We start from the raw sequence: 115,343 nt of genomic DNA, 5'->3' as shown, positions 1-115,343 counted from the left end.
TCGCCAATGCAAAACTTGCTCACCAAGTGGCGTATCGATGCGAGCAAGCGCACGCCGGGTAAAGCGCTCTACTTCTTCAGGACCGCCCAGAAGATCGCGCAATTTTTGCCACTCGGGCAGCACTTCCTCAGGCTTTAATGCCGTCTGGGCATAGCGCGTCTGGCTCTTCGTGGCGGTTTCCTCAGCATTGCGCCACTGGGTCTCAAGCTTTGCATCAGCATCACCGAAATCGAAAATGCCTTGAGCACGTGGCTTATTCGATTGCAGCAGCATGGCCTGCATCAGCGCATTCGATACGCTAGACGAATCCTCTGGAACCGGAACGACGACGCCGGTCTCCTTCTCGATCCGCTTCATCTTCTCGGTGATCACCTTGATTACCGCGCCATCGATGATTGAATTCCGGCCGAACATCATCACCGACCACACCTTCTCGGCTTGCTGGCCGAAGCGATCGACGCGACCGTCTCGCTGCTGGTGGCGCGTCGGATTCCAATTGAGGTCGTAGTGGATAACGGCATTGAAGAGCGATTGAAGATTGATCCCTTCGGACAGGCAATCCGTTGCAACGAGGATGCGGTTCGGGTGGTCGATCATCGCCTCGACCCGGTCGCGGCGCTCCTCGGGCGTCAGCCTTCCGGTAACAACCTCGACTGTGTGCGACTTGAACTTTGCCCGGAGCGCCTCGCCGACTGCTTCAGCGGTAGCAATGAAGCGACAGAAGATGACGGGACGCGCCTTCTTCTCCTCGGTGAGATCCTTGACTTGAACTACCAGCTCTCGAAGTTTTGGATCCTCTGCGAAGCGAAAGACTAGGTTCTCTGCCTGGTTGATCAGTTTTTTTAGCTCGACAGTCTCTTCGCTGTCCCCGGCGGTCGCGGGTTCGACGTCCGTCTCTGCAAACTGATCGTCGTCATCGTCGAATATGGCCGGCGCAAGAAGTCCCTCCTCCGCCATCCCTCCAAGACGGTTACGCAAGGCACTAAGAGCGGCAGCAGGGGATGATCCGACACACCTCATCAGGGCAAGAGTGCCCCAGAATGCGAGACGCCGGGCTTGCGCTCCATCGGCTCGCGTTGCTACGCCGAGGCAATACTCGAGCACGTCTTCTTGAAATGTCTGGAAATCACCGAGGAGGTTGTAAGGCGCGTCGGCCTTCATGGGCACAGCAAAGGCTCCACCCTCACCCCAATGTCCGGCTATGTCGGGCCGACGACGCTGCACGAAATGCTGAGCAAGCCGCCGACGATATCGCTCAAGTGCGTTGCCATCGAGCGTGTCTGGCGAGTTCGCTAAATCTATATGCAACAGGCTCAAGAGCCTCGCATAAGCGTCCTGATTGCCGCTATGCGGAGTGGCTGTGAGCAACAGCATGTGACGCCCTGCATCTTCTGCTAAGCGTTGCAAGAGCGCAAACCGCTGCTGCGTGCCCTTTTCGCTGCCACCGACACAGCTGTGCGCTTCATCGACGATCACCATGCGAGGACAGGCCTGAGCGAAAGTCTCGCGGCGGCTGTCGGCTTTTATGTAGTCGAGACTAACGACCGTGAAAGGGTGAACACCGAAAATCGTGTCTCCTAGCGCAATGCCCCGCTCGAGTGTTCGAGCTCGCGCGGAAGTGACCGCTACGGCATCGATGTCAAACTTCTCGGCAAGTTCACCAACCCACTGGTCGACAAGGTGCGGCGGGCATAAGACGGTGAAGCTGTCGACCTCGCCGCGATCGAGCATCTCGCGCAAGATCATGCCCGCTTCGATCGTTTTTCCGATGCCGACATCGTCAGCAATCAACATACGCTTCACATCGAGACGCATTGCCATAAGCAAGGGCACGAGCTGATAAGCGCGTGGCTCAACCCCTAAATGTGCTGCACTTCGAAAGGGCCCCGCCCCCCTGCGCAACGATAGCCGAAGAGCATCGGTGAGAAGCTGCGCTGCATTTTGCGTGTCTAGCTGATCGACGCTCGGCGGAACAAAGCTCGCTTCGCGCATGGGTATGCGTTCGAGCATCGGTGCGATTAGGATCGCATCATCCTCCGAGCCAGACAGTGGGCGAATGCGCACCTGACTCTCGGAAGGTTTGCCAAGGACAATCCATTCTCTTCCTCGAGCGTGCACGAGATCGCCAATCTGAAGCTGCGAAGGCGTGATCGATGCGACAGTCATGCCGGAACTCCAAGGGCTGCACCGAGCGTTTCAGGAGGCGATGTATCGGGCTTTGTGGGGATAAGAATAAGCTCTCGTCCAAGCTCAACGCAGCGTTCCTTGAGCCCATCGCTGGGCGGGGTTGTAACGGCCATGACCATCATACTCGGCCAAACCAACGGATAGGTAATTCCATTGATCGTTTCTGTTGTAGGAGCAGGCCATCCCCACTCTTCAAATGCAGCAAACCAGGCCTGCATTTCGCCCCCCGTGTGCGCAACGGTGGCGGCTCGATCCTCTTGGCAATTTGCCATCGTGAGAAGCAGGCGAGTTACGTGTTCATCGCGGCGGTCAATCAGCTCGTGATCAGGTTGATTGTAATAGGACAGGACGCAGCGATAGCATCCAGCGACGCAGGCATCCTCTTTCGGCTCAATACCCTCTTCACTGATCTTGTAGTGCATTATATCGAGAGCAACCTCAGCAAGCCGTCGCCAACGCTCCGGGCCATCCATGAGACGCTTGAGGACTCCGGCTCCGCCCTCGGTAGCCTCATAGAGCAGAATTGCCTTTCGATTGTCTCGTGTTGGCAAAGGCTCGCCAAGCAACTCACCAGCCTCAAGAACATGCTCGGCTTCAATGGCGCGCACGATTGCGTGCTGGAGTGTCGCCATCTGAGTTTGATCCAGATCGATAAATTGATCGAACTTCAGAAGGAGCGCATTCTTCGTGTCTTCGACAACCGGGACGATCGATTGTCGCCGCGCCCCTTTCGGATCTGCGCCTTCATCTTCCCCTTGCGCTTCGTTTTTCAGCCAGCGACCCGAGACTGTATCGATGTCAAAACCGATGCTTTGCTGATCGGCACGCCGCCTCAAGCCGAGGTTGGCCCGCGATAGCTTGGTCTGCGGACCATAGCGCAGCGCAGCAAGGGGCCCCTCGCTGCTTTTAAGAAGTAGGCTTTCTTGCCGAACAGGGTCCCATTCAAAAATCGTTCGCAAGTCGAATCCGCGTCGCTGTCGGTCCTCATCATTGGCGGTGATCCTTGCGCCCGGCACAGCATCGACATTTTCGATGCGATAGAGCTTCGAGAGGCGGCCATCTTCGGTCAATGGGCTATTGCAAACGATGCAGCGTTCGGCGGTTTCGCTGCTATGGGCAGCGCCGCACTCGTGACAACATCGAACCGCTGCCGTGACCAGATGGTTTTCGCTGTCGCGTGTGCCGGCCGGCAGCTTGGCCCGATTGCAGCGATAGGCTTTACCCTCATGATAGACGAGGCTGTTCGGTCCAAACTCGGCAATAGCCAGGAAGCGCGGACGTTGCAGGACAGCCGAACCTCGGTCACTGTCAATGAAGGCATAAAGCGGCAGACGCGGGAAGTTGTAGCCTGGCAGAAAGCCCTCAGTCGCAAGATAGCGGTAAGTGTAAAAATCTGAATTGGCTGAGGAAACACCCTTCTCGAGTAATTCGAGTTGTTTGTCTGCCGCATTGTATCGCATCCGGGCATCCTTGCGTTCTTGCGTAGAGATTCCGGGGCGATCAGAGATCGCTGCAGCTGCTCTGCGCTCTTCGTTTGCAGAGCGGTAAAGAGTTCGCCATCGATCAAACGCACGATCGAATGACGCCTCCGCTGCGGCCCAACGGGACGCGACGAATTCACTAGCATTTCCCACAGTGGGATGGCTCTTGTCGACGGCAGAGGCGACAATTCTGACGGCACGCTCTTCGGCGTCGTCGTCGCCGCTAGCAATCTTAAATGCTGCTCCAAGCTTCTCGCTGACAGGAAGACTGGCATCATCCATGTTCAGGTTCTCTGGTATGGACTTGCCTAAGCCGTCTCGCGCTGCAGCCAGCCATTCGGCGTGAACGTGCGAGGCGAGCAGATCTTCGTTAGCAAGGTCGATTGCCGGCGGTCGAACGATCCCAGCCACGAGGTCACGGGTTCGTTCAAAGTAATACTGGTCGTGCGGGCTTTGCGCTGCGCAATAAGTGACCACCAGCGCCGCCTGCCCGCTGCGCCCAGCGCGGCCGGCACGCTGAGCGTAATTCGCGGGGGTCGGCGGAGCGTTGCGAAGGTAAACCACGTTTAGCTGCGAGATATCGACACCCAGCTCCATTGTTGGGGAACAATAGAGGAGAGGGAGAAAATCGCGCTTCTCTGCCGCAACTTTGGCCTCCCCGGTCATCTCGACCATTCTCTCCTTATCGCTCGGACCGAAGCGAAAACGACATTCGCGCAGCTCGCGGACCAGTGCATCAACCTGTGCGGTATGTTCGCGCGCTTCGAAACCCAGCGGCATGTCACCGGGCGACGCGAGCCGAGTAGCGACATCGGAATAGAGCTCGGCAAAAAACCGATTGTCCTGACTGGGCTTCGCGCTTCCGTCATCTGCAACGAGGCGCAACGCGCCAGGCGCCAGCTTCCAGCCCAGCATTGGCCCAGCCGCGAACTCGCGCACCATCTGATGTCGCCCTGCCGCGAGTAGCATCGCCTCGATCAGCGACTCGCGGTCAGCCAATGGCAAACCTCCAACTTCGGATGAGATTTGTCGAGCCAGACCGCCACGCCCCGAAACGCGGAGGATGCGATCATATTTACCTCCCTGCGTTCCCACCACAAGAGCGGTCTGGGAATTGAGGTCGTTATGCTCCTCCTCCAGCGAAATCGCCCATGGGTCTTTGAGGAACTGCCTGGATTTTGCAGCGATCGCCTCGAGCTCAGTGTGGTCTAGAGCGTCCGCAGCGATCGCAAGCCCTTTCCGCATGTGGTCGAAAAGAAGCGCAAAAATCTTCTGGCGAATTTCGGTAGGAACGTCAGCGAGTATTGAGAAACCGTTCGTTTCACTGTCACTCTTGCGCTCGCGATAATCGCCCGAGCAGGTAGCCTGATCGGCCGCGAGCATTGCGATGCCTGGATAGTCGACCCTGATCAGCGCAAGCTGGTCGAGATTGGGGTTAGTGTATCGCCAGCCTCGACGCAGGTCATTCCAAAGTCGGTGCGCGAGCACGCGGTTAATAGCCTTCTTGGACTCGTCGAGAGCCGCAAAGCCGACCGGATCCGGGTCAAGCATCCATTCCTTACGGCGTTCGCGAAACTCCGGATCAAATCCCAACGCCTTGCGCAGCGCATTACCAAAGTCCTCGTGAGAAAGACCATCGCTTCCGGCTGATCGCACGGCTTGCAACATTGCCCCGCGTAACAGCGTGACGAAAATAAAGTCATTGAAATGCCCAGACTGGAGTGCCGCATCCTGTCGGTTATCTGTAAAGCCGAGTAGCTTGCGTCGAAACTTGTTGTCCGGCTCTCCCGCGCGATCCATCCAATCGAGCGCGGCCGAGGTGATCAAGGTCGTAGCAGAGCTTCGTCCTTCCGCTGAAAGACCGGCCAATTTGTTGATGTCGCGCGCTTGCGGCGCGGGCTCGTGTTGGCACTGCGGGCAGAACCGATAGGGGCCAGGAAAGAACCAGCACAGCAGGCCATCGGGATCATTCTTTCCTTCCGGGCTGAGATACATCCTGCGGCCCTCGTGCTTACCACGATGGCTGCTCTTGAGGCGCTGCTGGCCCGTGGGACCTGTTTCTATCCACGAGGCTGGATAATCCTCGATCGTTCCCGTGAACGCCAAATCTGCGCGCGCATCAGGCACAAGAAAGCCGTGTTCAATGTCTGTGCCAGAACCGTCTGCACGTGGGCTCAAATCAATCGGGCGCGCGATCACCGTGCCAAAGTCGTCAATCGAAACGCTGTGGACCTCCTGCCCACACTCGCGGCAGAAAAACAGCGGATAGAGCCGCGCTTTTTCCTCTTGCCGGTCATAAATCTCGCCAGCCAGCGATACGCGCCTGATACCCGCAGTTGCTAACGTCGCTTGGGCTGTTCCCGCGCCTGACAAAAAGCGATGCAGCTTGAAGGCCATGAACGCCTGATGCCGGTCATTGTGGCTGGCGCTCATGGCTATCAATCGTTCGGCCAGAGCCCTCTTGCATTGGTCCTGCTCTAGGTCCGTTGCGGACGAAAGATCGGCAGCCGCCTCGGTCAAAGTGCGCGGCGTGCGCCGTTTGAGCACCTCTCCACCTTCCAGCCCGACATTCATTTCGATCCAACACGCCAGAGGATCGTCAGCAAACCCCTTGAAGTCGGCTTCTGCCAAGGGATTGAGCACTGCCGAACGCAGGGCTGCATCTGATGGCATCCCGTCGGTTCTGCGCACCAGACTTTCGGTGACCACATCGTCCGCAGCTACAGGGCTACCGAAAAGAATGGACCCGACTTCGGCTACGGCCTGTCGTCCGGCATCCTCTTCTCCCGATGCCATTGTCGCCGATGTCCCGATGCAAAGCATCTTGCTCGACCCCATGCGCTCGCGCACGCGCCTAACCAGCATCGCGACATCTGCGCCCTGGCGTCCCCGATAGGTATGCAATTCATCGAGGACCAGAAATTCAAGGCCCTCCATATTGGCGACAACTTTTTGATCGACCTCATCTTGTCGGGTCATGAGCAGCTCGAGCATCATGAAGTTGGTCAAGATGATGTCAGGAGGATTGGCGGCAACCTTTTCCCGCTCGCTTTCCTTTTCCTGCCCAGTGTATCGAGCGAAGGTTGGCTTGAGGTTGGCGTCGAGGCCGCAATCCTCAATGAATTTTTCCAGTTCTTCGCGCTGTGAATTCGCAAGCGCATTCATCGGATAGATCACAATTGCGCGAGTCCGGCGCGGCTCACCAGAACGACGCGCTGCGAGGATACGATTGATGATGGGAACGAAAAAGCAAAGCGATTTGCCCGAACCGGTGCCGGTCGTGACGATATAGTTTCGTGCCTGGAGCGCCTTCATCAGCGATTGGTCTTGATGAAGATGAAGGCTGATGGGCGTTCGTGGAGAACCGAGGGAAAACACCTTTGCAAGATCGCGGTCTACGACGCCATCGCTGACCAGCTGGTCGACCGGCCGTCCCCGCTTGAACTCCGGGTTGAGGCCGATCAGCGCTTCCGGCCAGAATTTTCCACTTTCGTAAATCGCATCCACTTGCTGACGCAGGTCATCAGCCCGGATCGAAGTAAAAGATCGGGCGAACTTCTCGTAACGCGCGATTAGATCAGCATCGAGTTCAAATACATTCATGACCACTCCTTGGTCCTTAGCGTAATCATTTAACGCATCTTCGAACAGATTTATGGCGCGAAATTCGACGGTTAACTGTCGACAATTCGAGCCCCTGCCTCCAAGCGCTCGCGCATCACTTCCTGCAATTCCTGAGGCGCCTCGATGCGAACCTCGCCGCCCCAAGTGAACAAATGCTCGGCGATCTCACGCAATCCTCCAGAGTGGAAGCGGACGACCAATTCCTCACCTTCTTCTTCGATGCTCTGGCGGGGGTGAAATCGCCAGAGTCGGGCGCGTTCCGCGCTTTCCGGGGCGACCCTGAGAACGATATCGTGACCTTCCTCGCGCCAGATGCCGAAGCTGCGGCCCATCCATTCGTCGAGGTCCCAGTTTTCTTCTGGAGCGCCGGGCTCCTCGCTCGCGCGGACTTCGCTCATTCGGTCGAGGCGGTAAGGGACAGGGTCGAGATCGCGGTCCGGCAGCTTGCCGATAAGGTAGGTCACCGAACCGTGGATGAGGCCGAAGGGAACAACCCGGCGCCATTTCGGCCCGTTCGCGCCTTCCGCACGGTAGTCGAATTCGACGCAGCACCCCGCCATGATGGCGCCTTGGATGCAGGCGACCGTCTCGGGGGCGTTTTCGATCATCGGGCCGGCCGGGACATGATGGCGCTGCAAGCGGACCAGCGGATCGAGATCAGGTGCCATGCGGCTCTTCACCTCTCGCCTGAGCCCCGCCTGCACCTTGCCAACCAAGCTTTCGAGCAGCGGCGCCTGAGCAGAGCCCGCCCGCCGTTGCGTGGCAGCGAGCGATTGCAACGCGGCAATCTCGGCGACGTTTGGCTGCGTGAAAGCAGAGTGCAATGAGCCCGGTATGCGAAAGCGCTTACGGCGATCCTCGATTATCTCCTCGAGGTCGAAATGGACGAGGATGAGATCGCGCAGCCGCTCTGCGGTGCGGCGGTCTGCGCCGATTTCTTGGGCCATCTCATCGAGCGTCAGGCCCTCAGTGCTTTCGCTGAGTGCCTTGACGAGAGATAGCAGCCGGTCGAGCTTCGCCATGCGAGCCATCTTTCGCCTAGTCCACTACCGTGAGCAAAGGGGGCACAACCACGCCCAATGCGTTACCCGACGGCCGATGGGAGAGCATTTCGGCACAAAGCTTAGAAAGCGAAGCAATAAGGTTCGCCTCCATCAATGCCACGTCCACGGACGCGATCCACAGACATTCGCTGCCACCTGCAATACCGAATTGCGCACGCCCGGCGGCCTCCTCACCAGGTCGGCTTGGATAGAGTAACATCAGCTCCTTCGTGCGGTAGAGCCGCGCATAGGCCATCAGTTGGTAGACGTCGGATTGGCTAACCCCGTGCTTTCGGTCGAGTGGGTCGGAACCGAGCTTCTTCCACTTAGTGTCGACGATCGCGCAGGTCTCGCCGCCGCGGCGCAGGATAATGTCGGGCTTGGTGCTAAACACGTTCCCAGTTTCAAGATGCTCGCCGGTGAAGGCGCCGAGGCAGGCGCGATGCCCGCCCTGTTCCACCACTTCGATCCCGCTCCCGACAAGCGCGCGGCGCAGCAGCACCGCAACGTATTTCTCGAACAGATCGTTCATCGGGAATAGTAGCGTGAGGCCCTCAGGTGCCTTCGTATCGTGATGAGTCGCCTGCCAGTCGCGCTGGAGCAGCAGCCTCGCCAGACGGAACAGCGCCGCCCAGCGTCGGTTCGTGCGATCGATGCGGACCTGTTTCCACGGCAGGCGATTGACCGGCACGAGGGGAATGTCGGCAAGCGTGCAGCGCAGCTCGTCCAGCTTGCGCCGAGTAGCGTGCGAACGTGTATGCCCGGCGAGGAACACGACCGCCGCCGCCATCACGCGCATCAGTGGCGTGTCCGACTCTAACTGATCGAAGCGGCAGGCGAGCCGGTCGGGCCGCACGGCATTGCGGGTGAACTGGCGCGTTACGTCGAGCCGCCCGCGCAGCGCTGGCAGATCGTCCTCGCAGGCGACATAGGCGCGCGGCAGGCCTCGCCGAACCTCGGCGACTAAGCGCGTTGCAAAGGCGTCGATCAGGATTTCGAGCAGGCTCGTCTTCTGCCGCGCGATCGCCGCCTCGCCCCCGATGCCGAGATCGAGGCCGAGCGCGACATCGAGCATCCGCACGAGGCGGGATCGAACGGTTTTTTGGTCCTCCGCCTCCTCGTTCGAATCGACCTTGGGCAGGATCTCGAGGCTGCATCCCTTCGTCGAGACGATGCCGACCATCTGCCGCGCGATCAGCCGGTCGCGGCCCAGCACCATGATGTTCGTCGCATCCTCCCGCGCCAGCGGATGCGCGCAGGCGGCGGCATGAAGCGCATCGGCCTTCTCGCGCGTGAGGCCATCCTCGCCGAAGCGCGCATGACCCCATTCGTGCAGCGTCAGGTGGGTCATGGGGCGAATGCCTCCTGCACCGCGCGGGCGTGGTTTGCGGCCGCACCGCTGAAGGTCGAAAGCCATACGCGCCACGAGCAGGCTGCGAAACGCACGCGGTCGCCCGCCACATTGGCTTGCAGGTCCTCGATCTCGCGGCGATGCTGAAGGAAAGCACTGTCGGATATCTCCATTCCGCCGTCCGGTTCGGCGTAAAGATACAGCAGGGCAGGCTCGAGTCCCTCGCGGCTCGCTTGCGTCGCAATGCCGAGTGCGTGCTTGACGAGCTGCGCCGCGTCGAGGTGGCGATATCTTCGGGGCTCGGCGCGAAGCAGGTCGCGCATGGCCTGCCAGCGGGTCATCCCATCCCCCCAGACATCACGGTCATAGGCCTCGGACAGCTCTGCGGGTTTCGCGCTGCGAAAAGGCTCGTAGCGCTTGGACTCAACGCCGATCAGGTGCGTCTCGGTCCAGACGGCGGCATCAAGCCAAGGGTGTCGTCCGCCGCTCCACGGAAATCGCATCTCGCACTCGATACCAACCTTCACCGGGCGGCCGGTTGAGTCGGCGAGCGGAGGGAAGGCAGGCAATTCATCGGGCCGCTCCAGGAACCATCCGAACCCGTTGGCCGCTAACGCCGCGCTGCTCTGCGGATTGGCGAATTTACCACTGGCAATCTCGTTACCTGCCGCGCGCTCGAATATGGCGCGAACGCGGTCTTCGGGAACACCCGACAAAAACAGAGGGGTGTCCTCGCTCAAGCGATCACCTCCGCTGAGTTCGCGCCGGACGGCTTTCGCTTTAACAAGCGATAGTAGGCGCCTTCTTCGAAGCTATCGAGAACACGCCAGCTCTTCAGCGGCTCGCCGCCCTCGCCCATTGGATCCTCAATGGTCTTGCATTCGAGAAAATTGCCCCCCTTGTCCTTCTCACCAAGAACCGCAGCGAGGCGGTTCCAGTCTTCAAAGAAATATTCTTGGAGAAGCGGGATGACCTTGTCGCGCATGACCGCGTCAACTTGCGGCTTCGTTTTGCAGCCGATGAAGAAGGCATGGCCAATCCGGTGGTCGCGATCGACGAGGTATTCTATACGCCGGTTCACGGTCTCGAGCACCTGCGCGAGCGGAAGGCCGGTTGCCCTCTCTGCGTCCAAGAAGGCCTCGACCGAAGTATCAGGTGCCATCTCCTCGAAGCGGAACCGGCGGCGCAGCGCAGTATCGAGCAGTGCAATCGAGCGGTCGGCAGTATTCATCGTGCCAATGATGTGCAGGTTCGCGGGAACACCAAATTCGCGCTTGGAATAGGGCAGGCGGACCTTGAGCGCGTTCGGCATGCCGAGCCGCTTGTCCGGTTCGATCAACGTAATGAGCTCGCCAAAGACCTTGGAGATGTTGGCGCGGTTGATCTCATCGATTATGAGGACGTGAGGGAGGACGTCTCCTTCTTCCGGATTGTTATCGTCGACCTCTTGCGGGCCGCTGTTGAGTAATCGCTCAAGGACTTGAAGATTCAGCCGCCCGCGAGGCAATTCGTAGATGGTATCGAGGCTGAAGCGTGTGTCCGGGCTGAGTTCGCCGACAGGCACGCCGTCAGGATCGCTCCAGACCCAGGAGACTTTTCGTCGATGAGTGTAGCGCCCATCAGGGCGCGGGGCGTATTCGTAAGCGCCTTCAACGATGCCGATTGCGCGAAAGGCATTGAGGCCCTTCGAAGCGACAATAACATCACCGATACTCAGCTGATTCCGGAACCGGTCCGGTGATTTGACCATCCCCATCTGCGGGGTAATCCGTTCATCCGGAAAACGGCGCTCCAATTCAGCCTGAATCTCGTCCCGACTCGTGAAACGCTCATCGCTCCAATCCACATCCCGGAAACCGAAGATCGCATATCCTTGTTCGAGGGAGTCTTCGAACACCCATGCGCTATGCGGGTCGTTCGATTGCCCCAAGGACATCTTGAAAATCTTCCGACCCTCGAGAGAGATTCCATCCTCATTGCGACGCACACGCGTCTGGGCGCGATCGGCGATGCGGGCGAAGAGACCGCTTTCCGCCCTGAGGCTGAAACCGCCACTTTCGCTCGGACCGTCCGTGTCGGGCCTGAGCCCTTCGATGAATTCCTCGTAGCCGAAGCTCTGGTGGAAGGTGACCATCTCGACCTGCCGCGCATCGACGAGTTCGCGATAGCGCTTCATCAATGCCGCGCGGCCTTGGGCGTCTTCCCCATATTCGACCGAACCATCGCACAGGCGCACTGCCTCCCGGGCCGTGCGATAAGTCTTGCCAGTGCCAGGCGGGCCGTAGAGGATCAGGTTGGTCGGTTGCACGATCGTGTCCTTACTTTCTGTTGGCGCACCAAAAAGACGGTCACGCCAAAAGGGGTCGTTCAGAAACCAGTCGTAATCCTGTTCTTCCCCATCGAGCAGATAACGTCGCAAGCGATCGGCCGACTCTTTCTCGCTCGGATCGCGCAGGCGCCAAACGGCATGGTTGCTTGTATAGAAATACCAGGTGCGAGGCTCATCCCACTCCTGCCACTCTACCCCGACGCGCAGCCCGTCCTCGCTCATCTCTGTGATGATGCCTTCTGCGCGGAAGCGGTTTGCAGTGACGATGCCTCCCTTGGCATCGAACGGGAGTTCGGTCGCACGGGGCACGAAATCTTTAAGGAAGATGCGATCGCCTATCTGCATCTCACGCACGCGCCGGTTATTGGCGCTGCCTGTGTCGGTGAGGAGGCTCCATTCGCCACGCTCGAGAAAACGCGGCACGCCGTCTTCTTGGCCCCAAAGGGAGGTGACTAGCCAAATAGGCACGGGGTCTAGTTCGCCGGTGCCTGACTTGTCGCCAGACTCACTTTCGTAACGTTCCACCAGCTGAGACAGAACATCGGCGTTCGGAACTTCGATCTTACTGACTTCCTGTGGGTTGGGAACGTCGTGTCGCAGACGATGTGGCAAGTTCGAATTCCGGGACTTTTGTGAAGGGTAGTCCGTGACGGTCACCTGCTGCACAGACCAATGACCATATGAGCCTTCAAGCCAAATTTGCGTTCGCGCTGCTTCGAGATCCAGCGCGAGCTGCCGACCATCTTCGAGCGCGAACGACGCAATCTTGTTCGTTTGTCCGATCGGCTCGCCCAGGCTTTCGCGTAGCGTGCGCAGGGCCCAATAATCTTCCTTGGCCAAGTCGAACACGAACCGGGTCGCTGTGCTCATGTCGGCACCGAAGCTTTGCGGCGGCGGCACATCTGCCATTTCGTGGAACTTGCGCCCCCGCATGGCCTGACAAATATTCGGCCAAGCATCATTCAGACCGAGAGCATCATTCACATCCTTTACGACCAGTTCGGCGCTCTGTCCGTCCCGCTCACGGGCGGGCTCGATATAGTTCTCGAGAACGAACCGCCGAATCCGATCAGCATCGTTCACGCTTGCATGGCCTTCGAGGAATTGGCCATATTGCATCAACCAGCTACGCCAATTCGAGAGTCTGTTTCTCGGTCTTTCGGACTCAGGCATGAGGACGCGGAAACGCTCACCGCCACTGTCGAAATCCGTCCTTAGTCTCGAAATTGCTTCACGAATGTCTGCGAAGCGGTCCGCCTCCCAAGCTGCTTCGAGGTCTGGGTAGTAAAAGTCTAGATCGGCCAATTTTTTCTCGATGGTTCTCACCGCATGGACGCGTGTATTGCGTCCGCTTTCGGTATTCGCCCCGTTCGTTTCGAGCCAATCTCTAAATTCGCTTTCCCTCACTTGCCTCCCTCCTCGATCACCCATGCAAGGGTATTCACCAATTGTAGATGGTCGACGCTTTTTGCGTCCAATTCCAGTAACTTCGGATTAGCTACAACGACCGCCAATGTCCTAGCACGGCTGATTGCCACGTTGATGCGGTTCTTCGAATAAAAGAATTCGACATGTCGCGGTAGGTCGTCCGGGGTCGACGTCGCGAGTGATACGATCACCACCTCGGCTTCCTGACCTTGGAACTTGTCCACAGTGCCCACGCGCGCTTTCGCGGGCAATGCAGCCGTGAGCGCGTTAACCTGCATGTTGTAAGGTGCCACGATCAGGATGTTCTTCCACCCGATTTTGCCCTTCTTGCCCTCCCGATTAGTGAATTCCGTGCCGATCAACCCTTCGGCCAATTCCTTCACCCTTGCCACTTCGGAATCGCTTCGCTGGCCGCAGCCGGTGTGATCCATCGCCACGAAGCGAATCCCACTATCGGCGAGTAGAGGATCATGGCCGGGCTGCAAATGGAGCCGCTGGCGCGCGCAATCGGGATGAGCTTTCAGGCGCCCGTCATAGACAGCGTCCGAAATGACACCGCAGATCGATGGATGCATACGCCAACTGGTATCGAGCAGGATGCCCCGGTCGGGTGCGACAGTAGCCTCACCCTGCAACAGATAATCCAGCGCTGAGAGGCCACTTTCGCCCGGATGCGCGCCTTGGATGGGCTGTGCCAACTGCATCTGGTCGCCCACGAGCACGATATTGCGTGCAGCCGATCCCATCGCCAGCAAATGACCTAAGGATACCTGTCCAGCCTCATCCACGAACAGGTAGTCGAGCGTCTGATCGAAATCGCTATCGGCAAACAGCCAAGCGGTGCCGCCAATCAGATCAGGCATGTAATCATGCACATCAGCGGCTTTCTCAACGTCGGTGATGATACGGCCATTGAGCCGTTGCTCGTCATTTCCACGCGTGCATTTCTTCACGCCGACGAAGCTGAGGCCAGTCTCATCCGCGACATCCTCCACTTTGGCTAGCAGGTTGTTGATCGCCTTGTGACTGTTGCTGGAAACCCCGACCTTCTTGCCCGCAGAGAGCAACGAGCAGATCACGTGTGCACTTGTGAAGGTCTTGCCCGTCCCCGGCGGTCCTTGGACAAATAAGGTCGTGCCATCCATCGCCAGACAGCGCATTGTGGCGGCTTCAACCAGGCTTTCGCCTTCCCGCACTAGCGGCCCACCATTCCAGGCGAGCAGTCGCGGTGCCCTTCGTTCGATAAGATCGAGCAGCGCGCTGTAGGGTCGCTCGTCTGCCTCTTCGATCGGGGTAGGGACGCCGTTGAGCCACTCCTCCTCCGCCATACCTGCCCAGGCCAGCGCCACCCGGCGAACGGCGGAAACGAGAATTTGGTTCGGCACAGTCGGCTCGGGGATCAGTGAGCCGTCCAGTGGCCAGATCCCCTTGGCGGCATTGCCTCGCTTGATTTCAACTGTCCCCGCTTCACAATCGAGCGCTACGATTGTGCCAACTTTAGAGAGGCTCGGCGCGTGGAGGACGACCGATCCTTCCCGAAGTTTCGTCTCCTGCGGCGCAAACCGATAGCTGGCGATGGTGCTGCGCTTATCTGGTCGTTGCCAAATTCCCTCTTCATCGGGGTCTGGCACGATGCCTCCGATGCACTCATGATCTTCTGCGAGCTCATCTGGATCACGCTCACAGCGGTCGAACATGGCCCAAAAAGCAGGCTTATCGGCTCTGCGATGAAACTGTGTGAGGTGTCCGACTAGCGCCCTGCCCTCTTCGCTTTCCGGCAATGGCCCGGCTTCGATGGCCGTAAGTAGCCTCTGGGAGCGCACCTCGGCTTCAGCGCGTGCATCTGCTTTTTCATCGGGAACCGCCGTTGCAGGACCAACCGGCCGCCACGGCAAATCTTCCATACGCAATTCTACCAGCCAGTCGCGCAGTGCCTCGGTATTTTCGCAATCCACCTTGTTGTATTCGAGGATGCCGTCGAGGATCGCCTGTTCGTTGGTCTTTTGCCAGCTTTTGTATTCAACAACAGACTGGTCAGCCTTGGTCACATCGCCCTGCCGCGCGTCGGCAAAGAATATCTCCATCGTTTTCAGCGACAGGTTGTCTTCGCTTGTTCGGATGGCCTGCCTCAAGACACCATACAGATCGACGAACCTCCGTTGGCGCAGCAAATTGTCCAGCAGTTCTTCACGGCTGGCATGAAGCGTGGATAGGCGGCGGAGCGCAGTAATCTCGTAGGGGGCATAGTGGTAAACATGCGCGCCGGGATTGGCCTCGAGATGCGCGGCAATCCAGTCTATCGTGCTTTCGAAAGCAATTCGTTCGTCAGCGTGATTATGCCCCCAGAGAAAACGGAACTGCGGACTGGATCCGTCGCGGTAATGCACGCCCCAAAGGTAATCGAGCCCGCCCTCCTCCAGCGGATCACCCTCGAGGTCGAAAAACAGGTCAGCAGGGTCAGGTTGAGGAAGGTTGGCGAAGCCCCTGCCCTCCTCAATCGGCAATGGTTCCGCCACTGGCTCTCCGCCCTGCCACCGGGTCTGCTGGATTCGGGCCTGCGCACGCAATTTGTCGAGCGTGGCGGGCGCGAGGCGGGGAATGCGCTGATCATCCGGAAGAGAGGCGAGTTGCGCAACCGTGGATACGCCAGCCGCTCGGAGTTTTTCGATCTGTGGCTTGCCTATCCCACACACGCGCGAAAGATGATCTTGTGCTTCCCAGACCTCAGCACAATGATCGCGCCACGGACACAGGCCGCACGCTGAGCAGGGCTCCGGCTCGCTTTCCTCTTCGCCGCTCTCCACGAAAGAGAGGAAGCGGGCGATAGCGGCTCCGAGCACCTTATCAAAATCGACGAGGCGAAAGCTCTCGCGTCGACCGTCGCCCAGTTGGACATGCAGACGGCGCGGTGCCTTACCTTGGATCGCGGTGATCATTCGCGCATAGAGGCCAAGCTGCACCACGTGGCTCGCCTTGGCCGAGCGCGCCAGCTTGGTATCCACTGGTTCGTAAGACCAGTCGCCAAGATCGGACGGCTCATCTACCCGGATTAGAAAATCGGCAAATCCACTCCACGGAGGCTGCAAGAACGCGGCTTGAAAGATGGCCTTAACGCCTTGTTCCATGGCCTCCCTTGTCTGCGCCGCGCGACTTTCCAGCGAGCCTTTCTCCGGTATCTCGACTAGGCCGCCTTCATCCGCAAGCTGCTCACGATAGACATCCTCGTGCTCAAGCCCCGCCTGTTGCACAAGCTTGCCCATGGCGTCGTCTTCGGCTTGTTTCGGGGCGGCGTCAGGCTCTCGTAATCGCGCCAGGTCGAGTGCGGTGGCATGCGCACAGCCTAAATACCGCACCAAATCTGAAGGCGAATAAAGGATCGAGTTGTCATGTTGGCGCATGGCGCGAATCTCCTATTCACCTTTCCTACGCAGCCAATACGACAAAACTGGTCGTGCTAATTTTGGGTGCCGGGACGGCTTCTCCGTCGACGATCTTCTCATTTTAGTGACGCAAGAAAGCTTGTCGGCGAGAGGTCTGCATGAGCGCTCAAAGGAGGACGAAGCGCAAAGGCCCTAGGCTGGCGAGCGAAGTCCCAAAGCCGAATGAGATGCCAATGATCACGCCTTTCGTCGGCAACGGCGAGTTCGTTTGCACTGATGTGAAATGGTGTTCGCTCCCAGCCATTGGTTGTCTTCACTTCCAATAGACGCTCCAAGCCATCAGCTTCGAAGCTGGAGATGTCATAACCATAACCGTCTCCGTCCTCTGCCGATGTCCAACGCACCTTGCGCGCAAGGTCAGCCCTCCCCGCGGACGTCAGTCGTGCTCGTTCATGCGCAAGCACTCGCTCTTCGCCGGCTTTACCCAAGGCGCGATTGCGCGCGTCGCGTTCTGCCACGTCATATTTCAAGCCGATCTTGGCCATGAATTCGGCGTCCACCGGGGGTGGCTCATTCCGCTGCGAGGGAACGGGGCCGAATTCGAGCAATCTCTCGGCCGGCGGTCCTATCCAATTTGCCGCCGCAGGGTCTCTTAGGCGCGACTGATGTGCTTGTGGGGCAAGCCAGTCCTCATTGCGATCTAGCCAGCGCAACACTCCATTTACCAAGGCATTCTGGAAATTCGCCGCCGGCTTGTAGCCTGGAATCCATGGTTGACCGAGACCGAGCAGGACTGCGCTGGTATTCTGATGTTTGAACTCTATCGAACCTCGACTGCGCCCGGTCCTCTTCTGTAATCCTCGATTGTGCGAGGCCTTATTGTAACGAATTCCTCCGATGTCGTCCGCCAGCATCGCGAAATAGTCCGCAACGGCAGCATCGATCTCCGGGGCAGTCCAGTCATCGCCCGCCAAGCCTCTTACTCTTCAACCACTGGATACATTGGCATCGCCCACTCAGCATCCGGATTGTCCATCATCAAGTCAATGAAAACAGGCAGCAAACAGCCAAGCAGGGATGCGCCGTCTCGCACCTGGTTGCGGTTTGCGCTGCTGTCCCAAGTGGCACCGCCATGCACGAGCTGGTTGCGCAGCACGTAAAGGCGATCAAACAGAACTGAGAGAACGATCGACGTATTGCGCTGCGCCACCGCGCGGTTAGCCGCGGCACGAGCGCTTTCGAAACTCACTTCCCAACCGGCCCCGCCGAACTCGCCAGCCTGATGGCGCCAGAACGGGGCAAAGACGAACTTGTTGTCTAGCAGCAGACGGATTTCCTGACTGAAACGCTCCCAGATGGCGTTGTATATCCGATTATCGCGATCCATCTCGACCAAGGTGGCAAAGAACTTGTCGAAGCGATCCCGCTCGTTTCCAGCCTTGCCCTCCCCGTCGAGCGCGCGATCCAGATCACCCGCGTAAGCGGCGTTAAAGCCGATCCACAACAGGATGAAGCGAACATCGAGATCGTCCTTTTCATTTTCGGCGCGCCTGAGCCAGCTCAGCGCCCGATGAACCCGCAGCGTGAGGGGTAGCGGAAAACCATCGCGTAGTTCGCGCTGCTTTTGCTTGAGCGTTTCGGGATCAAGTGGATTCTCGGACACGGGCATGGCACTCATCCTAGATTAGTAGCAAACTCAAAACACTTGGGCAGGCCTTTCTCCAAGTGGCCCATGGTCCTAACGCATAGAAGCCGCTCAGGCCTGATCCCAAATCGAAGAATTCGCTTCTTGAGGGCTCATCACACTTGACTAATTCATTGGTCACTCTTCAGCATAACTCTTCCGGGCACTTCCAAACTTTCCCGGACGCAAGTTCAATGAGAAATGGCTTTTCGCCTACATGGAGGCGCACGCCGTTATTGATCGTCTCAGCGTGAGCAATTAGGATGTCTCCTCCAAAGGGAAGATCTGCCAGTTCTGAGATGGGTCGACCGGTCATTGCAACGCGCTTCGCTTCCGGCACTTCAATCCCATACAACTCGAGCCTGTCTCGCGACCAGTTCAGCGTTCCCTGTCGCGAAAGTTCTGCGCGGATGGTCCCATCAGCCCAATAAAGTGCTCCAAAGATTGGCGCGCCATTTGTCGCAAGCTCGAAGGTTACGTCGTAGGACCGTGCGAGGACAGCAAGTAATTGCTCTGGCTCAATTGCACCGGACGCCAGAACTGCTGCCGCTAGCTCCGTTATCCTGCCATCAGCGCCATGACTGCGAACCGCCTCAAGTTCCTCACGTCCCGAAATGATCTTCGAACAAGGTCCGAAGTAATGACCTTGCTTAATCAAATTTCGTCTCGATGCCGGGATGTAGTCAAGGACAAGCCCGTGGCGCATGGCATCGTCAACTCCGAGGTAATGAACGTAGAAATCAAAGTCCTCGTCGCTAAACTGTATGCTCATGTCGACGATTATCGCTTCAACCTCGGCGTCCACATCGGCTATGAAATGCTCGACGATTGCACGGACCTCGGCGCCCTGTCGCGCTATGTCTTTACGGCGCCTCCAGAACGTGCGCATATCTTTTACGACAGCTCGTGCGAACGCCTCAACTTGTTCGGGGAGAGCGGCACAAAACCTTGGCGCGCCAGTTCCACTCGCCCAACACTGAAGGACCACGCCGCCAGCCTCCGGGTGCGGGGCGAAATGTAGGAGGTGTCGTTCATCAAAGTCACATACTAGTGCTGGTTGGGGAAGGCCGAGGCGGCGACAAGCCAGGTTGCGCGTCAGCCTTGCTATATGACGATGCAGCAGTTTGAGGTTTGGCCCGTGCGCATCACTTCGTGTCGTCCAGATAGGAAACAAACCTGGTCGGCCAGCATCCAAGACCCAACGCTCCCCACCGATTAAAATTTCTCCGAGGTCTTTGGATTCGAGGATGGTCCCAAACGGCAACACAGTTTGTGAGCCAGAATGGGTGAATGTGTAGCGGGCATCGAACGCGAGATCGCAGAGGACGTCGTCCGGGAAATCAGAAATATGTTCGTCCGACGCACGGCTGATACGCCGATCTACCTCTAATGCTGCGGCAATAGCTGGAGCCAAAGGCGTTCCATTTCCTGCGTCCATTCCGTCGAGAAGCGTCTCGAGACGCTCGTGAGAAATTACTGATGAAAACTGATTCTGATTCCCGCTGAACATACTGACATCTCCTGTGAGGACGCCATGGCGGGAAAATCCCTTCCATAAGGTTTATCAAGCACTTCGTTGCGCGCACTGATTGTAGGAGCAGCCTCCCGAACTAGCGGCTTCGACAATCCCAAAACATGTTTGAAAGGCTTTGGCCTCCTAAACGGCGATGCTCGCCAAGGCCTTTTCGGCATCATCCCGCACCAAATGGCCATAATGCTTTTCGATCATGGCGACACTCGTGCCGGACAGCTGCGCGACGGTCAGGATCGGCAGACCGGCGCGGATGAGATCGGTGATCACGGAATGGCGCAGGGTGTAAGCCGAAGCTGCCTCGGGTAACCCTGCCACTGTCACCGCAGCCTTGATTGGAACTTTCCACGAATCCTTGTTCCAAGCCTGCCCGTCAGCACGCGCAAAGATGGGCGCGACGGGTAGCTTGCCCTTTATCTGCGCCGCGAGAAAATCGGCGATAACTGGCGGTAAGGATATCTGACGCGGGCTGTCGTTCTTGTCCTTGCCCACGATGAGCGAGCGGGTGCGTTTATCGAAGTCTCGCACGGTCAGTCCCGCCAAAGCTCCCGGACGTAGAGGTAAATGACAGAGCGCTTTGACGAAGGGCCGCGCCTCCTCACAAGTCGCATCGATAAATTTCCGGCGTTCGTCACGGTCGAGATACAATTCACGCCGCTTATCCGCTCCCTTGAACGGCTTCAACGCCTCCTGCCATGCCGCATCGGTATTTGGGGAACCGGGCGTTAGGACACGGCCCAGCGCCGCACGCAATGGCACCATGTCGCGGTTCACCGTCGATTTCGCTCGTTCCTTCCAGCGCTTCCCGCCTTCCTTTGTCCGGGTTATTAAGGCGGGGGCCTGTTCCAATCGTTTGCGCCAGCTGCGCAAATGGTGCCGCCGAAGCTTGTCGAGCTTCACCTTGGCAATGGGATCGTCGTAGACATGTCTTCGGAACACGCCTTCGGAGATAGAATTGGGTTTTTCCCCGAGGTAGGCGAGGCAGGCATCCTTCACCGTCACCATATCGCGGGCGAGGTCGCCGCCGGATTCCACAGTTGCCGCCCACGCCTCAGCATCGGTCTTGGCCTGCTTGAAGACATCATGACCAGTAAGCGTGCCGTAATCGCCAAGCCGCTTGCGTTTGTTGCGATTGGTGTCCGCATCGTAGAATCGGGCAAACCACGTGCCGCCGTCGGCTTTCTTGGATGGCCTATAACCAAGGTAGACGCCTTGGCGTAGGCGATGCCAGTGCGGCTCGTCGCCCGCTTTCGGCTTCAATTTTTCACGATCCCCGATGCGGCTCAAATCTGGCATTCGGGATCGCTATCCTAAAATCCATGAAAAAAACATGAAAAACTTGGGTGGGCAGCGGCGAACACCGACGGGCATCAGATATTGTTTTTATTAGGTTTTCGTGTTCTCAAAAACCGCAGATCTCCGTTATTCCCATCCTTCACACGGGTGGGGTCGCAAGTTCAATCCTTGCCGCGCCCACCATCTTTTCAATGTCTTGGTTATTCTGTTCGCAGGGCTTCGATGGGTGACAGCCGCGAGGCGCGAATGGCGGGGTAGCTGCCGAAGATGATCCCGAGCAGAGCCGAAAATGCCAGCGATCCGATTGCAGTGCCGATCCCGATGGGAACCGGAAAATCGGCATAGGCTGTCAGCACAGCGCCGCTGATCCATGCCAGAACCAGACCTACCGCCCCGCCAAGCGAACAGAGAACCGCTGCCTCGACCAGAAACTGGTTGCGGATATCGTTGCGCCGCGCGCCCAGCGCCATGCGCAGACCGATCTCGCGCGTCCGCTCCGTCACGCTTACTAGCATGATGTTCATGATCCCGATCCCGCCAACCAGCAGCGATATGGAAGCGATCGCAACCAGCACCGCCTGAAGGATACCTGTGATGAACTGGCTGTCCTCGAGAAATTCCTGCGTCGTGCGGACGCGGAACGGGTTCACTTCGCCATCGCGCACGCGGTAGCGATCTTTCATGACATTGATGATGTCGGCTTTCGCCTGTGTCAGGCTAGCCCCCTCTTCAAAACCGACGAAGGCGAGTTGCAGGTCATCCGGGCCGGGCAAAGTGTCTCCGATGAACCTTTGCCGCATGGTCGAAATCGGGATGATCATCGTGTCGTCATTGTCGTCGCCGAAAGTGGACCCCTTTTCTTCCAGCAGGCCGATAACGGTGAAAGGAACGCCGTCAACGCGCACGGATTCGCCGATGGGGTCGAATTCTCCGAACAGGCTTTCCGACACCGTGCGGCCCAGCACTGCGACCCGGGCGGCGGAGCGAATATCCGCCTCGCTGATATATCGCCCGCGGTCGGCGAGATGGTTGGTGATCAGGCCGTAACCGGGCGATGTTCCCACTGCCGTGGTAGCGGCGCTGGTCCCGGCAACCACCAGTTCGAGCCCGCTGCGCAATTGCGGGGCGACCGCGCGGATGTTGGGCACCTCACGCTCAATCGCCCTAAGGTCGCGCTGGGTGAGCCTGCCGCGGTCGAACGACCGCCGTCCGCCTTCATTGTCCGGCTCCGGTATGATGATGGCCATGTTCGACCCGAAATTGTTAATCGCGTTAGAGACCGAGGTCTGCGCTCCATTGCCTACTGCGACTGCCAAAGTGACGGCGAAAACCCCGATCAGCACGCCGAGCATCGTCAGGATAGAGCGCATCAGGTTTGTCCGCAGCGCGATCATCGCGATCGAGATGTTCACACCCCAATTGCTGAAAAGGCCGCCCCTCTTGCTCACGTCACGACCTCAGACGCTGCACCGCCCATCGGTACCGCTATCGTCCGGCTCGTAACAATGCGATCCTCAATCACCTTGCCGTCCCGAAATTCAATGCGCCGCTTGGCATGGTCGGCGATTTCATTCTCATGCGTGACGACGATGACCGTGATGCCCGACGCATTAAGCTGTTCGAAAATCGCCATGATCTCCATACTGGTTTGCGTGTCGAGCGCGCCTGTAGGCTCATCAGCGAGCAGCATTAGCGGTTCCGTCACCAGAGCGCGGGCGATCGCCACGCGCTGCTGCTGGCCGCCGGACAGTTTGGCGGGCGTATTCAGCAGCCGTTCGCCAAGCCCCATTTCCTCCAGCTTGGCAATTGCGCGCTCCCTGCGCTCTGCCGCGTCGATACCGGCGTAAATCAGCGGCACCGCCACATTGTCGATGGAGGATGTTCGCGCAAGCAGGTTGAACTGCTGGAAGACAAAGCCGATCTTGCTGTTGCGCAGCCCGGCCATATCGTCGCTCGTCATGCTCTCAATCGGAATACCGTCGATCAGGACCTGACCGGCGCTGGGTATGTCGAGACAGCCGATCATGTTCATGAAGGTCGATTTGCCCGATCCGCTCGCCCCCATGATTGCGACATATTCGCCGCGCTCAATGCTAAGCGAGACATCGTTAACGGCATGGATGGTCTCCCCGCCCAGCTCATACGTTTTCACCAGCCCGCGCGTTTCCACCAGCGGCTGCGCGCCGCTCTCATCGACTGCAAATGCGCTATCGGGTGGACCAGTCACGGCTATTCCCCGTCCGAGGAACTTTGGCCGTTCAGACTGCGTGACCGCACGAGCACTGCCTGTCCTGTTTCAAGGCCGCTGGTCACTTCGACGTAATCCTCGCCCTCAAGTCCTGTCTCGACCGGAACTTTCGACGGGCTGTAATCCTCTTCGCCCGGCACCCAGACATAAACCTGCTTCGATTGTTCAGCGCCGTTTTCGCCGCCATCTTCACCGCGATCACCTTCGCGCGGAAGGAACCGTGTCGATGCGACAGGGATGCGCAGCACATCGTCCTTACGGCCCGTGATGATGTCCACATTCGCCGTCATGCCGGTAAGCAGCCGGCCATCGCTGTTATCGACATCGAGGATCACCAGATACGTGACCGCGTTACCCGATTGCGAAGCGGATTGCCTGATCTGCTGGACCTTTGCAGCGAATTCGTCGTCTGGATAAGAATCCACGGTAAAGCGGACATCCTGATCTTCGCGGATCTGGCCGATATCCGCCTCGTCAACGGACGCCTCGACCTGCATCCGGCTGGTGTCGGCGGCAATCGTGAACAGGTTCGGCGTCTGGAAACTTGCGGCAACCGTGGTGCCGGGTTCCACCAGTTTGTCGATCACGACCCCCGCTGTCGGGGCAATGATACGCGTGCGGGAAAGGTCCAAGCGGGCAGAATCGAGCTCTGCAATGCTCTGCGCAATCTGCGCCCGCGCGCTTTGCATCTGCGCCTCAGCCGTGCTTAGCGCGGCGCGCGCCGATGCGAGAGCATTCTCTGCCTGATCCAAGCCGGCGCCCGATACAAACCCCTTGATTGCCAATTCCTGTCGCCGTTCGAATTCGCGTGTTTGCACCTCGACATCGGTGCGGGACCGGATCATCGAAGCTTCTGCTTGGGCAAGGCTGGCACGCGCCAGATCGACCTGCGCGCGCGCCTGCGCCATCCGGGCGCGGGGCCGGGTCGGGTCGATTTCGGCCAGCAATTGCCCCTTGGCCACAGCCGAGTTGAAATCGACATAAACCCCGGTGATCTGCCCGGAGACTTCCGCACCGACATTGATGGTGTTGAGCGCGCGCAGCGTGCCGCTGGCGGAAACCACGCGAACAACTTCGCCGGTGCTCGCTTCTTCGGTGACGTATTCATAGTCGCGCTGGTCAGGCGACAGCACGATCCACAGGATCAGCGCGAATATGATGGCTGCAATCGCGGTCAGAATAGGGTGCGCCTTGACCCAGTTTTTCACTCGACCCAAAATTTTGCGCTCCCCTGAAACCGGCACAATTTGCCCCTTCGCCAAGTCCTAGCGCAATGGCGGGCAAAGGCCAGCTTAAGCTAGAATTTCAGCGGGTATTTCGCGCCAGATTTTGGCGGGGCGCAAGCCGGTCCGATCAGCTATCTTCGGGTGCGCTGAGTTCGCGTTCGACGCAGTGTTCGAACAATTCCTGTTCACGAGACGGGTTGTCATTGGCAAGCCCCGCAGCCCAGCGTTTCGCTGATACTGTGGGGCCGCCCATGATCATCCGCAGTTCCAGAATGGTCGCTCTCCGCCCTACCGCTGCACGCGGCCTGAACCATCGCCGCTCATCAGCTTTTCAACCTCGGGCACGGTGACCCGGTTGAAATCGCCCATGATCGTGTGCTTGAGCGCGCTGGCTGCAACCGCGAACTCCAGGCTTTGCTGGCGATCTTCATACGCGTTGAGGCCGTAAATCAGCGCCGAGGCAAAGCTGTCTCCGCCGCCGACACGGTCGACGATATCGGTCAGCTCGTATTTCTTCGACAGCATGAAGCCGTCATCGCGCGTGCGCAGGCAAGCCGACCAGTTGTTGCGATCCGCGCTCAGGCTTTCGCGCAGCGTGATCGCAATCGTGTGCATGTCGGGATAGATATCCAGCACCTTCTGGCCCAGCGCCTCATATTTCTTGGTATCGAGTTCGCCGCTTTCCACGTCGACATCAACCGTGATGTCGAGCGACTTCTGGCAGTCTTCTTCATTGGCGATGCCGACATCGACATACTTGACCAGCTCGCGCATCACTTCGGGCGCGGTCTTGCCATATTTCCACAGCTTGCCGCGGAAGTTGAAATCGCACGACACCGTGACGCCCGCTTCTTTCGCCGCTTTCACGCAGGCCATCGACAGGTCGGCTGCTGACTGGCTGAGTGCAGGCGTGATGCCCGTGATGTGGAGCCACCTAGCGCCCTTGAAAATGGTCGGCCAGTCGAATTCATCCGCGCTCGCATTGCAAATCGAGGAATTGGCGCGGTCATAAACGACTTTTGACGGGCGCTGGTTCGATCCGGTCTCAAGGAAGTATATTCCCACCCGGTCGCCTGAACGGCTGATATGCGCGGTATCGACGCCAAACTTGCGCAGCTCCATGATCGCGTTTTCGCCAATGTCGTTATCGGGAAGCGCGCTTACGAACCCTGCGTCAAAGCCGTAATTGGCCAGCGCAACGGCGACGTTCGCCTCGCCTCCGCCAAAGGTTGCCTCGAACTCAGGCGATTGGAAAAACCGCTGATGTCCCGGCGTTTTCAGCCGCAACATGATTTCACCAAAAGATAGAAAGTCAGTCATTGGGGAGGAGCTCCTGTCAGCGAGCGGCATCGGCGATCTCGACCGCCTCGCTCGCCAATCTTGTGATTTGCGCGTAATCGCCGATGGCGACCGCTTCTTTGGGAGTAAGCCAGCTGCCGCCACAGGCGAGCACACTGGGCAAGGCAAGAAATTCGCCGAGATTGGCAGCCGAAACGCCGCCGGTTGGCATGAACCGCATCTCGCGGAACACCGAACTCAGCGCCTTGAGCATGGGAACACCGCCAGCAAGGCTAGCCGGGAAGAACTTCACTTCCCTGAGGCCAAGCGCATAGGCGCGCTGCACCTCGCCTGCGGTCATCGTGCCGGGATAGATTGGCACGCTTTGATCAAGGCAGTATTCGACAATCTCGTCCACGAGGCCGGGGCACACAATAAACTGCGCCCCGCTGTCGAGGACGGATTTGGCCTGGTCGAGCGTGAGGACGGTTCCCGCCCCCACGATCAGCCCATCGGTTTGCGCGATGATTGCTTCCATTCCCTTTTGCGCATCGTCGCTGCGCATGACGACTTCGATCACGCTAAGCCCGCCTTTGGCCAGAGCATCGGCGATGCCGACTGACCGCGCCGGGTCGTTTTCAGCGATCAACGGCACAACCGGCGCCGCATTCAGCCGTTGGGACATTTCCGCACTCATCACGAATTCTCCAATTTGACGGTTCGCCTTACGAGAAGGCGAGCCCGCCATTGATATCGACATTCGCGCCGGTAATGAACGATGCTTCATCCGAAGCCAAATAGGCAACGAGGTCCGCAGTTTCCTCGGCCTTGCCCTGACGGCGCAGCGGCGTGGAGTTGGCGACGTTTTCGCGCGCGGCATCCGGTGTGAACTTATCATGGAAAGTCGTCGCGATCATGCCGGGGCACAGTGCGTTTACGCGAATGCCTTTTGGTCCAAGCTCTTTTGCCAGGCCACGGGTCATGGTCATGACAGCGCCCTTGGACGTGGCATAGGCGATCGCGCCGCCGCCGCCGCCATCGCGCCCTGCGAGCGATGCGAGGTTCACGATCGCGCTGCCTTCGGACATGAACGGCACGGCCGCCTTACACGCGAGGAAGGTCGAAGTGGTGTTGAGCTGCATGACATGGTTGAAGAATTCTTCGTCCATCTCTTCCAGCGTCTTGCGCGCGACAAGGCCGCCTGCATTGTTGACGAGGATATCAATCTTGCCGCCGAACGCATCGTTCGTGGCCGCGAACAGGGCATCGACGTCGGCTGATTTGGTAACGTCGGCTTTTACCGCAATAGCCTTGCCGCCTGCTGCTTCTACGGCAGCGACGGTCGCATCGGCATCTGCCTGATTGCTGTTGTAATTGACGACAACATTGGCGCCCTCACTGCCCAGCTTCACGCATATCGCACGCCCGATGTCACGGCTGCCGCCGGTAACCACTGCTACTTTGCCTGCAAATTTCATTCGTCTTCCCCTTTGGAAGGTTAATCGGCCTCAGGCCGTTTTTGGTTGAGTAGGTTTAAGAGGTTTGATTTCGGGGCACAGGATGAGCACCGACAATACAGTTGCGATAGCCAGACCCGCGCCGACAATGAATGCGGGCGCATAGCTATTCACGGTTATGACCGGGATCAGGAAATTGAGCAGAACGACCGCCAATTTCGCCGCAGTCCCGGCAAAACCCGCCAGAGTGCCCACCGATTTACCGCTGTAAAAATCGCTTGGCAGCGTCTGGATATTGCCGACCGCAGTCTGAAACCCGAACAGAATGACAGCCATCAGCAGAACCGCGGTCAGCGGCGTGCTGGCCTGCGTCGTCGCCAGCAGCGATCCCAGCATGATGGCCCCGCCCAGACCGATAACGGTCTTGCGCGTCCGGTTGACCGTCCAGCCTGATTTGATCCGGTTGCCTGCGAGCAGGCCGCCAAACCATGCCCCGAACATTGCCCCGACATAAGGGATCCATGCGTAGACTGCGATCTCCTCGACACCGAAACCATATGTCTTGAACAGGTAGATCGGCAACCAGCCAACGAACAGCCACCAGATCGGATCAAGGAAGAAGCTCGCCATGATGACGCCCCAGCTTTCCTTGCGGCTGAGAATTTCGGCTGTTCCCGGCGCGTAGTCGGCCACTTCGTTGGTTTCGACATTGCGCTGTCCGGTCAGGATGTATTCCCGCTCTTCCGCGCTGATCCACGGGTGAGCTTCGGGACCGCTTTTGTAAACGATGAGCCACGGCACCAGCCATAGGAAGCCGAGCACACCGATGGCGACAAAGGTTGCCTGCCAGCTGCCGAGCCAAACGAACAGCAAGCCGATGATCGGCGCCGACACGATGCCGCCAATAGCCGCGCCGGAATTGAAGATGCCCTGTGCCAGCGCGCGTTCGTTGATCGGAAACCACTCTGCATTCGCCTTGGTCGCGCCGGGCCAGTTACCCGCCTCGGACACACCTAGCAAAGCGCGGAAAACCGCGAAGCTCGTCAAGCCGGTCGCCACCGCGTGCAGCATGGTCGCCGCCGACCAGACGACGATGGAAAGCACGAAGCCGAGACGCGTCCCGATCCAGTCAAAAATCTTGCCAAACAAGGATTGGCCAAACGCATAAGCAAACGTGAAGACGTTCAGAATGATCGCGTAATCGAGCTCGGAAAGCTCAAGGTCCTGCGAAATTTCCGGCCAGAGGAAGCCCAACGCCCCCCGGTCGATATAATTAATGACAGTCGCAATCGCGACCAGGATTACGATCCCGTAACGGAGCATTGGTTAGCCCTCCCCCAGAAAATCTTTGCGCACAGGGCTAAATGTGTCGATCAGCACCCCTGCTTCGAGACACTTGACACCGTGGTCCAGATCAGGCGCGATATAGGAACAGTCGCCTGCCCCCAGCACCTGTTTCTCGCCGTCGATGAAGACTTCGAATTTGCCGCTTTCGACGTAAGTAGACTGGCTATGCGGATGCGAATGAACGTCTCCGACGCTGCCATCCTCAAACCACACCCGTACGATCATGATCTCCGGCCCATAGCCGAGGATTTGCCGCGCAATCCCGCCGCCGAGGTCTTCGCGGGGCGTTTCGCTCGCCAGCACGAAGGGCAGGCTTGATACGTTCACCTTGGTTGCCATTGATCAGCTATCCTCTTTGCCAAGTGCGACCACCGCAGCGAACCCCGACCATGCGACCACGTCGTCGCCCAGCGTGACGGTGTGCGCCTGCTCGGGATCGGGATTGTGCGAAACGGCGATTGCAAAACGCTGCCCTGAATTCAGGGTCAGACGCACGATGTCGGAGCCGCCCACACGGTCATGGACCATATCCGCAACTCGGCTGCGGCTGGCGACGGTCTGTTCGGCGGCGCCATCATATTTGCCGTGCGCCTCCAGCAGGCTGGCAAAACTCGCCCCGCCTGCCCTCATCGCGCGCAGCATGATCAGCGGCTCTCGCCGAAGATTGAAATTCGGATCGTTCGCGCCGGTCTCGCCCAGGATGGCGGACAGCGGGCCGTCGCCAGCAAAACGGTAGGTGTAAAACCGCCCGTCCAAAATCCAGGTGAGCGCGCCTCTGCCATCGGCCAAGTCCGCCTCGCCATCGACCCAGATATGCTGATAGCCATTGTCGCTGCCCAGCACCGGGCGTGTTTGCGTGTTGGCGGCCAGATCGAAATCAAACTCCATGATGTGGCCGGAATAATGCAGTGGCAAATCGTATTGGTGGCTCGCCGTGCTATCCGCCTGCACTAGATCCAGCACCACTGGATCCTCTAATCCGGGGATGGCAGGGATAATCAGTGTGCGGGTGAAAGCGACATCGGGATAGGCGTCAGTCACCATCGCGCTCGACACCTGCAGGCCTGCCGCGTCGGAGAAGTAAAGCTGCTGAGGCCACTTGGTATCGGCATAATCAGCATCGCCATCGAAATGGCTGCGGCCATCGACGACCAAGGTGTTGTGCGCGACCGAGGATTTGGCCCATGTCTCGTTTTCAGGAAGGTAGCGCCCGCCCTCTTTCGCTTCGATATTCAGAAACCGCGCCGCACCGTAATCGCGCACGATCTCATTCCCGTTATCGTAAAGCTGCCATGCCAGTTTATCGAAATGGCCGTGCCCCATCCCCTGCGAAGAATTTTTCGCGATCAAGACGGTCGAAGGCTCACCCTCGGCATTTGGATCACCCTGCCGCAGCACTGCGACCGCGCCGCGATTTCCTTCCGGCCCGTCGCTGAGCAGAAGCGAGCGGAACGGAAATGGCTCCGCCTTGCCCGCCGCCAGATCGGCCGCCACCATCATGCCATTGCGGCTCAAAACCGTCCGGTCCTGAAAATCGGCGATGGAGAGAAGCGACGGGTCGCCCGTCTGCGCATATCCGATGGCAACACCGTCATAAAGCTCAGCGGTCTTCAGGCTCTTGTCGCGGATCGCGTCGTTGAATGGGAAGAAGTATCCGCGATAGCTAAGCTGGATAGTGGTGCGCAGCGCTTTGAGGAGAATGCCGTCACGGTGCGCGAATATCTGGCGCTGCGGCTCGTTACGCTCGATCGCATCGGCGAACACCAGAAACGGCAGCAGGGCGAATCGCTGATAATACGGGCCTTCGGTGTAATATCCGTCGGGTGAGAACAGCAATTCTGTCTGACGCAGAAAGCCCGTGTCGCCGCTCTTGTCAGAGCCAAGCAATGCGCGGTCAATCATGTCCTGATCACCCAGCAGGTAACCGGTCATGCCGACCCCGGCGGTCGCCCAAGTCGCGTGATTGTGGATGCGGTCGAATGTCGCTTGTGAATCGACCGACAAGAATTCGACTGCGGGACGGAAAACATTATCGTCGATGATCTGGCGGTTTTCGGCGGAGAGCGTCGCGCGAATATCACCGTATCCCTGCACCGCGTGCACCAGCCACATCGCATCGTTCAGCACCTGCCAGAACAGGCGTCCGACATTCTGGTTTGCCTTCGCCGGGTGTTCGCCCAGCGCCGGATACATCTCGGCATATTCAAGCAGCATATCGCGTACGTAATCGCGATAACGCTCATCACCGGTGACCCGGTAGATTTGCCCGCCGAGATACATCGCCTTGTAATTGCGTTTATGCTGTTCGTGGGTGTAGCCGCCGCCCGGATCCTTTGGCAACGGAATGACCAGTCCATCGGCCATCATGCCATCGACGAAGCTTTTGGCACGCGCCAGTTCGGCAGCATAAAGCGGCGGTAGTTCGGCCTGCACCTGCGCGCCAGCGGGCGCCTGCTGGCTTGCACCCGCAGAAACAGGCAAGACAGCCGTGCTTGTGGCCAATGCCGCTGCAAGGATCATCGCGTTCTTCACTGCTCATCCGATCCTGTAAAGACATTGCCGTCAAGAACGGCGCGGTGATCGCCCTCGTAATTCAACTCTTCGAGAATGAACGAAGGCGTGGCCGCGAACTGATTTTCGATCACACTGGTGCGCGGTGTCCCGACCGTGTGAACGATGCGGAACGGAGATGATGCAGCGACCATGTTACGCTCAATATCGGCGATCTGGACCCCGTGCAGATTAAGCGATGCACCCACCGTGTTCGTCGCCGCGAGGCCAACGCCTGCTAGGTTGTTATTTGCGAAGGTTACGAACGGGCCAAACGTGCTTTCGTCGCGTCCGCCGCGATACACATTGGCGATAGCCTCACCGATATTGGCAAAATTGCTTGATACGATGTCGAGATATTCGACATTGTATTGACCGAAATCTTCGGTCTCCGCCGCCGCCGATACGATGGCACCTGTTATGTCGGCAAAATTGCTGTTCTTGATTGAGACGCGGTCTGCCAGCGCACTTTTGCCGAGCGTCAGGACATTAAATGACTTGTTCACGATTAGCCCGCGAACAGTTACGCCGTCCATCTCGATCAGCATGTTCGATTTGATCGGGTAGGTCGTGGTCCGAATAGCGGAGTTCCCGACCGAATCCGGGGCTAGTGCGCCGTCGATCGTCAGGTTTGCAAGCTGCAGATTGCCGCCGTCTTTCAGCTCGACCAGAGTTGGCCGGGTGAAGAAAATCGTCGGTTGATGCCCGCCCTCTTCAAATGCGCCGCGAATGGTCAAAGCCTTGTCCAGCGGGATCGTGCGGTTGGCAATGTATTCGCCGTCGCTCAGCAGCAGCACGTCCCCGTCATGGGCAGCAAGAGCCGCATCGACCAGAGTATCCTCGCCCGGCGCGACTTCGATCACCCTGCCAGAACTGCCGAACACCGCCGCATTACCGGGCTTTTCATACCATTCGACACCGACCTGATCGAGGGTGACGGGCGAAAGGTCGCGCGGGGCACCGATTGATGCAAGCGCTGGATCGACCGGATAGAGCAGCCCGTTTGCGGCCCGCTCCATTTCGACAGGTGCCTGCCGCATGTACTGAGCCGCTGCGCTGTGAATATTGCCAGCAGCAACGCGATTATCCGCAAATGCCAACCCTGAAATATCGGCGTCCACTTCGATGAATGTGTCGTCCTCCAGCCCGCCGAGCAGGTTGTTTTTGAAAGTGCTGTCAATCGGCGGGGCGGAACGTTCTTCATCAGCGCCCGCGCCCAATGTGATGCGGCGGCTGTCGATGACCGTGTTGTTTTCAATAACCGCGCCCTCGACCTGCACATAGCGATTGACGGGCGAATTCGGCACGCCGTTCATCACAGCCAGCGCGCTTGAAAAGCCGGTGCCCCGCATCCCTTCAATGTAATTGTCGCGCACGATCTGACCGCGATTGATGACGCGAATGCCGCCGGTATAATCTTTGCCACCGCCAAGGAAAACATTGCGTTCGACCACACTGTTGTCGCCGTGACGCAGGGTGAGTGTCCCGCGTGAACGTAGGAAAACGTTTCCGCGAAAGACATTGCCGCCTGATTTTGATGAAATGATCTCGACCTCTCCGTCGGTCCGGTCGAAGATGTTGTTTTCTACGATGCTGTTTGAGTTGAACATCGAATACCGGCTCGTCCCGATTCGCAGGGTTTCGCCGCCATTGGAGCCGAGGACGGGGCGCGGGCCGAAATAATTGTGATCGATCAGGTGTCCGTTATCGCGGCTTTCCTCGCTGTCGAGCCTTACCGCTAGGGTGACACCCTTATTGGTCTTGCCGACCATGTGATTATGATCGAACCGGTTGTTCTTGCCGTAGATCCCAACCCAGTAATCGCTTTCATAGCGATCCGGTTTGCTGAAATTGTCGATGACAACCTGCGTCACACGCGAATGGCTGGCGATGTCCTGCTTGGTCCGGCGGAATGACACGACTTCGCCGCGCGGGCTGTATCCGTCTTTAAAAACCAGACCATCCACCACGATGAACTGACCGCCGATGCGCAGGCTGGACTGGCCGGTAAGAATGACTTCACCGCGATTTTCGGCCGTGATCGTGATAGGGCTGTCAGAACTGCCCTCGCCAGTGATGACCATTTCGAAATCGCGCCATTCCCCATCGGCGAGGATGATCACATCGCCCGCTTCAACGCTTTTCGCGATTTCGGAGTATTCTGCTTGGGTGCGGACGAGATAACTCTCAGCCAAAGCGGGTGCAGAACTGCACCAGACAGCGACCAACACAAGGCACAGCCTTGTCATCATCATTCATCCCCTCGTCCATTTTTATTAGGAGGGACTATAAGGGGGCGATGACCGTTGTCAATCAATCTGGCATATTGAAATCGTTGAAACTGTATTACCAGTTTAGCTAGCCAATTTTGGCAGCCGCAGCGAAGCGTTCGCGGCTTTTGGAAGCCTGCTCCTGCACCTCTTCAAGCGCCATGCGCTCGGTCGCGTCCAGCATCGCCTCGATCAGGCGGTGAAAGTGTTCACGCATCGCATTGCGAGCGCCGGCCGGATCCCGATCACGCAGGGCAAAGAAAATCGCCTCATGTTCTTCGGTGCGCATTTCCGCATCGTGGACGCAGACCGCCTGATAGGTTGCTTTGACATCGGGAATATCCTCCCGCATCCGCCACAAGGTCTGCACCGTGTGCATCATAGCACCGTTGTTGGATGCCTCAGCGATGACGCGGTGAAACTGCTCGTCGGCTTCGTCGGCGGCTGTCTCGTCACCGGTGCGCATTTGCTCGATGAGCTCGCCCAGCTTCGCAATTCGATCATCGCTGATGTTGTGCGCTGCCAGGGCCGCCGCTTCGGACTCCACCAGCAACCGCGCCTCTGTCACCTCGAACGCGCTTACACTGGGCAGAGCCGCTTTTTCCTCGGGCTGCCGCTCGCTGACATACACGCCTGAGCCGGTTTTAATCTCAAGCCGGCCCACCGCCTGCAACGCAATTTCAGCCTCTCGTATCGTGACCCTGCTTACGCCAAGCCGTTCGGCAAGCTCGCGCTCTCCTGGCAAGCGTGTTCCGGGCGGAAAAGCGCCCTCGTCGATCAGGCCGGCAATTTGCTCGGCCACAGATTGGAAAAGTCGTTTGCCAGTCATTCCATCCCTCTGAGGCAGATCGGGGTTAGCTGTCCATTCCTTTTGCGTACCATATGCATACCAGTTGTGAAGTCATGCTGTTTTGAACGATGGGCGGCTGCCACCACTGTCCCCCGAAAGCAGTGGCAGCCTAATCGATCAGAATTTGACCCGGACACCCGCGAAATAGCGCGGTCCGTAGACCTGGATTGCGCCGAAATCATCTGGTGCGCCGCGGAAGTTGGTGCGCGGTTCGTTGAAGAGGTTGATCCCTTCGACCGAGAAACGAACATTCCGGTTCAATTCGTATGAAACGCGGGCCTCGACAACACCTACATCGTCGACATAGCGGACGCGGCCAGGCGTCGCAACGAACTGCTGGAAGTATTCGCTACGATATTTGTAAACGCCCTGGAAATCGAAGTCGCCGATTTCGTAATACACCTGACCCGAGAACACATGCTCGGAGAAACCGAACAGGTTGGACGGCGGGATAAGGCCATTGACGGTCGTTGAAGTGCCATCAGGAGCAACCGTGGTCAGCGCGCCGAGCGTATCGTCTTCAAACTCGAAGTCGGAATCCGCATAATTGTAGCTCAGTTTGAAACCAAGCCCGTCGAGCGGCGCCGGAAGATAGCTGAAACGGTGCGCAGCGGTGATTTCCACGCCGTAGATCGTGCTGGTGTCATCAGTGGTGTTCACCGTCAGCACCGGCAGATCGACGATCGTACCGTTGAAATTGAACGCCTCTGTCAGTGCAACAGATTCGAATCCGCCATTGAAGCTTTTGTAATAAGCGTTGAAGGCGAGGATCGTATCTTCGTTTGGATACCATTCCAGACCGGCATCGATATTCCATGAAAGCAGCGGATCGGTGTCCGGGTTGCCAGTCGAAGAAACAGCGTCAATGCCGCCGGTCAATGCCTGCTCTGCGGTCGAAAAGTCATCATCGTTGACGATGAACGTCCGGCCATTGCCAAGGCTGGAGGGATCAGGGCGCGACAGCGCGCGGTAGATACCCAAGCGGCCCTGAAGGTCAGGCTGGAATTCCACGACGAGGTTCAGGCTCGGCAGGAACTCGGTGTATGAACCGCGTGTGATGTTAGTCACAAGCGTGCCGCTGTCCTGGCTGATCGTGAACGTGTCCGCCGCATCGGGATCGGTCGGATCGGCTGCAATCGTCTCAATAATCAGGTCAGCGCGGAAGCCTTTCGACGTGATATCGGTTCCGACCGCGCGGACACCGATATTGCCCCGGATCGGCAGCGATCCAAGTTCCCCTTCAAAGTTAGCCTGAAAATAGGCTGCCCAGGTTGTTTCTTCGACATCCGTGTTGTTGATCGCGTCAAAATCGCTGGTCGGGTAGATGGGGATGCCATCGTCGTCGAACGAAAGACCCGATGGATCTTCCCGCTCCAGAACCTGTGCAATGCACAGCGCATCAAACGTTGCAAAAGTGTTCGAGGTGCCAAGCACGTTCCCGTTCTCATCGACATTCGTAATCAGCGGGTTGCCGCCCGAAATCGAAGAGAGGAAACCCGATTCCGGGAAGCTCGTGCGGCATTCCTGGTTCGCTGCGAAAAGCGCCCCGGAACCATCATCATCGTTATAATTGTTCTCGAAGCGACTGAGACCGTTCACGGCGCCGGGCACGTCGCGGTAGATCAGCTCTTGATAGCGCAGACCGCCCTGCAGTGATGAAAGAAACCCGTCGAGCTCGTAATCGGCATCGCCGCGAACCGCCCAGACACTGTTGAAACGGTCTTGCTCCAAATCGGCGCGAAGGCGCGGATCATTGGCAAACAATGTGTAGTCCGTCACATCGAAGTTCTGGGTGACGAAGTTGAGCCCCTCGGATCCGTTCTGACGGATAAGGACAGCTGTTTCGACACGGTCATTGGTCGAGCTGCCATCGCTTTCGGTGGCGTCCGGCCATACTTCGTTGCCAAAAATGTCTTCGTTGTCTTCGGTGCGGAACCGGATCTGGACCGCTTCCTCTACGCGGCGCGTTTCGGAATAAGAAGCATCCAGCGAAATCGTCAGGCGATCAGATACCTGCGCATCGAGCGAAAGCCCGCCGCCGTAATATTCCTCGTCACGCTCAAGGTATTCACTAACAGCTTCAATCCGCTGCTCGTTGGTGAACTGACGAAGAGCACCGCTTTCGGTGTAAAGAAGGTCGAAACCTTCGATTTTGTTGAGGTCGCCGATACCATCGATCCGGCGGCCCTCGGCAAAGTTCAAATCGCTGCGCTGCTCGCGAAAGAGACGCTTTGAATACTGGAAGTCGGCATTGATATCGACATCCGGGCTCGGCTTGTACTGGACGGCTGCGAACACAGAATCACGCGTATCGTCAGTGATGTTTGACCGCAACGCATAGCTGTTGCGCGCGATGACGAAATCGTTGGTTACGCTGCCATCGCGAAGCCCGCTGATCGTGCTGCTGCTGGTGTCGCAGTTGCCATCATCAAACACACCGTCACTCGTAGTCGTCGGATCGACAACACAGGCGCGGATCGTGTTGGAGACGTTTGCCTCCTGTTCGGGATTAGTGGTGTCGTTGCGCTGATAACCGATGGCGATACCAAACTCGCCGTCACCAGCCTGGAACTGATCGACATAGCTTCCGGTCGCGCGATAACCGAATTTCTGGAACCGCTGGTCGGAATCGATGTCGAGGTTATCGGGGTTGGCGTTGAGCTTGATCTCGCCCTGGATGCGCCGCTCGCCGTAATCGACGGGGCGGATCGTTTCGAGAACGATTTGCCCGGCAACGCCGCCTTCGATGTAGCTGGCGGCCTGCGTCTTATAAATGCCGACCTTGTTGAAAAGCTCGGACGGGAACTGGCTGAAATTGACCGAACGGTCGCCAGAACCGTTGGTCGCCACACGCCCGTTGATAACCGTGGAACTGAGGAACGGGCCAAGACCGCGGATGGAAATTTCGGTCGCGCCGCCCTGTTCGCGGTGCGAACCTGCACCGGTCAGCGTTTCCAGCGCCTCACCAATGGAAAGAGCGGGAATGTCGCCAATCTCGTTTGCCGAAAGCGCATCGAACACTTCGGTCGATGCACGCTTTTCCGCGATCGAACCCTGAATGGTTGCGCGGATGCCGGTGACAACAATGCCCGGTTCGCCATCGGCGACTTCTGCTTGGGGCTCGTCGGCATCTTCATCCTGGGCGATCGCTGGTGTAGCAACGAGCGCTGCACCCGCCAAAAGAGCCGCAGATACAGAAATACGCGCGGCAGAACCGCCTTTGTGAGCACGAAGTGCCATCGTTTCCCCTCCCTAAAGGTATGTTTATGCCTTCTGGGATACTCCGCAGGAATTCGATGTCAACCGCTCTTGCATACCAATTTTACAAATTTCCGCAGACCAATCGGACAATTGGAATTTATCGTCTATTTGTCAGCATGTTCACCGACGCGTTCCATCATGCTCGTGCGCGAGCTGCGATTGAGAGCCTACGAAAACCACCCTGATTTCCGCGTCTTTGACGGCCACTCAAGCCAATTTGTGACCATTTTGTCACAAGCAAAGCGCGCGGCATTTCACCAATCCACAGGCCAAGGCGATACGGTCGTAGCCTCAACGCACTGTTTTCAAGCTATTTTTAGCGGAATACAAATTGGTATTACGCAATTTTCAGATAGGTCTATGCGTTTGGTTGACACAAACTTATCTATTCGTATGCTCCTGTGAAAATAACACCATAATGAACCACGGTGAGGGGAAATAACATGAAATACGAAACCGGGGGCGCAAGCCTGTCCGCTAAAAAAACGCGTATGCTGGCTGGACTGCTGGCAGGCTCTGCCATGGCTTTCGTGCCTGGCGCAGCGTTGGCTCAGGACGAAGCGAGCGGCGGTGATGAAACCGCGCAAATCGACGGCCCGACCGAGGGTGCGATCATCGTCACCGGCATCCGCAGCTCGCTGCAATCGGCGCTCTCGGAAAAACGCAATTCCGAAAGCCTCATCGAAGTCATCCAGGCCGAAGACATCGGTAAACTGCCTGACCAAAACCTCGCAGAAGTGCTCGAAAACGTCACCGGCGTGCAAATCACGCGTACAGCGGGTGTCGGCACCGGGGTCCAGATCCGCGGTACCAATGACAACCAGGTGCTGATCAACGGCGTAAAGACCGTGTCGGCAGGCACTGGCCGCGGCGGTATCAGTTTTGAAGACATCAACCCTGCGATCATCTCCTCGGTCGAAGTCATCAAGGCGCCGACGGCCGACACGATCGAAGGCTCTGTCGGCGGCACCGTCAACCTGCGCACAATCCGTCCGCTCGACATTACCGACCGGATCATTTCGGTTCGCGCGCAAGGCGAATACAGCGAGCTTTCCGACAGCATCAAGCCGCGCATCTCCGGCAGCTTCGGCGATGTATGGTCAACCGGTGCGGGTGAAATCGGCATCGTTCTCAGCGCCAGCTACACCGAGCAGGAAGCCACATCGTTCCGTCCGCGCGTCGACCGTGACAACCTGGTCGCAGCGGGCAGCGCGGTCACATCCTCCGGCGCTGCAGGACCGGATTTCAATTATCTCGGTATTCAGTTCCTTAATCAGGAGCTCGAAAACTTCGAATACGAAACGATCAACTTTGCAGGCTCCATTGAATGGGCGCCCAGCGATGATCTGATGTTCTATTTCGACACCATCTACAACGATCAGGAACGCCGGCAGGACAGCTCGCGCATTCAGGCATCGGGCGTCAGCGGACTGCGGTTCAACAATGTGCCGAGCGAGTTTGAAACGGTCGATTTCGGATCGCTCGACGGGGTTGACCTCGGCAGCATTCAAGCATCGCTGGTGGGCGTGATTGAGCCGAACCTCGGCGTGGATGACGACGATCCCAACCTGCGTTTTTCGAGCGACACCGGCGCCCGTGTCACCACGAGCGAAGTTTATCGTCTGGGCACGCAGTTTGAAACCGGACGGTTCTCCGCTCGGGTCGAAGCATCGCGCTCCACCTCGGATTCGAGCAACCCGAACCTCAGCACGACGCTGAACTTCATCAACCCGAACGTTCCGCTCGACGGGTCGAGCAACGATAACCCTGTTCCGTTCGCGTATGACCTGTCCGGTGGATCGCTGACGTTCGGCATCAACTTTGCGTCGCCTATCGCGCCGACAATCGATGAGCTTCTCGACCCGTCGAACACGGTTCTGGATGCTGTCACAAACAGCAACAACCGGACGCAAAACGAAGAGAACGCCTTCCGCATCGACACCACGCTCGATGTTGATGACCTGACCCCGTTCTTCACCTCGTTCGATCTGGGATACCGTTTCAACGATACATCGACCCAGTTCGATCAGCTGCGTTCAACCTTCGGCACCGGCGCAATCGCCAACAGCCCGAGTGGTTCGGCATTCGCAGACCTGATCGTTCCGGGACCTGACAATTTCGGTGATTTCGACGGACGCGATCTGGCTTTCCGCAATTTCGTGCTGATCGATCCGGACCGGTCATTCTCTGATCGCGATGCTGTATTCGCAACGCTTCAGGCGGCGCTGGATGCGACACCGGGCGGTCAGGCACGGATCGCCAGCGGGGGCCGCCTGTTGTCCGATCTTGACCCCAATTCGTCGGGCAATCTCGCCGGTTCGTTCAGGATCGAAGAGTCCACCCACGCAGTTTACGCGCAGGCGAATTTCGAAGCGGGTATCATTCGCGGTAATATCGGCCTGCGCTGGGTCAGCTCGACAATCGACTCCTTCGGCAACAACGTCGCCAACGGTGTGGTTTCGCCGGTTACGTCACGCGGCAATTACGCCGAGTGGCTGCCGCGTGTGAACCTGATCGCCGATCTGACCGATGAACTGGTGTTCCGCGCAAGCTACACCGAAGACATCAACCGCCCGGACTTTAACGATCTGTCGCTTTCGGTCACGTTCCCGACCGGTCCGAACAACCCAGTGTCGCTCGGCAACCCGAACCTCGCACCGGAAACAGTGCAGTCCTTCGACGCCTCGCTAGCGTGGTATTTCGCTCCGTCGTCGCTGATCAGCATCGGTGTATTCCACAAGGATCGCACCAACCTGTTCGTGACCCAAGTCGAAGACGCGTTCGAAGATGCCAACGGTTTCCGTGACATCACGGCACCGTGCGAGCAGGGCGGTATCTTCAACCCGGTCCCGGATCGCAACGTCCTCTCGCCGACAATTGGCAACGGCCTTTGCGTTCCGCTCCAGACTATCGTGAACGATCAGTCGAGCACGACGCAAACCGGTATCGAAGTCGCATTCCAGTACGATCTTTCGCAATTCGAAGACGTGCTCGGCTTTGCATCGGGCTTTGGCGTGATCGCCAACTACACCTACCAGGATTTTGGCGGTGGTGAGGCGACCAACAGCAATTCGGGCCGCGGCGGCGACATTTTCGAAGCCATCAATCCGGGTATCTCGCTTCCGGTTGAGGCGGTGCAGGGTCTGCTCGATTTCTCTGAAAACGCGTACAACGTGACGCTGTATTACGAGAAATACGGCCTTTCTGCCCGTGCCCGTTACACCTGGCGTGACGCATTCCGCACGCTTGATACGGCAGGCGGTGCCTCGCTCAACTCGACCTTCGGTTTCCCAACAGTCACCGAATCGCGCGGTCAGCTGAATGCGAGCGTCAATTACGACGTGACCGAGTTCCTGAATGTCGGCGTGGAAGGTGTGAACCTGACCAAGTCGGAAATCACCCAGCGTTGCGTTAACTCAAGCGCGCTGCTGTGCTTCCAGGGCCTTCCTGATCGCCGGATCGTCTTCGGCGCGACCCTGAACTTCTGATCAGGTCATCGAAACAGCCCAGGGTTTGATCCTTGGTCAACAGACGAGGCGCTGCCACTATCTCCCGGTGGCGCCTCGTTTTTTTGTTTGGTGAAGAGAGGGTTTCGGATGGCTGAAATGGCTAAGGGCGCCGGCAAATTATCGCGCGGGCTTGCCTTGTTCCTACCCGGGATTTTCCTCCTCGGATTCAATATTGGCACCGGCAGCGTCACGACCATGGCAACTGCCGGTGCGAATTACGGGATGAGCCTGCTGTGGACCGTCGCCATTTCGTGCGCGGCCACATTCCTGATGATTGCAGCATACGGGCGCTATACGCTGGTCACTGGCGAAACCGCGCTGGAAGCCTTTCGCAAACATATCCATCCTGCAGTTGGCATCTTTTTCATCCTCGCTCTGGGGATCGGTGTCTGCGCGAGCGTGATGGGCGTGATGGGGATCGTGGCTGAAATCAGCTACGAATGGTCAAAGACGTTCATAATCGGCGGGATCGATCCGCTGTTCTGGGCGGCGTTTTTCTGCGCAGTGGCATTTTTCATCTTCTGGAGCGGCCGCACGCAGGTGTTCGAGCGGGTGCTGGCCGTGATCGTGGCGATTATGGCTGGTTGTTTCGTGCTCAATTTCTTCATCCTGATGCCTCCGGTGGAGGATATGGCCGCTGGACTGCTGCCTGCCATTCCAGAGGTAGCCTCTAGCGAGACAGGTCCGCTGCTCCTGATCGCATCGATGGTTGGCACGACCATATTTTCAGGCCTTTTCATAATGCGTACGACGCTGGTGAAAGAAGCGGGCTGGACTATCGTTCATGACAAACAGCAACGCCGCGATGCTGCGTTTGCTGCGATCATGATGTTCATCATCAGCGCGTCGATCATGGCCGCTGCTGCGGGCAGTTTGTTTGCCGAGGGGATCGGGCTGGACCGCGCATCGCAGATGATCGGCTTGCTTGAACCGCTGGCTGGGCCGCTGGCCGTTTCGATCTTTGCGATCGGCATCATCGCTGCCGGAGTGTCTTCGCAGTTTCCGAACCTTTTGATGATCCCGTGGCTGCTGTGCGACTACCGCAGCACGCCGCGCGATATGACCCTGTGGCAATACAGGGCGTTCGTGTTTGCCATTTCACTGCTAGGACTGGTGGTGCCGCTGTTTGACGCTCGCCCGGTTTTCGTGCTGATCCTGTCGCAGGCATTCAATGTCGTCCTGTTGCCGGTGACGGTTGGCTGCATCATCTACCTTGGCAATCGCACCGATCTGATGGGCGATCATCGCCATTCGGTGGCAACGAATGTCGGTCTGGGCGGGATTTTCCTGTTTTCGTTGCTCACCGGCTTCATGGGGTTTCAGGGTCTTATCGAGACGCTGGGCGTTTGATCGGGGAGTTGGACAATGCGCGAATCGTGGCGGTGGTTTGGTCCCGGTGACCCGGTCAGTCTGGCGGAAATCCGGCAGACAGGCGCGACCGATATTGTCAGCGCGCTGCATGACATACCCATCGGCGATGTCTGGCCAAGAAAGGCAATCGCGGCTCATCGCACGGTGATCGAGGCAGGCAATGTTCCCGGATCGGCGCTGCGCTGGACCGTGGTGGAGAGCATCCCTGTCCACGAGGATGTAAAGCTCGCCGCGCCCGGCCACGGACGGTATGTCGACAATTGGATCGAAACCCTTGAAAACCTTGCGGCCGAGGGCATCCGCACGATCTGCTACAATTTCATGCCGGTCATCGACTGGACGCGGACCGACCTGCGCCATCAGCTTCCCAATGGCGCATACGCCTTGCGCTTTGATCAGGATCGGTTTGCGGCCTTCGATCTGCATATCCTGAATCGCGAAGGCGCCGCCGATGATTACAGCGCCGATGAAATCGCGCGGGCACGGGCCGTCTTCGACACGCTGGATGAAGCGGAAATCGCCGCGCTGACACAGACAATCATCGCCGGCCTACCCGGCAAGATGACGGATGCCTATTCCCTTGCAGATTTCAGGGCGGCATTGGCGCGTTATCGCGATGTAGATCACGAGCGATTGCGGGCCATTCTTGCAGCGTTTCTGGCGCGCGTTGCTCCGGTGGCAGAGCGGCTTGATGTAAAGCTCGCCATTCATCCGGACGATCCGCCGTGGGACATGTTCGGCTTACCAAGAGTGGTTTGCACACCAAACGATCTGGATCAGCTATTCAGCGCCGTGCCGAGTGAGGCAAATGGCATGACGTTGTGCGTTGGCACCTATGGCAGCCGCCCGGACAACGATCTTCCGCAGATGGCGCTGGATTTTCGCGATCGCATCCATTTTGCACATTTGAGAGGGGTATCGCGCGATCCCGAGGAACAGCGATCCTTTATCGAAGCAAGCCACCTCGACAGCGATATCGACATGGTCAGCGTTATCCGCAACCTTCTTCAAAACGAGAGCGAGCGCGGGTGCGAAATCTTCTTCCGGCCCGATCACGGTCACCTGATGATGGGCGATGTCGAGCGTGCGTCCAATCCGGGTTACTCGGCCATCGGCAGGATGAAAGGGCTCGCGGAAATTCGCGGCGTCATCAAAGCGATTTCATCGGCGCGGTAAGGTCAGTCCGTGCGGGCGATACCCTGAGCGAGCAAACGGTTCACGGTCTGCGCAATTTCATCGGTGCCGCTCGCATCTGTTCCCGCTTCCCAAACAGCGTAGCGCAGGCCGACGAACACGTTCATGCCCATGATCGCCCATGCCTCAATCTCGCCCAGACCATCGCGAAACTCGCCTTTGTCGCTGCCTGACACCAGGCGGGCCTGAATGCGCTGCGCAATCGTCTCATAATGCGTCCGGTAACTCGCGGGATCGACGAACTCGGCCTCGTCGATGATGCGGTAGATTTCCTTATGCTCGCGCGCGAATTCCAGAAAAGCGCCAAGCGCGGCATGCTCGATCTCCAGCGCGCCCATGTCGTCTTTCATGGCGGCGCGCGCGCTTGATTTCACGTTGTCACTCATATCCGCGACCAGGGCGCGAAACAGCGCGTCCTTGCTGTCGAAATAGGTGTAGAATGTACCCAGCGCGACGCCTGCCCTCCGCGTGATCGAGCTGACTGACGCTTCGTGAAAGCCCTTCTCTCCGAACTCTTCCGCTGAAGCGTCGAGCAGTTTGCGCAACGTGCGGCGCCCGCGCTCTGTGCGGGGCCGTTTGTCGTCTGCTGCTGCGCCCGCTGCGACGGTTGCACGGCTGCCACTTTCAACTGTCATCCGCCGGTCCTCCCACCCTCTGCCTAGGTCGCTAGCGGCTGATCGACAAGTCTAAACTTGAAAGTTGGTTCAACTTTCAATATTGCAGGCCGAATAAGGTTTTGGGAGAGGACCAGATCATGAATATCCAATACGCCACACGCGGTGCCCTTTTTGCTGGCTGCGCCGGACTTGCCATCCTTGCTGCGCCTGCCGCAGCGCAGGACGCTGCCGATATGCAGCAAGATAGCGTAACCGAGGATGACGGCCCCGGCATCATCGTGACAGCGCGGCGGCGCGAAGAACAATTGCTGGATGTCCCGATCTCTCTCACCGCAATCACGGGAGAGGCGCTGGAACAGCAGGGCATTCAGGATCTCACGCAAATCGCCCAGCAGGTTCCCAACATCACGCTGGAGGTAAGCCGCGGTACCAACACCACCCTCACAGCATTTATCCGCGGCGTTGGTCAGCAAGACCCCGTTGCCGGTTTCGAGGCCGGTGTTGGCCTGTATGTCGATGACGTCTACCTGAACCGGCCGCAGGCGGCGGTGCTGGATGTTTACGACGTGGAGCGGATCGAGGTGCTGCGCGGCCCGCAAGGTACGCTTTACGGGCGGAACACAATCGGCGGCGCGATCAAGTATGTGACCGCTCGCCTGCCCGACGATCCCAGCCTGTCCATTCGCGGCACTTATGGATCATATGATCAGGCCGACCTGATCGTGACCGGATCGACGCCGATCACCGACAATCTGAAAATCGGCGCAAGCGGCGCGCGGCTTTCGCGCGGCGGATTCGGTGAAAACATCAATCTCGGCACGGAAAATTATAACAAGGACGTGTGGGCCGCGCGCGGGACAATCGAATACGATAGCGGACCAGTCTTTGTGCGGCTGTCGGGCGATTATGTGCTCGATGAAAGCGAGGCACGGCAGGGCACCCGTCTGATCCCAAGCCTGTTTACAGGCGCGCCCGTTTTGGATGATGTGTTTGATACCCGCGCAGGTCTCGATATCGTCGATCAGGAAGTCGAGGCATATGGCGGCGCGCTCAACATCGCGATTGACCTGTCCGACACGCTTACACTCAAATCGATCACCGGCTACCGCGAGGACTCGTCCACATCGCCGATTGATTTCGACAGCCTCCCCGGCGCCGATCTGGATGTGCCTGCGATCTATGAGAACGACCAGTTCAGCCAGGAATTGCAGCTGCTTTACGAAGGCGACCGGCTGTCCGGCGTCTTCGGGCTTTATTATCTCGATGCGAATGCCTTTACCGCGTTCGACGTGGCGCTTTTCACAACCGGCGACCTGATCAGCTTGCCCGGCCTCAACGCACAGACACTGGGCGATGTCGGCACGGAAACATGGTCAGTGTTTGGCGACTTCACTTACGATATCACTGACACGCTCAGCATCTCTCTGGGCGGTCGGTACACCAATGACAAACGGTCCAGCCGAGTGTTGCGGACCACATTCATCGGCGGATTCTCTGATCTGTTCGATTCGAATAGCGCGGCGATTCCAATCGCGGTGACCAGCGATTTCGAGGGGAGCGAGACGTTCAAGGATTTCAATCCGCGCGCCTCGATCAGTTTCCAGCCGACGCCTGATCACAACTTTTACTTCACCTACAGTCAGGGCTTTAAAGGCGGCGGCTTCGATCCTCGCGGCCAAACATCGGCAGCGCCTGATCTGGACGGCGACGGCGATATCGATTTCGATGACCAGTTCGAATTTCTGCGCTTTGCCCCCGAAACGGTCGACAGTTATGAATTGGGCTGGAAAGCATCGCTGCTGGACAACCGGTTGAACATCGCGATTGCCGCGTTTCTCGGCCAGTACGACAATGTGCAAATTCCCGGTTCCATCGGCTTCGACAGCACCGGCGACGGTGTAAACGACAGCTTCATCGGCATCACATCAAACGCGGCGAGCGCGGATGTAAACGGCATCGAATTCGAAGGCAGCGCGCTGGTCGGGCGCGATTTTGCAGGCGATGGCAGCCGGTTGAATGTGAATTGGTCGCTGGGCGTGCTCGATGCCAAATTCAACACGTTCATCGACGCATTTGGAAACGATGTCGCAGACAGCCGGGTGTTCCAGAACACGCCGGACATCACCGCCCACATGGGGTTTGTGCTGGGCGTGCCCGCCGCTGGAGGGATGGTCGATTTTCTAGGCAATGCCTCCATGCGATCGGATGCAAGCCAGTTTGAAACCGCCAATGTGTTTCTGGATCAGGACGGTTTTGTTCTGGTCGATGCAAGCATCGTCTACACCGCCGATAGCGGCCTGTTTTCCATCGGCGCGCACGGCAAAAACCTGTTTGACAAGGAATACATCGTGGCCGGATACAACTTCGTCGCGGGCGGCACACCTTCAGGCACGCCGTTCGTCCCGACGCTCGGCCTCGAGGGGACCTTGACCGGCTTTTACGGCGATCCGCGCCGGTTTTACGTCACCGCCGAAGTTAACTTCTAAACCGGCCCTGAAACGCTCTCTCCAGGGGGCCGGGCGGCGGTTTGCAAATACCGCTGCCCGGCCCCTTCCTTTTCTCGGCACTTTTCAACGCCTGACGAAGCGGGCATAGGCGCTGACCATGCATGATATTCGCCTGATCAGAGACAATCCCGAAGCCTTCGATGCGGCGCTTGCGCGGCGAGGGATGGAGCCAGTGGCGCAGTCGATCCTTACACTCGACGAAGAGCGCCGCGCCCTGACGACCAAGGTGCAGGAGGCGCAAAGCCGCCGCAACGAAGCATCAAAAGCCATCGGCAAGGCGATGGGTCAGGGCGACACCGAAACCGCCGAAAAATTGAAGGCCGAAGTCGCCGAGATCAAGCAGTCGCTGCCGCAAATGGAAGAACGCGACAAAGAGCTTGGCGAGGAGCTGAAAGCGGCGCTGCTCGCTCTTCCCAACCTGCTTGATCCATCGGTCCCGGATGGAGATGGCGAGGAAGACAATGTCTTCCTGCGCGAATGGGGCGAAAAACCTTCTTTTGATTTTGAACCGCAGGAACACGCCGATATCGCGCCGGCACTGGGCATGGATTTCGAGACCGGCGCAAAAATTTCCGGCGCGCGCTTCACGTTCTTGCGCGGTGACATCGCACGCCTGCACCGCGCGCTGGGGCAACTCATGCTGGACGTGAACACGGGCGAACACGGATTTACTGAATGCAATCCGCCGCTGCTGATCAACGAAGAAGCTGGGTATGGCACCGGTCAGTTACCCAAGTTTTCCGAGGATCTGTTCACGACGACAGATGGCCGCCTGCTGATCTCTACGTCCGAAATGGTGCTGGGCAATTCATTCCGCGAGCAAATCTTTGCCGAGGCGGATTTTCCGATGCGGCTGACCGCGCTGACCCCGTGCTTCCGGTCCGAAGCGGGAGCTGCGGGGCGCGATACGCGCGGCTTCATCCGGCAGCACCAGTTCGAAAAGGTCGAGATGATCTGCGCTGCGTTGCCGCAGGATGCGCCTGCAGAGCATGAACGGATCACCGCGATTGCCGAAGGTTTGCTGCAAAAGCTGGGCCTGCATTACCGCGTGATGGCGCTATGCGCGGGCGATATGGGCGCGACCATGATGAAAACATACGATATCGAGGTATGGTTGCCCGGTCAGGGAGCCTACCGCGAGATCAGCTCGTGTTCCGATGGCGGCACATACCAACCGCGCCGAATGAATGCGCGCTACCGCCCAGAAGGGGAGAAAAAGACCGAATTCTTCCACCTGCTCAACGGCTCCGGCCTCGCTGTGGGCCGCACTTTGGTTGCGATAATCGAGAATTATCAGCAAGCCGATGGCAGTGTCATCGTACCGGACGCCTTAGCACCCTATATGGGCGGGATCACCAAGCTGGAGCCTGCCGCCTGATGCGCATATTGCTGACGAATGACGACGGCTATCACGCGCCGGGTTTCGAAGTGCTTGAAGCCATAGCGCAGCAGTTTTCCGACGATATTTGGGTTTGCGCCCCTTCAGAGGAGCAGTCGGGCGCGGGTCATTCCCTCACGCTGAACCGCCCCGTCCGGCTTCAGAAATATGCCGAGCGCCGGTTTGCCGTGACAGGCACGCCCACAGACAGCGTCATGATGGCGCTGCGCGAGGTCATGGACGCTCCGCCCGATCTCATCCTGTCCGGCGTCAACCGCGGCGCGAATTTGGGCGATGACATCACCTATTCCGGCACCGTGTCCGCCGCTATTGAAGGCGCGCTCGCAGGCATCCGCGCAATCGCGCTTAGCCAGGTGTATTCGCGCGAGAGCGCTGCGGGCGGCGACCTGTTTGCCGCCGCAAGTGAATGGGGGCCAAAGGTAATTGCCCCGCTGCTCGACGCGCCGTTCGATGAAAGAACACTGGTAAACGTCAATTTCCCCCCGCTCGCCGCAGACGCAGTGAAGGGCATTCGCGTTGTCAGGCAGGGCTTTCATGATTATTCGCGCGGCTCGATTGTCGAGGGCACGGACCCGCGCGGGCACCGCTATTTCTGGTTCGGCCTGCACGCCATCGAACACACGCTGGACAATGGCACCGATCTGGAAGCCATCGACGAAGGCTATGTTGCCGTAACCCCGCTGCAACTTGACCTGACCCACCATTCATCGCTTGATGCGATGGCACGCCGGTTCAGCGCATAAAAGAGCCGGCGCAGGGGACACAGCAAGGACATCGATGGCAAAACGCGAAACCGACAAGATTTTCAGCGGCAAATCGGATAAAGTGGTCGTAGCGAGCAAGTTCAAACCGCTGCGCCGGGCTGTCAGAATTCCGGTCTGGGGCGATCTCAGCATCCGTCTGGGCCTTGCGCTGTTACTGATTTCCATCGTCGTATTGATCCACTGGTTCGACCGCGACGGACTGGTCGACAGCGTCGATGGCGAAGTCAGCTTTCTCGATATCGTCTACTTCACCATGATATCGATCACGACGACCGGTTTCGGCGATATCGCGCCGGTAACTGACAGCGCGCGGCTGATCGAGGCGGTGATCGTCACCCCGATCCGTTTCGCAGTTTTCTTTATTTTCGTGGGCACCGCCTACAACTTCATCATCAAGCGTAGCTGGGAGAAATGGCGCATGGCCCGTATCCAGGAAAAACTGTCCAATCACGTTGTCGTCTTGGGCTATGGAATCTCCGGCTCTCAAAGTGTCGAGGAACTGATTGAACGCGGGACCGACGCCCGTAATATCGTGGTCGTCGACCCGAGCGAGGAACGCCTTCGCGAGGCGGAAAAGCTGGGCGTCAACGTGATGGCCGCCGATGCGACCCGCGATGAAACGTTAAAAGCTGTCCGCATCGAAGAGGCTCAAACAGTGCTGGTTTCCGCTGGCCGAGATGACACCTCGATCCTAATCGTTCTGACCGTGAGGCACCTAGCGCCCAAGGTTCCGATCAGCGTCGTCGTGCGCGCCAACGATAACGAGTTACTGGCCCGTCAGGCGGGCGCGAACAATGTCATCAACCCGGTCCGTTTCACAGGATTGCTGCTGGCGGGATCGGCCAAGGGCGCGCATATCGCCGAATATCTTTCGGACCTCGCATCGGTCACGGGCCGCGTGCAGCTGGTAGAGCGCGTCGTTCAAGAGGGTGAATGCGGCGGCTCCATTGCGGAACTCAGCACAGGCGGCAGGGGGCTGCGGATTTATCGCAATGGCCGGGCCATCGGCTATTGGGAAGAAGAATGCCAAAGCCTGCAGGAAGGCGATGTCATCGTGGAAATCGTCGCGACCGAAAACGGTTCGAGCAAGGGCGACGGACACTAGGTTTTCCGCGCCCGGCGCGCCGCGTCAGCCCCTCAACGAAACAGCACGAATACGCCGCCCATCGCGGCCATGCCGACCAGCATGTGCCCTGCATCGATCAGGAAATGCGTAAAGGTCTTGCGCAAATACAGGTAATGGATGCCGACCGCCGGGATCATGATGCCCAGCGCAAATCCTATTGCCATCATCATCACCACGAATGGAATCGGATCGGTGCGCGCGATCAGGTGCCACAGCACCATCGCGATCAGCATTTCGAACAGGAACGTCAGCCCGAAGATGAGCGCCATATTGCCGCCCTGCACTTTGTCGTCCGACATGCCGGCAGCTTTCTGCCACGCTTTGCCAAAGATCACGCCATACCACAGCGCCCCTACGGCAATGAAAGCGGCGGTTCCGGCAAGCACCGGCCAAAGCGCAAAATCATTCATCTGAATTCTCCCAATTGCCAAGGACGCTAGCGCAAAACCGCCACCCGGTGTAGGGGCGCGGCCAATATGAGCAATTCGACAACCACCCTCCCCGATCAAAAGCGCGTCGGCATGGTCTCCCTCGGCTGCCCGAAGGCGCTAGTCGACTCAGAGCGTATTCTCACTCGGCTGCGTGCCGATGGCTATGCCATGTCGCCCGATTATTCCGGCGCCGACGTGGTGCTGGTGAACACTTGCGGATTTCTGGACAGCGCCAAAGAAGAAAGCCTCGCCGCGATTGGAGAGGCCATTTCCGAAAACGGGCGCGTAATCGTGACCGGCTGCATGGGCGAGGAAGCGGATGCGATCCGCGCCGCCCACCCGCAAGTGCTCGCCGTGACGGGCGCGCATCAATACGAACAGGTGGTGGAGGCCGTGCACGAACACGCTCCGCCATCGCAGGGGCCATTCGTCGATCTGATACCTCAGCCCGATATCAAGCTGACCCCGCGCCATTACAGCTATCTGAAGATTTCCGAAGGGTGCAATCACTCCTGCTCGTTCTGCATCATTCCGCAGCTGCGCGGAAAGCTGGCCAGCCGCCGGATCGATGCGGTCCTGCGCGAGGCGGAAAAGCTGGTTGCAGCGGGCACGAAAGAACTGCTCGTTATCAGCCAGGACACCTCGGCTTACGGCGTCGATACGCGGCATGAAGAGCGCGACTGGAAAGGTAGCCCGGTCCGCGCACATATGACCGATCTCGCCCGCGAGCTTGGCAATCTGCGCACATCAGAAGGCAGCGCGCCGTGGGTGCGGCTGCATTACGTCTACCCCTACCCCCACGTCGACAAGGTCATCCCGCTGATGGCGGAGGGGCTGCTGACGCCCTATCTCGACATCCCGTTCCAGCATGCTGCACCCAGCGTGCTCAAGCGTATGCGGCGACCAGCGAACGAGGCGAAGGTTCTCGAGCGGCTCAAGGGCTGGCGCGAGATTTGCCCTGATATCGCGGTGCGTTCTTCCTTCGTCGTCGGCTTCCCGGGGGAGACCGAGGATGACTTCAAATACCTGATCGACTGGCTTGAAGAGGCGCAGCTAGACCGGGTTGGCGCATTCCGGTTCGAACCTGTCGACGGTGCAGCGGCGAACGACCTTTCGGACCCCGTGCCTGAAGAGATCAAGGAAAAGCGTTACGCCAAGCTGATGGAAGTCACCGAGCGGATCAGCGCGGCCAAGCTGGAAGCGAAAATCGGCAAGACAATTCCGGTAATCATCGATGAAGTCGGAGAGCCGGACGAAGACGGCGATATCGGCGCCACCGGACGCAGTCAGGCCGACGCGCCCGAAATCGACGGGGCGGTGTACCTGCGCAATGTCTCTGGCATTTTACGTTCTGGCGATATTGTCAGCGCCGCAATCGAGGACGCTGATGCGCATGACCTGTTTGGCGTGACCGTTTAAGGGTTAACAGGCGTATTTCTATTTCAGGTAAGCGGGAACGGTTTCGCCTGCGGACCCTTGGCTAGGTAATGGCCATTCAGATCAAGACCCGCTTTGCGTTCGAAACCAACCAGGCCACCGACGCCTTGCTCCAGTTTGAGGCAGCGGCGCTGCCCGAACAGCATATCCGCTCCGCCGATACCAGGCTGGGCGATGCCGAACATGTCGCGCGCGTTGCAGCGATGGATGACATCGGTGAGCGTATCTGGATCAGGACGAACGGGCTGTTCGAAGTTTCGTATGAAGCCATTGTCGAACCGCAACGGATCGCGGCGGACCTTTCATCCCTCAGCGCACTGGGTCCGCACGACCTGCCCGGTGAAACGGTGCAATACCTGCTGGATTCGCGATATTGCCATTCAGACCGGTTCCACAATTTCGTGAACGCGGAGTTTGGCAATACGAGCGGCGGACAACGCGTTGCGGCGATCTCCGACTGGCTGACGCAGCACTTTACCTATGCGCCGGGGTCCAGCGGCCCATCGACGACGGCGATCGACAGCATGATCGCGCGTCAGGGCATCTGCCGCGATTACGCGCATGTGCTGGTCACGCTGGCGCGCGCCTCGACCATTCCCGCTCGCTATGTCGCGTGTTTCGCCCCCGGCGTGACTCCGCAGGATTTTCATGCGGTTGCCGAGGTTTTCCTCGCCGATCCCAATGTCAAAGATGGCGGAACCTGGCAGATTGTAGATGCGACGGGCATGGCCGATCCGCAAAAGACGGTGAAGATCGGTGTCGGACGTGATGCCGCCGATGTCAGCTTCCTGACTACGTTTGGGGCGAACCGGTTTTTGAATTGCAGCGTCGATGTAAGCGAGTGCGACTGACGCCTTAAATGGCAGCGGTGTTCAGCTGCTACCCCGCACATTGAGTTTGACAGGCACGCGCCTGACGCCTTCGTGCGAACCTTCCTTTGCCACGGCCTCGACCAGCAGCCGCCCTGCGCAATCAAGGTCCGGTTCGATTGTGGTGAGCGGAGGTGTGGTAAGCTCGCTTGCGGGCACTCCATCAAACCCCACCAGCCTGACATCACCGGGGATCGAGACGTCGGTCGCCTGCAATGCCTCCATCACGCCAAACGCAAGGGCATCGCATACCGCGAAGATCCCATCGAACTGCACGCCGCTTGCCAGCATCTGCCCAGTCGCCATTCGCCCCTGTTCCCGCCGCGCGCCGCCCGGCTCGATTTCGGTAAGGCTCGCTGTAACACCCAGCTCGGCGGCGCGAGTAAGAAACGCATCGACCCGCTCAGCAAACTGCCGCTGCGTGCTGGTGCGCGATCCGATGCAGACAAGGTTCTTGCAGCCACGGCTCGCCAGATGTTCTGCCGCCAATCGCGCGCCCGCCTCGTTGTCCGAGGAAACCCAGTCAAGATCGCCCAGCGGGCTGCCCCAATACGCAACCGGCTGCGTTGTTTCGCCAACCTTGCGAAAATAGTCCCACGCGGTGCGGTTTGCGGTGGTGCCGATCACAATCAGCCCTTCGGCCTGCCCGCGCTCAACATAATGGCCGAACAACCGCTCGTCTTCGGACTGGAGCGAGACGAGCACTTCCAGACCCCGCTGTGCCGCCGCTGCACAAATTCCGCCCAGCAGCGCATAGGAAAACGGGTTGACGTCACGCGCGCGCCCGCCCGGCTTGCAAATGACGACTGTGGCCAGCGTGCCGGTATGCCCCCGGCGCAGGCGCGCGGCGCGTTCATCCACGAAATAACCCAGCTCCTGCGCCGCGCCCAGCACCTTGTCCCGCGTCGCTTCGCTGATGACGGCGGAACCTGACAGCGCGCGGCTGACGGTGGACTGGCTGACGCCGGCCCGCTCCGCCACATCGAAACTGGTTACCCGCAATGGTTTGCGCGACGCTTCCATGGAACCTGCCCCCTCCCCCGGGGCGATAATGCATAGCTATGCAGGGGCTATGCCGCAGAAATGGTCGCTGTGCCACTGTTCAGCGCGCTTTGGGTGTGGGAATTTAAAGAGGGGCGTCAGCGAAAATTCGGGCACATTTGGCTGCGCTGCGGCTTGAATAGCTATGCAGCGCTATGGCCGCGACCGAAGCTGCCCGCTAGAACGGCGTGAAAATAGCAAAAGACCGCGTGCAAAACGCGCGGCCACCAAGAGGACACGCATCATGGCCGCGAATGCAATTTCGGCAGATCGCCTGCTTTTGTTTGGCGCCACCGGCGATCTTGCCCGGCGGATGCTGCTTCCCAGCCTGTGCGCTCTTGATGCGGATGGTCTGCTACCTGAAAACCTCAAAATCATCGGCACCGCGCGCAGTGAAATCGACGATAACGGCTTTCGCGACATGGCCCGCGAGGCGTTGGAGAAATACCTGCCCGCCGAACGCCGCGGCGGCATGGCCACGTTTCTCAACCGGCTGACCTATCAGGCACTCGATGCGACATCGCTGGAGGGTTTCGATGCGCTCGCGAAGCATGTCGGCCCGTCCACGAATAACAACGGGGACGGCGGCCTTGCGATATTCCTGTCCACCGCGCCAAGCCTGTTCGGCCCCACCATCGCAGGCCTCGAACATGCAGGGCTGACCGGCGACAATGTTCGCATCGGTTTGGAAAAGCCGCTGGGCACAGATCTTGAAAGCAGCTGTTCGATCAATGACGCGGTGGCCGCTGCATTTGATGAGGACCGGATATTTCGGATCGATCACTACCTTGGCAAGGAGACGGTGCAAAACCTGCTCGCATTGCGGTTCGCCAACATCCTGTTCGAACCGATCTGGAATTCCAACTATATCGAGCACGTGCAGATCACCGTGGGCGAAACGGTCGGGCTTGAGGGCCGGGTGGCATTTTACGACGATGCCGGCGCGCTGCGCGATATGGTCCAGAACCACATGCTGCAATTGCTGGCGCTGGTCGCGATGGAGCCGCCGACCAGTTTCGGCGCAACCGCAGTGCGCGACGAAAAGGTCAAGGTGCTGCGCGCCCTGCGCAAGGTCGAACCGGCCGAGACTGTTACCGGCCAATACCGCGCAGGCGCAATCAATGGCGAAGCGGTGCCGGGTTATGATGATGAATTGGGCAAGGACAGCGACACCGAAACATTCGTCGCGATCAAAGCGCACGTCGATAACTGGCGCTGGAAAGGCGTGCCGTTCTACCTTCGCACCGGCAAGCGTCTGCCGGAACGCGTGACCGAAATTGTCGTCAAATTTCGCTGCGTTCCGCATTCCATCTTCGAGGAAAAAGGCTCTGGATTGCAGCCCAACCAGCTGTTGATCGGCATCCAGCCGGAAGAGAACATCACGCTGTCGCTCATGGCGAAAGTACCCGGACTGGGCGTGGAAGGCGTTCGGCTGCGGGAGGTTCCGCTGGAAATCGCAATGCCTGATGCGTTTGTCGGACAGCACCGCCGGATCGCCTATGAACGGCTGCTGCTCGACCTGATCAACGCCGACCAGACGCTGTTCGTGCGCCGGGACGAGGTTGAGGCACAGTGGCAGTGGGTTGATGCCATTCGCGAGGTCTGGGAAGAGGCGGGGATCACGCCAAAGACATACAGCGCGGGCTCTTGGGGGCCGAGCGCGGCCATCGCCCTTGCCGAACGGGACGGAGTTAGCTGGCATGAGTAACCTTAACGACACTATCCACCGCGTCACGCAGCGGATCATCAAAAATTCGCGCACCAGCCGGTCATCCTATCTGGAGCTGATGCAGCGCGAGGCCGATCGCAAGCCCGAGCACAAGGATATTGCCTGTTCCAACCTTGCGCACGCTTTTGCAGGCGCGCTCGAAGATCAGGAGGCGATGAAGAACCGGCGCGGTCCCAATATCGGGATCGTCACGGCCTATAACGATATGCTGTCCGCGCATCAGCCCTATGGCCGGTATCCCGACCGTATGAAGATTTATGCCCGCGAGGTTGGCGCGACCGCTCAGGTTGCAGGCGGAACACCGGCAATGTGCGACGGCGTTACGCAGGGCGAAGACGGGATGGAGCTTTCCCTCTTCAGCCGCGACGTCATCGCCCTGTCGACCGGGATTGCCCTGTCGCACCAGATGTATGATGGGATCGCCTGCCTCGGCATTTGCGACAAGATCGTGCCGGGCTTGCTGATGGGTGCGCTCCGGTTCGGGCATTTGCCTGCTGTCTTCGTGCCATCAGGGCCAATGCCGTCGGGCATTTCGAACAAGCAAAAGCAGGAAACGCGCCAGCAATACGCCGCTGGGCAGATCGGTCGCGGCGAACTGCTGGAAAGCGAGCTTGGATCGTATCATTCGCCGGGCACCTGCACGTTTTACGGCACGGCAAACTCCAACCAGATGATGATGGAGATGATGGGCCTGCACATTCCCGGCAGCGCATTCGTCACGCCGGGCACCAAACTGCGTCAGGCGCTGGACCGCGCGGCTGTGCGCAGACTTGCAGAGCTTTCCGGCACTACGGACCGGACGCTGGCGCAGATGGTCGATGAAAAAGCTATCGTGAATGCCACTATTGGCCTGCTGGCGACCGGCGGATCGACCAATCACGCGATCCACATCCCGGCGATGGCGCGCGCGGCGGGGATCATCATCGACTGGGACGATATGTCGGAGCTGTCGAGCGTCGTGCCGCTGCTTGCGCGGGTCTATCCCAACGGATCGGGCGACGTGAACCATTTCCACTCTGCTGGCGGCATGTCCTATGTCACCGCGACCTTGCTGGAAGAAGGGCTGGCGCACCGCGATATTCTGACCGTTGCCGAGGGCGGGCTGGAAGCATTCACCGCCGAGCCTGTTCTGGACGAGGAGGGCGAGCTTGCTTGGTCACCTGTCACGCAAAGCCGCGATGATACAATGCTGCGCCCAGCCTCCGACCCGTTCCAGCCCGATGGCGGAATGCGGCTGGTTACAGGCAATTTGGGCCGCGCGTGCTTCAAATCCTCCGCTGTTGCGAAGGAGCGTTGGACCGTAGAGGCGCCCTGCCGCGTGTTCGAGAACCAGGCCGACGTCGTGACCGCGTTCAAAGCGGGTGAGCTGGACACAGACGTAGTCGTGGTCGTGCGGTTTCAGGGACCGCGCGCCAACGGTATGCCGGAACTGCATTCGCTGACCCCGTCGCTCGCCGTGCTGCAAGATCGCGGGCACAAGGTTGCTTTGGTGACGGATGGCCGCATGTCCGGCGCGAGCGGAAAGGTGCCGAGCGCCATTCACTGCACGCCGGAAGCTTTGGGCGGCGGACCGCTATCGCTGCTTAAGGATGGCGACGTGATTCGGGTCTGCGCCGAAACGGGCGAGCTATCGACCAGCGCAGATCTGAGCGCGCGCTCCGCAGCGCCCGATCCGCAGCCGCAATGGGGCGTCGGGCGCGAAATGTACCGGATGCTGCAAACCCATGCCGACGGCGCGGAAAAAGGCGCATCGGCAATGCTTGCGACTGCAGGACTGTAATCTGATGGGTGAACCGCGCCAGATCGTCACCGTCGATATTGGCGGCACGCATGCGCGCTTTGCCATTGCCGAAATTGAGGCAGGCGGGGCAATCACCCTAGGCGAGCCAACCACGCTCCACACCGAAGACCATGCCAGTTTTCAGACCGCATGGGAAGATTACCGCGGCCGCATGGGCGGATCGCTGCCCGATGCATTGGCAATGGCGGTTGCAGGGCCAATTCAGCCAGACGTTATCCGCTTCACCAACAATCCGTGGATCATCCGTCCGCCTCTGATAATGGAAAAGCTGGGCTGCACGCGTCACACGATCGTCAATGATTTCGAAGCGGTCGCCCATGCCGCCGCACGCGCGCCAAACAGCGATTTCCTGCACCTTGCCGGTCCTGATGAGGATTTGCCGCAAACCGGCACGGTCAGTGTGCTGGGACCGGGCACAGGGCTGGGCGTTGCCTACTTTTACCGCAGGCCCGCTGGCAGCTACCGCGTGCAGGCGACCGAGGGCGGGCACGGCGATTTTGCGCCGCTCGATGCCATAGAGGATGCGATCCTCGCCCGGCTTCGCAAACGGCATACGCGGGTGTCGGATGAACGCGTTGTGTCCGGCCCGGCAATCGTGGACATCTATCAGGCGCTCGCCGCGATGGAGGGCCGCGCGGTCAAGGATGCGAATGACGTCGAAATCTGGACTGCGGGCACAGACGGATCCGACAGCCTCGCCGCCGCAGCGGTCGACCGGTTCTGCCTCGCCCTAGGCTCGGTCGCAGGCGACATCGCTTTGATCCAGGGGGCAAAAGGCGTCGTCATAGCGGGCGGCCTTGGCTACCGCATTCGCGAAACGCTAACCGCATCGGGCTTCGCCTCGCGCTTTACAGCAAAGGGCCGCTTTGCCAGCCTGATGGCGGCTTTGCCCGTCAAACTGATTACCCATCCCCAGCCCGGCCTGCTCGGCGCAGCGGCTGCCTACGCACAAGAACACCTTGAGGAAGACAGCGCATGACCCTGCCGCTTAAGACTACCGATGATCTCAGCGCGCGCTTGCAGGAACTCCATGCCCGCACCCGCGAAACACCTTTGTTCAATCCGGTGTTTCAGCTGGGTCTGGACCTTTCAAGGGCGCTAGAGGCGGGTTCTACCGATCTAGACCAGCTTGAGACGTTGGTAGAGGAGCTGGAGTGCGCCGGCCTTCAGGCCCGCGCGGCGCGCCTGCAAAAACTTGTCGCCCCTGTCTCATCGGAAGCCAACCGTGCCAAGCTGACGACCGCGCTATCTGCCGCGCCAGATTTTGAGGCGTTTCGTGCACAATGGGAAAGCCCGCGCCTCCATGCTGTCTTCACCGCCCATCCCACCTTCTTGATGACGCCCGAACAGACCGAGGCGGTGGCCAAATCGGCCAGCACCGACGCGCCTGTAACGTCGCTGGTCTGCACCGCGCACACAGATCGCCCCGCCATCACGCTCGATTACGAACATGGCGAAGTGATGAAAGCCCTCGCCAATGCGCAGGATGCCCGAGCCAAGATTGTCCGGGACACCCTTGCCTATGCTGCAAAGGCATGGCCCGATAGCTGGCAGCAGCTTGTCCCGCTGCCATTCCGCTTTGCCAGCTGGGTCGGATACGACATGGACGGGCGCACCGATATCAAATGGTACACCTCGATCCGGTTCCGCCTGTCGGAAAAAGCCGAACGTTTGCGCCGGTTCGCCGACGATCTCGAACAGATCGATGCCGGTCACGAAGCGGCTGAGACATTGCGCGCAGGCGCCGATCATGCCGCCCGCAGTGCGGAGGATTTCGCCGGTGACCTGTCCGAACCAGAGGCTTTGTCTCAGGCAGCAAACCGGCTGACTTATGACCATCCGGACAAGCTCACTTCGCTCACCGAGATCATCAAACAGCTTGAACAGCAAGCTGCGGAAACCAGCGATGATGATCAGGCAATTGCTCTCAAGACGCTTACCGCCTGTATGCGCGCCGACGGGCTCGGCATGGGCCACATCCATTTCCGCGTGAACGCAAAGCAGCTGCACAACGCCATCCGCAGCCGCCTGACCGATCAGCCCAATCTCGATCTCGCAAGCAAGGGCGCAATGGCCACCCTGCGCGCGATGCTCGCCAAGACAGAACCGATGCGCACGAACTTTGCCAGCCTCGCGATCGAAAGCTCGACCGCGATCCGGCAGTTTCTCGCGATGGCGCAAATTCTCGAACACATTGATGCGGACACGCCGATCCGTATGCTGATTGCAGAGTGCGAACAGCCCTCCACCATCCTTGCCGCGCTGTATTTCGCGCGCGCTTTCGGGATTGAGGATATGGTCGATGTCTCGCCGTTGTTCGAAACCGAAAGCGCGCTGGAACATGGCGGGCGGTTTCTTGATGCGTTGTGCGCAGAGGAGCAATACCGCGACTATGTCCGTTTGCGCGGGCGCGCCTGCATCCAGACCGGTTTTTCCGATGCCGGCCGGTTCGTCGGGCAGATTCCCGCCAGCCTCGCCATCGAACGACTGCAGGGCCGTTTTGCGCAGGCGATGGCCAAGAATGACCTTGATGATGTCTCTGCGCTGATCTTTAACACCCACGGCGAAAGCATGGGCCGCGGCGCGCATCCGTCCAATTTCGAGGAGCGACTGACCTGGCCGATGAGCGCATGGGCGCGCGAACGGTTCGCCAGCGCCCACATTAAATTGGAGCCAGAGGTCAGCTTTCAGGGCGGCGATGGCTACCTGTTCTTCGCCGGGCCGGAACTGGCGCTCGCCACGCTTTCGCGCATTGTGTGCGCGCCGCCGCGCGATCCGGCGGCGGGAGATGATCCGTTCTACGAGCGGACCGATCTCAGCCTCGATTTCTACCGCGCGGTGCGCGCGCATCAGCGCCAGCATCTGCGCAGCTCAACCTATTCGCGAGCGGTCACCGCATTTGGCCTGGGGCTGCTGAATTCGACCGGCAGCCGGGTATCGCGCCGCCAGTCGGACATTTCAGCCGACCGTGATATGAACCTCCGGCAAATACGCGCGATCCCGCACAATTCGATCCTGCAACAGCTCGGCTTTCCCGTGAACGTCATCTCCGGGATCGGCAGCGCCGCCGATGGCAATTACGAAGAGCTGGCTGCACTGATCGAGGCGAGCCCGCGCGGACAGCAATTGATGGCTCTGGCGCGTGCCTCGGATTCGCTCGCCAGTATCAAGACCGTGGCCGCGCACGGGGAGCTGTTCAATTCGGCCTACTGGGCCAGCCGACCTTATCGCGGCACGGAATCGCATCTGTCAGGCGCGTGCGAAACGCTCGCGGAATTCCTGACAAAGGATGATCGCACCGGTGTTTACCGCCGCCTCGCCTCGCGTCTGCGCGTTGACGCGCTGAAATTCCACCGCTTGCTCGACCTGCTACCGGCTGAAAACCGTGACACCACGCGTGAAAACACCCGCCGGATGATTGGCGCCGCGCAGTCCGTGCGCCTGGCGCTGATGCAGCATATTTTCCTAAAGGCGGTATCGGTCCCGGTGTTCAGCCGCGCCAACGACATTAGCCGGGAAGACGTGCTGGAAATGGTGCTGAGCCTGAGGATTGAGGACGCGCTCGCCCAGATGCGCCGTGCCTTCCCAACGCATTTCCCCGAACCGAGCGATTTCGCGATGGATGCGCCCGCGGATTATCCCGATGAATCCAGCGAAGGCTATGCGCAGATTGGCCGCGATTTTATCGACCCGATTGAGCGCGCCTATGCGCTAATGCTGCGCCTGTCGATTAGCATAGCAAACCAGTTCGGCGCGCACGGCTGATCCGGCGCAATTCGCGCCAATGTTAAGATTTGCAGCAGCGGCGTCCCTCCACGAGACTATGCCAGCCGCCGACTGGTTGTGAGCCGGAATTTGCGTCATAATGCATCGCATGATGACGTTATTCCGAATCCGTCCGATGGCCGCGTTGATCGCCTCGTGCATGATCACCGCCCCTGTAACCGCCGCAGACCAGCAGGACGCTGCCGCTATAGGCGCAGATCTGGCGGCAGGCGAGGATGCCGCGCAAATTGCCAGCGCGATGCCATCGCTCGATCCGCCCGCATCTGATTTGCCAGAGATCGCGGCGCAAACTGCGCAACAGCCGGTGCGCATGATCGCCGATCCGGTGGTGCAGGATGTTCCGCCCAGCCCGCCCGCGCTCAGCGGCGATCCTTTCGTCATCAAGAGCATCCTGCCGATTGTAGGCACTATTCGATATGGCGAATGGTATTGGGACGAAAACCGCGCGCCTGAAAACGGCAAACTGGTCGTCACGGTCGATCTGGACGCGCGCGTCGTCAGCGTCTTTCGCGATGGTCATGAAATCGGCACCGCAGTTGCGCTTCTGGGCACGCAAAAACACCCTACACCTCTGGGTGCGTTTCCGATCCTGACAAAGGAGAAGGACAATATCTCGGAGAAATATGACAATGCGCCGATGCCGTGGACACTGCGGCTGACATGGGACGGGATCGCGATCCACGGCTCGCCCGTGCTCAATGGCTATGCCAGCCACGGCTGTATCGGCGTGCCCGATGCGTTCGCTGAAAAGCTGTTTGCTATCGCCAAACGCGGTGACAAAGTGGTGATCACTCGCGGACAAATGATCGGGCTGGGCGACAAGATTATCGGTTAGGACGAGGCGCGCGGCGGTTCCGGACTGAACCGCCAGACCCGCATGGTCACGCCTGCACGCTCAATCCGCTCGGTCCCCGGAATGACCAGCACTCCGCCAAGCGATGCGTTGTCGCCCTGCCACAACCGGTCGAATGCCCGCGCCGCGTCACCGCGCGAGGCGGTGCCGCCCAGTTCCGCGATGATGCGCATGATCGTCTCAATCGCGATGGCGCGCGGCACATTGGCGTAATAGCGAAATCCGCGTCCCTGCTCATCGGAATCGGGCACGACATGCGTTTCCCAGTCCTCGGCTGCAAACCATTCAATCGCGCGCCACGCATCTTCGAGATATTCGGCGCTCGCAGCGATGGGCTGGCTCTCCAACCAATCCTGCTCTGAAAGGAACCGGCGGACTCGCGCGCGGTCGAATGTTTCGTCGGAATTGGACGGATCGCGAACCGGCTCTATACCCGCATCGCCAACGATCCGCTCCAGCTCAAGCTTCGTCCAGCGCAGCAAGGGCCGCGCAAGCGTGCCGCCCCAGCCTGGAATCTCGGTCGAAGAACGAATGCCAGACAGGCCGGGCACGCCGCTGCCCCGATTAAGCCGCATGAGTAGCGTTTCAGCCTGATCATCGGCGTGATGCGCTGTGAGAAGCGCGCCTGCGCGTGCCTCATCATGCCATTGGCCCAGCGCCAGATAACGGGCGCCCCGCGCGCTCGCCTGCACATTGCCCTCCCCCACATCGACCGTCAGCGTCTGGTGCTCAACGCCCAGCCGCCCGCATAGGTCGGCGACAAACACGGCCTCTGCCGCAGCCTCGGGGCGCAGGCCGTGATCGACAGTAGCCGCAGCAACGCGATCGGCGCCGCACGCCTCGCGCGCCAGCAAGAGCAACGCAAGACTGTCCGGCCCGCCAGACACCGCAAGACCAAGCCGCGCGTCGCCCAGGCCGAGGCGGTCCAGATCGCTGCGAAATCGCCGGATCAGGTCAGGATGGATATCGAGATGGATCGTCAGCCCCCGCAGTGAAGCGGATCACCCTTCGCAGGTGATTTTGCGCCGGTTTGCTTCATACTGGTCCAACAGACGGCCGCTTGCGACTGCCGGATACGTCTCGCCGAATTCTGCGAGCGCGATGCAGGCGCGGCGCGTGTCGTCCATCGCCATCATTGATTCGGAGAGATAAAGCAGGCTGTCGGGTGCGCGCGGCGCCGTTCGGTCGGCCTGGTAATTGCGCAGGAACCAGCGCGCGGCCTCTTCCGGCATATTATCATCCAAAAACGCGCGGCCAAGCAGGTTGCGCCCCCATGTCACGCGCCAGTGATCGGGGTATTGATCGATGAAGCTGGTCAGCTGCTGGCGCGCCTCTGGATAGAAACCGGCATTCCACAGCCGGAAACCGTATGAGTACTCATCGTCTGCGGCATCGCCTGTTTGCGGCTTCGTGATTTGCTGGACGGCTGCCAATCGTTCAGCGCTCGGTCCGCTGGCTGCGCTCTGCTCCGGCTCGCTTGGCTGCGTCAGTGTCTGCTCGGCTTCGGTTGTCGCCGAACTGCCGCCGGTCATCGCGTCCAGATTGGTCTGGGTCGACAGACTTGGCGATGGGTCGATGGTGTCTGAGAGGCTGGCACCTGCAGCGGGTGACGCCTCTAGCAATGCGAGACGGCTCTGGATCTGGGAAATGGAATTGGTGTTCTCTTCCGACAAAGCGGTCAGGCGCTGCAGTTGCAGTTCCAGCGCATCCAGCCGCACGAGGATATCGGTAACCGCTGTGGTCGTGGTCGCGGCGGGCTGCGCCTGCGCAGCACCTGGCGAGCCAGAGGTGATCTGCGGTTCGAAATAACGCCCGTCGCCGCCCGGGAAAGTGGCGCGCTGAAGAGCACGAACCTCTGCCTCGAGCTTGCGAATGCGGGCTTCCGCGCCGTCCTGCGCGGTGGCCGGGACAGGGCTGGTGGCGACCGTCGCGGCAACAGCCAATGCCCAACCGCTGCGCAGCAGGAATGAAGTGAATTTTTGTCCAAGAGCGATTTTCATGGTGCGGGATACCCCTCTCTCTGAGTAAATTTTTGCGCTGGCCGTAAAGTTTGCGATGACCCGGAAAGATCGCGCGCTGCCTGCGGACTGGGGTGTGCAAGGCCCCGCATGAATATGAGCCGAATCTTTGACGATGGGCGCGCACCAAGTCGAGCGAGCCGTTAGGGAAATCGGTGGGAAAACCTTACCGCGCCGGTGGCGGCGTGGATCGTTAATTGACCTGCGGTTCGCCTGCATCGGATATGTCGGCGCGGGCCAGCAGCGCAGATGCGGATATTGGCGTATCGCCCATCACCACAGGCTCGTCAGCCAGCTTGGGCACTTCCTGTCCGCCGATGGTAATCGCAAGCGCATCGGGCCTGCCTGTGTTGATCAGCGGCGCTTCGGCATCTCCGGGCACTTCGAATGTGTCACCGCTTTCCATAACAGCCTCGAAAAACGGGTTGCTGGGGTCTTCGTAAAACCGGACCCACACGTCGTCTTCCGTTGCGGTGAAAATCACCTGCCCGCTGGGAGCAGACGCCTGGGCATTGGCAGATGCTTCATCGGCGGCGGCTTGCGCAGCGAGTGTCTCTTCGCGAGCTGCGTCCTGTTCGGCCTGCACCAATAGCGATTCAGGACCGGTGCCAGCGCCAAAATATGTGTTGTAAAAGAAGAAAATACCAACCGCGAGGATCAGCGCAGCCGCGCCGCCCGACCATGCAAGGCTCGCCGATGGCAGCTTGGCCGGATCACCCGGCTCCATGCCGCCCGCCAATGCCGACTGGCGCGCATGACCTTCGGCAAGTTCTTCCCGAACCTTTGCTGTCACTTCGCCGTCATCGATCCCGACAGCCCGTGCATATGTGCGGGCAAACCCGATTGCATATGCCCGCGATGGCAATTCATCGAACTGGCCGCTCTCAATCGCTTCGAGATGGCGGATCGGGATGCGTGTTTTTGCGGCGATATGCTCCAGATCGAGGTCTTGCTTCTCGCGTGCCTCGCGCAGCAGGTCACCAGCCGACACTGGCTCCGCAACCGGTTCCATCGTCAGCTCTTCCGAGTTGCTGTCGTTCTGTTCTACCATGACCCTGTTTCCACTTTAGCGTGGCGCTTAATTCGTTGGACACACACTCAAACTTTATCGCTGCTTATGTCAAGAAGGCGGTGAGCGATTGGGCGCACGTGCAGCGCAGGCTGGCTCAAGCATAGGAACTGGGCGCGATGATTGCGTTTGTCGCCGCATCTGTCCGCACTTGCTTGAGTTCTTCAGCCGTCGACCTCGATCTCTCTTGCTTCTGCCCATGCGGTCATTTCTTCGCGCAGATTGACCGAGGGATCGGCGAGCCAACCGGTCATCGCCTCGCCCAGTTCGGCAAGATCGACCTTGCGCACCAGCTCTTTGATCGGTCCGACCGCAGCGGGGGTGATGGACAACCGGCGGAAACCAATGCCCAGCAGCGCCAGCGCCTCAAGCCGCCTGCCGCCCATCTCGCCGCACACCCCCAAATCCACGCCGGTGCCGACCGACGAATTTACCACTCGGCGCAGGAACCGCATGATTGAAAGGCTTAGCCAGTCGTAACGCTGTGCAAGTTTCGGATTCGCCCGGTCCGCCGCGAACAGGAATTGCGTCAGATCATTGGTGCCGACCGAAAGAAAACTGAGTTTCGGAAGCAACAGGTCGAGCATTTCTGCAAGAGCGGGCACTTCCAGCATTGCGCCGTAATAGATCGCATCGGGAAGCAATTTCTTTTTCGTTCGCAGAAACGCCAGTTGCTCATCGAACACGGCCTTTGCCGCGTCAAATTCCCACGGCTCCGATACCATGGGGAACATGACATATAGGGAACGCCCGCCGCCGGCCTCGATCAGGGCGCGCGCCTGCGCTTTCATCAACCCTTCGCGGGTCAGCGCCAGCCGCAACGCACGCCAACCCATTGCCGGGTTCTCATCGGCATTGGCGTCCTCCGTAGCGAGATACGGGACGGATTTGTCACCGCCGATATCGACCGTTCGGAATATGACCGGCTTGTCCCCTGCCGCATCCATCACATCGCGATAGAGACGCAATTGCCTCTCGCGCTGGGGCAGGGTTGCCGAAACGAGGAATTGAAATTCGGTGCGGAATAGCCCGACACCGTCTGCGCCGGTCATTGCCAGCGATCCGATATCATCGCGCAGACCTGCATTCATCATCACCTGAATACGTGTGCCGCAGCGGGTAAAGGGCTCCACATCGCGCAGGCTGGCATAGGCGGCTTGCTTCTCGCGCGATTTGGCAAAGCGTGCCTCGAACGCCTCGGCAACAGAATTTGTCGGGCGGATGGTCGCACTTGCCGCTGTGGCATCGAGCAGGATTTCGTCGCCGTCGCGAATAATGCCGCGTATCCCGCTCGCCCGGCCCAGCACCGGCACGCCCATCGCGCGCGCCACGATGACTACGTGAGCGGTCAGCGATCCTTCTTCGAGGATAACCCCTTTCAATCGGCGTCGGTCATATTCCAGCAATTCCGCCGGACCCAGATTGCGGGCGATAAGGATGGTGTCACGGCGCAGCCCCTGTGATGCTGCCGTGCCAAGCTGGCCGGATACAATCCGTAACAGCCGGTTTGCCAGATCTTCGAGATCGTGCATCCGATCGGCGAGCAGCGGATCGTCGATTTCGCGCATTCGCATGCGGGTGTGCTGCTGCACACGCTCAATCGCTGCTTCGGCTGTCAGCCCGCTGTCGATGGCTTCATTGATGCGCCGCGACCACCCTTCGTCGTAAGCAAACATCTTGTAGGTTTCGAGCACCTCTTCATGCTCGCCGCCGACCCCGAATTCGGCCTGACTGGATAGCGTGTCGATCTGTTCACGCATCTTGTCAAAGGCGAGATAGACGCGCTGGCGCTCCGCCTCGATATCGTCGGCCATAACCTGCGTAATTTGAACGCGGGGCTGGTGATAGACCGCATTACCGGCAGAAAGCCCCGAAACCAGTGTCAGCCCATTGACTGTCTGCTGTCCGGTCATGCCCTCACTCAGCCCGCGGGCCTCTTCCTCATCAACCAGCTCTGCATTGGCTATCAGTTCCGACAAGACCATGGCCGTCGTCTGGAGCGCCTCAATCTCGACCTCTTCATAGCGGCGCGGATCGACGTGCTGCACACACAGCACCCCGACAGCGCGTTCGCGGTAAACAATCGGGACGCCGGCAAACGAGTGGAATTTATCCTCGCCTGTTTCCGGCCGATACTGAAAGTCGGGATGCGCCTTTGCCTCGGCCAGGTTCAGCGTTTCGACATTGTCGGCAATCGTGCCCGTCAGACCTTCGCCGATGGCCATGCGCGTCACGTGGACAGCACTTTGATTAAGGCCGCGCGTCGCGAACAATTCCAGCATGCCTTCGCGAAGAAGGTAGATCGAGCACACCTCGCTCGACAGGCTTTCGCCGACAATTTCCGCCACGCGGTCCAGCTTGCCCTGCGCATGCATACGCGAGGCCATGACCTCATGAAGGTTTTTTAGAATCTGGCGGGCGGAAGCGGCTGCACTCATGGTTCCACAGGCTTAGGCAGTCCGGCGCACAAAAGCAAAGCCTCGCGGTGCGGCCCGCAGGCAATCATTTGCGACCGGACTGCCTTCGCCTCCCGCACGGCAAAACTTGGGCAAGCACCCGAAATTGCTGCGGGAATTGCGTCAGGCGGGAAAGCAGTCAGAAAAGGCCGGGCACCTTGTCGTCAGGCGCCGCGTATCTCTTCTTTCAATCGCAATTTGTGTTTTTTGATCTGCTGGATCGTCGCTGCATCAGGCACCGGGCGGGCCAATTCTTCGCGAAGCTTCGCGTCGAGGCCGGCATGTTTGGATTGGAGTGCGTTGATGTGGGGCGATGCCATACAGGTTCTCCTAAAGATTATCGGGGGGATGCCCCCGGGAAAACGACTCGGCTACCCAAGCAACCGGGCCGCTGATATCGATAAAACCACATCTGCCATGGGTTGCAAAGCTCTTCATTTGGGTGAAACGATGGCTTTGCGTAAATGCGCGGCGAACCGTTTTCGCGTGCGCATCAATCAGACCGGCCCGAAACAACGGGCGTAGATGCATCGCATCTGGGGAACACGATCGACATGAACGAGCAAGAGCTGACCAAGACGCTGGAATTGCTCAAGACAGAACATCGCGATCTTGACGCGGCCATCTCTGCGCTGACCGAAGCAGCGTCAGCAGACCAACTGCAGATCGCGCGGCTAAAAAAGCGAAAATTGCGCCTAAAGGACCAAATTTCGATTATCGAAGATGTCTTGCTGCCCGATATTATCGCGTAATTACGGCGGTTTGCTAACTTTTAATCGCTAACGCAGGCCCAATTCTGTCCCGCGCTGGGACGTAGGCAAATCGTATGCGGAAAATAACCATGTCGATCTGGTCGGGCGGCCTCGGTGTGGGTAGCGCGGCACCTCATGGCACGCACCAGCAATCTCTCCCGCCCAATTATCGAGGCGCTTTACAGCGAGGCTTTGGTCCTCGCGGATGAGGTTCGCGCCGTTTTCGCGCTAGGTGTGCGAGAGCCGGTTACCGGTGAGAACACGGCAATCCGCCTCGCGCTCTCTACAGAGGGTTTGAAAACCACGACGCGCATGATGCATCTGCTCGCATGGCTGCTGAACCAGCGTGCATTCTTTTCCGGCGAACTGAATGAAAATCAGGTGCGCAATCACGGCGCACTGCCCGTGGACCGGCCATCGGACGCGGCGCAGCTAGCCATGCTGGAGCCGGAAACCTGCGTCTTGATTAGCGAGACCGAGACGCTGCATCGCCGCATCGCCCGACTGGATCAGGCGTGGCGTCAGGGGTTCGACATGGGATCGCCTGCACGCGCATTCCAGCACCGCATCGGCAAGGAAATGGGGCGCATCGAAATGCCGCAATCAGATCAGTCAGCTGCCGGGCGTTCACAGCGCGGCTGACGCCGTTCAGCTTGATCAGGCCGCAGCCAATGCGGTTTTCCAACGGCCCAGCCGTTCCTGCCGCACATCATCCGGCAAATCCGGTACAAACCGCGTCCTGTTGCCAGCCATTGCCTCTGCTGCCTGCGACAAATCGGAATAAAGCCCCGCTCCGGCAGCGGCCAGCATCGCGGCTCCCAATGCAGTTGTTTCGACAAAGGCGGGGCGTTCGACCGGAATGCCCAGCATGTTCGCGAGATCCTGCGCCATCCACGTATTGGCCGCCATTCCGCCGTCAATCCGCAGCGTTTCCCACGATGTGCCGTCCGCTGCGAAGGCCGTCGCCAAATCGTGCGTCTGATGCGCCATCGCCTCCAACGCGGCGCGGGCTACATGCGCCTTTCCGCTTGCAAAGCTAAGCCCACTGATCAGGCCGCGCGCCTCTGCCCGCCAATGCGGCGCACCAAGCCCGGCGAGCGCAGGAACGACGGTCACGCCGCCAGAATCGCCGAGCGAACGGGCGAGCGCCTCTGTTTCAGCGGCGGTTTCCACGATGCCCAGAGAATCGCGTAGCCACTGGATCAGACTGCCCGCGACAAAGACCGATCCTTCAATCGCGTATGTCCGCTCTCCGCCGATTTGCGACAGAATTGTACCCAGCAGCCGGTTCGACGATCGCGGGATCACAGCGCCCTGATTGGTCAGCACGAACGCGCCGGTTCCATAGGTCGCCTTAGTCTCTCCGGGTGACAAACACGCTTGTCCGATGGTCGCCGATTGCTGGTCGCCTGCCAGGCCTGTGATCGGGATCTTGCGCCCAAACAAAGAGGCGTCCGTCACGCCCAGATCGCCCGACATATCGGTCACGTGCGGCAAAGCCTCATGTGGCACGCCCAGCAGATCGCACAGCCCCGCATCGAATTGCGCGCCCGCCAGTTCCAGCAGCATGGTGCGGCTGGCATTGCTGGCATCGCTGATATGCTGGCCGCCGGTCAGTTTGAATACAAGCCAGCTTTCGACGGTGCCGAACGCCAGCGTGCCTTTCTCCGATGCGGCGCGCACTTCGGGCACGTTGTCCATCATCCAGCGCATTTTGGTGCCCGAAAAATAGGGGTCGAGCAGCAGGCCAGTGCGTTGCTGCACCTCGGCCTCATGGCCTCCATCGCGCAGCTTGGCGCATAGCGGTTCGGTGCGCCGGTCCTGCCACACGATGGCTCGGGTCAGCGGCTCTCCAGTGGCCTTGTCCCACGCGACAACCGTCTCGCGCTGGTTGGTGATGCCGATAGCCGCGATGCAGGCCGCGCCGCCGGCTGCCGGTATCACCTCGCGCGCGCAGGCGAGCGTCTGTGCCCATATTTGGGCTGCATCATGCTCTACCCAGCCGCCCTTGGGGTAATGCTGCGAAAGATCCTTTTGCGCCGAGGCCTGTAATACGCCGTCGCTGGCAAACAGCATCGCGCGCGTGGACGTAGTGCCTTCATCGAGGACAAGAATATAGTCGGACATGGCGGACCCCTTATTGCTACCCGCTTTCCTAACCCGTCATACGATCATCGCAAGGTTTGTGCCGCCGATATGCGGGCAGAAACAGCGGCACTCGACAGATGATGCGCTGCGGCCCATATGCTTGAAAGATGGCTGGTATACCCCCCAAACCGTGGCCCACCGGAGAGGCCGAGCTGCTCGAACCGCTGGTTCGCCGCGTGCTGGCGCCCAATCCCTCACCCTATACCTACACCGGAACACAGACTTACGTAATCGGGGCTGAAAGCGACGTAGCGGTGATTGATCCGGGCCCGAATGAGCCTGAGCACATCGATGCCATTTTGCGCGCTGTTGGCGATGCACAAGTCAGCGCGATCATGTGCACCCACACTCACCGCGATCATTCACCGGCTGCGGCTCCGCTCGCTGAAAAGACCGGCGCGCCGATCGTCGGCTGCGCGCCGCTGGTTCTCAAAACCGATCTGCCGCGCGCGGATGAGGCGTTCGATACGACCTATGCGCCCGACCGGGTGCTGGAGGATGGCGAGCAGATGCGCGGTACGGGATGGACGCTGACGGCAGTCGCGACGCCCGGCCACACGTCGAACCATCTCTGTTTCGCACTGGAAGAAAGCGGTGCGCTGTTCACTGGCGATCACGTCATGGGCTGGTCAACCAGCGTCGTCATCCCGCCGGACGGTGACATGGGCGATTACATGTTGAGCCTGGAGAAATTGCAGGCTCGCGATGATGCTGTCTATCATGCAGCGCACGGAGCAGCGATTACAAAGCCGCGCCAATTGGTGCGCGGCATGATCGGCCATCGTCGCCAGCGCGAAAACCAGATTATCCGCCTGATGAACGAACAGCCGCGCGCGGTTTCGGCCTTTATCCCGTACATGTACAAAGGGCTGGATGAACGCCTTATCCCGGCGGCCGAGATGAGCGTCACAGCGCATCTGATCGACCTTGAAAAACGCTCACTCGCCGCGCGGTCGCATGAAGCGGGCGTGGAAATCTGGCGCACGATCTAAGATCGGCGCGCGTCTGTATTTGGCGCAAACCGACAAGCAAACCCTGAAAACTGGCGATAGGCCCTCGGACTAGGAATCCGGGGGGAGCATCATGCAAAACGTAGCGTCGGCAGCGGGACTTAGCGGTCCGGCAATCGAAAACACGCGGTTTTTCACCGTCATGGCATTTGTCATGTCACTCATCATCATTGCCGGTTTTTCGGTTCAGCTATCCATGGGCCGATCCAGCTTCGACGTGCCGTGGCCCTATCACCTGCACGGCGTGATTTTCATGGGGTGGATCGCCCTCTACCTTGCGCAGCATGTCACCATATCCAGCGGCAATCGCGCGCTGCACGCGTCGCTGGGCATGGCGGCATATATCTTTGTGCCTGCTATGGTTCTGACCGGCAGCGTCATCATGATCGTAGTCGCTCAGCGCAGCGGCGGGCCGTTCTTCTTTCACAAGTCGGAATTCCTCTGGAGCAACACGATGGTCCTGTGGTGCTTCGGCGCGCTTGCACTGTGGGCGTTGCAGCGCAGGCGCTACACCGGCTGGCACAGGCGGCTGATGCTGTGCGCGATGGCCATTCTGACGGGACCGGGGCTGGGCCGGCTGCTTCCCCTTCCGCTGATGATCCCGAACGCATGGCTGATTACGACGTTTGCAACTTTCATCTTCCCGGTCATCGGCATCGCTGCGGACCTGCGCCGGGATGGCCGCGTACACCCGGCATATTGGTGGGGCATCGGCGCATATGCCGTCACTTTCGCCATCTCAATGGGCATTGCCTATTCGCCGCTTGGCATTGCCGTAACCGAATGGGTGGTTGCCGGCACGCCCGGCGCAGAGCGCCCGATTGAGGCATTCCTACCGCCCGGCTTCAGCATATAACCGCTCTTTTCGCTCGAATTAATCGGCTATCGCCCTATATCGAAGACGAACTGAAATCACGACGGATCACAGCATGAGCATTGAGAGCAAAATTCCGAGCGGCGACGATCTGCTGGCTGAAATTGACCGGCTGCGCAAAGATCGCAATGCGGTGATCCTGGCGCATTATTATCAGACGCCCGACATTCAGGACATCGCCGATTTCGTGGGCGACAGTCTGGAGCTGTCGCGCAAAGCGGCTGAAACCGACGCGGATGTCATCGCGTTTTGCGGCGTGAAATTCATGGCCGATACCGCTAAGATCCTGTCGCCTGAAAAGACGGTGATCCTGCCTGATATGGATGCAGGCTGCTCGCTCGAAGACAGCTGCCCGCCTGAAAAGTTCAAGGCATTTCGCGAAGCGCATCCCGATCACATCGCGCTGACTTACATCAATTGTTCAACCGAGGTGAAGGCGCTTTCCGATATCATCGTGACATCTTCCAGCGCGGAAACCATCCTTGAACAGATCCCGCGCGATCAGAAGATCATTTTTGGTCCCGACCGTCACCTTGGCGGATGGCTGTCCCGCAAGTTCGACCGCGAAATGCTGCTGTGGCCCGGCGTGTGCATCGTGCACGAAGCGTTTAGCGAGACCGAATTGCTGAAATTGATGGAGCAACATCCCGGCGCGCCGGTTGCGGCCCACCCGGAATGCCCGCCTGCAATCATCGACCATGCCGATCACGTGGGTTCCACCAGCAGTATCCTCAAATTCGCAAAGAATTTCGATGGCGACACGCTGATCGTGGCGACCGAGCCGCACATCATGCACCAGATGGAAAAGGCGCTGCCGGAAAAGACATTTATCGGTGCGCCGGGTGCGGACGGAAACTGCAATTGCAACATCTGCCCCTACATGGCGCTCAATACGATGGAAAAGCTCTATACCGCGCTGCGCGACCTGACGCCGAAGATCGAGATTGAGGAAGACATCCGCCTGAAAGCGAAAGCCAGCCTCGACCGGATGCTGGGCATGGCAGGCGGCACGGTTGGCCTAGGTGATCTGGGTCAGGTCCCGTTTAAAGCGGACTGATCCTGCACCCTATCGGCGTTTTGGTGCGTTGATCGCGATATGACTGCGGAAATCCGTTTCTTCTGGGCGCGCCTTAACGCCAACTACTGGTTTTACCCGGCGCTGTTTTCGATCCTTGCGGCGCTGCTCGCATTTGTGATGGTGTATCTGGACCGGTCCGGCTTTAGCCAGCCGCTTAATGATGCGGAATGGCTGGTTTCTGTGCGGCCAAAGGGTGCTGCCGATATCCTGACTGTCATGGCCGGCGCGATGATCGGCGTTGCATCCACCGTGTTTTCGATCACGATTGTCGCAGTCAGCTATGCCAGCGGCACTTACGGCCCGCGCTTGCTTACCAACTTCATGGAAGATCGCCGCAACCAGGTCAGCCTTGCGACCTTTATCGGCACCTTTGTCTACGCGTTGATCGTTCTGCGGTCGGTGCGCGCGGAGGATGAATCGCCGGCAGCAGCCGCGGGCGCGGACTCCTTACCCGGTTTTGCCCCGCAATTGTCGCTGCTGGTCGCCTATCTGTTGATGGTGGTCTGTGTCGGCGTTCTAGTCTTTTTCCTAAACCACGTCCCATCGTCCATCCGTATCAACAAAGTGCTGGAGGCGATCGGCACCCGCCTGCTGAAAGCGATCCGCACCACCTATCCTGTCGAGGATGAATTTGCCGAGGCGCTCGAATCCCAGGGCGGCAAGACCCTGAAGGCGCGGGGCACCGGATACGTCCAGATGATCGATTTCGAAGACCTTGAGAAAAAGGCACGCGATTGCGGCTGCACGTTCTCCCTAAAGGTCAGGACGGGCGATTTCGTGCACCGCGATCTGCCGCTGATGGAGATCAAAGGCTGCGATCCTGAAGAAATCTGCGAAAGCGTGCGTGAAGATTTCACCCTTGGTCCGGTGCGCACACCCGAACAGGACCCGCAATTCCTGATCGACGAACTGGTTGAAATCGGTCTGCGCGCGCTCTCTCCGGGCATCAACGACCCCTTTACCGCAATCACTGCCCTGCACTGGTTGGGCGCGTCGATCAGCGAGATCGGGCGCCGCGACTTGCGAAAAGATGTGTGCGGGGAAGATGCCGAGGATTGCCCGGTTATCCCGATGTCGGATGATTTCGCGCATTACCTGAAACGCGGCTTCGGATCGATCCGCAGCGCCGTATCGTCCAGCCCGAATGCTGCGATCGTGATGCTGGACGTTTTGCAGAACGCCGCCGTCCCGATCTCTCATTCCGGACGACGCGCATCGATTAAAGAGCAAGGCGACCTGCTGATGACGCAGGCACAAATTGCCCTGTCCGGCCCCGATCTTCAGGCCGTGCGAGAGCGGCATGATGATTTCACACGCGCGCTAAGCTAAAGCGACTGCCTGCCTTGCTTTGCCCTGTTTTGGGCGGCCCTGGCGACAACCAGCGCGCTGCCCAGCAGCACCATCCCGGCGATATCGATCCCGCTCAGCACCTCTCCGAACACGCTGTACCCGATCACCGCCGCCAGCGCCGGCTGCGTAAGCAAGGCAACGCCGATAATAAGTGGCGGAAAATGGCCAAGCGAATAGACCAGCAGCCCCTGACCGATCAGCTGGCTGGTGATGAACAGGATCAGCACCGGGGTCCAATCCGTCGGCCACACCGGCTCGCCCAGAGCCAAAGCCAGACCCAGCAGGATCGGGCAGGCAAAGATGCTGACCCACACCAGCAGGCTCCACGATCCGAACCGCACCCGCTCGCCTTGCAAAGTTAACAGATAGACAGCGTAAAGCAGGCCCGCGGCGATGCAGAACAGGTCCCCTGCAAAAGTCTCCGCCGAGATTTGAAGGCTGCGTCCCAGCAGGATGCTCGCCCCGCTCAGCGCGCAGATAATTGCCAGCCATTCCGGTCCGCGCGGCGCGGTGCGCGCGATGATGAATCCCCAGAACAGCAGGATGATAGAGCCCGCATTACCGAACAGCGTCGCATTGCCCAGCCGGGTCATGCCGATACCGATATGCCAGCTTGCCAGATCGCCCGCGAACGCCGCCGCACCAATGGCGATAAGGGTCAACGTCTTTGGCGGCATCCCCGACAGTTTCTGGCCCGCGGCCTTCGCAAACAGGACGAGGAATGGCAGCGCAAGGAACAGCCGCCAGAACGCTGCGCTTACCGGCCCCGTATCGGTCAGCCGAACCAGCCACGGACCGGTCGCCAGCGCCATGTTGCCGACAAGCAGGGCGAGCAGGAGCAGCGCGGCGCGCGCATCCCAAACCTTTTCTTGCAGGCGCCCCTCTTTTTCCATGGTTGCGCCCTAACGCGCAAAGACCCAAGTGAATAGCCGACCAAACAGCAGGAGTATAAAATCACCATGCAAGACGTTCTGTTCCAGCCGCTCAAAATGGGCGCGTTAGAGGCGCGAAACCGTATCTTCATGGCCCCGCTCACGCGTGGGCGCGCAGCCGATCCGATGTTCACGCCCAATGACCTGATGAAAACCTATTACCAGCAGCGCGCCGGGGCAGGCATGATCCTGACCGAGGCGACCGGCATCAGCCGCGAAGGGCTGGGCTGGCCATCGGCTCCGGGCATCTGGAGCGATGAACAGACCGAGGCATGGAAACCGATTGTCAAAGCCGTTCACGACGAGGGCGGCCTGATCGTCATGCAACTGTGGCATATGGGCCGGATCGTGCATCCCGTGTTCCTTGATGGAAATCCGCCCGTCTCTGCCAGCGCGACAACCGCGCCGGGTGCCGCGCACACTCCCGAAGGCAAGCAGCCTTATGTGGAGGCGCGAGCCATGACAAAAGAGGATATTGATCGCACGATCAGCGATTATCGCCGCGCTGCCGAAAACGCGAAAGAGGCAGGTTTTGACGGGGTCCAGTTGCACGGCGCGAACGGGTATCTGATCGACCAGTTCCTGCGCGACAACACCAATCTGCGCACCGACGAATATGGCGGATCGCCGGAAAAACGCACCCGCTTCATGCGCGAAGTGCTGGAGGCGATTATCGATGTCTGGGGTGCAGACCGCGTCGGCATTCGCCTGTCACCCAATGGCGATTCCCAAGGGGCGGACGATAGCAATCCTGCCGCCACTTTTGGCGCCGCGTCCAAGGTTTGTGAAGAACTGGGCCTGGCCTTTGTCGAGCTGCGCCAGCCGGGACCGGACGGCACGTTCGGCAGCACCGATGTGCCCAAACAGGATGCCGTGGTGCGCGCCAATTACACCGGGCCGCTGATCCTGAATTCGGATTACTCCGCTCAGGAAGCCGCTGAGGATGTATCGAGCGGAAGATGCGATGCGGTCAGTTTTGGCCGCCCCTACATCTCCAACCCCGATCTGGAAAAACGGATCGCGGTGGGCGCGCATTTGAACCCGAACAAGGACGTGCCTAAAAGTTGGTACTTCCCCATTCCTGAAGGCTATATCGATTACCCGACGCTGGGAGAAGAGAAGGCCGCTAACGCCGCCTGATTGCGCCGGTTACTCCGCCTCAGGCCGCAATGCCGGTGCAACCGGTAGCGCGGTTTCGGGCGGGGGCGGCGGCTCTTGCGCAGGCGGCTCGGCAGCACTGGCCGGCTGTCCGCGCACCAGTGTGTCGGCGGGCGGCTCGGGCGCATCGGACGAAGCGGTGTCGGCCGCGCCGGACATATCCCCGTTCGCCTCTGCTGGCGGCGATTGCGAAGTCAGTTGATCGAGCGCCAGCATATCGTCGCTGATCGTTCCGCCCAGCACTTCGCCCGCTGGCGCTCCGCCATCTGCCGGTGTTCCATTATCAGGCGCCGGATCGTCCGATCCGCAGGCGCTGAGCAGGGCAAGCGCGGTCAGCGCGAATGTCGCTTTTATCTTCATGATGGTCACGCCTTTCGCCCGGTTTTGGCGAGCGCGTCAAGAAATCCCTGCGCGCGGGCGATCAGGGCCGCGTCCCATTCATCGGCTGACACCTTTTTGCCGAGCCGGGCCAGACTGGTGACGCCGAATTCTTCGATCCCGCACGGCACAATCCCGCCAAAATGCGCCAGATCAGGGTCAAGATTGACGGAAAACCCGTGCATCGTGACCCAGCGCCGCACACGCACGCCAATCGCGCCTATCTTTGCCTCGCGCCCGTCGATGTCGCGCGTCCATATCCCCACACGGCCCTGTGCGCGCCACGCCTGGACACCGAAATCGGACAGGGTATCGATCACCCAGCCTTCAATCGAATGGACAAAACAGCGCACATCCTTGCCGCGTTTGTTGAGGTCCAGCAGCAGGTAACCGATCCGCTGGCCCGGCCCGTGATAGGTGTAGCGCCCGCCTCGCCCCGCCTCGATCACTTCGAATTGCGGATTGACCAGTTCGCTGACATCGGCGCTGGTCCCGGCGGTGTAAACCGGCGGATGCTCCAGCAGCCATACCAGTTCGCTTGCCTTGCCCGATGCAATCGCCGCATTGCGGGCCTCCATCGCCTCCAGCGCCGCGCGATAGGGCACCTGCGCGGTATCACGCTTCCATTCAATCGCCGTATCCGGCGCGCTTTCGAGTGCGGTGCTTGCCATCCTCCTTTGGTGGGGGCATTGAAGGCACAGATCAAGGGACCAGATCAAGATACAAGGCGCGTCATGCGCACGGGGTGGCAATGAATTTCGATATGAGCACGACATGGGCGCGGGCAATTGAGCTGGTGCGCGACAATTTTGGCCTGCTGGCGGTGATCGCGGGTATCTTCCTGCTGTTGCCGACTGTGACGCTTTATCTGCTCGTCCCAGACCTGCAGGCGTTGATGGAACCCGGCGCAGACCCCGACATGGTTACGGCGCGAATGGCCGAAATGGCCGGGCCGCTGATCACCTATGGACTTATTTCGATGGTGTTTTCCTTCGCCGGTTACGGGGCGATGGTGGCGCTGATGGGTGATGATCGGCCAACGGTCGGTCAGGCGATCAAAACCGGCCTGAAAATCGTGCCGAGCGCGTTCGGCATCCTGATCCTTTTTATCCTGTGCTATTTCATCGCGGCCATGATCGTCGCGATCCCCATAGGGGTGATCGCCAGTCTTTCGGGCATGGCATCGCTCGCCATTATCGCAGCTGTGCTGATCCTTGCCGTGGTGATTTACCTGCTCGCCCGCATGTCGATGAGCCTGCCTGTGCTCGTGTTTGAAAACACGTTGAACCCGATCAAGGCGGTGCTGGGCAGTTTCAAAATGACGGGACCGAAGCAATGGTCGATCTTGCTGTTCTGGGGCATCCTGCTTGCCGCCTACATGGTTATCGCGCTGCTGATCACCTCGATATTCAGCCTGATCGCGGCCATTGCGGGTGACAGCACGGCGGCGATGCTGATCCTGGGCCTGACGAACGGCGCGCTCGGCATGATTGTGGGCATGATCGTCTCGGGCCTTGCGGTGGCCATGTATGGCCAGTTGGCCGGTCCGTCCGATACCGAGCTCACTTCGACTTTCGATTAGTGGTCAGGTTTCCGCTGACTGCCCTTTCCAGGCCCAGTACAGTTTGCATGGCAGGACATTCAGCCATTCGAACCCTTCGTCGATCCGGTCAAAATGAGGTGCGGATTCGTCGCGCACCGCAGACGTGAACTGGTAAGCGAGGAAGCCGCCGCCCGGTTTCAGAACCGAATGCGTCGCCTTTGCGATAGCCGGGGCCACCCCCTTTGGCAGGGTCGAGAACGGCAGGCCGGACAACACATAGTCGGCTTTCTCTATGCCGAGATCAGATAGGATCGTCCCCACATTCTCCGCTGAACCCAGCACTGCGTGAAAACGCGGGTCGCGGATCGTGCGGGACAGGTATTCGACGTAGAGCGGATTGGTGTCGATCGCGATCAGGACCCCGTCGCCGCGCATTTTTTCAAGCACGGGATGGCAGAACGTCCCGGCACCTGGACCATATTCGACAAACACCTCGCATTTGCCCCAGTCTACCGGCCCAAGCATCTGGCGGATTGTGAAGCGGGACGACGGTATGATCGAACCGACCATGCGCGGATGCTCGATAAATCCGCGAAAGAATACGGCCCACTGATCCGCATAGCGGCGCCAGCGCGACCGCAGACCGAGCCGCTTGCTGATTGCCGAAATATTTCCGGTCATTGTCCCTCCGAAAACCCGCAATCGGACCAAGCGATTGCCTCTGCACGGAAATTCGCAGACCGCATATCCGATTGCAAGTGTGCATCTGCTGGCTTAGCCCAGCGCACGATGAACAACGCAGCGCCGCCATTATCGGACACCCGCGAAGGGTCGGCGATCTCTACCGGCCGTATGGGCCTGCTGTTCACGGTCATGCTGGTCACGGCAGCGGGTAACACCGCCATGCAATCGGTCATGCCGTCGATTGGCACCGCGCTTGAGGTTGACGATTTCTGGATCAGTCTGGCCTACAGCTGGTCGGCGCTGCTGTGGGTCGTGTGCGCTCCGATCTGGGCTCGCCGTTCGGACCGGCGCGGGCGCAAGGCGATGATGGCGCTGGGCCTCACCGGCTTTATCTTTTCGATGGGGCTGTGCGGATTGGTCCTGTGGGCAGGCCTTGCCGGCTGGATCACCGCATTCTGGACCCTGATCGCGTTTGCCGCCGCACGCAGCCTTTATGGCGGGTTCGGAAGCGCCGCTCCGCCAGCGGTTCAGGCCTATGTCGCCTCGCGCACGCCGCGTGCAGAGCGCACGCAGGCGCTTTCGCTGATTGCATCCAGTTTTGGCCTTGGCACTGTGATCGGTCCAGTGCTTGCGCCGCTGATGGTGGTTTCGTTTCTTGGAGTGGGGCTGACCGGCCCGTTCATCAGCTTTGCCCTGATCGGCGTGATTGCGCTGGTGCTGCTGCGGTTTCGCCTGCCGAATGACGAGCCGCAATTTGCAGCCCGCGGCAAGACATATGGTATGCCCGACGCAGGGCAGACCCAACCGGACGACAACCACCGGCACACAGATCACGAAGACGACGATGCCCTGCCCGCCCCGCCCGGCTCAGAAACGCGGCTACGCTGGTTTGAGCCGCGCCTGCGCCCGTGGGTGATTGCCGCCCTGCTGGGCGGTCACGCGCAGGCGATGATCATGGGGATCACCGGCTTTCTGGTGCTTGATAGACTGGGCCTGCGGGATAGCCCTGAAGAAGGCGCAGCTCTGGTTAGTCTGGTGCTGGTGTTCGGCGCGCTGGCAACGCTGCTGGCCCAATGGGGCGTGATTCCGCGGTTCAAGATCGGCCCGCGCGCCGCCACGCTTTCGGGAATGCTCGTCGCCGCATTCGGCACGGCAATTCTTGGCGCTGCGGATAGTGTGTTTGCGCTATCCACCGGCTACGCGATCGCCTCGCTCGGCTTTGGGCTGTTCCGCCCCGGCACCACGGCTGGCACGTCGCTCGCCGTATCGCGCGCCGAGCAAGGGCAAGCATCCGGAGTTGTCGCGAGCGTTGCGGGCGCAAGCTTTATCTATGCGCCCGCGCTGGGCGTCGGGCTGTACGGGATCAGCGATTGGCTCGGTTTCGGGCTGGTGATCGCGCTGTGCCTGCTGGTTTTCATCCTTGGCTGGCGCAGTCTGACGAGCGATGAAATCCTCACCGCAGACTAAGCTCCATCGCGCTGAATACTAAAGCAGTTTGAGCACTTCATCCTGCGGGCGGCAGATCGCCACGCCTTTCTCCGTTTCGACAATCGGGCGGTTGATCAGGATCGGATCATCGACCATCGCATTCAGCACAGTGTCCGCATCAGCACCGGTCAGGCCGCGCTCTTTCGCATCGGTCCCGCGAACGCGCAGCCCCTCTGACGGAGTGATGCCGGCATCGCTGTAAAGCTGGGCCAGTTTTTCGCGGGTGGGCGGGTCTTTCAAATATTCGACGACGGTCAGTTCAACCTTCGACAGGTTTTCAAGAATGGCGAGCGTCTTGCGCGAGGTGCCGCATTTCGGGTTGTGCCAGATTGTCGCTTTCACCGTGTTTTCTCCATCTCGGCGTTGAACGTCATGGCCTAGCCAAAGTGCGGCTGAATTGCCACATCCAGCGCCCCTGTCTGTTATTGAGAATTTTTCGCAAGTTTAATCTTGCAGTTGATAATAAGTTGCAATAGCGCGGATTGCAGAGACGGAAAGGGACACGATGATTCTCCGCATACCACGCACTGCACTGCTCCTTGGCTGTGCAGGAATGGCATTCCCGCTGGCAGCCGAAAATCCGGCGGAAACCGCACCCAATGCATGCGCGGCTCCGGTTACGAATACGGGCGCAAATACCGGCACAAATACCGCCGACAATACCGATTATGGCGGCAACCAGATCGAGGTGCGCGGCGATGTTCTCTATTCCGATCAATTGAACTCGGTTAAGACGCCCACCCCCATTATCGACGTCCCACAGTCGGTGACCATCACCACTCAGGACGAAATTCTGGAGCGCGGCTTCGACAGTATCGGCCAGATTGTCGATTACACGCCGGGTGTGAACAATTCCCAGGGCGAAGGGCACCGCGATTCCATCGTCTTTCGCGGCGTCCGTTCCACTGCCGACTTTTACATCGACGGTGTTCGCGATGACGTTCAATATTATCGCGGGCTGTACAATCTTACTCAGGTCGAAATCTTGCGCGGTCCCAACGCTCTTTTGTTTGGCCGCGGCGGCACCGGCGGCATCCTGAACCGCGTCACCAAAAAAGGCGAGCTGGGCGAAACATTCGGCGGCGGTCAGGTCGCGGTCGATACATTCGGCGCCTACAGCGTTCAGGGCGACATCAACCTGTCTGCTTCCGAAACGGCTGCCTTGCGCGTCAACGCGTCTTACGAAAGCCTCGACAACCACCGCGATTTTTATGACGGCGAAAGGATCGGCTTTAACCCGACCGCCCGCCTCGCGCTGGGCGAGGATACGCTGCTCGACCTGTCATATGAATTCGCCAGTCATGACCGATTTATTGATCGCGGCATCCCCACCGGCCTCGATGGCCGCCCGGTCGAAGAATTCGAAGACATAATGTTCGGCGATGAGCTGGAGAATTTCTCCGACCTCGAAGCGCATCTGCTGCGCGCCAACTTGCAGCACCAGTTTTCGGACAGCTGGAAAGCCAATGTCGCCGCGTTCTACGGCGATTATGACAAGGTGTATTCAAACTATTACGCGTCGGCCTACAATCAGCTTGCGACGCCGGACGAGGTAACGCTGGACGGGTATATCGACACGACCGAGCGGCAGAACCTGATCCTGTCCGGCAACCTCGTCGGCGAATTTGAAACTGGCGCGATCAGTCACACGCTCCTGTTCGGCGGAGAATACATCAGCACTTCATCGGATCAGAACCGGTTCAATCCCGTCTTCGACACATCGGACGATGACACCGAAACATTCCTTATCCAGCGCCCCATCGCCCTTTCCGGCGGTGTCGGCATCAACGCCGACGGTGTTCCAACCAGCGCGCGGTTTACTGACCTCAACGACGATACGCGCGTCAATATCGACGTTGTATCACTGTATATCCAAGACGAGATCGAGATCACCGACTGGCTGCACGTCGTGGTCGGTGGGCGCTATGACAGTTTCGACATCGAGGTGAACAATGTCGTGGCCAGCGAAATCCGGACCCGCCGCGATGAAGAGTTTTCCCCGCGCGGCGGCATCATCATCAAACCGCAGGAAAACATCTCGATCTATGCGAGTTATTCCGAGAGCTTCCTGCCGCGTTCGGGCGAACAATACGCCAATATCAATGGTGACAACGACGCGCTGGCGCCGGACACGTTCGTCAATCTCGAGGCCGGGATCAAATGGGATCTCGACTTCGGATTGAGCCTGACGGCGGCAATATTCGATATCGAGCAGAGCTCTCCGCAGGCAAACGATCTTGATCCCGAAACGCTCGATGTAATCGATTCAAACATTCAGGGTTTCGAAGTGCAAGCGCAGGGCGAGGTGATGCCCGGCTGGACGATGCAGGCAGGCTACAGCTTCCTCGACGGAGTGCAGGTGGACGAATTCGGCAATGAAGGACTGCGCCCGCGCGAATTGCCCGAACACATGTTCTCGATCTGGAACAATGTGGAGGTCACCGACCGGTTCGGCATTGGCCTGGGCCTCACGCATCAGGGCGAAAGCTTCATCACCAACGGCGAGATTACCTATGTCGGCGCAAACGGCGATAGCGTCACGACGCGCGCCGTGTTGCCCGCCTACACCCGCGTCGATGCGGCAGCGTATTACAATGTCAGCGACAACCTGCGCCTGCAGGTGAATGTCGAAAACCTGACCGATACGCTGTATTTCCCGACATCGCAGTCCACCCAACAGGCAACAGTCGGTGCGCCGATCAACGCCCGCTTTGCCGTGACGGGCCGGTTCTAGGAGCCGCTATCGGGCTGGGAGCCGCTCCCTAGCGCCGGGACAGTGGCTGCCGCATCTGCAGCGCTGATACCCGGCGCGGGGGCAGCGCTAATGCTTTCGCCGCGCTGGATGACACGCCCGGCCCGCTGGATGGCCTCCACGAGCCGGGGATATACCCCGCAGCGGCACAAATTGGTGATTGCCGCTTCGATCTCCCGTTTGCTGGGCGCGACATTGCGCTGAAGCAGGGCCGCAGCCGCCATCACGATACCCGGCGTGCAATAACCGCATTGAACCGCCTGTTCAGCGACCAGCGCCTGCTGAACTGGATGGGACCGATCGCGCGACAACCCTTCGATCGTCGTGACGAAGCGCCCTTCCGCCTCGGCAATGGTGATCCGGCACGAACGCAGCGCGGTTCCATCGACCAGCACCATGCACGCACCCACACAGTCTCCGCCGCCGCAGCTTTTCGTGCCGGTCAGGTTCGCAGCCTCACGCAGCGCGTAAAGCAGCGGCATATCGGGATCGAGATCGAATTCGACCGGCCGTTCATTCACGGTCATGCGCGGCATAGGCGCACCTTTATCCTGTCAGCAACCGCGTGCTTCAGTTGCGCCAGCTGTCGTCGATCTTATCAACGCGGCGCTTCCATGCTTCGAAATCGAAGACACCTGCCCCACCCTGCGCTTGCATCACCGAAAGGTCGCGCTGGTGCACGTCGACAACCTCTTGCGGCACGACGTTGGGTTTGCCCATGCCCACGGTCGCAACCTGAATTTCGCAGGCGCGCTGCAGGGCCCACATCTTCACGAACATGCCCTGGATTGTCTTGTCCATCACGACAGGGCCGTGATTGCGGAGCATCAGGATCGATTTGCTGCCGAGATTTTCAACCAGACGGTCGCCTTCCTCCGCGCGGACGGTGACGCCTTCAAAATCGTGATAGCCGATCTGGTTCTGGAAATTGCAGGCGTAAAAATTGGTCGGCATCAGGCCGTCTTCGTGGCTGCACACCGCCATCGTTTCGGTCGTGTGGACATGGCAAATCGCGTCCGCACGCTCGCCCAGATGCTTGTGAAAATGCGCGTGCTGGGTGAATCCGGCCTTGTTCACCATATATGGCGATCCGCCGACATTGTTGCCTTCGACATCGATTTTGACGAGGTTCGATGCAGTCACTTCATCATAAAGCAGTCCAAACGGGTTGATGAGGAAAGTGTCCTCTTCCCCCGGCACTTTCAGCGATATGTGATTATAGATCGATTCCGACCAGCCGAGATGATCGAAAATCCGGTAACACGCCGCGAGGTCCAGCCGGGCCTGCCACTCTTCCTTGCTGCATTCGATATTCGGTTTGAGCTGTGTCGCCACGGGCGGTCTCCCATAAATCGTTTTGTCTTGCTGCGTATATCGCACGGGCAAGGGCCCCGCCGCAAGCATTTCGCTTTACCTCGGCCCAGACGCGCGGCTAGGCGAGCCCGTGATGAGCGACGCTGAAACTGCACCGGACAATTCGTCGGCCAAACTGGTGCGGGGCAGCATACCAGGTCACCTTGTCAGCCAGACCCTGCCTGCCATCATCGGTGTGGCCGCGATCATGTCCATCGGATTGGTCGATGCCTATTTCATCGGAAAGCTGGGCAGCGATGCGCTGGCGGCAATATCATTTATCTTTCCGATCTCTGTCGCACTGACATCGCTCGGAGTGGGGGTGATGGTCGGGATTAATTCAGTTGTCTCGCGCGCCTTGGGCGAAGGGGATGACGACAAGGCGGCGCGCCGCGCGAATTTCGGCATAGTATTTGCGGTGCTGTGCGGCCTCGTCATGGGCCTCACCCTGTTTCTGTTGCTGGACCCGCTGTTCCGTCTGATGAACGCGCCTGAAAACCTCTTGCCGCTGATCCGCACCTACATGCAGCCATTCGCGCTCGGTTTCCCGCTGATCCTAGCCATCATGGGCTTCAACGGCGTGCTGCGCGGACAGGGAGAGGCGCGCAAGACAAGCTATGTATCGCTCACCTATGCAGCAGCGAACTGGATCCTCGATCCGCTGCTCATTACCGGCGCGTTCGGGTTCGAAGGGTTCGGGATTATCGGTGCGGCCTATGCCACAATCATCGGCTGGGCCTGCGGCGCAGTGATGGCAATGGTGCTGGTCAAAAGCACCCCCATCCCGCTCGACCTGACACTGCTGAAACGCTCGACGCTGGTCGATCCGGCCAAGGCGATCATCAAGGTGGCAGGACCGGCTGCGTTTTCAAACGCGATCAACCCAATCGGCCTATCGATCCTCACAGCCTTTATCGCGAGCGCGGGACAGGATGCGGTTGCCGGATTTGGCGCAGCGGGCCGTTTGCAAAGTTTTGCCACGGTACCGCTGCTCGCTCTTTCAGGAGCAATCGGGAGCATTGTCGGTCAAAATTGGGGCGCACGCGAATATGACCGGGCACGGCAAGCAGCACTGTATGCGGCAGGGTTCTGCATTGCGTGGGGCTTCGCGACGGCAATTGTCCTGTTTGCAGCGGGCGAATGGTTCGCGCAGCTTTTTACCGAAGACGCAGCCGTGATCGATGAATTCGCGCTTTACTTGAGCATCGCGGCTTGGGGATATGCCGGGTTTGGCCTGCTGATCGTCGCCAATGGTATCCTCAACGCTATCGATCAGGCGAAATACGCGCTGATGCAGTCAATTGGCCGGGTGTTTCTGGTGATGCTGCCAGCCGCGTGGCTGCTTCAGGAAAGTTGGGGCAGCGCGGCGATTTACACCGCTGAACTTGCTGCAAATGTGTTTGGCGCTGTGACCGGTGCGGGGTTGATTTATTACGTGTTGAAAGTTCGCCCAAGAAAGCAGAACCAGTAGCTCTTCGTTAACCATCCTGCTCCATAACATCCGCATGATCAGAACAGGGACGCGTGGGCTATGGACGACCTGCTGGCGGATTTCGTCGCCGAAACACGGGAAATGCTGGAAGCAAGCGAGGGCGAAATCGTCGCCTGGGAAGCCGATCCGTCCGATCGTGCGCGCCTCGATACGATCTTTCGTTTCGTCCACACGGTTAAAGGCAATTGCGGTTTTTTCGACTTCCCGCGCCTTGCAAGCCTCAGCCATGCGGCGGAGGATGCTTTGGCCGATTGCCGCGCTGGGCGGCGTAATGCCGATAGCGCGCTGGTCAACGCGGTGCTCGCCATTATCGATACGATTTCAGGGATGGTGGATGCCATCGAAGCGGGCGAGGAATATCCCGAAGGCGGCGACGATGCGCTGATTGCGGCGCTCGGCAATGATGAGGAAGCTTCTGATCTGACGTTCGAAGATCTTGCGGACACCGCCCTTCCAAACCCACCTGAAACCGCCGCAACCAATGGCGAAAACGCCCCACCTGCACCCAAACGCACCGAAGGGGGCCAAGCGGTCCAGCGCAGCATTCGCCTGCCGGTCGATCTACTGGACCGGGTGATGAGCGGCGTGTCCGACATGGTCCTTGCACGGAATGATCTGGGCCACCGGTTGCGCCAGGCGGGTAACCAACCAACCATCGATGGTCCGTTTGAACGTCTCACCACCATTCTTTCCGATGTCCGCGATGCTATCACGCGAATGCGGATGCAGCGGATTGAGACGCTGTTTGCCGCGCTTCCCCGGCTTGTCCGCGACCTGTCGGCTGAACTTGGCAAGCAGGTGATGGTTGATCTGGAAGGCGGCGACGTCGAACTCGACCGCGAAATGGTTGAAATGGTGCGCGATCCGCTCACGCACATTATCCGCAATGCTGTCGATCACGGGTTCGAGGCACCTTCTGCCCGCCTGAAGGAAGGCAAGCGGGAGATTGGCCTGCTGTCGATCGCAGCGCGCCAATCAGGCAATACGATTTCAATCGTCGTCAGCGATGACGGCGCGGGGCTTAACGAAGAACGCATTGCAGCCAAGGCGGTCAGCACCGGCCTTGTAACCACGCAGCAGATCGCCGAAATGAGCCGCGAAAAGCTTCTCCAGCTGATTTTCGAGCCCGGTTTTTCGACCGCCGAAACGGTTAGCAGCGTATCAGGGCGCGGCGTGGGCCTGGATGTTGTTCGTGAAAATCTGGAAAAAGTGGGCGGCAGCATAAAAGTGTCGAGCCAGCCGGGCGCTGGCACGATGTTTACCCTGCAAATCCCGCTTACGCTCAGCATTATCGCAGGACTGACAGTCGTAGTCGATAATCAGCGTTTCGCAGTTCCGCAAAGCTATATCGAGGAAATCATTCACGCCTCATCCAAGGCGCTCGATTTCACGCGCGTGGGCGAAACTGCATTGGTCACATTCCGCGGCGACCGCGTGCCATGCCTGATGTTATCCGAAGTGCTGGGAATAGAAAGCGGCGACATTTCCGAAGGCGACCATACGATGGTTCTTCTGCGGCTGGCCAGCGGTGACCTGTTTGCGCTCGCCGTGGAGAGCATCCATTCGCACGGCGACCTGGTGGTCAAACCGCTCGCCCCGGCAGTCATGAAAAGCGGCATTTACGCAGGCTCAACCCTTCTGGATGATGGGCAGCCGATCCTGCTGCTTGATGTGACAAACATTGCCAGCCGGTATGATCTGGTATCCAACGCACGCACCCGCGTCCGTCAGGCAACCGAAGAAGCGGAAAACGCGCAAACAGGCGCTGTTTGCCGCGCCATGCTGTTCACCGATTTCGATGGACGCCGGTGTGCGGTCCGGCTGGAACTGGTCAAGCGTATTGAAACTGCACCAACATCGGCAATCGATCTTTCCGGTTCAAAGCCGCGCGCGGTTATTGATGACACGATACTGCCGCTTGTGGGACTACCCGAAGGGCCTATCCCATCCGAGAAAGTCCGTCTCCTGCGCCTGAGCGACGGAACATCCGAGCTGCTTCACGCGGTTCGGGAGATCGATGACGCAGTAGAACTGGAAAGCGATCTCAAACCGGTTGCCGATGATCCGCTGATCGAGGCGGTGACGTTGGTCGGATCGCAAACGGTTTCGCTGATCGACGGGCATGAACTGTTTGCGCTGCACGGCGAGCCACCCGAAGTGTTGCAGAAACCTGTCTGCCGGCTGCCAGAGGGGGATTGGGCGCGTACCATTCTGGGACCGCTGGTCCTGTCAGCCGGATACGAAATTGCGGACAACTCTTCCAAACCGGGAGATAACCCGGCCGAAGTGGTCATCATGCTCGAAGAAGATTTCGCAGCATCGCCGCTCGCCGATGATCCGCCGTCCGACCCGGTGATCCGCCTGCGCAGCGTCCCCGACGCAGCACCAGACGATGAAACCATCTACCGTTATGATCGCAGCGCATTGCTGGATGCCCTTCGCACAGCGCGCAAAACCGCAGGATCCAGCCGATGAACGAACTTATGGTCATGGCCCAGATCGCTGGCCGGCGCTGCGCTTTGCCAGCGCACGATGTGAAGTCGGTGATCGAAATGGGCACGATCACACCTGTTCCGCAATCGCCCGCTTTCATATCAGGCATAACAGCGATGCGCAGCCAGGCGCTGACGGTTATAGATTGCAGGCTGGCGCTGGGTCTTGAGGCCGCCGAATGGGAAGCCGATCCGCGCGCAGCGGTCGTGTCCATTGGCGGGCATCCCTATGCACTTGTCGTTGACAAGATCGAAGACATCACCACCAGCATCGGCGAACCCGGCCAGATCAGCGGCGGCTTCGGCCCCGAATGGTCGCGCGTTGCAACGGGCATGATCGAAACAGATACCGGCCCTGCATTGCTGATCGATCTGGCGGCAATAATCGCCGGTCCCGATGCGCATCAGGCCAAACTTTCGGCTGCGGCTTAATCCTATGGTTACCGCTTTGATCCATACCAATGACGATAAAAACAGGGGTTGTTCATGAAAACGTGCCTTATCGTCGATGATTCCCGGGTGATCCGGAAAGTATCGCGGCATATTCTCGAAACACTCGGCTTTACCGTCGAGGAAGCCGATAATGGCCAGACCGGGCTGGATGCCTGCGAAAAGGCCATGCCCGACGTTGTTCTGCTCGACTGGAACATGCCGGTAATGACCGGCATCGAATTCATCACCCAGCTGCGCCAGCGGCCCGGCGGCGACAAGCCGAAAGTCGTGTTCTGCACGACCGAAAACGACGTGGCCCACATCCGCGAGGCGATTTCGGCAGGTGCCGACGAATATGTGATGAAGCCGTTCGATCACGAAACTCTCCAGATCAAATTGCAATTGGTCGGCTTCGCGTGAGCGCAGGCAAACCGTTCAAGTACGGGGCAAGCGCGGCTCGCTCCGAAACCTCCCAGACCCGACCGCCCCAGACCGGGCGTGATGGCGCGGTTCGGGTGATGATTGTCGACGATTCGCTTACAGTGCGCACCATTTTCAAACGCATGGTCGAAAGCGATCAGCGCATGAACGTTGCCGCCACGGCAAGCAGCGCCGAACGCGCGATCGCCCAGCTGAAAAGCACACCGGCAGATGTGATCCTGCTCGACCTCGAAATGCCCGGAATGGGCGGTTTGGAGGCGCTTCCCGCGATTCTCGAAACAGCGGATGGCGCGCAGGTTCTGGTCGTGTCATCCCTAACCGAAGACGGCGCAGAGCACACGATGGCCGCGCTCTCCATGGGGGCCGCCGACACCATGCTCAAACCGCTTCCCGGCGGTTTTAATGAACAATATCGCAACCAATTGCTGGACAAGATCAGGGCACTTGGCGCGGATCAGGGCATAGCTGCGGCAGAACCGGCGTCAAAGCCTGGAATAACTGGTCTGCATAAAAAGCGGCCGAAGGTAATCGCCATCGGTGCATCGACAGGCGGTATCCATGCGCTCAACATTTTGCTGCGCACGCTCCCTGCCAAATTCGATCTCCCTATTCTGGTGACGCAGCACCTGCCTTCGTCGTTCGTTCCTGTGTTCGCGCGCCAGATCGAAGTGGTCAGCGCGCGCAAGACCAACATCGCCGAGGAAGGCACCGCCATCCTTCCCGGGGAGATAACGATCGCCACCGGTCACGGACACATGGAGATCCGAAAGCGCGGCGATCAGCTCGTTTGCACATCGTCAGCCAAACCCGCGCCGAGCGGCTGTATGCCGTCGGTCGATCCGATGCTGTCCAGCCTTTCAGAGGCATGTGATGGACGTGTCCTCGCCGTGATCCTGTCCGGCATGGGCCGCGATGGCCTGGAGGGGGCACGGGTTCTGTCTGAAAATGGCGGGACGATCTTTGCGCAAAACGCCGAAACCAGCGCGGTTTGGGGAATGCCAGGCGCCGTGACAAAGGCCGGTTTGACCAGCCTGGTCGCGCCGCCAGAGGATCTTGCCGCGGCTATCATGGAACAAACCTTCGCTGCAGTTCACAAATGATCGCGGCGGGAAATTTCTAATGGATGCCAGCCACGCCTCGTATCAGATTATAGCAGACCTGCTGGCCGAACGAACCGGACAACACCTGACAGAAAGCCGCCGGTGGCGTGTTGCCACTGCGCTATCGGGCGTGTTTCGCGAACACGGTATCTCGAACATCGACCAGCTGGTTTGCCTGCTGGACCTCCCGATGCGCACGCCAGGCAAACCTGACCTGTCGCAGCAAGTGGTCGAAGCGTTGTTGAACAACGAAACCTATTTCTTTCGCGACAAGCCAACCTTTGACCAACTGCCTCTCGATATCCTGCCGACAATTGCGGAGCGGCGCGCGGATACGAAACACATCTCGATCTGGTGCGCTGGCTGTTCGACCGGGCAAGAGGTGCATTCGATTGCCATGTTGATCGCGGATATGCGCGAACGCTGGGAAGGCTGGACCATCGATATTCTGGGTACCGATGTTTCGCATCGCGCGATCAACTCGGCCCGCAACGGCGTATACAGCCAGTTCGAGGTTCAGCGCGGCCTTGGCGTTTCCCAGATGCTGACCCATTTCGAAGAGACATCGCAGGGCTGGCAAGTGGCCGAAGGCACGCGCGCCATGTCGCGTTTTCAGCAGCACAACCTGCTTGGCGAGCCGCCGACACGGCAAAAGTTCGATCTGATCTTGTGCCGCAATGTGCTTTTGTATTTTGATCATCAGACCCGCGAAAAAGCGTTCGACCGTCTCCACTGCGCGCTGGCCGATGACGGGTTTCTGATGCTGGGCGCAGGTGAAACCGTGGTCGGGCAGACGCGTGCTTTTGTCCCCTCTCCAAAACGGCCCAGCCTCTACGAGACATCACATAGCGCCGCAAAAACCTCTTTGCTTGTCGCCAGTTGAGCGGCGCGAACCTCTAGCCCGCAGCATAAGCGCGTTCCCCGCGTTCTCACAGCTTTTCAGGCTGGTTTACGGTTTACTGATAATTAGCCATTCGCCTTTAGGAATTGCCTCATAGAAATTCGGGGCCACTAGCCGGGGCACTCGATCGGGATCGCTACGAAGCAGGGAATGATTAGTGCCAGCAAAGGTTAAACCAATGCGATTGTCGCCGGCAGGGCTAGTCCTCGCCCCGCTGGTCGTGCTTTCATTCGTTTTTGCGCTCATCGTCGCGGTCGTGATGGCCAGCGACCGGTTGACATTCGTTTCACCGAGCGCGCTCTTCATTGCCGCTGCGCTGCTCTACGCCGCGACCATTTTCCTGCTAAGCCGCACCGGCATGAACAATGTGCGCGAACTGGCAGAGGTGATGACCAAGGACAGCCTTACATCCCTGCCCAATCGCCGCGCACTGCATATCGATATCGACAAACTGTCCGATGGTGAAGAGGATGTCGCGATTGCGCTGATCGACCTCGACGCTTTCAAGCAGGTCAACGATCATTACGGCCATTCGGTCGGCGATCAGCTGATCAAACGGTGCGCTGCACTGCTTGAAGATGTCTGCGATGAGGAAGCCCATTGCTACCGCCTGGGAGGTGATGAATTCGCCGCAATCATGGGCGGGCCGGCTGCGGGAACCATCCTTGAGGGGATTTGCCGCACATTGCTGGAACAGCTTGCCGTCCCAATTGATCTGGACGGCCGACAGATTACAGTTGGCGCCAGCATCGGCCTTGCCCGCAGCACCAGCGTCAACCGTCTGTCTTCATCCGAAATGCTCCGCCGCAGCGACGTCGCGATGTATATGTCGAAACGCGGCGGCAAGATGCGTTGTACGTGGTTCAACGAAACCTTCGACCAGCGCCGCGATGCCGTCCGCGAATTGGAAGATGCCTTGCGCAGCGCCGTTTCGGAGGGAGAGTTCGAGCTAGCCTATCAGCCACTTGTCGATGCCGGCAAGGGCAACATAGTAGCCGTGGAGGCATTGCTGCGCTGGAACCGCAAGAACGGCGAAGCAATAGGCCCCAATGTATTCATTCCCGTCGCCGAGGAGTCGGGCATAATCAATCCGATCGGCCTTTGGGTCCTGCGCCAGGCTGTATGCGATGCACTGCGCTGGGGCGACATAACCCTTTCGGTAAACATATCCGCTGCCCAGCTGCGCAATCCCGAATTCCCGATCAAGCTTGGCGAGATCCTTGAGGAAACGGGCTATCCGCCCGAGCAACTGGAATTGGAAGTTACGGAAACATGTCTGGTCCTCGATCCTATCGTGGCCGAACGCAGCCTCGACGTGATCCGCGGGTTCGGCGTGCGCATATCGCTCGATGATTTCGGCACTGGCTACGCTTCCATCGGTTTTCTGCGCCAGTTCCGGTTCGAGAAGTTGAAACTCGACCGCAGCCTCGTCGTGCAGGCGGGACAGGACGAGGGTAGCCGCGCGATGATGCTTTCAAGCATTGCGGTGGCCCGTGCGCTGGACATGGGTGTGACCGCAGAAGGCGTGGAAACCGACGAACAGGCGGAACTGGTGCGTATGGCAGGGTGCGACCAGATTCAGGGCTGGCTCTTTTACAAGGCCATGCCAGCCGATCAGATTGACGATCTGATTGCGCGTCAGAACGAGGAAGAAGAACTGCTTGAAACGCAGGCTCAGATCGGCGTGGCCGCGGCCTCTAACAAGACAGTATAGATTGCCAGAATGACAGGGCGGGCGTGCAACGCCAACGCCCCGCTGTGCCAATCAAGTTACCAGTTTCTATTGAAAAATTCGCAACGAATTGCCCGAATTCAGGCGATTCCCCTGCAAGACGCAAGGAATTGGAAAGGATTTTCCTTCATAACTTTTTGCGTGAAATACTGACTTAAGGGTCGAACCGCATGAACATGATGAGCCTCAACGAAGAGCATGATAGTCGTTCCATCACCGATTTCTCACAGCAGTTGGGAATAGGCATGGACGATAGCGAGCCGTCCGCTTCATCCGGTTCAGTGAAAGAACGAGAGAACCACGGTTTCCTCGAACGGTTTCAGTGGTTTCGCGATCTTAGCATTAAAGGCAAAATCCATGCGATCTTCGGAACGTTTTTCGCTGTCCTGTTTGCGATGGCAATGGTCTTAGCATTTGGTCTGAGCGAGGTGTACCTAAGATACCAGACAAGCGTCGAGGCGCAGGGCGGCGTTGTCGCATCGACCGAGCTGCGCGGTTCAACCGGCGAACTGCGTTACAACACCGTTCGCATGATTTTTGGGCAGGAAACGCAAGCGCAAGACCGACAGCGCGAAAGCTTTGCCGCGGCGCGCGCGCAGCTTGCCGAAGTTACGGAGGTGGTCCAAAAACACATCCCCCAACTATCAGACAAGCTGGCCGAGAACCGTGACAGCCTGAATGAATACAACGCCACATTCGAAGCGTTGATGACAAGTCTCGAGCGCGAAGGCCGCAGCGAAGCTTCGGTCGCGCTCGCTTACCAATTGTCGGACCAGGGTGATGCGTTATTCCTGCAGGCGGACGAATTTGCCACCGATCTCAGCCGGTATGCCGCTGAAATCGAACAAAGCGGGATGGAGTATTTTTTCAGCATGATCACGATCGTGGTCATTCTCGGACTGATTGGCAGTACGATTCTTCTGATAGGCCTCGGCTATCTTTCCACTGGCTTTTCACGCCGGGTCAGCGCGATTACCGATGGCATGGTCCGCCTGTCGAAAGGCGACCGCGAATTTCAGATCGACGGCATTAATCGCAAGGACGAGCTTGGCGCCATGGCCCGCTCTCTCGCGATGTTCAAACGCACCGGGGCAAAGCTGGAAGATTGGGCGCGTGAACGCGCAGAACGCGCTGAAACTGAAATGCGTAGCCAGCAGGAGCGCGCTCGCGAGCGGGAAGAAGCCGAGCAGCGCAAAGCCAAACTGCTTGTCGATGTCGCCCGCCAGTTCGAACAAACCGTCGGCGAAGTCGTCAGCAATGTGAGCACCGCATCGCGCGAATTGCAAAGCACGGCCACCCGTATGGCCGGAACCGCGCAGCAGACCAGCGAGCGCACGAATGAACTTTCGCAGGACATGACAGAGGCCAATTCCGGCGCGACCGCAGCGGCTGCGGCAAGCGATGAATTTGCCCTTTCCATCGGCGAGATCAGCCGTCAGGCGGCGTCTTCCAGCGAACTGGCGCGGCTTGCCACGGATGCGACTGAAGAGGCGGATACGACTATTTCCGCCCTCGCCGATTCCGCCGATCAGGTCGGCCAGATCGTTGAATTGATCTCCACTATCGCCCAGCGCACAAACCTGCTTGCCCTCAACGCCTCGATTGAGGCGGCACGCGGGGGCGAGGCCGGGCGCGGGTTTGCGGTCGTCGCCAGCGAGGTCAAGGAACTCGCCATGCAGACCAGCCGCGCGACCGAGCAGGTAGCCGATCAGATCCGCGCAATGCAGGACACCACCGGCGACAGCGTGACCGCGCTGCGATCCATCGCGTCACAGGTGAAAGAGCTGGAAACCACCGCAGTGTCCATCGCAAGCGCTGTCGATCAGCAATCCGTTGCAGGACATGATCTCGCCCGCTCAATCGATCTTGCGGCGCGCGGCACTGAAAAAGTCGCCTCGCATGTCGATGACGTGCGCGAATTGTCGCTGTCTACAGGTGCAGCAGCAAGCCAGGTTCTGAGCAGCGCCAACGATCTCGACAAACAGGCATCCACTTTGAATGCGCAGGTCGAATCTTTCCTAAGGCAGGTGCGCGAAGGGTAAGGTCAGCGCCGCTTCCGCTGGTTTTTGCGAACGGGAAAAAGGTGTGCGCAGCCATACGCGCCGCATATCCTTCCTGCTCCGCCGGACCATGGATCGAAACTGCCCCCTAGCCCGGCAGCCATCGGTGCGTTCCCGCCCGCCCTACGCTGGACGCCCCTCCGACATTCCCCTGTCCAGCTGCGCCAATGACCGCTAGGCCTCAGATAATCATGGCTTTACCTGTTCAAACAGGGAACGGAGCCGGGCTATCATCGAAGGTGCGTTAATGGACCGAATAAAAGTATTGGCGCAATATGGTCTGCCCAAACAGATGCTGACCAAAATCGCAGGCCGTGCAGCGTCAGCCCAAGCGGGTGCCGCCACCACCCGGATGATACGCTGGTTCGCGCAAAAATACGAAGTCGACATGGCTGAAGCGGCCAATCCTGATCTTTCGAGCTACAAATCGTTCAACGACTTTTTCACGCGCGCTCTCAAACCAGATGCGCGGCCCATGGCAGATGCAGATTTTCTGTGTCCGGTGGACGGCGCGATCAGCCAATTCGGCGCGATTGACGATGGCAAGATGTTTCAGGCCAAAGGTCACCAATTCACCGCGACGGATCTGGTAGGCGGCGATACCGATCTGGCGGCGCGGTTTCAAAATGGCAACTTTGCCAACATCTACCTTTCGCCAAAGGATTATCACCGCATTCACATGCCATGCACCGCAACATTGCAGCGGATGATATACGTGCCCGGCGCGCTTTTCTCGGTCAATCCTGTGACCGCGCGCGGTGTTGCAAACCTGTTTGCTCGCAATGAACGCGTGGTCTGCGTCTTCGATAGCAGCGATTTCGGATCATTCGTTATGGTGTTGGTCGGGGCGACAATCGTCGGAAGCATGCAGACCGTATGGCATGGCGTGGTCAATCCATCGCATTCCGGCCAGCTGGCGGAATGGACATATGATGATCAGGGCATCGTGCTGGAAAAAGGCGCGGAGATGGGCCGGTTCCTGCTTGGCTCGACAGTGATCATGCTGTTCAAGCCCGGCACCATTGAATTCAACGAGAATTGGGCACCGGAACAAACCGTTCGCCTTGGCGAGCGGATGGGCGACGGTCTGCGCTAAGACGGACTTCAGGCTCTAACTGATGCGGTTCTATTGCAGCTCTTAGGCACCAAACATGCCCGAGATCTGAGCGGAGCGATGGAGTGGCACCCGCAATTCCCTTGATCGACTTCCGGCCACCTGATTCAATCAGATCAAAGACTTGAACCATCCGAGTGGTCCAGCCTTAACCTAGCTGCAGGCATTTCCCCGTTTCTGGTTAAGGCGGGTCTATCAAGAGCGAGTTCGGTGAACATGGCAACCTCACCCGAGGGGAAAACTAGTCAGGACAAGATCGCAAAGTCGATCTTTTACGATTTGAATTCGATTTTTCCTGAGGCAAACAGCGTCGGCAGACCGAATACTGCGGGAACCGGCAACCTAATCGACCGGTGGCGCAACGATCTTCCCGTCGCTGAGAAGATTGCCCTGATCAAAAAATCGCTTGGCCTCGTGCTTGTGGCCGCCACCGTATTTTTTGCGATTGGGTTTGTTGAGATCGGCCTGTCCAATAGCGCGAAGATAGCCATCGCCGGATTACCCGGCAGTTTCCATGAGGGTGACCCGCCCGGCCCACTCTTTTTGTTCGGCAGCATCGGCCAACAAAACGGCGACATCGCCTCTTGCGGCCTCGCCATTAGGATCGACATCTTCGCCTAGCTGAACTTTGCCTGTCGGCCCTGCTTCTGTCAGACTGACAGGACGCAAAATCACGCTTTCAAGATCGCTTTCCTTAAGTCGCTCGTCTGCCGCGTGCTTGGCTTTGAGATAGTGGGCAAGTTCGCTGTCGCTATCGGGGTCTCCGGCGCCCACCGAGCTTAACATTACGAAACGCCGCACATCGCCTTTTTCGGCAAGCTCGATCAGGCGAATGGCCCCGTCCCGGTCAATCTTGTCGGTCATCTCCTTGCTCGTCCCGCCGCCAGAACCAGCGGCAAAAATGACCACCTCACAGCCTTCGGTCACATCGTCATCCAGATCGGTGAGGTCACCTAGACGGGTTTCGATATTTTCAGGAAGTTCGGATGTGTCCGAAGACGATCTCACGAGCGCGACAGGATCGTGACCTCGCGCGCAAAGCTCTTCGACAAGGCGAACGCCTGTTTGGCCGGTCGCGCCGGCTACTAGAATTTTCATCTCAATTCTCCAATCGTGTCCGTCCCCCGCGCAAAGCGCAATCAGGGAGGAAGGGTTGCATTGACATCGGCGCGCCGTTTCAGTCGAATTCAGCTGTGGTTGCGCTCATATCCGTTGGTCTGGAATTTCCAGCCCTTCTTGCGACACTAACGGAACCGCAGACCGAGTGTTCCAAGAGATATTTTCCGCTAGGAGCGGAACGCGCCTGAATTCCGTTCGACGAGCTACGGACACCAGAACGGTCGCAGGCTCTATGCGTCTGAAAAGCTATCGAATATCTTGGCAAGTCCCGGGACATCGTCCTCCGCTTTCAACGCGGCGATAGCTCTTGCAATTTCGATATCGAATTCCGTAACGCTGCCGTCCTGCCCCTGTTTCTTTCCGCCAAGGGAGCGAGTGAGAGCGATTGCAGCTTCATTCTCGGCGAGAATATGCACGGCGAATTCCCGCAAACCTTCCCGGTAACAATCCAGCAGCAATACCGCCGTGAGGAGCCTCGCAAGGCCGCGGCCATGATACTGATCGACGACCGCAACAGAATACTGGGCGGTGCGCGGATCACTCTCCTCGCGGAAAGCATGGACGATCCCCAAAGCCGGGCTATCGTCCAGATCAGACCGCAAGGCTCCCCAGGCTATGTGGTCGTATCCATCAACATCGATAAGCTTGTTGATCACGCTTTGCGGCGCCTCTCTCATCCCTGAAAAGAAACGCAGATAGCGTGAGTGTTTCGACAGGTTTTTAATCCCGTCTTTCAATCGCTGCTCATCGCTCGCCGCCACTCGCCGAATGCAGATAGGCGTTCCATCGTTGAGAACGGTGTTGATGATCAATTTCAGCCCACGTTACCAGCTGATCTGGCGCTGTTCGATGATGCAGGAATGGCAATTGTATATCGCGTCCCGCCATCACCGCTGTCGAGCGCGATGGTCCCGCCCATCTGTTGCACGAGTGCGCTGGTCAACCTTTGCCCAAGACCTGAATCGACGCGCGCATTCTCATCAATTCCAGGGCCATCATCGCTGAATAGTATTTTGATACCCTCCGCCGAATTCGCGATGCTCACCGACAGGCGGCCGGTCTGGCGGCCAGCATAGGCATATTTCAGGCTGTTGATAGCCAGCTCATTCACGACAAGGCCCATCGGGACCGCTATCTCGGTTGTCAGAGAGATGGGCGGAAGGTCCAGATCAATCTGCAGTTCCCATTCCGGCGGACCGAAAGCCGAAACGGCATCGCGGACCACACCGCCGATATACTCGTCAGCAGATACTTGGTTCACCGACTCATTCCGAACCAGCCCCCTGTAAAGCGCGCCGATCGACATCACGCGGGAATTGATGCGCTCAAAAGCGGCCTTGCAGTCATCGTCGGAGAGAGAACGGCTCTCTATCGCCATGATCGAACCTATCATCGCCAAGCTGTTCATGACCCGGTGATTGAGTTCCTCCAGCAGGTCGTTAGCTCGTTCAAGTGCGGCTTGCTGGGCACGTTCCAACCGCTTTTCCAGCGTTGCGTCCTGCATCGCTAAAAGAATAGTTCTGGAATTTTTGCCATCGCGCAGGATTTTGTGCGCGTTGAGCACGATGAATTTTTCACCGATGCCGGGAAAGTTTTGGCGAACTTCGAAATCCACAACGGGCGCGTTTTCGGTCAGCACTTCACCGAGCATTTTATGCAATTCGGGAATATTCCACTGGCCGTTTCCCATTTTCTGCAAAGGTTTGCCAATGGTCGCGTCGGGCGATGTATCGAACACGCGATAAAACGCTTCGCTTGCGGTCAGAATAACCTGATCGGCATCGAGCACGAGCAAAGGCTCGCGAAGTGTGCCGACAATTCCGGTCATGAGCCGTTCCTGCTTCTCCATCTCGCGGGCGGCGAGCGCTTCGGCAGTCACGTCTTCCAAGACAAGCAGAATTCGCGTTGATCCGTTTCCGGGCCGTATGGTTTTACGCGCATTGAGCAGCATGATCCGGTGACCGATATTCTCGAACGTGTGCTCGACCTCGTAGTCTTCGATGGAAGTCTTCGTCTCGATAACCCGCTCAAGCGGTTCGAGCAGCGAGGGGATATCCCACTGCCCGTTGCCCAGTTCGCGCAAGGGTTTGCCGATCGTTTCAGCTTCACTCGCTTCGAAAAAATCGTAAAAACGCTGGCTGGCGTATTCAACTGTCAGGTTGAGCGTAAGGACAAGAAAAGGATCGGGAAATGTTGCTGCGATTTCAGTCGCATCCAGCATTCCCAAGGCTGATCGATCGGCACTCATCTCAACGTCGTCCTTCTGCTGCTAACTATTATTCCCGAATGATTAGCACAAGTAGCGTGATCGCCATACCGGAACTCAATGCAAGGCACATGACACCGCATATGACATTGAAAAGATGGAGCGAATGCGTTTACGCAGCGCCCATGCTGGTCCTGCTTGCACATAAATTCCGCCGCTATACCGGCATCCGATCGCCACGCGGTGCAGCTCAATCGCAGATCGCATCCAGAATAGTCGGACACAAATACCGTTTCGATTGTTGAGGGGGGAAAGGAGACAGCTTTGCCCGATACCATCTCAGTCAATGGCAAGTCGCAGACTCTGCCGGAAGACCCCCGTACGTCCCTGCTTGATTTCCTGAGGCACGATCTCGGCCTCACCGGCACCAAGAAAGGGTGTGACCACGGCCAGTGCGGAGCTTGCACGGTCATCGCCAACGGTGTCCGGATCAACTCCTGCCTCACTCTGGCAGTGATGCATGATGGCGAGGCGATCACGACGATCGAGGGTATCGGTTCCCCTGACAATCCGTCCGACCTCCAGAAGGCATTCGTCAAAAACGATGGTTTCCAGTGCGGTTACTGTACGCCGGGGCAAATCTGTTCCGCGACAGCGATGATGGATGAAATAGCCAACAATTGGCCGAGCGACGCCAGCGAAACACTGGACGGCGAGATGACGGCCTCAGGCGAGGAAATCCGGGAACGGATGAGCGGCAATCTGTGCCGCTGCGGCGCGTATGCCAATATCGTTGCCGCCATTCGCGAAGTATCGGGAGACAGCGCATGAGACCTTTTTCATATCAGCGAGCTCGCACCCTGCAAAACGCAGGAGACTTGACGGGTGCGGAAGGGACTTTGGCAATTGCTGGCGGGACAAACCTGCTGGATCTGATGAAATTGCAGGTCGAAACGCCCGAAACGCTTGCCGACATAAACCGCGTCGGCTTTGCCGAGATCGAAGATACCGCTGACGGCGGGCTTTCAATCGGGGCGCTCGCGACCAATACCGAAACGACGGTCCACCCTCGGGTGCGTTCGGATTATCCGGTACTTGCCCGCGCCATTCTAGCCGGCGCAACGCAGCAATTGCGAAACAAGGCGACGACCGGGGGCAATTTGTGCCAGCGCACCCGCTGTTTCTATTTCACCAATATCGATCAACCTTGCAACAAACGCGAACCGGGCAGCGGCTGCGGCGCAATCAAAGGTATTGCCAAACTGCACGCCGTTCTCGGGACAAGCGACCAGTGCATCGCAACCTATCCCGGAGACATGGCAGTTGCCCTTAGCGCACTTGATGCTCAAGTGCAGATTGCAGGGCCAGGCGGCGCTGAACGCACAGTCGCAGTTCGCGACTTTCATTGCCTTCCCGGTGATACGCCCTGGCGCGAAAATGTGCTTGAACCGGGCGAAATGATTCAAGCTGTTACCCTGCCCCCGCCAGTCAGGGGTGCGCAGCTTTACCGCAAGGTTCGCGAGCGCTCATCTTACGCCTTTGCGCTGGTTTCCATTGCCGCCATCATTGAGATGAATGAAGGGAAGTTTACCCGCGCCGATCTTGCATTCGGCGGGCTGGCGCACAAACCATGGCACGATCCGCGCCTTGCCGAAACACTTGTCGGCAACGCCCCGTCTAGCGAACTGTTTGACCGGGCAGCTGACCTCTTGCTCGAAGACGCGCAGGGGTTCGGTGAGAATGACTTCAAAATTCCCCTTACCCGGCGGACGCTGCACGCCGTCCTTGAGCAAGCAGCGGAGGAGGCGGCATGACCGTGCATTTCAAACAGGACGAGCCCGACAAGACCAACCGCCTCGATGGCATGAAACAGGGCATTCTGGGCAAGGCCATCCCCCGCGTGGACGGAATGGCAAAGGTCACCGGAACGGCCCTATACGCCGCTGAATACCCCATTGCCGGTTGCGCGGAAGGTGTGCTGGTTACGTCCACGATTAGCCGCGGGAAAGTGGTTTCAATCGGCAAAGAAGCCGCGCTCGAAATGTCCGGCGTTCTGGCGGTCATTGACGACGCGAGGATGTGCACGCGCGCAGCGCAGGGAACCGCCGGTGGAGCGCCTCAGCAGGAACCGGGCGTGGTCAGCTACTGGGGCCAGCCAATCGCGCTGATCGTTGCCGAGACTTTTGAAGAGGCACGCGATGCGGCCAAACATCTCGCCATTGAATATCGCGAGGAGGACGGGGCCCCGCTCGACCCTCAATCGGTCGAAGCCGAAGAGCAGGAAGACGAAACCGTCAGGCAGGGTGATCTGGCCCATGCCATGGCCGAAGCGGCGCATTCGGTCGATGTGACCTATACGACAAAGGGGCACGCTTCTGCGGCGATGGAACCCCATGCAGCGATTGCACAATGGAACGGCGAAAAACTGACCGTTCACGCATCGCTGCAAATGCTCAATTACAACATCAGCGAATTGGCTGACGCGCTGGGCATGGAGGAGGAGAATATCCGCATCGTGTCGCGCTTTGTCGGCGGCGGGTTCGGGTCAAAGCTTGGCATAAGCGAGGAAACGGTCGCCGCGTCTCTCGCGGCAAAGCATCTCGGCCGGCCTGTGCGCGTTGTAATGTCGCGCCAGCAAGTTTTCCAATGCGTGATGCGGCGGTCGGAAACGACGCAGCGACTGCGTCTGGCAGCGGATGAAGGCGGCAAATTGACAGGCTTTGGCCATCATGCGCTCGTTTCGAACCTGCCGGGCGAAGCGTTTGCCGAACCGGTCCTGCAATCATCCCATTTCCTGTATGGCGGCGAAAACCGCGAGCTGATGCTCGAAGTGGCACGCATACACCGCATGACTGCCGGATCGGTCCGCGCGCCGGGAGAGGCAGTGGGTATGCCCGCGCTCGAAGGGGCAATGGACATCCTTGCCGAGAAAGTCGGCATCGATCCGGTTGAACTACGCCTCAAGAATATTCCCGAGAACGATCCGGAACAGGGCCTGCCCTTCTCATCCCACAAACTGGCCGAATGCCTCAAACAGGGTGCCGAAGAATTCGGTTGGGACAGCGGCCCGCGCAAGCCGCGTCATACTCGTGAAGGTGAATGGTGGATTGGCACGGGCATGGCGAGTGCCGCGCGCGTTCACAACGTTTCCGAAGCAAAGGCGCGGGTAACGCTGAAGGCTGACGGAACGGCGCTTGTTGAAACAGACATGACGGATATCGGAACCGGGACCTACACGATCATGGCGCAGCTTGCCGGTGAGATGCTTGGCCTCGATCCCGAAAACGTGCTGGTCGATCTGGGCGATACCCGCCATCCGCGCGGGCCGGGTTCAGGCGGCAGTTGGGGCGCGGCGTCCATCGGATCAGCGGTGTATGTCGCCTGCAAAGCGATCCGAGAGGCGCTGGCAGAGCGCATCGGAACCACCGAAACAGAACTTGACCTGTCTGATGGCTCAAGCTCGACAGGTGAAAGCCTTGTCACGATGCTTGATGGAAAAGACCTCTCGCGCGAAGGGCATTACGAACCCGGCGATATCAAGGACGATTACACCGCGTCGGGCTTTGGCGCTTTCTTCGCGCAGGTCCGGGTAAACCGGTTTACCGGCGAAACACGCGTCGACCGGATGCTGGGTGCATTCGGTTTCGGCCGGGTGCTCAACCACAAGACCGCCCGGTCCCAGTGTCTGGGCGGTATCACATGGAGCATCGGCGTCGCTCTTACCGAGGCGCTCGAATTCGATCCGCATGACGGCCACCTCGTCAACTGCGATCTGGCCGAATACCATGTTCCGGTCCACCGCGACGTGCCCGATCTCGATGTGGTTATGGTCGAAGAGCGCGATCCGGCAGCCAGCCCGATCCAGGCGAAAGGCATCGGCGAGCTTGGCATGTGCGGAGGGGCTGCGGCCATCGCGAATGCCATCTACAATGCGTGCGGCGCTCGCGCCTTCGATTATCCCATTACCCCTGATCGCGTTTTGGCGGCGATGCCGGACTGATCATTCCGCTTGCGCCAAGGGTCAGGGCAGACATTTATTGTCAGCACGGCGCGCGCGGCAGAGGTCGCCATTGGAACGGCGACCGCCCCCACCCTACGACAGTATTTGCTGCGCGAGTTTCGCGGCCTTGGTTTTGCCTTTCGATTGCCCGAGACACTTTCGAACCTCGTCACTCAAGGGCTGCGGCGCAATTGCTTGCGCCTCCACCATTGCTTCGAGAACATAGAAGGAATTACGCTGGCTCAGATCGAAATGGGGCAACCAGTCCTGCAACGCGGTGCCGATCGCATTTGCGTGAAGCGGTGAAACCTCAATCACCTGCTTCAGGGTCTCTCCCACCCGGTTGAGTTTTAGCCAGCCGCCATTCGCCAGACGCGCCATCGTGTGCGCAAATAGAGCCGGATTGAATTGCCGCGTTTCGATCCCCTCAATCATGGCATCAATGGCGAGCCCCTTCGCATCGGCATCCTTACCCACCAATCCGAGCGATAGCAGCAGATGTTCGGCCTCACCCCATACCCGCCCGCGGACAAACAGCGCCTTGAAAAAGCCGTGAGACGGGTTCCAATTGCTGGCATCATCATCCACCCGCTGCACCAATAGCCTCGCTCCGCCGAAATAGGCGTAGGCCGGGTTCTGAGGCCAGATATAGGCAAGCCACTGTGCAACCCATGTCGTATTCAAATCGCCGTCCAAATCATATCTGGCCTTGGACTTGTTCTGATGCACGGCTGCTGCCGGCATTTCTTCCCACCCAATGCCTTTCTTCAGGTTCAGGAGGCGGGAGACATTGAATACGCTGGCCTCTTCGCCGCCAGCGGAACCAGCGCCCCGGTCGGTCTGCTCTACCCCCGCTTTAAAAATCGGGGTCCTCCACCGCATGTCGGCGTACTGTTCCGCCTTGCTTGAGGTGCTCCATTCGTAGATGGCCGGAACCACCCCGCCGGGCCACGGATTAGTGACGCCGAGCGGTTTGAATTCCTCACTCCAATCCGCAAGGGGTTCGCGCGCGCGCTGCGGTAATCCACGAAGCATACCGTTCGCGGTCGCTACGCGTGGGGGTATCATTACCGCCCAGCGCAAACCGGGCCAACCGGCCCGCATCGCCAGAGAGAGCCGACGCCATTTCCAGGGCTTGAGCCCGATTATCCGGCGCGAGCCGCAGCAGCGACAGGCGAAAATCCATCGAATCTGCGATCCCGCCCGCTTTCACCGCTCGCAGGCGCTCGACCCAGACCAGCGGATCGATCCATCCCCCGCGATGCGTGATTGCCGAAAGCAATTGCCGTGGCTGACGGCTATGCACATGCCGCGCGGCCGAATGAAGAAACGCGATCACCGGCACAAAAGCGTCCTCCTGTCTGTAGTAGGCAAGCTCCTGATTGTCCGGGTCGCGCGGCTCTCCCATTGCCCAAGTGAGCACAAGTGCACGCACCGCCTCGGCAACACCCGGCAAAGCCGACGCCAGACCGGTCTGGCTTGTCCCGCCTTTTTGCATACGGTGGATGAGCGGATCGACGCGGTCCCGGAAATCGGCCGGACGCTGATCGGCAAGGCGGCTGATCCCGTCGATCAATCGCTCGATCTCGTCGACATCCTCGACAATTTCGGCGCAGTGAAAGGCAAGGTCGATCAATTCCTGCAAGTCTTTGACCGGTGCAATTCGCGCTGCATCGTCAAGAACCGTCCATTGCGCGAAATCCCGCGTATCAGGGCGATAGGCGGCGATAATCTCGGCATCGGGTGCGGCCGCGGCAACACTTCCAGGTTCAATCGCATCGCCAGCCAGTTCCAGCAGCTTCGCCATCGCGCCGCGGTGGCTGGCAGCGACAAACGCGCCGAAACTTTCAACGCCCCGCCACTGCGACCGGTCGAGCGACCCTGCATGGGTGCCGAGCATCGCAATCGCTTTGTTTTGGACGTCCGCATTAGGATGACGCAGACCTTCGATAACACCGCCCAGTGCCTGCGCATCCGGCTTGCCCCCGTTTTGTTTGGCCGTGCGTTTGAGCAGTCTGTCGAGCAGCCGCAATGCGGCGATGCCATTGCCTTTCGCTTCTGTTGAAAAGACGCTCGGCAATTCAGGGAGCACCTTTTCATCGTCCAGCAGCTTTGCTTTTTCGAGCGCGGCAAGCATGTCGATCGCGAACTTGGCGACATGGCCGACCGGGTGGCAGAGCAGAGCAATCAGCGCGGGCTGGCGCGACGCGATCTCTTTTTCGCTCGGCTGCAACAGCTTGAAAAACTTGTGATAGCCCGCAAGCTGGTTCTGCTTGATATCCGCCTGCAAACCAGACAGCGCCAGATCGAGCAGCTTTGCGCGATCATAATGGCCGCCTTCTGCCAGTTTGACGAGCGCCTGGGGCCACGTTTCGTAATGATCCGGCGCGCCTTTGACGAGCCAGCTGTTGGTGTTGAATGCGGTCGTCTCCACACGGAAAAGCCCCTCGATGTCGTCGAGGAGTTTCGGGTCGGCGAGCACTTGCTTGCTGATCGGGGGCACAACCGTCTTATCCCGTCCATAGAAGCCCGTTCGCATCAGATGTGAGGCGAATGAGCGATAATAGCCCTCGCCTACGGGTTTTGCGATCAAGCCATCGCACACCCAGGTGCGGACCGTCGCGAAGTCGAGCTGAGGCCATTCCTGTTCAAATTCGTAATCGATCCAGTCCGGCAGCCATTGGGGCCGGCGATCGGCGATCAGCTTGCGAAAGACTTCTTCGTCTTCGTGGCTTGGGCGGATATACCATTTCTTGACTGCGGACAGCGGCCCGAGAGCAAAGACAGCCAACACGGCGTTGCTGTTGGCACGCGAATTCCAATGGGTGTAGCTGCCATCCTTGCGGGTCTTGAGGAACGTCTGCAGCCGGTCCGATGCATTGGCATTTGCTTTGCCTTCATGCAGTTGACGGTGCACTTTGCTGGCTGTTGCCGAAAGCTTCTTGCGCGCCGTTTCGTCCATCTCCTTGAACGCCAGACGGACGGTTTCGGCGTCTTTCGTTTCGAGGATCAGCTGTTCCAGCTCGTCCGGTGTCATCGTCCTGCTCCGCCTTCGTCATCACTCGCCATGATCGAGGCGGCAAGGATGTGTTTGCACGGCCCGCGCTGGCCCTGATATTTGCTGAACCACGGACAGGTGCAGACCGCGCCCTCGGTTTCCAATCGCACGCGGTGTGTCGTGCCGGTTCCGGCAACGTTGTAAATAGCAGGAGCATCGCCGCTGGCAGGAGCCAGAAGAGAAATCTTGCCCGCCATGATCAGCTTGCGAGCATTTCCCAGCCGGGGCTGCATTTCCTCCACCTTGTCGAGATCGAATGGCAATTCGCGGTGAAAGTAGTTGCCGCTCTCACTATCGAACCCAGCCAGACCGCGACTGCCGAGCACTGCCAGCGCGCCGACCACTTCGGCACTTTGTAGCCCCAGCTGATCGCCAAGAGCATTCGCATTAAGCTCCGATTGCCATTTGAGGCTCGCGCGGACCTTCGCCACCGCATCATCGCTCGGCGGGTTTGCCAGCGCCGAAAGCACCTGCCCCTCGCCGGAAAAACCGCGATAAAGTTCCGGGCTGATCAGGAGGAAGAACGAACCCTCGTCGAAACGGACCTCCCACCCGCTCGCCCCGCTGTCATGGTCCACCCAGATGCGCAGCGATCTTGCCCTTAGCAGCAAGGGCTCAAACACCTTGATCCGGTGCGTGCCATGGATCGGCACGGCGCCCGATACTTCGCGCTGACTGGCGCGAATGGAACGGGCGGCGGATATGGCGAATGTGGGCCGCTTCGGAACGCTGGACTTGGGCAGTGACCGCAGGAACCGCAGCGCATCGGGAGCAGCGACTTCCATCGCCACTTCCAGACGCGGCAGGTATGCCTGCACCTCGCTGAACCCCTTGATCCATCTCAGGGGCAGCTGCACTTTTTTTTCAACCGTGCGCTCGCCGCCGCGACTAAGGACAACCTCGTCCGCGCCGACCGCGAATTCGACGTGCTCGTCATCGCGCAACCTAAGCAGCGCACTGCGCATCTCGGTGTTGAAATCGACATTAGTCGTTCCGCGTCCGTGGCAATCGCCCTCGAATACACATTCGGGCAGATCGACGCGGGCATACACGCCGCAGCAACCGCTGAAGCCCTCTAGTCTCAGCAGGCTTTCGTTGCTCGTCAGAACCGGATCGAGCAGCGCCGGTCGCGGAAGGAAGAAATGAGTGCGGACCACATCGCTAAGGACATAGAGCATCTCGCCGGCCTGCCTTGGCCTGCGCAGTTTTCCCTCGAAGAAATAGGGGTTGGCCAGATCAGCATCGCATGTTGCGAGCGAAAGCTGCGGCGCGTTAGCGTCATTTGCGACAACACCAGACGGAAACGCGTACTGATAGGTGAAATCAAGTGCTGCAGCCATGGCCTCTCCAATGCCATTTGCATCCATACACGGGTGCTTACTTCAACCCGGCACCTTCCATGAACGAATGGTTCTGGCTGCGCTATCACGAACTTCTTAATCGCCTGTTGCCGGCGTCGGTTTGATTGATTGAACGCTGTCTCAATTTCACAATCAAGTCCCACCCAGCGCGCACGCCTGTCTGGTTATACCGGCGACCTCCAGAACGTGCGTCCCTCGCGATTGCATCGCCGTAGTTTAGTTGTAATCTGCGCTGCGGGGGGGGAGAGGTTTAATTGAATCAGACGCAGCTTGAAGCGCTGAACTCAATCGAAGCCACCTTATTCGGTGAGTTCCGCATTGCGGCGCCCTCTGGCGAAATCATCGAGCTTACCGATCGCCGTGCTAGCCTGCTGCTCGCGATCCTCTGCATAGAGCCGGGGCATTCGATGGACCGGGAGGCGCTTGCGCGATTGCTTTGGGCTGACCGGTTCCTTCCGCAAGCCAAGGCCAGTCTTCGCCAATGCCTGCTCAAACTGCAACGCAAGCTGATGGAGCATGGCATTGATGCGCTGGTTGTCTCGCGCGCGGAAGTCTCGGTTAACCCGGATAGTTTGCGCTGTGACCTGAGCGGTCTCGAGGCCGCGATTGCAGCGGCAGAAACCGATCATGTGGTCGGCGAATTGCTATCCATAGGCAATCGTCCATTGCTGCAAGGCGTATCGCTCAATCCTTCCTTCGATGAATGGCTCACCGATCGCCGGGTGCATGTCGATGCGCGTCTGCGCTCCGGGCTTTCTGAGGCCATCCGCTCAGCCGCGAAACCGGCCGCAGAGCGATTGACCGAGGCAGCGCGGGCGCGGTTTCCGTCCTACCGGGCTTTCAACCGGATCACTCATCAGGCCACAATCGCGCTTTTGCCGTTTCAGCAAATCGACGCAGTCGGCGGCAATTTCTTCCTCGCTGACGGGATTGTCGATGAGCTTTCGACACGGCTTGCCGGGGTCGGCGGAATTGCTTTGGCGGGCCGGTCTTCGGTGGCTGCGGTCGCTGCACAGGGAGACACCCTTCCCCAGATGGCGCAAACGCTCGGCGTCTCTCACCTGATTGAGGGCGAGGTGCGGCGCAGGGAGCAGGAAATCGAGATCCGCATCGCGCTAATCAACGGCCAGACGGGCACAGAAATCTGGTCCGACCGGCTGAACGGTTCGATCGAGCATTTTTTTGACGGGCGGAAAATCATCGGCACAAATGTCATCGCCGCGATCTGCAGCGCGCTGTGCCTGACAGTAACCCCAGCGCCGTCACGCAAAATGACCCGCGACCGCGACGCCTATGCGCTCTACCTCCAGGGACGAGCCATGATCCAGCGGATTGGCGGGGCGGACGTTTCTGCCAAGGGGATCGAGTTATACGAACAGGCTCTGGAGATTGATCCCGAATTCGCCGAATGCTGGACCGCCCTCGCGGACGCGCACATTATGACAGCAGCGACTACGCCCAGCCTTGAACGGATCGAACATTCGACGAAGGCTGCCGAATGCGCAAAGCGTGCGCTTGTTCTCGATCCCACTCAGGGCCAGGCTTTCTCGATCCTTGGCATCCATGAATGGACACAATTCAGGCCCGCCGATGCGCTCGAAATGGCGTTTGAAGCCTATGCGCGCGATCCCAACGATGCCGACGTATGTTCACGGCTCGGCTCGTGCCTCCTCTATCTTGGCAAAGCCAGAGAAGCGCTTCCTTATGTCGAGGCGGCAGTGGATCGCGATCCGGTTTACGCCCGCAATTATGCAATGCTTGCCTCAACATGGCTGTCCCTTGGTGAGTACGAAAAAGCGTGCGCCGCGGGAGAACGCATGTCCAGCTTGGGCGCACCTGCGATTTGGCTCCCTTTGGCTCAAATGGCGAAAGGGGATTTTGAACAGGCCGTGCAGTCCCATTACGGCCTTCGTGTTCATCTTGGCACCACGATTATGCGTCCCCCCGGTATGCCGCCCATGGACGACGCGGCACGCGATGCGTATTTCCAAATTGCCGCGCAGGGACTTTACAGCGGAGAAGAAACTGCACGCACCGCTTACTGCCAGATGATTGATGGCCTGCACGCCGCGATGCCCGATCCTTACGATACCTCTATCGCACTGCCGGCGATCTGGATGGGACACAGCGAGCTTGCGATGAAGATCTATTCCGAATGTATCCATCCGGCCAATCTATACGGCCTGATGAGCTTGTGGATCGACATCGACCCGATCAATCGCACGATCCGCCATCCCGGTTTCATCGAGTTTGCCGAGCGTATCGGCATGGTCGAGGCATGGGAACGGTTCGGCTGGCCCGATCTGATTCCGCGAGACCCGCGAACCGCCTAAAAGCGCAGGTTTTGACGCTTTTTTGACGCTCGGGTGGATTGACCATCCGATGCCTTGGCTGGCACTTTTCAGTCGACAGGGGAACACAGGATACCGCTTATTTTTACAGGCTTTGGCGAGCGACTGCTCGGCAGGCAGCAGGAAAGTTGCGCCCAATTGCCGGACACGTGCCGGATCGCGGCGAAACGGCAAAAACGGCACACTGTCAGGAGTGGCTGGATCATTGTGAGAGGGGAGAGTGCATGTTCAAATTTCAGACCCTGATCTGCGCCCTCGCCATCGCGCGCGGGCCAGCAGCAAGGATGCGCATTTTCGCGCGGAAAGCGGTGATCGCGCCCGATACCGACGATTAGTCAGCAGAATAATCCTTCAAGAATACACCAAGCACTGTTCGCTTGGTGGGCGCCCTCGGCGGGTGATGTTGCGACCCTATCATCCGCCGGGGGCATTTATCTGCACACTTATAAGGAATGAGAACATGCGCAGCACTGCGACCGCCGTTTCAACCGCCGATCTTCACCCGGCCTATGTCGCTGCGATCAATTCAAACGACACCGATCGCATTCTTGGCCTGATGAGCGAAGACGTTGTCTTTCAGGTACCCGGAGAGGCCGAGCTGGTTGGGAAAGATGCTGTCGGTGCGTGGGCCAACACCTTCTTCGCTGCCTACGAAGCGTCGTGGGACAAGACCGAAATAGCCATGGAGCAATCGGGTGACCTCGCGATCAGCCGCTATGTTTACGTCGCCCGCTATCGCTCACGCGAAGATGGATCGGAACTGCACGAAACAGGCAAGGGCGTTTGCATCTTTCGCTGTACGCCGGCGGGCGAGTGGCGATTGATGATCGACAGTTGGTCGACACATTAACGGAATGAGCCGGGCAAACAGCAACTTTGACTGGCAGTCTCAAAGGACCCGATACATGAAACAGGCGGCAACGGCAGGCATACAGCCGGGTCGGGCGACACTTCCCGCACTTTCCGAAAATCGCACCGCGAGGTTCGCAGCGATTATCGTCCTCTACTTTCTACAAGGCGTGCCATTGGGCTTGTCGCTCATCGCGCTTCCCGCTTGGCTTGCCGAAGCCGGGGCCACGCCTCTTGAGGTGGGTGCATTTGTCGGCTTCGCCCTGCTTCCCTGGTCGACCAAGCTGTTCAACGGCCTTGTTATGGACCGCTATGCTTTCCGGCCGATGGGGCGCAGGCGCGGTTGGATATTGCTTTCGCAGGCACTGATGGTGGCCGCGTTGATCGTGATGGCTGTCATCGCGCCGGGCGCAGGTGACATCGCACTTCTTTCCGCGCTCTGCTTTGCACTCAACCTTTGCGCCACATTCAACGACGTTGCCGTGGACGGGATGGCGGTGGACATAGTGCCTGAGAAGGAGCGCACCGCGATCAACAGCTTCATGTTCGCCAGCCAGTCCTTCGGCGTGGCCGTGTGCAGTATTCTGGCCGGACAAACGCTTGTCTCCTACGGGATTGCCACGACCGCGCTTCTCCTCACAGCCTTGGTCGCGTTCGCCTCGCTTTTTGTAAGCGTGTTCCGCGAACGGCCGGGCGAACGCCTGCTACCCTGGTCTATGGGTCAGGCATCGCGCGAATGCGAAGAGCGCCAGCACGATGCCTGGTGGCCGATCCTGTCAGGCGTATTGCGATCGGTGTTTGTGCCGCGCACCCTGCTGTTTCTGTTCGCGACGGGTTGCGGATGCGCGTATCTGGCGTTCGCCGATGCGGTCAATCCAACGCTCGCCGTTCAGCAACTGGGATGGTCGAGCGAGCGATATGCAAACTTCGGTGCGCTGTTGAACATTACGGCCGCAGGCTTTGGCCTGTTCATTCCGATTTTGCTTGAGCGTGTGTTTGGTCTGCGCCGGTCGATCCTGGGCCAGTTTGCGGCGCTGGTGCTGTTGGCTGTCATCGCTGCCATTTCTCACCCGTTTTGGCTGGGCGATATGCCCTTCATCGCCCTTTCGGCAGCCATGTTTATCACCTCCATCACGCTCGTGATCAGCGCAATCGTATGGGCGATGCGGATCTGCAATCCAGCCATCGCGGCAAGCCAGTTTGCGCTGTTCATGGCCATCCCAAATCTTTCGCGCTCGATCATGTCGGGCAATTCCGGCTGGCTTGTCGAAGGGGCAGGCTACGGCGCTGCTTATCTGGCGGTCGCGGGCATCGCTTGCCTTGGTCTTGTGGTCGCGTGGCTCGCCCGCGTGGGGGATTACACCCAACTGCCGCAGGGAGTGCAGTAAGCTATCGAGAGTCAGATTTGGCGGATTTCCAGCATTTTGGCGTAGCGAACAAAGGCACATAAAATATGGCAGGCGACGCAGGCAAACAGCGGTGGAGTTCGCGGCTAGGATTTTTGATGGCTGCAATCGGTTCCGCTGTCGGGCTTGGCAATCTGTGGCGTTTTCCATTTCAAGCTGGCGAGAATGGCGGCGGCGCATTCGTGCTGATCTATATCGCCTGCGTTTTCCTGATTGGTTATCCGGTGCTCATAGCTGAATTGGCCATTGGCAGGCACAAAAGCGCTGCCGCGGTCGCAGCTACGCCAGGCATGGCAGCCCGGCCCGGTCGATCACCAAACTGGCAAATCGCAAGCTGGTTTGGGATTGCGATGGCGGTGCTGGTTTTGCCAAGTTATTCAATGATTTCAGGGCAGATCATGGCGTATTCCGTGATGGCTTTCATGGGTGATTTGGGCGCTGGCAATGCGCCCCCGCTTTATGGCGGTACAATCACCTCAATGGTGTGGTTCACTGCTTTCTTGGCGATCACAATGGCTGTGGCGTTGCGCGGTCTGAATAAAGGCATTGAGACAGCATCGGTTTTCCTGATGCCTATGTTTTTCCTCATTCTGGTGAGCTTGGCCGCGTTCGCATTGTTCAGCGGTGCGGCGAGTGATGCACTCGCATATTTGTTCACGCCGCGATTTGATGAAGTGACCCCCGAGGTAGTGCTCGCCGCTCTTGGACAGGCGCTGTTTTCGCTCGGTTTGGGCGGGGCTCTTATGATCACACTCGGTTCGTTTCTTTCGGGAGACGAAAATATCAGTTCGAACGCTACCGTCATCGCTGGCGCAGACACGTCGGTTGCGATTGTCGCCGGGCTGATGATTTTTCCGATTGTGTTTGCATTTGGGATGAACCCCGCAGCAGGAATGGGCCTTATCTTTGAAACGTTGCCGACTTTCTTCGCGGGCATCGAGTTTGGCAACCTGATCGGCGGGGCGTTCTTTTTTCTCGCCTTCATAGCGGCGCTCACCTCATCCATTTCTATTCTGATGGTCGCTCGGACTATCGGTAGCGAACAATTTGGCATCAGCGAGCGCAACGCGACCATGCTTTTCGGGCTGCTCGCGTGGGGCGGAGGCATCGGAATTGTTCTGATCGACGGGTTGGATACACTTCTCGATTGGCTGGTGGGGAGCGTGGTATTGCCACTGGGCGCGCTGACAGCCGCGCTGCTCGCCGGCTGGGCCGCGCCGCGGTCGCTAATGCGAGCAGAATTGGCACAAACCAGCGATTGGCTATTCGCTCTTTGGCGAGGCTCAATCCGTTATCTGGTGCCGCTGGCAATCACAGCGATTTTCGTCACGGGGCTGGCCGGTTGAACTTTTAACCGAGCGATGGCTGGACGCTGACCTAGGATTGATTTCTGGATGTAATTATCACGCGCTCGCCCCCATTTGATAGGTAACGGCGAGGAGCTTTCGCCCGAGAACGAAAGGTTGATCACCTTGGATGGTAGCCTAGGCCCTGCGTGTCAGGCAGTTTGCATGGCATCAATACCGGTCCGGTATCCAAGACGGTAAACATTGAAGTCGTACAGGGAGCCAGTTCCCGGCATATCCCCGTCAGAGCGCGCGCGATCTGTGGTAGCATTCACCACTGGTGATGAAGACTTTTTGAAGGAAGTCCGCGCCAGGATCACTGACCGAAATGATTGAGTGCGGCGCCCGATATCGTCCACGTGCGGACTTTCATATCTCAATAGATTGGCAGCGTAAGGACAACATTCCGCCCGCTTGCGGATGCCACGCGGACATGCAGTTACGCTAGACGAAGCGACCTGATGTAAGTGATTGAAAACGGTGGTTGCGGGAGTTGGATTTGAACCAACGACCTTCAGGTTATGAGCCTGACGAGCTACCGGACTGCTCCATCCCGCGTCACCATGTACGCGTCTGCTAGAGACG

At 59.0% G+C, this 115,343-nt stretch carries 87 protein-coding genes and 1 tRNA gene (1 of these 88 only partly in view); 41 read left to right on the top strand and 47 right to left on the bottom strand.

Annotated elements, in window-relative coordinates; genetic code table 11:
• The 24 genes from ACGHU1_RS13320 to ACGHU1_RS13205 form a co-directional block, all read right to left on the bottom strand.
• Positions 1–2,166, bottom strand: partial view of a helicase-related protein gene (locus ACGHU1_RS13320; RefSeq protein WP_390587703.1) — the 5' portion only. It extends 636 nt beyond the left edge of the window; 2,166 of the gene's 2,802 nt are visible here — the first part of the coding sequence; it begins with the start codon at positions 2,164–2,166; its stop codon lies beyond the left edge, outside the window.
• A complete protein-coding gene (locus tag ACGHU1_RS13315; RefSeq protein ID WP_390587701.1) occupies positions 2,163–7,271 on the bottom strand; it encodes a DEAD/DEAH box helicase in 5,109 nt (1,702 codons plus the stop codon). The genes ACGHU1_RS13320 and ACGHU1_RS13315 overlap by 4 nt, the downstream gene beginning before the upstream one ends.
• Positions 7,272–7,342: 71 nt before the next feature.
• Positions 7,343–8,314: a helix-turn-helix transcriptional regulator gene (locus tag ACGHU1_RS13310; RefSeq protein ID WP_390587700.1), complete on the bottom strand. Its 972-nt coding sequence runs from the start codon at positions 8,312–8,314 to the stop codon at positions 7,343–7,345.
• Positions 8,315–8,330: 16 nt separating this feature from the next.
• Entirely contained in the window at positions 8,331–9,686 is a 1,356-nt protein-coding gene (locus ACGHU1_RS13305) for an McrC family protein (protein ID WP_390587699.1), read from the bottom strand.
• Positions 9,683–10,426, bottom strand: coding sequence for a PGN_0703 family putative restriction endonuclease (locus tag ACGHU1_RS13300; protein ID WP_390587698.1), 744 nt, complete (start codon positions 10,424–10,426; stop codon positions 9,683–9,685). The genes ACGHU1_RS13305 and ACGHU1_RS13300 overlap by 4 nt, the downstream gene beginning before the upstream one ends.
• A complete protein-coding gene (locus tag ACGHU1_RS13295; RefSeq protein ID WP_390587696.1) occupies positions 10,423–13,422 on the bottom strand; it encodes an AAA family ATPase in 3,000 nt (999 codons plus the stop codon). Before ACGHU1_RS13295 ends, ACGHU1_RS13300 begins: the two co-directional genes overlap by 4 nt.
• On the bottom strand, positions 13,419–16,841 hold the full coding sequence (locus ACGHU1_RS13290; protein WP_390587694.1) for a TM0106 family RecB-like putative nuclease: 3,423 nt from the start codon (positions 16,839–16,841) through the stop codon (positions 13,419–13,421). Before ACGHU1_RS13290 ends, ACGHU1_RS13295 begins: the two co-directional genes overlap by 4 nt.
• A 98-nt stretch (positions 16,842–16,939) precedes the next feature.
• On the bottom strand, positions 16,940–17,797 hold the full coding sequence (locus tag ACGHU1_RS13285; RefSeq protein WP_390587693.1) for a DUF3883 domain-containing protein: 858 nt from the start codon (positions 17,795–17,797) through the stop codon (positions 16,940–16,942).
• 5 nt (positions 17,798–17,802) lie between these two features.
• A complete protein-coding gene (locus ACGHU1_RS13280; RefSeq protein WP_390587692.1) occupies positions 17,803–18,492 on the bottom strand; it encodes a hypothetical protein in 690 nt (229 codons plus the stop codon).
• A 160-nt stretch (positions 18,493–18,652) separates the two neighbouring features.
• Complete coding sequence (locus tag ACGHU1_RS13275) at positions 18,653–20,017, bottom strand: hypothetical protein (protein ID WP_390587691.1); 1,365 nt, start codon at positions 20,015–20,017, stop codon at positions 18,653–18,655.
• 147 nt (positions 20,018–20,164) lie between these two features.
• On the bottom strand, positions 20,165–21,334 hold the full coding sequence (locus tag ACGHU1_RS13270) for a tyrosine-type recombinase/integrase (protein WP_390587689.1): 1,170 nt from the start codon (positions 21,332–21,334) through the stop codon (positions 20,165–20,167).
• A 200-nt stretch (positions 21,335–21,534) separates the two neighbouring features.
• Complete coding sequence (locus ACGHU1_RS13265) at positions 21,535–22,782, bottom strand: ABC transporter permease (RefSeq protein WP_390587687.1); 1,248 nt, start codon at positions 22,780–22,782, stop codon at positions 21,535–21,537.
• The gene (locus ACGHU1_RS13260; RefSeq protein WP_390587685.1) at positions 22,779–23,561 is read right to left on the bottom strand and encodes an ABC transporter ATP-binding protein; all 783 of its coding nucleotides are present in this window, start codon (positions 23,559–23,561) and stop codon (positions 22,779–22,781) included. The genes ACGHU1_RS13265 and ACGHU1_RS13260 overlap by 4 nt, the downstream gene beginning before the upstream one ends.
• A 2-nt stretch (positions 23,562–23,563) precedes the next feature.
• Positions 23,564–24,790 (bottom strand): efflux RND transporter periplasmic adaptor subunit, encoded by a 1,227-nt coding sequence (locus ACGHU1_RS13255; protein ID WP_390587683.1) that lies wholly within the window; start codon positions 24,788–24,790, stop codon positions 23,564–23,566.
• A gap of 145 nt (positions 24,791–24,935) precedes the next feature.
• Entirely contained in the window at positions 24,936–25,061 is a 126-nt protein-coding gene (locus ACGHU1_RS13250; RefSeq protein ID WP_390587681.1) for a hypothetical protein, read from the bottom strand.
• A 35-nt stretch (positions 25,062–25,096) separates the two neighbouring features.
• On the bottom strand, positions 25,097–26,128 hold the full coding sequence (locus ACGHU1_RS13245; protein ID WP_390587680.1) for a PfkB family carbohydrate kinase: 1,032 nt from the start codon (positions 26,126–26,128) through the stop codon (positions 25,097–25,099).
• 16 nt (positions 26,129–26,144) lie between these two features.
• Positions 26,145–26,771 carry a bifunctional 4-hydroxy-2-oxoglutarate aldolase/2-dehydro-3-deoxy-phosphogluconate aldolase gene (locus ACGHU1_RS13240; RefSeq protein ID WP_390587679.1) on the bottom strand — a complete coding sequence of 209 codons (627 nt, stop codon included), beginning with the start codon at positions 26,769–26,771 and terminating at the stop codon, positions 26,145–26,147.
• A gap of 40 nt (positions 26,772–26,811) precedes the next feature.
• Positions 26,812–27,564 (bottom strand): SDR family NAD(P)-dependent oxidoreductase, encoded by a 753-nt coding sequence (locus ACGHU1_RS13235; protein ID WP_390587678.1) that lies wholly within the window; start codon positions 27,562–27,564, stop codon positions 26,812–26,814.
• Between the two features lie 30 nt (positions 27,565–27,594).
• Positions 27,595–28,866: an MFS transporter gene (locus tag ACGHU1_RS13230; RefSeq protein ID WP_390587677.1), complete on the bottom strand. Its 1,272-nt coding sequence runs from the start codon at positions 28,864–28,866 to the stop codon at positions 27,595–27,597.
• A 3-nt stretch (positions 28,867–28,869) separates the two neighbouring features.
• On the bottom strand, positions 28,870–29,229 hold the full coding sequence (locus ACGHU1_RS13225) for a cupin domain-containing protein (RefSeq protein WP_390587675.1): 360 nt from the start codon (positions 29,227–29,229) through the stop codon (positions 28,870–28,872).
• A gap of 3 nt (positions 29,230–29,232) precedes the next feature.
• Positions 29,233–31,410 (bottom strand): alginate lyase family protein, encoded by a 2,178-nt coding sequence (locus tag ACGHU1_RS13220; protein ID WP_390587674.1) that lies wholly within the window; start codon positions 31,408–31,410, stop codon positions 29,233–29,235.
• Positions 31,411–31,418: 8 nt separating this feature from the next.
• Complete coding sequence (locus ACGHU1_RS13215; protein WP_390587673.1) at positions 31,419–33,695, bottom strand: polysaccharide lyase 6 family protein; 2,277 nt, start codon at positions 33,693–33,695, stop codon at positions 31,419–31,421.
• A gap of 103 nt (positions 33,696–33,798) precedes the next feature.
• A complete protein-coding gene (locus ACGHU1_RS13210) occupies positions 33,799–34,539 on the bottom strand; it encodes a FadR/GntR family transcriptional regulator (RefSeq protein ID WP_390587671.1) in 741 nt (246 codons plus the stop codon).
• 138 nt (positions 34,540–34,677) lie between these two features.
• On the bottom strand, positions 34,678–37,800 hold the full coding sequence (locus tag ACGHU1_RS13205) for a TonB-dependent receptor (RefSeq protein ID WP_390587670.1): 3,123 nt from the start codon (positions 37,798–37,800) through the stop codon (positions 34,678–34,680).
• A 464-nt stretch (positions 37,801–38,264) separates the two neighbouring features.
• Here ACGHU1_RS13205 and ACGHU1_RS13200 point away from each other — a divergent pair, with 464 nt between their 5' ends.
• The 3 genes from ACGHU1_RS13200 (at position 38,265) to uxuA (ending at position 43,877) form a co-directional block, all read left to right on the top strand.
• Complete coding sequence (locus ACGHU1_RS13200) at positions 38,265–41,309, top strand: TonB-dependent receptor (RefSeq protein ID WP_390587669.1); 3,045 nt, start codon at positions 38,265–38,267, stop codon at positions 41,307–41,309.
• A 108-nt stretch (positions 41,310–41,417) separates the two neighbouring features.
• A complete protein-coding gene (locus tag ACGHU1_RS13195; protein ID WP_390587667.1) occupies positions 41,418–42,680 on the top strand; it encodes an Nramp family divalent metal transporter in 1,263 nt (420 codons plus the stop codon).
• Positions 42,681–42,695: 15 nt separating this feature from the next.
• Positions 42,696–43,877, top strand: coding sequence for a mannonate dehydratase (gene uxuA, locus ACGHU1_RS13190; RefSeq protein ID WP_390587666.1), 1,182 nt, complete (start codon positions 42,696–42,698; stop codon positions 43,875–43,877).
• Between the two features lie 2 nt (positions 43,878–43,879).
• On the opposite strand, the gene ACGHU1_RS13185 is transcribed toward uxuA, so the two are convergent.
• The gene (locus ACGHU1_RS13185) at positions 43,880–44,530 is read right to left on the bottom strand and encodes a TetR/AcrR family transcriptional regulator (protein ID WP_390587664.1); all 651 of its coding nucleotides are present in this window, start codon (positions 44,528–44,530) and stop codon (positions 43,880–43,882) included.
• Between the two features lie 119 nt (positions 44,531–44,649).
• Here ACGHU1_RS13185 and ACGHU1_RS13180 point away from each other — a divergent pair, with 119 nt between their 5' ends.
• The 4 genes from ACGHU1_RS13180 (at position 44,650) to ACGHU1_RS13165 (ending at position 50,287) form a co-directional block, all read left to right on the top strand.
• Positions 44,650–46,998: a TonB-dependent receptor gene (locus ACGHU1_RS13180; RefSeq protein ID WP_390587662.1), complete on the top strand. Its 2,349-nt coding sequence runs from the start codon at positions 44,650–44,652 to the stop codon at positions 46,996–46,998.
• Between the two features lie 118 nt (positions 46,999–47,116).
• On the top strand, positions 47,117–48,397 hold the full coding sequence (gene serS / locus ACGHU1_RS13175) for a serine--tRNA ligase (RefSeq protein WP_390587660.1): 1,281 nt from the start codon (positions 47,117–47,119) through the stop codon (positions 48,395–48,397).
• Positions 48,397–49,161 carry a 5'/3'-nucleotidase SurE gene (surE, locus tag ACGHU1_RS13170; RefSeq protein WP_390587658.1) on the top strand — a complete coding sequence of 255 codons (765 nt, stop codon included), beginning with the start codon at positions 48,397–48,399 and terminating at the stop codon, positions 49,159–49,161. The genes serS and surE overlap by 1 nt, the downstream gene beginning before the upstream one ends.
• Positions 49,162–49,195: 34 nt before the next feature.
• Positions 49,196–50,287, top strand: a complete 1,092-nt coding sequence (locus ACGHU1_RS13165) for a potassium channel family protein (protein WP_390587656.1) — start codon at positions 49,196–49,198, stop codon at positions 50,285–50,287.
• Between the two features lie 32 nt (positions 50,288–50,319).
• Here the strand turns inward: ACGHU1_RS13165 and ACGHU1_RS13160 are convergent, their stop codons facing one another.
• Positions 50,320–50,718, bottom strand: coding sequence for a DUF1761 domain-containing protein (locus ACGHU1_RS13160; protein WP_390587654.1), 399 nt, complete (start codon positions 50,716–50,718; stop codon positions 50,320–50,322).
• Between the two features lie 66 nt (positions 50,719–50,784).
• Between ACGHU1_RS13160 and rimO the strand changes: the two genes are divergently transcribed.
• Both rimO and ACGHU1_RS13150 read left to right on the top strand, forming a co-directional pair.
• The gene (rimO, locus tag ACGHU1_RS13155) at positions 50,785–52,158 is read left to right on the top strand and encodes a 30S ribosomal protein S12 methylthiotransferase RimO (RefSeq protein WP_390587652.1); all 1,374 of its coding nucleotides are present in this window, start codon (positions 50,785–50,787) and stop codon (positions 52,156–52,158) included.
• Positions 52,159–52,226: 68 nt separating this feature from the next.
• Positions 52,227–53,027 (top strand): transglutaminase family protein, encoded by an 801-nt coding sequence (locus tag ACGHU1_RS13150; protein ID WP_390587650.1) that lies wholly within the window; start codon positions 52,227–52,229, stop codon positions 53,025–53,027.
• A gap of 21 nt (positions 53,028–53,048) precedes the next feature.
• Here ACGHU1_RS13150 and ACGHU1_RS13145 read toward each other — a convergent pair whose 3' ends face one another.
• Positions 53,049–54,068, bottom strand: a complete 1,020-nt coding sequence (locus ACGHU1_RS13145) for a LacI family DNA-binding transcriptional regulator (RefSeq protein ID WP_390587649.1) — start codon at positions 54,066–54,068, stop codon at positions 53,049–53,051.
• Positions 54,069–54,330: 262 nt separating this feature from the next.
• Here ACGHU1_RS13145 and zwf point away from each other — a divergent pair, with 262 nt between their 5' ends.
• The 5 genes from zwf (at position 54,331) to ACGHU1_RS13120 (ending at position 62,237) form a co-directional block, all read left to right on the top strand.
• On the top strand, positions 54,331–55,794 hold the full coding sequence (gene zwf / locus ACGHU1_RS13140) for a glucose-6-phosphate dehydrogenase (protein ID WP_390587648.1): 1,464 nt from the start codon (positions 54,331–54,333) through the stop codon (positions 55,792–55,794).
• Positions 55,787–57,595 (top strand): phosphogluconate dehydratase, encoded by a 1,809-nt coding sequence (gene edd, locus ACGHU1_RS13135; RefSeq protein ID WP_390587647.1) that lies wholly within the window; start codon positions 55,787–55,789, stop codon positions 57,593–57,595. The genes zwf and edd overlap by 8 nt, the downstream gene beginning before the upstream one ends.
• Before the next feature lie 4 nt (positions 57,596–57,599).
• Positions 57,600–58,595 carry a glucokinase gene (locus ACGHU1_RS13130; protein ID WP_390587646.1) on the top strand — a complete coding sequence of 332 codons (996 nt, stop codon included), beginning with the start codon at positions 57,600–57,602 and terminating at the stop codon, positions 58,593–58,595.
• On the top strand, positions 58,592–61,381 hold the full coding sequence (locus tag ACGHU1_RS13125; protein WP_390587645.1) for a phosphoenolpyruvate carboxylase: 2,790 nt from the start codon (positions 58,592–58,594) through the stop codon (positions 61,379–61,381). The genes ACGHU1_RS13130 and ACGHU1_RS13125 overlap by 4 nt, the downstream gene beginning before the upstream one ends.
• A gap of 109 nt (positions 61,382–61,490) precedes the next feature.
• Positions 61,491–62,237 (top strand): L,D-transpeptidase family protein, encoded by a 747-nt coding sequence (locus ACGHU1_RS13120; RefSeq protein WP_390587643.1) that lies wholly within the window; start codon positions 61,491–61,493, stop codon positions 62,235–62,237.
• Here ACGHU1_RS13120 and tilS read toward each other — a convergent pair.
• Positions 62,234–63,142, bottom strand: coding sequence for a tRNA lysidine(34) synthetase TilS (gene tilS / locus ACGHU1_RS13115; RefSeq protein ID WP_390587642.1), 909 nt, complete (start codon positions 63,140–63,142; stop codon positions 62,234–62,236). The genes ACGHU1_RS13120 and tilS overlap by 4 nt on opposite strands.
• Here tilS and ACGHU1_RS13110 point away from each other — a divergent pair.
• Positions 63,053–63,250 carry a hypothetical protein gene (locus ACGHU1_RS13110; RefSeq protein WP_390587732.1) on the top strand — a complete coding sequence of 66 codons (198 nt, stop codon included), beginning with the start codon at positions 63,053–63,055 and terminating at the stop codon, positions 63,248–63,250. The genes tilS and ACGHU1_RS13110 overlap by 90 nt on opposite strands.
• A 6-nt stretch (positions 63,251–63,256) precedes the next feature.
• Here the strand turns inward: ACGHU1_RS13110 and ACGHU1_RS13105 are convergent, their stop codons facing one another.
• From ACGHU1_RS13105 to ACGHU1_RS13090, 4 genes are all read right to left on the bottom strand, one after another.
• Positions 63,257–64,255: a tol-pal system YbgF family protein gene (locus ACGHU1_RS13105; RefSeq protein ID WP_390587641.1), complete on the bottom strand. Its 999-nt coding sequence runs from the start codon at positions 64,253–64,255 to the stop codon at positions 63,257–63,259.
• 211 nt (positions 64,256–64,466) lie between these two features.
• Positions 64,467–65,324, bottom strand: coding sequence for a RodZ domain-containing protein (locus ACGHU1_RS13100; protein WP_390587640.1), 858 nt, complete (start codon positions 65,322–65,324; stop codon positions 64,467–64,469).
• A 182-nt stretch (positions 65,325–65,506) separates the two neighbouring features.
• Positions 65,507–67,780: a phosphoenolpyruvate--protein phosphotransferase gene (gene ptsP, locus ACGHU1_RS13095; protein WP_390587639.1), complete on the bottom strand. Its 2,274-nt coding sequence runs from the start codon at positions 67,778–67,780 to the stop codon at positions 65,507–65,509.
• Between the two features lie 182 nt (positions 67,781–67,962).
• Positions 67,963–68,118, bottom strand: coding sequence for a YdcH family protein (locus ACGHU1_RS13090; RefSeq protein WP_390587638.1), 156 nt, complete (start codon positions 68,116–68,118; stop codon positions 67,963–67,965).
• A 234-nt stretch (positions 68,119–68,352) separates the two neighbouring features.
• Between ACGHU1_RS13090 and ACGHU1_RS13085 the strand changes: the two genes are divergently transcribed.
• A complete protein-coding gene (locus tag ACGHU1_RS13085; protein WP_390587731.1) occupies positions 68,353–68,550 on the top strand; it encodes a YdcH family protein in 198 nt (65 codons plus the stop codon).
• A 135-nt stretch (positions 68,551–68,685) separates the two neighbouring features.
• Positions 68,686–69,192, top strand: coding sequence for a DUF1465 family protein (locus ACGHU1_RS13080; protein WP_390587636.1), 507 nt, complete (start codon positions 68,686–68,688; stop codon positions 69,190–69,192).
• A gap of 15 nt (positions 69,193–69,207) precedes the next feature.
• On the opposite strand, the gene glpK is transcribed toward ACGHU1_RS13080, so the two are convergent.
• Positions 69,208–70,677, bottom strand: coding sequence for a glycerol kinase GlpK (glpK, locus tag ACGHU1_RS13075; protein WP_390587634.1), 1,470 nt, complete (start codon positions 70,675–70,677; stop codon positions 69,208–69,210).
• Between the two features lie 128 nt (positions 70,678–70,805).
• Here glpK and ACGHU1_RS13070 point away from each other — a divergent pair, with 128 nt between their 5' ends.
• From ACGHU1_RS13070 to ACGHU1_RS13055, 4 genes are all read left to right on the top strand, one after another.
• Positions 70,806–71,690, top strand: a complete 885-nt coding sequence (locus tag ACGHU1_RS13070; protein ID WP_390587633.1) for an MBL fold metallo-hydrolase — start codon at positions 70,806–70,808, stop codon at positions 71,688–71,690.
• A 91-nt stretch (positions 71,691–71,781) separates the two neighbouring features.
• The gene (locus tag ACGHU1_RS13065) at positions 71,782–72,564 is read left to right on the top strand and encodes a hypothetical protein (RefSeq protein WP_390587631.1); all 783 of its coding nucleotides are present in this window, start codon (positions 71,782–71,784) and stop codon (positions 72,562–72,564) included.
• 73 nt (positions 72,565–72,637) lie between these two features.
• Complete coding sequence (nadA, locus tag ACGHU1_RS13060; RefSeq protein ID WP_390587630.1) at positions 72,638–73,639, top strand: quinolinate synthase NadA; 1,002 nt, start codon at positions 72,638–72,640, stop codon at positions 73,637–73,639.
• A 39-nt stretch (positions 73,640–73,678) separates the two neighbouring features.
• Positions 73,679–74,989: a DUF2254 domain-containing protein gene (locus ACGHU1_RS13055; protein WP_390587629.1), complete on the top strand. Its 1,311-nt coding sequence runs from the start codon at positions 73,679–73,681 to the stop codon at positions 74,987–74,989.
• Here the strand turns inward: ACGHU1_RS13055 and ACGHU1_RS13050 are convergent.
• Positions 74,986–75,903, bottom strand: coding sequence for a DMT family transporter (locus ACGHU1_RS13050; RefSeq protein ID WP_390587627.1), 918 nt, complete (start codon positions 75,901–75,903; stop codon positions 74,986–74,988). The genes ACGHU1_RS13055 and ACGHU1_RS13050 overlap by 4 nt on opposite strands.
• Before the next feature lie 66 nt (positions 75,904–75,969).
• Between ACGHU1_RS13050 and ACGHU1_RS13045 the strand changes: the two genes are divergently transcribed.
• A complete protein-coding gene (locus tag ACGHU1_RS13045; protein ID WP_390587626.1) occupies positions 75,970–77,082 on the top strand; it encodes an alkene reductase in 1,113 nt (370 codons plus the stop codon).
• 9 nt (positions 77,083–77,091) lie between these two features.
• Here ACGHU1_RS13045 and ACGHU1_RS13040 read toward each other — a convergent pair whose 3' ends face one another.
• On the bottom strand, positions 77,092–77,460 hold the full coding sequence (locus ACGHU1_RS13040) for a hypothetical protein (protein ID WP_390587625.1): 369 nt from the start codon (positions 77,458–77,460) through the stop codon (positions 77,092–77,094).
• Between the two features lie 5 nt (positions 77,461–77,465).
• Positions 77,466–78,149 carry a lipoyl(octanoyl) transferase LipB gene (lipB, locus tag ACGHU1_RS13035; RefSeq protein ID WP_390587623.1) on the bottom strand — a complete coding sequence of 228 codons (684 nt, stop codon included), beginning with the start codon at positions 78,147–78,149 and terminating at the stop codon, positions 77,466–77,468.
• Between the two features lie 80 nt (positions 78,150–78,229).
• On the opposite strand from lipB, the gene ACGHU1_RS13030 reads away from it, so the two are divergent.
• Positions 78,230–79,060, top strand: a complete 831-nt coding sequence (locus tag ACGHU1_RS13030; protein WP_390587620.1) for a hypothetical protein — start codon at positions 78,230–78,232, stop codon at positions 79,058–79,060.
• 3 nt (positions 79,061–79,063) lie between these two features.
• On the opposite strand, the gene ACGHU1_RS13025 is transcribed toward ACGHU1_RS13030, so the two are convergent.
• Positions 79,064–79,702, bottom strand: coding sequence for a class I SAM-dependent methyltransferase (locus ACGHU1_RS13025; protein ID WP_390587618.1), 639 nt, complete (start codon positions 79,700–79,702; stop codon positions 79,064–79,066).
• Positions 79,703–79,810: 108 nt separating this feature from the next.
• Between ACGHU1_RS13025 and ACGHU1_RS13020 the strand changes: the two genes are divergently transcribed.
• Positions 79,811–81,172, top strand: a complete 1,362-nt coding sequence (locus ACGHU1_RS13020; protein WP_390587615.1) for an MFS transporter — start codon at positions 79,811–79,813, stop codon at positions 81,170–81,172.
• Between the two features lie 18 nt (positions 81,173–81,190).
• Here ACGHU1_RS13020 and arsC read toward each other — a convergent pair whose 3' ends face one another.
• On the bottom strand, positions 81,191–81,535 hold the full coding sequence (gene arsC / locus ACGHU1_RS13015) for an arsenate reductase (glutaredoxin) (protein ID WP_390587613.1): 345 nt from the start codon (positions 81,533–81,535) through the stop codon (positions 81,191–81,193).
• 163 nt (positions 81,536–81,698) lie between these two features.
• On the opposite strand from arsC, the gene ACGHU1_RS13010 reads away from it, so the two are divergent.
• Positions 81,699–83,927, top strand: a complete 2,229-nt coding sequence (locus ACGHU1_RS13010; protein ID WP_390587610.1) for a TonB-dependent receptor — start codon at positions 81,699–81,701, stop codon at positions 83,925–83,927.
• Here the strand turns inward: ACGHU1_RS13010 and ACGHU1_RS13005 are convergent.
• Together ACGHU1_RS13005 and ACGHU1_RS13000 are read right to left on the bottom strand one after the other, a co-directional pair.
• Positions 83,924–84,481, bottom strand: a complete 558-nt coding sequence (locus ACGHU1_RS13005; protein ID WP_390587607.1) for a (2Fe-2S)-binding protein — start codon at positions 84,479–84,481, stop codon at positions 83,924–83,926. The genes ACGHU1_RS13010 and ACGHU1_RS13005 overlap by 4 nt on opposite strands.
• A gap of 34 nt (positions 84,482–84,515) precedes the next feature.
• Positions 84,516–85,280 carry a class II aldolase/adducin family protein gene (locus tag ACGHU1_RS13000; RefSeq protein ID WP_390587605.1) on the bottom strand — a complete coding sequence of 255 codons (765 nt, stop codon included), beginning with the start codon at positions 85,278–85,280 and terminating at the stop codon, positions 84,516–84,518.
• A 112-nt stretch (positions 85,281–85,392) separates the two neighbouring features.
• Between ACGHU1_RS13000 and ACGHU1_RS12995 the strand changes: the two genes are divergently transcribed.
• From ACGHU1_RS12995 to asd, 9 genes are all read left to right on the top strand, one after another.
• Positions 85,393–86,769, top strand: a complete 1,377-nt coding sequence (locus ACGHU1_RS12995; RefSeq protein WP_390587602.1) for an MATE family efflux transporter — start codon at positions 85,393–85,395, stop codon at positions 86,767–86,769.
• A 60-nt stretch (positions 86,770–86,829) separates the two neighbouring features.
• Positions 86,830–89,265, top strand: coding sequence for a chemotaxis protein CheA (locus tag ACGHU1_RS12990; protein ID WP_390587599.1), 2,436 nt, complete (start codon positions 86,830–86,832; stop codon positions 89,263–89,265).
• Entirely contained in the window at positions 89,262–89,714 is a 453-nt protein-coding gene (locus ACGHU1_RS12985) for a chemotaxis protein CheW (RefSeq protein WP_390587596.1), read from the top strand. Before ACGHU1_RS12990 ends, ACGHU1_RS12985 begins: the two co-directional genes overlap by 4 nt.
• 54 nt (positions 89,715–89,768) lie before the next feature.
• A complete protein-coding gene (locus ACGHU1_RS12980; protein WP_390587593.1) occupies positions 89,769–90,134 on the top strand; it encodes a response regulator in 366 nt (121 codons plus the stop codon).
• On the top strand, positions 90,131–91,255 hold the full coding sequence (cheB, locus tag ACGHU1_RS12975) for a chemotaxis-specific protein-glutamate methyltransferase CheB (protein WP_390587590.1): 1,125 nt from the start codon (positions 90,131–90,133) through the stop codon (positions 91,253–91,255). Before ACGHU1_RS12980 ends, cheB begins: the two co-directional genes overlap by 4 nt.
• A 19-nt stretch (positions 91,256–91,274) precedes the next feature.
• Complete coding sequence (locus ACGHU1_RS12970; RefSeq protein ID WP_390587587.1) at positions 91,275–92,138, top strand: CheR family methyltransferase; 864 nt, start codon at positions 91,275–91,277, stop codon at positions 92,136–92,138.
• A gap of 196 nt (positions 92,139–92,334) precedes the next feature.
• A complete protein-coding gene (locus tag ACGHU1_RS12965; protein ID WP_390587584.1) occupies positions 92,335–93,870 on the top strand; it encodes a putative bifunctional diguanylate cyclase/phosphodiesterase in 1,536 nt (511 codons plus the stop codon).
• Between the two features lie 188 nt (positions 93,871–94,058).
• Positions 94,059–95,930 carry a methyl-accepting chemotaxis protein gene (locus tag ACGHU1_RS12960; protein ID WP_390587581.1) on the top strand — a complete coding sequence of 624 codons (1,872 nt, stop codon included), beginning with the start codon at positions 94,059–94,061 and terminating at the stop codon, positions 95,928–95,930.
• A gap of 265 nt (positions 95,931–96,195) precedes the next feature.
• Entirely contained in the window at positions 96,196–97,044 is an 849-nt protein-coding gene (asd, locus tag ACGHU1_RS12955; RefSeq protein ID WP_390587579.1) for an archaetidylserine decarboxylase, read from the top strand.
• A gap of 516 nt (positions 97,045–97,560) precedes the next feature.
• On the opposite strand, the gene ACGHU1_RS12950 is transcribed toward asd, so the two are convergent.
• The 3 genes from ACGHU1_RS12950 to ACGHU1_RS12940 form a co-directional block, all read right to left on the bottom strand.
• Positions 97,561–98,160: an SDR family oxidoreductase gene (locus tag ACGHU1_RS12950; protein WP_390587576.1), complete on the bottom strand. Its 600-nt coding sequence runs from the start codon at positions 98,158–98,160 to the stop codon at positions 97,561–97,563.
• 251 nt (positions 98,161–98,411) lie between these two features.
• Positions 98,412–98,993 (bottom strand): GNAT family N-acetyltransferase, encoded by a 582-nt coding sequence (locus ACGHU1_RS12945; protein WP_390587574.1) that lies wholly within the window; start codon positions 98,991–98,993, stop codon positions 98,412–98,414.
• 2 nt (positions 98,994–98,995) lie between these two features.
• A complete protein-coding gene (locus tag ACGHU1_RS12940; protein WP_390587572.1) occupies positions 98,996–100,429 on the bottom strand; it encodes a sensor histidine kinase in 1,434 nt (477 codons plus the stop codon).
• A gap of 282 nt (positions 100,430–100,711) precedes the next feature.
• Here ACGHU1_RS12940 and ACGHU1_RS12935 point away from each other — a divergent pair, with 282 nt between their 5' ends.
• From ACGHU1_RS12935 to ACGHU1_RS12925, 3 genes are read left to right on the top strand one after another with little or no spacing between them, the layout of a single operon-like run.
• The gene (locus ACGHU1_RS12935; RefSeq protein ID WP_390587570.1) at positions 100,712–101,218 is read left to right on the top strand and encodes a 2Fe-2S iron-sulfur cluster-binding protein; all 507 of its coding nucleotides are present in this window, start codon (positions 100,712–100,714) and stop codon (positions 101,216–101,218) included.
• On the top strand, positions 101,215–102,201 hold the full coding sequence (locus tag ACGHU1_RS12930; protein ID WP_390587568.1) for an FAD binding domain-containing protein: 987 nt from the start codon (positions 101,215–101,217) through the stop codon (positions 102,199–102,201). Before ACGHU1_RS12935 ends, ACGHU1_RS12930 begins: the two co-directional genes overlap by 4 nt.
• The gene (locus tag ACGHU1_RS12925) at positions 102,198–104,387 is read left to right on the top strand and encodes a xanthine dehydrogenase family protein molybdopterin-binding subunit (protein ID WP_390587565.1); all 2,190 of its coding nucleotides are present in this window, start codon (positions 102,198–102,200) and stop codon (positions 104,385–104,387) included. Before ACGHU1_RS12930 ends, ACGHU1_RS12925 begins: the two co-directional genes overlap by 4 nt.
• Positions 104,388–104,480: 93 nt before the next feature.
• On the opposite strand, the gene ACGHU1_RS12920 is transcribed toward ACGHU1_RS12925, so the two are convergent.
• From ACGHU1_RS12920 to ACGHU1_RS12910, 3 genes are read right to left on the bottom strand one after another with little or no spacing between them, the layout of a single operon-like run.
• Entirely contained in the window at positions 104,481–105,422 is a 942-nt protein-coding gene (locus tag ACGHU1_RS12920; protein WP_390587562.1) for a DUF6493 family protein, read from the bottom strand.
• A complete protein-coding gene (locus ACGHU1_RS12915) occupies positions 105,370–107,424 on the bottom strand; it encodes a DUF6493 family protein (protein ID WP_390587560.1) in 2,055 nt (684 codons plus the stop codon). Before ACGHU1_RS12915 ends, ACGHU1_RS12920 begins: the two co-directional genes overlap by 53 nt.
• Complete coding sequence (locus ACGHU1_RS12910; protein ID WP_390587557.1) at positions 107,421–108,785, bottom strand: SWIM zinc finger family protein; 1,365 nt, start codon at positions 108,783–108,785, stop codon at positions 107,421–107,423. The genes ACGHU1_RS12915 and ACGHU1_RS12910 overlap by 4 nt, the downstream gene beginning before the upstream one ends.
• Positions 108,786–109,060: 275 nt before the next feature.
• Between ACGHU1_RS12910 and ACGHU1_RS12905 the strand changes: the two genes are divergently transcribed.
• From ACGHU1_RS12905 to ACGHU1_RS12890, 4 genes are all read left to right on the top strand, one after another.
• Positions 109,061–111,139 (top strand): hypothetical protein, encoded by a 2,079-nt coding sequence (locus ACGHU1_RS12905; RefSeq protein WP_390587555.1) that lies wholly within the window; start codon positions 109,061–109,063, stop codon positions 111,137–111,139.
• Between the two features lie 478 nt (positions 111,140–111,617).
• Positions 111,618–112,007: a YybH family protein gene (locus ACGHU1_RS12900; protein WP_390587552.1), complete on the top strand. Its 390-nt coding sequence runs from the start codon at positions 111,618–111,620 to the stop codon at positions 112,005–112,007.
• 55 nt (positions 112,008–112,062) lie between these two features.
• Entirely contained in the window at positions 112,063–113,394 is a 1,332-nt protein-coding gene (locus tag ACGHU1_RS12895) for an MFS transporter (protein WP_390587549.1), read from the top strand.
• Positions 113,395–113,459: 65 nt separating this feature from the next.
• Complete coding sequence (locus tag ACGHU1_RS12890; RefSeq protein WP_390587547.1) at positions 113,460–114,758, top strand: sodium-dependent transporter; 1,299 nt, start codon at positions 113,460–113,462, stop codon at positions 114,756–114,758.
• A 481-nt stretch (positions 114,759–115,239) separates the two neighbouring features.
• Here the strand turns inward: ACGHU1_RS12890 and ACGHU1_RS12885 are convergent.
• Positions 115,240–115,316 (bottom strand) — tRNA-Met (locus tag ACGHU1_RS12885).
• Between the last annotated feature and the right edge of the window lie 27 nt (positions 115,317–115,343).

Source organism: Erythrobacter sp. MTPC3, from assembly GCF_042854385.1.
In the GTDB taxonomy this organism is placed as follows: Bacteria; Pseudomonadota; Alphaproteobacteria; order Sphingomonadales; family Sphingomonadaceae; genus Erythrobacter.
This window is presented reverse-complemented; position numbering and strand designations above follow the sequence as displayed.

Bases quoted from the DNA above. Each gene is read 5' to 3' on its own strand.
- ACGHU1_RS13315 (WP_390587701.1), bottom strand. From the start codon at position 7,271: ATGAATGTATTTGAACTCGATGCTGATCTAATCGCGCGTTACGAGAAG.
- ACGHU1_RS13310 (WP_390587700.1), bottom strand. From the start codon at position 8,314: ATGGCGAAGCTCGACCGGCTGCTATCTCTCGTCAAGGCACTCAGCGAA.
- ACGHU1_RS13305 (WP_390587699.1), bottom strand. From the start codon at position 9,686: ATGACCCACCTGACGCTGCACGAATGGGGTCATGCGCGCTTCGGCGAG.
- ACGHU1_RS13290 (WP_390587694.1), bottom strand. From the start codon at position 16,841: ATGCGCCAACATGACAACTCGATCCTTTATTCGCCTTCAGATTTGGTG.
- ACGHU1_RS13280 (WP_390587692.1), bottom strand. From the start codon at position 18,492: ATGCCCGTGTCCGAGAATCCACTTGATCCCGAAACGCTCAAGCAAAAG.
- ACGHU1_RS13275 (WP_390587691.1), bottom strand. From the start codon at position 20,017: ATGTTCAGCGGGAATCAGAATCAGTTTTCATCAGTAATTTCTCACGAG.
- ACGHU1_RS13270 (WP_390587689.1), bottom strand. From the start codon at position 21,334: ATGCCAGATTTGAGCCGCATCGGGGATCGTGAAAAATTGAAGCCGAAA.
- ACGHU1_RS13250 (WP_390587681.1), bottom strand. From the start codon at position 25,061: ATGGGCGGCCCCACAGTATCAGCGAAACGCTGGGCTGCGGGGCTTGCC.
- ACGHU1_RS13245 (WP_390587680.1), bottom strand. From the start codon at position 26,128: ATGACTGACTTTCTATCTTTTGGTGAAATCATGTTGCGGCTGAAAACG.
- ACGHU1_RS13240 (WP_390587679.1), bottom strand. From the start codon at position 26,771: ATGTCCCAACGGCTGAATGCGGCGCCGGTTGTGCCGTTGATCGCTGAA.
- ACGHU1_RS13235 (WP_390587678.1), bottom strand. From the start codon at position 27,564: ATGAAATTTGCAGGCAAAGTAGCAGTGGTTACCGGCGGCAGCCGTGAC.
- ACGHU1_RS13230 (WP_390587677.1), bottom strand. From the start codon at position 28,866: ATGCTCCGTTACGGGATCGTAATCCTGGTCGCGATTGCGACTGTCATT.
- ACGHU1_RS13225 (WP_390587675.1), bottom strand. From the start codon at position 29,229: ATGGCAACCAAGGTGAACGTATCAAGCCTGCCCTTCGTGCTGGCGAGC.
- ACGHU1_RS13220 (WP_390587674.1), bottom strand. From the start codon at position 31,410: ATGATCCTTGCAGCGGCATTGGCCACAAGCACGGCTGTCTTGCCTGTT.
- ACGHU1_RS13215 (WP_390587673.1), bottom strand. From the start codon at position 33,695: ATGATGATGACAAGGCTGTGCCTTGTGTTGGTCGCTGTCTGGTGCAGT.
- ACGHU1_RS13210 (WP_390587671.1), bottom strand. From the start codon at position 34,539: ATGACTGGCAAACGACTTTTCCAATCTGTGGCCGAGCAAATTGCCGGC.
- ACGHU1_RS13205 (WP_390587670.1), bottom strand. From the start codon at position 37,800: ATGGCACTTCGTGCTCACAAAGGCGGTTCTGCCGCGCGTATTTCTGTA.
- ACGHU1_RS13200 (WP_390587669.1), top strand. From the start codon at position 38,265: ATGAAATACGAAACCGGGGGCGCAAGCCTGTCCGCTAAAAAAACGCGT.
- ACGHU1_RS13195 (WP_390587667.1), top strand. From the start codon at position 41,418: ATGGCTGAAATGGCTAAGGGCGCCGGCAAATTATCGCGCGGGCTTGCC.
- uxuA (WP_390587666.1), top strand. From the start codon at position 42,696: ATGCGCGAATCGTGGCGGTGGTTTGGTCCCGGTGACCCGGTCAGTCTG.
- ACGHU1_RS13185 (WP_390587664.1), bottom strand. From the start codon at position 44,530: ATGACAGTTGAAAGTGGCAGCCGTGCAACCGTCGCAGCGGGCGCAGCA.
- ACGHU1_RS13180 (WP_390587662.1), top strand. From the start codon at position 44,650: ATGAATATCCAATACGCCACACGCGGTGCCCTTTTTGCTGGCTGCGCC.
- serS (WP_390587660.1), top strand. From the start codon at position 47,117: ATGCATGATATTCGCCTGATCAGAGACAATCCCGAAGCCTTCGATGCG.
- surE (WP_390587658.1), top strand. From the start codon at position 48,397: ATGCGCATATTGCTGACGAATGACGACGGCTATCACGCGCCGGGTTTC.
- ACGHU1_RS13165 (WP_390587656.1), top strand. From the start codon at position 49,196: ATGGCAAAACGCGAAACCGACAAGATTTTCAGCGGCAAATCGGATAAA.
- ACGHU1_RS13160 (WP_390587654.1), bottom strand. From the start codon at position 50,718: ATGAATGATTTTGCGCTTTGGCCGGTGCTTGCCGGAACCGCCGCTTTC.
- rimO (WP_390587652.1), top strand. From the start codon at position 50,785: ATGAGCAATTCGACAACCACCCTCCCCGATCAAAAGCGCGTCGGCATG.
- ACGHU1_RS13150 (WP_390587650.1), top strand. From the start codon at position 52,227: ATGGCCATTCAGATCAAGACCCGCTTTGCGTTCGAAACCAACCAGGCC.
- ACGHU1_RS13145 (WP_390587649.1), bottom strand. From the start codon at position 54,068: ATGGAAGCGTCGCGCAAACCATTGCGGGTAACCAGTTTCGATGTGGCG.
- zwf (WP_390587648.1), top strand. From the start codon at position 54,331: ATGGCCGCGAATGCAATTTCGGCAGATCGCCTGCTTTTGTTTGGCGCC.
- edd (WP_390587647.1), top strand. From the start codon at position 55,787: ATGAGTAACCTTAACGACACTATCCACCGCGTCACGCAGCGGATCATC.
- ACGHU1_RS13130 (WP_390587646.1), top strand. From the start codon at position 57,600: ATGGGTGAACCGCGCCAGATCGTCACCGTCGATATTGGCGGCACGCAT.
- ACGHU1_RS13125 (WP_390587645.1), top strand. From the start codon at position 58,592: ATGACCCTGCCGCTTAAGACTACCGATGATCTCAGCGCGCGCTTGCAG.
- ACGHU1_RS13120 (WP_390587643.1), top strand. From the start codon at position 61,491: ATGATGACGTTATTCCGAATCCGTCCGATGGCCGCGTTGATCGCCTCG.
- ACGHU1_RS13105 (WP_390587641.1), bottom strand. From the start codon at position 64,255: ATGAAAATCGCTCTTGGACAAAAATTCACTTCATTCCTGCTGCGCAGC.
- ACGHU1_RS13100 (WP_390587640.1), bottom strand. From the start codon at position 65,324: ATGGTAGAACAGAACGACAGCAACTCGGAAGAGCTGACGATGGAACCG.
- ptsP (WP_390587639.1), bottom strand. From the start codon at position 67,780: ATGAGTGCAGCCGCTTCCGCCCGCCAGATTCTAAAAAACCTTCATGAG.
- ACGHU1_RS13090 (WP_390587638.1), bottom strand. From the start codon at position 68,118: ATGGCATCGCCCCACATCAACGCACTCCAATCCAAACATGCCGGCCTC.
- ACGHU1_RS13085 (WP_390587731.1), top strand. From the start codon at position 68,353: ATGAACGAGCAAGAGCTGACCAAGACGCTGGAATTGCTCAAGACAGAA.
- ACGHU1_RS13080 (WP_390587636.1), top strand. From the start codon at position 68,686: ATGGCACGCACCAGCAATCTCTCCCGCCCAATTATCGAGGCGCTTTAC.
- glpK (WP_390587634.1), bottom strand. From the start codon at position 70,677: ATGTCCGACTATATTCTTGTCCTCGATGAAGGCACTACGTCCACGCGC.
- ACGHU1_RS13070 (WP_390587633.1), top strand. From the start codon at position 70,806: ATGGCTGGTATACCCCCCAAACCGTGGCCCACCGGAGAGGCCGAGCTG.
- ACGHU1_RS13065 (WP_390587631.1), top strand. From the start codon at position 71,782: ATGCAAAACGTAGCGTCGGCAGCGGGACTTAGCGGTCCGGCAATCGAA.
- nadA (WP_390587630.1), top strand. From the start codon at position 72,638: ATGAGCATTGAGAGCAAAATTCCGAGCGGCGACGATCTGCTGGCTGAA.
- ACGHU1_RS13055 (WP_390587629.1), top strand. From the start codon at position 73,679: ATGACTGCGGAAATCCGTTTCTTCTGGGCGCGCCTTAACGCCAACTAC.
- ACGHU1_RS13050 (WP_390587627.1), bottom strand. From the start codon at position 75,903: ATGGAAAAAGAGGGGCGCCTGCAAGAAAAGGTTTGGGATGCGCGCGCC.
- ACGHU1_RS13045 (WP_390587626.1), top strand. From the start codon at position 75,970: ATGCAAGACGTTCTGTTCCAGCCGCTCAAAATGGGCGCGTTAGAGGCG.
- ACGHU1_RS13040 (WP_390587625.1), bottom strand. From the start codon at position 77,460: ATGAAGATAAAAGCGACATTCGCGCTGACCGCGCTTGCCCTGCTCAGC.
- lipB (WP_390587623.1), bottom strand. From the start codon at position 78,149: ATGGCAAGCACCGCACTCGAAAGCGCGCCGGATACGGCGATTGAATGG.
- ACGHU1_RS13030 (WP_390587620.1), top strand. From the start codon at position 78,230: ATGAATTTCGATATGAGCACGACATGGGCGCGGGCAATTGAGCTGGTG.
- ACGHU1_RS13025 (WP_390587618.1), bottom strand. From the start codon at position 79,702: ATGACCGGAAATATTTCGGCAATCAGCAAGCGGCTCGGTCTGCGGTCG.
- ACGHU1_RS13020 (WP_390587615.1), top strand. From the start codon at position 79,811: ATGAACAACGCAGCGCCGCCATTATCGGACACCCGCGAAGGGTCGGCG.
- ACGHU1_RS13010 (WP_390587610.1), top strand. From the start codon at position 81,699: ATGATTCTCCGCATACCACGCACTGCACTGCTCCTTGGCTGTGCAGGA.
- ACGHU1_RS13005 (WP_390587607.1), bottom strand. From the start codon at position 84,481: ATGCCGCGCATGACCGTGAATGAACGGCCGGTCGAATTCGATCTCGAT.
- ACGHU1_RS12995 (WP_390587602.1), top strand. From the start codon at position 85,393: ATGAGCGACGCTGAAACTGCACCGGACAATTCGTCGGCCAAACTGGTG.
- ACGHU1_RS12990 (WP_390587599.1), top strand. From the start codon at position 86,830: ATGGACGACCTGCTGGCGGATTTCGTCGCCGAAACACGGGAAATGCTG.
- ACGHU1_RS12985 (WP_390587596.1), top strand. From the start codon at position 89,262: ATGAACGAACTTATGGTCATGGCCCAGATCGCTGGCCGGCGCTGCGCT.
- ACGHU1_RS12980 (WP_390587593.1), top strand. From the start codon at position 89,769: ATGAAAACGTGCCTTATCGTCGATGATTCCCGGGTGATCCGGAAAGTA.
- ACGHU1_RS12970 (WP_390587587.1), top strand. From the start codon at position 91,275: ATGGATGCCAGCCACGCCTCGTATCAGATTATAGCAGACCTGCTGGCC.
- ACGHU1_RS12965 (WP_390587584.1), top strand. From the start codon at position 92,335: ATGCGATTGTCGCCGGCAGGGCTAGTCCTCGCCCCGCTGGTCGTGCTT.
- ACGHU1_RS12960 (WP_390587581.1), top strand. From the start codon at position 94,059: ATGAACATGATGAGCCTCAACGAAGAGCATGATAGTCGTTCCATCACC.
- asd (WP_390587579.1), top strand. From the start codon at position 96,196: ATGGACCGAATAAAAGTATTGGCGCAATATGGTCTGCCCAAACAGATG.
- ACGHU1_RS12950 (WP_390587576.1), bottom strand. From the start codon at position 98,160: ATGAAAATTCTAGTAGCCGGCGCGACCGGCCAAACAGGCGTTCGCCTT.
- ACGHU1_RS12940 (WP_390587572.1), bottom strand. From the start codon at position 100,429: ATGAGTGCCGATCGATCAGCCTTGGGAATGCTGGATGCGACTGAAATC.
- ACGHU1_RS12930 (WP_390587568.1), top strand. From the start codon at position 101,215: ATGAGACCTTTTTCATATCAGCGAGCTCGCACCCTGCAAAACGCAGGA.
- ACGHU1_RS12925 (WP_390587565.1), top strand. From the start codon at position 102,198: ATGACCGTGCATTTCAAACAGGACGAGCCCGACAAGACCAACCGCCTC.
- ACGHU1_RS12920 (WP_390587562.1), bottom strand. From the start codon at position 105,422: ATGCTTCGTGGATTACCGCAGCGCGCGCGCGAACCCCTTGCGGATTGG.
- ACGHU1_RS12915 (WP_390587560.1), bottom strand. From the start codon at position 107,424: ATGACACCGGACGAGCTGGAACAGCTGATCCTCGAAACGAAAGACGCC.
- ACGHU1_RS12910 (WP_390587557.1), bottom strand. From the start codon at position 108,785: ATGGCTGCAGCACTTGATTTCACCTATCAGTACGCGTTTCCGTCTGGT.
- ACGHU1_RS12900 (WP_390587552.1), top strand. From the start codon at position 111,618: ATGCGCAGCACTGCGACCGCCGTTTCAACCGCCGATCTTCACCCGGCC.
- ACGHU1_RS12895 (WP_390587549.1), top strand. From the start codon at position 112,063: ATGAAACAGGCGGCAACGGCAGGCATACAGCCGGGTCGGGCGACACTT.
- ACGHU1_RS12890 (WP_390587547.1), top strand. From the start codon at position 113,460: ATGGCAGGCGACGCAGGCAAACAGCGGTGGAGTTCGCGGCTAGGATTT.